A 115,343-nucleotide genomic window follows, 5' to 3' on the forward strand; every position below is an offset into this window, starting at 1 on the left:
AACCAGAGCGGAGAGGTGAATGGCAGCATGGGCTCCCACACGTGCTTTAAGCACTCCGGGCATTCAGCTTGCCACTCACCGCTCTCACCCTCAGTCTAATTCCTGCCCAAGACACAAGCGGGCTTGCCCGCGATAGCGATCTAAACCACACCGCAAAAATCAGTTCTTGTGAAGCTTACTCATCAACTCCGCCTCAGCCTGGGTCAACCCGCAAGACTGAGTCAGTTCATCGACGCTGGCCCCCATCCCCACCAGGCGTGCTGCCTGAGCGAATGAAAGACTCGACGGATCACGCTGTTCCAACTGAGCCAGTTTGTCTGGCAACGGCCCGACGACGGCGCGCAATTCGTGCAGGTCTTCACCCATGCGCACGTTGCCGTTCTGGTAGTCGTCGACGCGCTTGGCCAGGTCCTTGATGCGCTGATCGCGCAGCGCATCGCCCTCGGCCTGTTGCGCGGCGATCTGCCGCTGAGCGCGGATGTACGCCAGGAACATCGCCAGCGTGCCTGCCCAGAAGAGGAACAGGACAATGACAGCTACCTCAAGAATCAATCAGATACTCTCCAGTTCCGACCATTCTTCTTCGCTCATCATCTTGTCCAGCTCGACCAGGATCAGCAGTTCGTTGTTCTTGTTGCACACGCCTTGAATGAACTTGGCGGACTCTTCGTTACCGACGTTTGGCGCGGTCTCGATTTCCGACTGACGCAGGTAAACCACTTCAGCCACGCTGTCGACCATGATTCCGACCACTTGCTTGTCGGCTTCGATGATGACGATGCGGGTGTTGTCGCTGATCTCGGCATTCATCAGGCCGAAGCGCTGACGGGTGTCGATCACAGTAACCACGTTACCGCGCAGGTTGATGATGCCCAGCACGTAGCTCGGAGCACCCGGGACCGGGGCGATTTCGGTGTAGCGCAGGACTTCCTGAACGCGCATCACGTTGATGCCGTAGGTTTCGTTGTCCAGCTTGAAGGTTACCCATTGCAGGATCGGATCTTCGGAACCCTTTGCAGCTGTCGCCTTATCATTCATACCCTGACCCCTCAAAAAACCGCCCTGGCGGTGTGTGTTCTGTGCGACGTCACTAAATGCCGTCGCTTGTCTGTTATGCAGCTTTATGTCGGTTTGTGGGTCGGCTTGCCGCCGCCCATGTGCTTTGCCCCACCGCTGGCGATCAGCTCGGCCAGTGCGGAAACGTCGAGCAAGGCACACATGTGTTCAATCACCGTGCCCGCCAGCCATGGCCGTTGACCCCGGTGGCTGCGCCATCTGATTTCGTTCGGGTCCAGGCGCAATGAGCGGCTGACCTGATGCACCGCCAGCCCCCACTCGTAGCCCTGAACCGAAATAACGTATTGCAGGCCTTGGCGGAAATCATCGCGATAACGATCCGGCATGACCCAGCGCGCGGTATCCAGTACTTTCAGGTTTCCGGCCTGACTTGGCAGGATCCCGAGGAACCATTCCGGCTGACCGAACAACGGTGTCAACTCGTGACCGGCCAGCGAATAAATCGAGCCCAGGCACACCAGCGGCACCGCCAGGGTCAACCCGGCGACGTCGAACAACAAGCACTCGAACGGCTCGGCAGCCCATGCTGGACGACCGTCGGTTTCCACCGGTGGCGGCGTGTTGCTTGGCGGCAGATGAACTTCAACCAACGGCGGCACCAATGCTTGCAGCAGTGGTGCAATCGTCGACACGGGCACCAGAATCGGTGCCGGCGCGTCGATCACGGCCACCGGTGCTTTCACCACTGGCGCAACGATGGGTGCAGCGGCCACTGCCGGTTTCTGCGCATCGCGGGCCTGTTCTTCAAGCACGGCAGCCTGGAACTCATCCAGCGCTGCTTCAACCTCGACAATCTCGACAACCTCGGGCAGCGCTTCGACTTCTGGCGACAGCTCTTCGGTCGCGTCCTGCAGCAAGGCGTCCAGATAGGACTGAAGGGCCAGTTGCGGGCGCGAGGTGATCTTCACCGGGCGAGTCATGCGCGCACCATCGTAGGAGCTGCCGAAGGCTGCGATCTTTTGGCGGATTCGAAGATGTCACAAAGAAAGATCAAAAGATCGCAGCCTGCGGCAGCTCCTACAGGGATTGAGTTCATCTCACGCCACCTGCGGAACAAGTTGCGCCGCCAGCAGATGCTTGAGCAGTGCACGGTAAGCGAGAACACCACGGCTCTTGCCGTCGAATTGCGAAGGCGTCAGCCCTGCCCGGCTCGCGTCACGCAAGCGGGTGTCGATCGGGATGTAGCCTTGCCAGATTTCTTCCGGGTACTTGTCGCGTAGCACGCGAAGGGTGCCGAGGGACGCCTGGGTACGACGGTCGAAAAGGGTCGGCACGATGCTGAACGGCAGCGCCTGTTTGCGCGAGCGGTTGATCATCGCCAGAGTGTTGACCATGCGTTCCAGGCCTTTGACCGCCAAGTGTTCGGTCTGCACCGGAATCACCAACTGCTGGCTGGCCGCCAAGGCATTGACCATCAGCACGCCGAGCAATGGCGGGCTGTCGATCACCGCGTAATCGAAGTCCTGCCACAACTGCGCCAGGCTCTTGGCGATCACCAGGCCCAAACCACTCTGGCCCGGCGACTGGCGCTCAAGGGTTGCCAGCGCGGTGCTCGATGGCAACAGGGAAATGCGTTCGTCACTGGTGGGCATCAGCAACTGACCGGGCAAACCTTGCGGCACGCTGCCCTTATGTAAAAACAGGTCGTAGCTGCTGTGTTCCAGGCTGTCGGGGTCGTAACCGAAGTAGCTGGTCATGGAGCCGTGGGGGTCGAGATCGACCACAACCACGCGCTTGCCCGCCTCAGCCAGCAAACCGGCTAGAGCGATGGAGGAAGTGGTTTTACCGACACCACCCTTTTGATTGGCAACTGCCCAGACTCTCATTCGGATTGTTCCTCCCGGTCGAAAAGGTCGACCGAGAAATAGCTCAACGTATTAATGCGGGTGACGGAGAATTGACGGAGCTCTCTCGTCCCGGCGACTTGACCGGGGTAGGTGCAGTTTGTGTGCCAGCCCGCTTCAACGCGGCATCCGGTTGTGCATGAGCCGTTCCGGTACCGGTGAGGCTGCGGCGTACATCGAGATTTCGTGAAACCACCAACACTACCCGACGGTTACGCGCCCGGCCTTCGGCGGTGGCGTTGTTGGCCACTGGCTGGAACTCGCCGTAACCCACTGACGCCAGACGCCCCGGGTTCACACCCTGCATCGCCAGCATGCGCACGATGCTTGCCGAACGGGCCGAGGACAGCTCCCAGTTGGTCGGGTATTGCGCGGTGCGAATCGGCTGATCGTCGGTAAAGCCTTCGACGTGGATCGGGTTGTCGAACGGCCTGAGGATCGCCGCAACCTTGTCGATGATGTTGAACGCGATGTCGCTGGGCATGGCATCGCCGCTGCCGAACAACAGGCTGGAATTGAGTTCGATCTCGACCCACAACTCATTGCCGCGCACGGTCATCTGATTGGAGCTGATCAAATCGCCGAACGCCGCGCTGATGTCATCGGCAATGCTTTTGAGCGGATCGTTGGCAGCCTGGGCGATGCCGGCGTCGATCTGTTCGCTGTCCTTGACCAGCGGCTTGGCCGGGGTCACGGTCTTCGGTCGCTCTTCACCGATAGGAATCGGTTTGAGGGCGCGATCGGAGTCGGTAAACACCCCGATCAACGCCTCGGAAATGATCTTGTACTTGCCTTCGTTGATCGAAGAAATCGAGTACATCACCACGAAGAAAGCGAACAGCAATGTAATGAAGTCGGCGTAGGAAACGAGCCAGCGTTCGTGGTTTACGTGTTCTTCAGGTTGCCGACGACGAGCCATGAGGTTATTCCCTTAATCCATGAAGCCCTGAAGCTTCAACTCAATAGAGCGAGGGTTTTCACCTTCGGCGATCGACAGAATCCCTTCCAGCAACATCTCGCGATAACGCGACTGCCGCAACGCGATGGACTTGAGCTTGGCAGCAATCGGCAGCAACATCAGGTTGGCACTGGCCACGCCATAGATGGTGGCGACAAAGGCGACGGCAATGCCGCTGCCCAGTTGCGACGGATCGGCCAGGTTGCCCATGACGTGGATCAGGCCCATCACCGCACCGATGATGCCGATGGTCGGCGCGTAGCCACCCATGCTTTCAAAGACTTTGGCGGCTTCGATGTCGCGGCTTTCCTGGGTGTAGAAATCCACTTCCAGAATGCTGCGAATCGCTTCCGGCTCAGCACCGTCCACCAGCAGTTGCAGACCTTTGCGTGAGTAGCTGTCGGGTTCGGCGTCGGCCACCCCTTCCAGACCGAGCAAACCTTCCTTGCGGGCGGTCAGGCTCCAGTTCACTACGCGATCGATGCCGCCGGCCAGGTCCACGCGCGGTGGAAACAGGATCCAGGCGAGAATCTGCATGGCGCGCTTGAAGGCGCTCATCGGCGATTGCAGCAGCGCTGCGCCGATGGTCCCACCGAGTACGATCAACGCTGCCGGGCCGTTGGCCAGCGCGCCGAGGTGACCGCCCTCAAGGTAGTTGCCGCCAATGATGGCGACGAACGCCATGATGATCCCGATAAGGCTTAAAACATCCATCAGATACACGCCTCGACCAGGTGACGGCCGATATCGTCCAGGCTGTACACCGCGTCCGCGAGTTCGGCTTTGACGATGGCCATTGGCATGCCGTAGATCACGCAGCTGGCTTCATCCTGAGCCCAGATCGCACTGCCACCCTGCTTGAGCAGACGCGCGCCTTCGCGACCGTCGGCGCCCATGCCGGTCAGTACCACCGCCAGAACTTTGTCGCCGTAGGATTTGGCCGCGGAACCGAAGGTGATGTCCACGCACGGTTTGTAGTTCAGACGCTCGTCGCCCGGCAGGATTTTCACCGCGCCACGGCCGTCGATCATCATTTGCTTGCCACCAGGAGCCAACAGCGCCAGGCCCGGACGCAGGATGTCACCATCCTCGGCCTCCTTGACGCTGATGCGGCACAGCTTGTCCAGACGCTCGGCGAAAGCCTTGGTGAAGGCTGCCGGCATGTGCTGGATCAACACGATCGGTGCCGGGAAGTTGGCCGGCAACTGCGTCAGCACCCGTTGCAGGGCAACCGGGCCGCCGGTGGAGGTGCCGATGGCGACCAGTTTGTAGGCTTTGCGTTTCGGCGCTGGCGACGATGGAGTCGCTGCATGGGTGCGAGCCGGAATCGGCGCCGGAGCCGGTGCCGGACGCGCAGGCGCGCTGCTGCCGTAGCTGTTGACGCTCGAAGGCACAGGCGTCGGGGCTGGCGCAGCCACCGGGGCCGGGGCGCTGTAAGTGCTGGCGCGACGATTACTGCGCGAGATGCTGAGAATCTTCTCGCACAGCAGTTGCTTGACCTTCTCCGGGTTACGGGAGATGTCTTCGAAATTCTTCGGCAGGAAGTCCACCGCGCCGGCGTCCAGCGCATCGAGGGTGACCCGCGCGCCTTCGTGAGTCAGCGAGGAGAACATCAAAACCGGGGTCGGGCAGCGCTGCATGATGTGCCGCACTGCCGTGATGCCATCCATCATCGGCATCTCGTAGTCCATGGTGATCACGTCTGGCTTGAGGGCCAGTGCCTGATCGATCGCCTCTTTGCCGTTTGTCGCCGTACCGACGACCTGGATATTCGAATCCGCTGAAAGAATTTCCGAGACGCGGCGGCGGAAAAACCCCGAATCGTCCACCACCAGGACTTTGACTGCCATAAACACTCCGTTAGACGGGGCGAGGCTCAGTCGCCCCGCTCCCCCAGAATCAAATACGCCGTGCGGCGTAACGCTTGAGCATGCTCGGAACATCGAGAATCAGCGCAATGCGGCCGTCACCGGTGATGGTGGCGCCGGACATGCCGGGGGTTCCCTGGAGCATTTTGCCCAATGGCTTGATGACCACTTCTTCCTGGCCCACCAGTTGGTCGACGACGAAGCCGATCCGCTGAGTGCCCACCGAAAGGATCACCACATGGCCTTCGCGCTGCTCTTCGTGAGCGGCGGAGCTGACCAGCCAGCGCTTGAGGTAGAACAGAGGCAGCGCCTTGTCCCGCACGATCACCACTTCCTGGCCGTCCACCACGTTGGTGCGCGACAAGTCGAGGTGGAAGATCTCGTTGACGTTCACCAGCGGGAACGCGAACGCCTGGTTGCCGAGCATGACCATCAGCGTCGGCATGATCGCCAGGGTCAACGGGACCTTGATGACGATCTTCGAGCCCTTGCCCTTGGTCGAGTAGATATTGATGGTGCCGTTGAGCTGGGCGATTTTGGTTTTCACCACGTCCATGCCCACGCCGCGCCCGGAGACGTCGGAAATCTCGGTCTTGGTCGAGAAACCCGGAGCGAAGATCAGGTTGAAGCAATCCGACTCGCTGAGACGGTCCGCCGCATCCTTGTCCATCAAGCCTTTCTTCACGGCGATACCGCGCAGAACGTCGGCATCCATACCTTTGCCATCATCGGAGATGGACAGCAGGATGTGGTCGCCTTCCTGTTCCGCGGACAGGATCACCTTGCCGCTGCGAGGTTTACCCATCGCTTCGCGCTCAGCCGGCTCTTCAATACCGTGGTCGACCGAGTTGCGCACCAAGTGGACCAGCGGGTCGGCCAAGGCCTCGACGAGGTTCTTGTCGAGGTCGGTTTCTTCGCCGACCAGCTCCAGGTTGATCTCTTTCTTGAGCTGGCGAGCCAGGTCGCGAACCAGACGCGGGAAGCGCCCGAAGACTTTCTTGATCGGCTGCATCCGGGTCTTCATGACCGCGGTTTGCAGGTCGGCCGTGACCACGTCGAGGTTCGACACGGCCTTGGACATGGCTTCGTCGCCACTGTTGAGACCCAGACGGACCAGGCGGTTACGCACCAGTACCAACTCGCCGACCATGTTCATGATTTCGTCGAGACGCGCGGTATCGACCCGCACGGTGGTCTCGGCTTCGCTGGCCGGTTTTTCTGGTGGTGGCGCAGACGGGGCACGAGCAGGCGCCGGTGCAGCAGCGGCAGCAGGCTTGGGCGCTTGGGCTTTTGGTTCAGGCGCTTTGGCAACAGGTGCCGGCGCCGCAGCCTTGACGACTGGGGTTGCTACCGCGGAAGCAGCAGAACCGGTGCCCACTTCAGTGAACTTGCCCTTGCCATGCAATTCGTCGAGCAGCGATTCGAACTCATGATCCGAGATCAGATCGCTGCCGGCCGCTTTAGCAGTTGGCGCAGCCGGGGCCGGGGCCGAAGCAATCGCCGACTCCAGCGCATCGACGGCAAAGTTGCCTTTGCCATGCAGCTGATCAAGCAGTGCTTCGAACTCGTCGTCGGTGATGTCGGAGCTGTCGCCTGCCGCTTTCGGGGCTGCCGGTGCGGTAGGCGCTGCGACCACGGCATCGGCGGCGAACTGGCCTTTGCCGTGCAATTGATCGAGCAACGACTCGAACTCGGCATCGGTGATTTCGTCGCTGGTCGCCGCATCGGCGGCAGGCGGAGCAACCACAGGCGCCTCGGCCTGAGCCTTGACGGCATTCAGCGAGTCCAGCAGTTGTTCGAATTCGTTATCGGTGATGTCACCTGATTCGCTTTCGGCGGCGGGTGCTTGCATCACTTCAGCGACAGGTGCCGCTTCATCGGCAGTTTGCGGCTCGGCCAGGCGGGCCAGAGCAGCCAGCAATTCAGGTGTGGCAGCCGTGATCGGGCTGCGTTCGCGGACTTCGCTGAACATGCTGTTCACCGCGTCCAGTGCTTCGAGAACCACGTCCATCAGTTCCGAGTCGACGCGTCGTTCACCCTTGCGCAGGATGTCGAACACGTTCTCGGCGATGTGACAGCACTCCACCAGCTCGTTGAGCTGGAGGAAGCCGGCGCCCCCTTTTACAGTGTGAAAACCGCGAAAAATTGCATTGAGCAAATCCGCATCATCCGGTCGGCTTTCAAGCTCGACCAGCTGTTCGGACAGTTGCTCTAGAATCTCGCCGGCCTCAACCAGGAAATCCTGAAGGATCTCTTCATCGGCGCCGAAGCTCATTAAGGGGGTGCTCCTGAGGTCTAAAAACCTAAAAAACCTAAAATGCTAAAACTCTAAAATCCTAGGCTGGATAACAAATCGTCCACATCGTCCTGACCGGACACAACGTCTTCTCTTTTATCGGCATGAATCTGCGGACCTTCACCCTGAGAGAGATGTTTTTGTGGATCTTTTTCAGCCAGCATCGCATCACGGTCATGTTCGATACCCGCAAAGCGGTCTACCTGGCTGGCCATGAGCACGAGCTTGAGCAGATTGCTTTCAACTTCGGTGACCAACTGGGTCACGCGTTTGATCACCTGACCGGTGAGGTCCTGGTAATCCTGGGCCAGCAGAATGTCGTTGAGGTTGCTCGACACGACGCGGTTGTCTTCAGTGCTGCGTGTCAGGAAACTGTCGACGCGCCGGGCCAGTTCGCGGAACTCTTCAGCCCCGACTTCGCGACGCATGAACCGCCCCCAATCCGTGCTCAGCGCCTGAGCTTCGTCGCTCAGGCTGTTGATCAGCGGCGTGGCGTTTTCCACCAGGTCCATGGTGCGGTTGGCTGCGGCCTCGGTCAGCTTGACCACATAACCCAGGCGCTCGGTGGCATCCGTAATCTGAGACACTTCCTCGGCTTGCGGCATGTGCGGGTCAATCTGAAAGTTGACGATCGCGCTATGCAGCTCGCGGGTGAGCTTGCCCACTTCCTGGTACAGGCCGCGGTCACGGGTCTGGTTGAGCTCATGGATCAGTTGCACAGCGTCGCCGAACCTGCCTTTTTCAAGGCTCTCGACCAGTTCGACCGCGTGTTTTTTCAGGGTCGATTCAAAATCGCCCTGTGAAGATTCGTTATGCTCCATAGCTCCCCCGTGACGGACTGGCTTTGCACATCAACCGATGCGTTCGAAGATCTTTTCAATCTTGTCTTTCAACGCCTGAGCTGTGAATGGCTTGACCACATAGCCGTTCACACCCGCCTGAGCGGCTTCGATGATTTGCTCGCGCTTGGCTTCGGCCGTGACCATCAACACCGGCAGGTGTTTGAGTTTTTCATCGGCACGCACGTGGCGCAGCAGATCAATACCGGTCATGCCGGGCATGTTCCAGTCCGTTACCAGAAAGTCGATGCTCCCGCTGTTGAGGACCGGAATCGCGGTAATACCGTCATCCGCCTCGACCGTGTTGGTGAACCCAAGGTCACGCAACAGGTTTTTTATGATCCGCCGCATCGTTGAGAAGTCATCAACGATGAGGATTTTCATATTCTTGTCCAATTCGACCTCCAAGCAGTCTTAAAACGCGCGCAGCACCTGAACGCGCCGTTAAATCAATTCGGCGTAACACTCAACAGTTGTATGGATTACAACGGGCCGTGGCTGACGCAGCAAAATGCCGTACCAACCTCGTTCGCAGTGTCCCCACACTGCCTGTCAGCGCGCTCGCCACTCCCCCAAACGCCCCCGCAAACGGGCCGCGCACTGGCTGTGTAACTGGCTGACCCGCGATTCGCTGACCCCCAGGACCTCACCGATTTCCTTGAGATTCAACTCTTCGTCGTAGTACAGCGCCAACACCAGTCGCTCACGCTCCGGCAAATTGGCAATCGCGTCCGCCAGCGCCGCCTGGAAGCGTTCATCTTCCAGATCGCGTGACGGCTCGAGATGAGCACTGGCGCCATCCTCATGCAGCCCTTCGTGTTCGCCGTCCTGCAACAGATCGTCGAAACTGAATAACCGGCTACCGAGGGTGTCGTTCAAAATCCCGTAATAATCGTCGAGACTCAATTGGAGTTCGGCCGCAACCTCATGATCTTTAGCGTCACGGCCGGTTTTAGCTTCAATCGAGCGAATCGCGTCGCTGACCATGCGGGTATTGCGGTGAACCGAACGTGGCGCCCAGTCCCCCTTGCGCACTTCATCGAGCATCGCGCCGCGGATTCGAATGCCCGCGTACGTCTCGAAACTCGCGCCTTTGCTGGCGTCGTATTTGGTTGATACTTCAAGCAGGCCGATCATCCCGGCCTGGATCAGGTCTTCGACCTGGACACTGGCCGGCAAACGCGCCAGCAAGTGGTAGGCAATGCGTTTGACCAGTGGCGCGTAACGCTCGATCAGCTCGTACTGCGCGTCACGTGCCGACTTCTTGTAGAGGTTGTAGCCACTGGCTGTCATAGGACGGGTCCTGCCGTTTGTTGCACGAGGCGCTCGACGAAAAACTCCAGGTGCCCGCGCGGGTTGGCCGGCAGTGGCCAGGTATCGACCTTCTGCGCAATGGCCTTGAACGCCAGGGCGCACTTGGAACGCGGGAAGGCTTCGTAGACGGCACGCTGCTTCTGCACGGCCTTGCGCACGCTTTCGTCGTAAGGCACCGCACCGACGTATTGCAAGGCGACGTCGAGGAAACGATCCGTGACCTTGGTCAATTTGGCGAACAGGTTGCGGCCTTCCTGCGGGCTCTGCGCCATGTTGGCCAGGACGCGGAAACGATTCATGCCGTAGTCGCGGTTAAGCAGTTTGATCAGCGCGTAGGCGTCAGTGATCGAAGTCGGCTCGTCGCACACCACCAGCAAGACCTCTTGTGCTGCGCGGACGAAACTGACCACCGAGTCACCAATGCCCGCGGCGGTGTCGATCACCAATACGTCGAGATTGTCGCCGATGTCGCTGAAGGCCTGGATCAGGCCGGCATGCTGGGCCGGGCTCAGATGAACCATGCTCTGGGTGCCGGATGCGGCCGGAACGATGCGAATGCCGCCGGGCCCTTGCAACAGTACGTCGCGCAGCTCACAGCGGCCTTCAATCACGTCGGCCAGGGTACGTTTGGGTGTCAGTCCCAGCAGGACGTCGACGTTCGCCAGCCCCAGATCGGCATCCAGCAGCATGACGCGCCGGCCGAGCTCAGCTAGAGCCAGGGACAAGTTCACTGACACGTTAGTCTTCCCGACGCCACCTTTGCCGCCGGTCACCGCGATCACCTGTACGGGATGCATGCTGCCCATGTTATTTTCTTTACCTTGTCTTACTTAGACGGAGGCCACATTACTGGCTGCGCGTTCACCAACTGAACAATGCATGGCAGACCATCGATGTAGGTACAAAAACTGTTCATTAATACCTCAGCCAACCCGCTTGGTCGGACTGTGGTAAAGGTCAGCGAACATATCAGCCATGGCTTCTTCGCTGGGTTCTTCCTGCATTTGCACGCTAACGGCGCGGCTGACCAACTGATGACGGCGCGGCAGATGCAAATCATCCGGAATCCGCGGGCCATCTGTCAGGTAAGCCACCGGCAATTCATGACTAATGGCCAGGCTCAACACCTCACCCAAGCTTGCCGTTTCATCCAGTTTAGTCAGGATGCAGCCAGCTAGCCCGCAACGCTTGTAACTGTGGTACGCGGCGGTTAGAACCTGTTTCTGGCTGGTGGTTGCCAAAACCAGATAATTTTTTGATTTGATGCCCCGTCCGGCCAGACTTTCGAGCTGCATGCGCAGTGCCGGATCGCTGGCCTGCAGACCTGCGGTATCGATCAGCACCACGCGTTTGCGCAGCAAAGGCTCCAGCGCCTGCACCAGGGATTGGCCCGGGTCGACATGAGTCACTGACACATTGAGGATGCGGCCCAGGGTCTTGAGCTGTTCCTGAGCACCGATGCGATAGCTGTCCATGCTCACCAGCGCGATATTCTGCGCGCCGTACTTGAGCACGTAACGGGCCGCGAGCTTGGCCAGCGTGGTGGTCTTGCCCATGCCAGCCGGGCCGACCATGGCAATCACACCGCCCTCTTCCAGTGGCTCGACTTCCGGGGTGGCAATCATCCGCGCCAGGTGCGCGAGCAACATGCGCCAGGCCTGACGTGGTTCTTCAATGTCGGTAATCAGTGCCAGCAGATCGCGCGACAATGGCCCGGACAGGCCGATGCGTTGCAAGCGACGCCAGAGGTTGGCCTGGGCCGGACGACTGCCTTGCAACTGATTCCAGGCCAGCGAGCCAAGTTGCACTTCCATCAGTTCACGCAGGCTGTTGAGCTCGAAACGCATCGAGTCGAACGCACGCGGGTCGACGCCGGCCGCTGCGACAGGAGCGGGTGCCGAGCGCCGAGGCTCTGCCAGTGTTGGCTCGATCAACGGCTCGGCGGCAGTCAACGGCAGGCCGGCGAACAATTGGCGATTGGTGGTCTTGTCGCTCTCGCCATCGCCACGCAGGCTCAGTTCGGCCTGGGCGGTGACGATCCGCGACTGGGTCTTGCGCAGCTCGTCCTCGAGTTCCATATTCGGAACACGCGGGGCCAGCGCCGACAATTTGTAATCCAGGGCAGCCGTCAGCTCGACACCGCCGGCGATCCGGCGATTGCCAATGATGGCGGCATCGGCGCCCAGCTCATCACGAACCAGTTTCATGGCCTGACGCATATCGGCGGCGAAAAAACGCTTAACTTGCATAAACCACTACCTCAGCCGTTGGGCCCTACTGTCGCAACGATGGTCACTTGCTTGTTGTCAGGGATTTCCTGGTAAGCCAACACATGCAAACCCGGGACTGCCAGTCGGCCGAATCGCGAGAGCATCGCGCGAACCGGACCGGCCACCAGCAGAATCACCGGTTGACCTTGCATTTCCTGACGCTGCGCCGCTTCGATCAACGAGCGTTGCAGTTTCTCTGCCATGCTTGGCTCCAGCAGAACACCCTCTTCCGAGCCTTGTCCTGCCTTCTGAAGACTATTGAGCAATATTTGTTCCAACCTTGGCTCCAAGGTGATCACAGGCAGCTCCGACTCAGTACCTACAATGCTTTGCACGATTGCGCGGGATACGCCGACGCGCACCGCGGCCACCAAAGCGGCAGTATCTTGACTCTTGGCGGCATTGTTCGCGATGGCTTCGGCGATGCTGCGAATGTCCCGTACCGGCACCTGTTCGGACAGCAATGCCTGCAAGACTTTGAGCAGCTGCGACAGCGAAACCACCCCCGGCACCAGCTCCTCGGCCAGTTTCGGTGAGCTTTTGGCCAGCAATTGCATGAGTTGCTGGACTTCTTCGTGGCCAATCAGCTCGCTGGAGTGCTTGTACAAAATCTGGTTCAAGTGGGTTGCCACTACCGTACTGGCATCGACCACGGTGTAGCCGAGGGATTGCGCCTGGGCACGCTGGCTGATTTCGATCCAGACCGCCTCCAGACCAAAAGCCGGATCTTTGGCGGTAATGCCGTTGAGCGTGCCGTAGACCTGCCCCGGGTTGATCGCCAGCTCGCGGTCCGGGTAAATCTCGGCCTCGGCCAGGATCACGCCCATCAGGGTCAGACGGTAGGCGCTAGGCGCCAGGTCGAGGTTGTCACGGATGTGCACAGTCGGCATCAGGAAGCCCAGGTCCTGGGAGAGCTTTTTACGCACACCCTTGATCCGCGCCAGCAACTGACCACCCTGGTTGCGATCCACCAGCGGAATCAGGCGGTAACCGACTTCCAGGCCGATCATGTCGATCGGCGTCACGTCATCCCAGCCAAGCTCCTTGGTTTCCTGGGCGCGGGCCGGCGATGGCAGCAGTTCCTGCTGGCGCTTGACCTCTTGCAGGGCCTGAACCTTGACCGTGTTCTGCTTCTTCCAGAACAGGTAAGCGCCGCCAGCCGCCAGGGCTGCCATGCTCAGAAAGGAAAAATGCGGCATGCCCGGCACCAGGCCCATCACCGCCATCAAGCCAGCGGCCACCGCCAAGGCTTTCGGCGAGGCGAACATCTGACGATTGATCTGCTTGCCCATGTCTTCCGAGCCGGAAGCACGGGTCACCATGATCGCAGCGGCGGTCGACAACAGCAGCGATGGCAATTGCGCCACCAAACCGTCACCGATGGTCAACAAGGCGTACACCCGACCGGCATCGCCAAAGGTCATGCCGTGCTGGAAGATACCGACCGCCATGCCGCCGATCAGGTTGATGAACAGAATCAGCAGGCCGGCGATGGCGTCACCGCGCACGAACTTGCTGGCACCGTCCATCGAGCCGTAGAACTCGGCTTCCTGGGCCACTTCCATCCGGCGCAGTTTCGCCTGGTTCTGATCGATCAGGCCGGCGTTCAAGTCGGCGTCGATCGCCATCTGTTTGCCGGGCATCGCATCGAGGGTGAAACGCGCGCTCACCTCGGAAATCCGCCCTGCGCCCTTGGTTACCACGACGAAGTTGATGATCATCAAAATCGCGAAGACCACTATACCCACCACGTAGTTACCGCCGATCACCACTTCACCGAAGGCCTGGATCACCTTACCGGCGGCGGCATGGCCATCCTGACCGTGAAGCATCACCACCCGCGTCGAGGCCACGTTCAGCGCCAGTCGCAGCAACGTCGCCACCAGCAGAATGGTCGGGAACACCGCAAAATCCAGCGGTCGCAAGGCGTACACGCAGACCAGCAACACGACGATGGACAAGGCAATGTTGAACGTGAAAAACACGTCCAGCAGGAACGGCGGCACCGGCAACATCATCATGGCCAGCATGACCAGCAACAACAGCGGCACACCCAGATTGCCCCGACTGAGGTCGGCAACGTTTGTGCGTGCAGTGTTGATTAACTGAGAGCGATCCACCGGTTTTCCCCGTTCCTTTAAAGCAAACTTTTGACGCCTGAAGCAGGCGCAGGGCGGCTATTGCAAGAAGCCTTCCAACTTTTGCCGGGGCTTGAAATAGAGGTCTGTTTCGGGGATTTGTATTGCCTGAACCGACGTCTTCGCGGGCAAGCATTGCTCCTACAGGTTTGAGTCGCGACATATACGAACAACACCTGCAGGAGCGAGGCTTGCCCGCGAAGAGGCCAGCATTGCCAACACAACTATCAGGAATCACGGCGCAAATCCGGTGGAATCGGCAGATCGCCATGGACCCAATCGTGAAGCAGACGCAGGACGGCTATCACCACTATCGCCGAGGAATAAAAAATCAGAAAACCCGGCGCATCAGCGGAGTCAGCCCGCGGTCAAAATTTGCTCTGGATTAATGGCACCAAACTGCAACTCGCGGCCGACCATGTAGCGCGTCCCCCTACGCATCCGAGTGCCCTCCGCCGCCACAAATTCTTCCTCAGCATAACCAAGCACCACCGCCGTAGCAGGCGCTATAAGGGGTAACGAAAACTCGTGACCTTGCATAAGGTTAAGCGCCCACCCAAATTGAATGATAGGCAAATCGCCTATCAGCATCGGGCGCTTATCCTTACGACGAAAGTCCATCCGCGAAGTAACCTGCAACTTCCCATCGACCACTGCAAACTCTGGTTTGCCGTATCGACGTTGTAACGTGCCCGCTGACCACTCCGCCATGTAGTACAAGGGATCGGTGAAAACCTCGAACAAGGCCAAACTGTTTCCAATGCTGCCCGCTGCACCAAAGAGATAGTTGTAGGAATAGTGATAGGCCAACCCTTCCAGCTCGGGCCGAATAGCGTTGAGCGGATTATTCAGGTAATCCTCAATGTACTGATTGGCCATGTGGACAAAATGCGTAAAGTCCAATGACATTCTGAACGTAACCGAGTAACCAATTGCCCGCTCAAAGGAATTTTCCTCTAAAACACCCGTAACAAACGCCAACTCCATCCCTTGAAGTTTTCTGTACTGACGCTCTGCCATGACCGCGCTCCCATGAACATCACCTGGAAAGATTTCCGAGCCCATGACAACGCGTCAGACGGTGAGCGTCTACTGTCAGAATTAACAGGTAGAGGTTTTTTCGGATAGGCGGAAGGTTGCCCGCAGATCAAAAGATCGCAGTCTTCGGCAGCACCTACGCAGGCATTGTGTACACCCTGTAGGAGCTGCCGAAGGCTGCGATCTTTTGATCTATCAAGAATCGCGGCGCAGATCCGGTGGAATCGGCAGATCGTCCTGGAGCGGATCCGGGCGCTTGCCCTTACCGGCGCGGTACTGGCGGATCTGGTAGACGTAGGCCAGTACCTGGGCGACTGCCAGATAGAGCCCGCCGGGAATTTCCTGCTCCAGCTCGGTGGAGTAGTAGATCGAACGCGCCAGCGCCGGCGATTCGAGCAGCATCACATTGTTGGCCACGGCGATTTCGCGGATCTTCAAGGCGAGGAAGTCGCTACCCTTGGCCAACAGCACCGGCGCATTGCCTTTGTCTGGATCGTACTTGAGGGCCACGGCGTAGTGGGTCGGGTTGGTGATGACCACGTCGGCCTCGGGGATCGCGGCCATCATCCGCCGCTGCGACATCTCGCGTTGCAACTGGCGAATGCGCTGCTTGACCTCCGGCCGCCCTTCCTGATCCTTGTGTTCGTCGCGCACCTCCTGCTTGGTCATCTGCAGCTTCTTGTGGCTTTCCCAGAGCTGCACCGGCACGTCGACCACGGCGATGATGATCAGCCCGCAAGCCATCCACAAGGTACTCCAGCCGACCACTTGCAGGCTGTGAATGATCGCCATGTCCAACGGCTCGTGAGCGATGCGCATCAGATCATCGATGTCCGAGGACAGAACCGCCAACGCCACGAACAAGACAATGAAAAACTTCGCCAGAGCCTTGAGCAACTCCACCAGCGCCTTGGCCGAGAACATCCGTTTCAGGCCCGCGCCGGGATTCATGCGACTGAACTTCGGCGCCATCGAGCCGGCCGCGAACAGCCAGCCACCGAGGGAGATCGGGCCGATCAACGCAGCCAACAGCAAAGTGATCATCACCGGTTGAATCGCCAACAGGGCAATCTCTCCCGAGTGCAGCAAGAAGGTGCCCATGTTGCGCTGATCCAGAATCACTTCCCGCGACAGCGTGAAGTTCATCCGCATCAGCTCCATCATGTCCTGCGCCAATGCACCACCGAAAATCAGCAACGCACCGGCGCCGGCGAGCATGACCGCCAAGGTATTGAGCTCCTTGGAGCGCGCAATCTCGCCCTTCTCACGGGAGTCCTTTTTACGTTTCTCCGTGGGGTCTTCTGTTTTGTCCTGACCGCTTTCGCTCTCAGCCATGACTCAGCGCGCCCGTGCCAGTTCGCGTAACAACTGCAAAGCCTCGGAGGCCAGCGGTTGATACTGATTGAGAATATCCGCCAGGCCGACCCAGACTATGAACAGCCCAAGCACCAGGGTCAGCGGAAAACCGATCGAGAAGATGTTCAGCTGCGGCGCCGCCCGGGTCATCACGCCAAACGCAATGTTGACCACCAGCAACGCCGTGATCGCCGGCAATACCAGCAACAGCGCCGCACCAAGTACCCAGCCGAGCTTGCCGGCCAGCTCCCAGAAATGATTGACCATCAACCCGCCACCGACCGGCAGCGTGGTGAAGCTTTCGGTGAGGACTTCGAACACCACCAGGTGGCCATTCATCGACAGGAACAGCAGGGTCACCAGCATGGTGAAAAACTGCCCGATCACCGCCACCGACACACCGTTCGTAGGGTCGACCATCGAAGCGAAACCCATACCCATCTGGATCGCGACAATTTGCCCGGCGACCACGAACGCCTGGAAGAACAACTGCAAGGAAAATCCCAACACCGCGCCAATGATGATTTGCTCGGCGATCAGCAGCAGTGCGCTCAGGTCGAGTGCGTTGACCGGCGGCATCGGCGGCAGGCCAGGAGCGATCACGAAGGTGATCGCCAGGGCGAAGTACAGGCGCACGCGCTGGGGCACCAGGCTCGTGCCGAAAATCGGCATGACCATCAGCAACGAACCTATGCGAAACAGCGGCAACATGAACGTCGCCACCCAGGTACTGATCTGGGTATCGGTCAGCTGAAGCAGCGACATGGTTTAGCCGATGACCTGAGGAATACTGCCGTACAACTGCAGGATGTATTCCATAAAGGTCTGCACCATCCACGGGCCGCCAACGATCAGCGTCACCAGCATCACCAGCAGGCGCGGCAGGAAACTCAGGGTCTGTTCGTTGATCTGCGTGGCCGCCTGGAACATCGCCACCAACAGCCCCACCAGCAAGCTCGGAATCACCAGCACGGCGACCATCATGGTGGTCAACCACAACGCTTCGCGAAAGATGTCTACGGCAACTTCCGGCGTCATGGTGAAACACCGCCGAAGCTGCTGGCCAACGTGCCGATGATCAACGCCCAGCCATCCACCAGCACGAACAGCATGATCTTGAACGGCAGGGAAATAATCAGTGGCGAGAGCATCATCATACCCATGGCCATCAGCACGCTGGCCACGACCAGGTCGATGATCAGGAACGGGATGAAGATCATGAAGCCGATCTGGAACGCGGTTTTAAGCTCCGAGGTGACAAACGCCGGAACCAGAATCGTCAGCGGCGCCTGATCAGGCGAAGCAATGTCAGTGCGCTTGGACAGGCGCATGAACAGCTCCAGATCGCTGCTGCGAGTCTGGGCCAGCATGAAGTCCTTGATCGGCACCTGCGCCTTGGTCACGGCATCCTGAGCGGTGAGTTTCTCCGCCAGATAAGGTTGCAAGGCATCCTGATTCACGCGATCGAACACCGGCGCCATGATGAACATGGTGAGGAACAGCGCCATGCCGGTGAGGATCTGGTTCGACGGTGTCTGCTGCAAGCCCAGGGCCTGACGCAGGATCGAGAACACGATGATGATCCGGGTGAAACTGGTCATCAGCATGACGAACGCCGGGATGAAACTCAGCGCGGTCATGATCAGCAGGATTTGCAGGCTGACCGAGTATTCCTGAGCGCCTTCGGCGTTAGTGCCCAAGGTGATCGCCGGGATCGACAACGGATCGGCGGCGAACGCCAGCGGCGCGACCAGCATCAGGGCCAGCGTCAAGACGATGCGTAGCGCAGCCATTACTTCTTATCCTTCTGATCCTTGCCCAACAGCTCAAACAGGCGCTGGGCGAACTCCGGGGTCGCTTTTTCAGTCCCGCTCGGCACTTGCACAGGCTCCTTGAGCACATGCAACGCAGTGATGGTGCCGGGGCTCAGGCCGAGCAGGATTTGTTCGTTGCCGACCTGCACCAGCATCAAACGATCACGAGGGCCAAGCGCGCGGGAACCGATCAGCTCGATCACCTGCCCCTTGCCGGCCGGCCCGGCCTGCTGGACCCGGCGCAGCAGCCAGGCGAGGAAGAAGATCAGCCCCAGCACCAGCAGCAAGCCGAACACCAATTGCGTCAATTGCCCGGCCACACCGCTGCTGACGGCCGGCGCAGCGGCCGCTGTCGCGGCCGTCGTTACCGGCTCGGCCGCCAACACGCTTAACGGCAAGGCCAGCGCCAACCCCAGCACAAAACCCAGAACCTTTTTCACTCAGCGCAGCTTCTTGATGCGTTCGCTTGGGCTGATCACGTCAGTCAGGCGGATGCCGAACTTTTCGTTGACCACCACCACTTCACCGTGGGCGATGAGCGTGCCGTTGACCAGCACGTCCAGCGGCTCACCGGCCAGACGATCGAGCTCGATCACCGAACCCTGGTTGAGTTGCAGCAGGTTGCGGATGTTGATATCGGTGCTGCCGACTTCCATGGAAATCGACACCGGAATATCGAGGATCACGTCCAGGTTCGGACCGTCCAGCGTCACCGGATCGTTGCTCTTCGGCACGCTGCCGAACTCTTCCATTGGCAGACGGTTGGACGACGAACCGCTGGCATCGGCGGCCAGCAAGGCATCGATATCGTCCTGCCCGGCGTCACCGGTTTCTTCCAGGGCCGCAGCCCATTCATCAGCCAGTGCCTGGTCGTCCTGGGCGTTCATATCGTCGTTCATCATTTGTCCTCGGCGGGCACCTGCTCAATCAAGAGCAGTCAATTAAAAGGGGGGGGTGGAGCGCCGGTCAGCGGCGCTCGATCGGCTCGATCACCTGCAACGCGAGGTTGCCTTTGTGCGAGCCCATCTTGACCTTGAAGGCCGGTACGCCGTTGGCGCGCATGATCATTTCTTCCGGCATCTCGACCGGAATAATGTCCCCGGGCTGCATGTGCAGGATGTCGCGAAGGCGCAGCTGACGGCGGGCCACGGTGGCACCGATCGGTACATCAACGTCCAGCACGTCCTGGCGCAAGGCGTTGATCCAGCGCTCGTCCTGATCGTCGAGGTCCGACTGGAAGCCGGCGTCGAGCATTTCGCGCACCGGCTCGATCATCGAGTACGGCATGGTCACGTGCAGATCGCCGCCACCGCCATCGAGCTCGATGTGGAACGTCGACACCACAACGGCTTCGCTCGGGCCGACGATGTTGGCCATGGCCGGGTTCACTTCCGAGTTGATGTACTCGAAGTTCACTTCCATGATCGCCTGCCAGGCTTCCTTCAAATCGACGAAGGCCTGTTCCAGCACCATGCGTACCACACGCAGCTCGGTGGGGGTGAATTCACGCCCTTCGATCTTCGCGTGACGGCCATCGCCGCCGAAGAAGTTGTCCACCAGTTTGAACACCAGTTTGGCGTCGAGGATGAACAGCGCAGTACCGCGTAGCGGTTTGATCTTGACCAGATTGAGACTGGTCGGCACGTACAGCGAGTGCACGTACTCGCCGAACTTCATCACCTGCACGCCACCGACGGCAACGTCCGCCGAGCGGCGCAGCATGTTGAACATGCTGATGCGGGTGTAGCGGGCGAAACGCTCGTTGATCATTTCCAGGGTCGGCATGCGTCCGCGGACGATGCGATCCTGGCTGGTAAGGTCGTAGCTTTTGACGCTGCCGGGTTCGGCAGCGTTATCGGTCTGTACCAGACCATCGTCGACGCCATGCAACAGCGCATCGATCTCATCCTGGGACAGCAGGTCCTGCACGGCCATGTCGTGTTCCTACTGCAGTACGAAATTAGTGAAAAGCAACTGTTCGATCACCACTTTACCAAGCTCTTTCTGCGCCACTTCCTGGACGCTGGCCGTGGCTTTCTGGCGCAGCATTTCCTGGCCGACAGGCGTCGCCAGTGTGGCGAAATCCTGACCGGAGAACAGCATGACCAGGTTATTGCGGATCACCGGCATATGGACTTTGAGCGCATCCAGATCGGCTTGATTGCGGCCCTGCAGGGTGATGCTCACCTGCATGTAGCGCTGGCGGCCGTTCACGTTGTAGTTGGCCACGAAGGCCGGTGCCATGGGCTCGAAGATCGCCGGCTGCTTGCCGACCACAGCGGTTTCATCCGCAGCGGCAGGCTTGCTCTGGGCGCTGTGCATGAAGTACCAGGTCGCCCCCACGGACAAGCCGATCGCCAGCAGCATGGCCACGACGATCACAATGATCAGCTTTATTTTGCCTTTGGTTGCGGGGTCTTTCACTGGTGCTGCGTCGCTCTTAGCCATGCCAATAATCCGTCACTATTCGGGTTTTCACAGTCGCACGGCAAGGCAAGAGCAAGTGTTATGCCAGAAGTGTCGGGGGCGAGTTGAGGCAGGGGATCAGCAGCCACCACAAAACAAACGTGGGAGCGAGCCTGCTCGCGATGAGGCAGTAACATTCAACATCTCCGTTGATTGTTCCACCGCTATCGCGAGCAGGCTCGCTCCCACACAGAGGGTATTGCGTTTGATCAGGCGTAGTAGTCGACGGCGCTGGAGCCAATCACGCTGGTGGTGTTCGCGGCTACTTCAGCGACAGTCGCAGGGAGTTCTTCATCGACAGAGTCGAGGCGACCGCCACTGGCGTTGCTACGCCCCCCCTGCCCCTGTTGAGCCTGTTCCTGACCCTGCCAGCCACGAGACTGATCGGAAACGTTCACGTCGACCTGGCCCATGCCCTGCTGCGCGAACATGTCACGCAGGCGATGCATTTGCCCGTCGAGCGCTTCGCGAACGCTTGGATGGGCGCTCATAAAGGTCACCTGTGTCTGCTGATCCGGGACCATGTTCACCCGAATATCGAGGCGTCCCAGCTCGGCCGGTTGCAACTGAATGTCGGCCGCTTTGAGGTTGGCGCTGGACAGGTACATGACCCGGTTGACCACCTCTTCAGTCCAACCGCTCTGATGCATGGCGATCGGCTGGTTCACCGGCAATGCATTGGCAGTCTTCGGCGTTGCGGCCTGGGTCAGTGCCGCCAGACGGTTGGCGAAATCATCGACACGAGTGTCACTGCTGGCGGACTTGAGGTCCTTGAGGCCGTCATCGATCAGACCACTGAAGGCCTTCTCGCCGCCCTGGCTGGTGCTGTCCTGATCGGCCTGCACATCGAGCATGCTCGCCATGCCCGCGGCAAAGTTTTGCGCCGAGGTCGGTTCGCCGTCAGTCTGAGCCTGGGCCGAGGACGCTTTTGGTTGGGCTTGGCTAGAAGCGGAAACATGACCACCTTGCTCCATGGCCAGACGCACCGCTGGCAGCGCATCGAGTGGATCGGCTTCAGGATCGAAATCGCTGTCGACGGTGGCGGTGCCGGCTTGTGCGGGTGCGGCAACGATGGCAGCGGCAACCGGTGCTTCAACCTGCGGCGCAACGCTCGTCACAACCGGCGCAGGTGCTTGCGCTACCGGCACGGCCACCAACGGTTGAACGGCCTGCATCAAGGCAGGATCGAGGGCCGGATCAAGGCTCGGCTCCACCGGTGGAGCATCGGCTACCGGCGTATCGGTCGTCTCCGGCTTGTTATCGTTGGCCGTCGCGTCGTCTGTCGGCGCCGGTTTATCGGCGGGCAAGGAATTGCCGCTATCGGCAACCGCAGGTTCCGGGGCGGCAGCGTTATCGCTGCTGACGTCCGGTTTGCCGGTGCCTTGCGGCGCATTATCACTCTCCGGCTTGGCCGATTTATCAGTGACCACAACAGGCTTGTTCTGGGCTTGATTGGCGTAGACCTCAGCGAAGCTGGACGCCTTGTCCCCGGGCTCAGCCGTCAGCGCCGGCGTATTGGCGGATGCGGCTTGAGTCTTGGCCGTAGCGGCGGCCTGAAGAAAAATACTGGGGGTAACGGGCATAAAACGGTCTCCGCTGCACTGGGATCGTAGGTACAGTTGAGCAAGTTGATTGCAAGGGTCGAGCCAGCTTTGCTCGCTGGCCGCTAAAAACGCTGAACGGCTGCCCTACTCAGCAAGGGAACGCTGACGTTCCGCTTCGTAGAGTGGCCGGACAATGGCGAATTCACCGTCAATTTCTCCGACCAGCGCCTCAATGCCTTCGAGACTTTTCTGCTTGGCTCGCTGCTCCAGCTCATGGCACAGCTCTGCCAGCCGGGTGGCGCCCATATTGCTGCTGCTGCCTTTGAAGCTGTGCGCAGTGGCACCTAACTGATCGGCATCGTCAGCTTTTCGCAACAGGCTCAAGCGCTCTTCGGAATCGGCGAGAAAGGTATCAAGCAATTCTGGATACCCGTCTTCCATTACTTCCTGCAACGCGCTCAGCACATCGCGGTCCAGATGTGTGTCAGCCACTTGTTCGCTCCTTGATCAAGATTGCCTGGGATTAAGCCAGAGCCTCCCAGAAGAACTCCACGTGAGCACTGCGACCATTATCGGTCCAGCGAGCATGATGGCTCAACTGGCGGATCAAACTGACGCCACGCCCCGACAGGCGGACATCATCGACGGGACGCTCCATCACCCGCGCCACATCGAAGCCCTTGCCACTGTCTTCGACCCGGACCATCAGGCAACCGCCCGCGCCTTTTGGCGCCACCTGCAAATGCACCCGCACATAACCGTCCCGCAATTCGTCCAGGCGTGCATTGCGCTGCTGATAATAACGCGCAAAACCCGAAGCATCGCGTTTCAGACTCGAATCCAGGCCTAGCACGCCATGCTCCAGGGCATTGGAATAAAGCTCTGCCAGTACACTGTAGAGTGCGCCACTCTGAGTCCGCAGGCCATGCACCTCAAGCAGCAATTGCAACAAGTACGGCAGCGGATTGAAGCGTTTGAGCGTGGCGGCGCGGAACTCGAAACTCACCGACCAGTCCAGCGGGCTGGATTGGCCGCTGTCGGAGTACACCGGCGCAGGCGGACTCAGTTGCGCAGCCTCCAGCAGACTGACCTCGACCATGCTCACGTCATCGCGGGCCTCGCCGCGAAAGTCCCGCAGGGCCTGTTCGATCTCTTCGAACAGCGCATCAGGCTGACGATTGGCTGCAAACACCTGCTCCAATCGCTCTACGCCAAACAATTGTTCATTGGCATCGCAGGTATCGATCACCCCGTCGGACAACAGAAAGACCCGATCCCCGACGGCCATCGGGAACACCTCGGTGCGGTCATCGAAGGTTTGCGGGCTCAGCACGCCCAGCGGCAAATGCCGCGCCGTCAGAGCGATGCGTTCACCGCTGGCGGTGCTGTGCAAGTAACCGTCCGGCATCCCGCCGTTCCAGACCTCCACCGATCCTCGCTGAAAGCTCAGACACAACAGGGTCGCACAGCAGAACATGTCCACCGGCAGAATACGTTTGAGTTTGGCGTTCATCTCGCGCAGGGTTTCGGACAGGCCGTAACCCTTGGACGTCATGCCGTAGAAGACTTCGGCCAGGGGCATGGCACCCACAGCGGCCGGCAAACCATGACCGGTGAAATCGCCGAGTAACACATGCATGTCGCCGGCCGGGGTGAACGCGGCCAGCAACAGATCGCCGTTGAACAGCGCATAGGGCGATTGCAGGTAACGGATGTTCGGTGCATTCAGGCAACCGGAGTGGGCGACCTTGTCGAACACGGCTTTGGCCACCCGTTGTTCGTTGAGCAGGTAATCGTGGTGCCTGGCGATCAGGTCGCGTTGCTCCAGCACCGTGGCTTGCAAACGTCGCAAGCGGTCCATCGCCTTGACCTTGGCGGCGAGGATCACCTGGTTGTATGGCTTTGCCAGAAAATCGTCGCCCCCGGCCTCCAGACAACGGGCCAGGGCTTCACTTTCGGTCAGCGATGTCAAAAAGATGATCGGCACCAACGTTTCGCCGGCCAGCGCCTTGATCTGCTGCGCAGCCTCGAAACCGTCCATCACCGGCATCATGGCGTCCATCAGCACCAGGTGCGGTCGTTGCGAGCGGAACACTTCGACCGCCTCGGCGCCGTTGGCGGCCGTCAGCACTTCATGGCCCTGGCGCCGGACGATAGTCGACAGCAGCAAGCGATCTGCCGCGCTGTCTTCAGCGATCAGTATCGTCAGCGGTTCGAGCTGCTGCATGATCAACTGATGTCGAACAACTTGTCGAAGTTGGAAATGGCGAGGATTTTCTTCACATCGGAGCTGCTGTTGACGACGCGAATATCGGAATTGTCGCCACCGGCGTGATCACGCAGCAAGAGCAGCATACCCAGCGCAGAGCTATCGAGATAAGTGGCTTTCTTCAAGTCCACCACAATGGACTCGGGCTTACTGTTGAGTCGCTCATAGGACTCGCGAAATTCCTGATGCCGACCGAAATCGAATCGTCCCTCGATCGAAATCGTCAGCTTTTTCCCATCCTGAGATACTTCTGTAACGACTGACATTTCACGGCTTCCTTGTCATTGGCGAACGTACGTGTACAAGGTTTAGCACTTGATAGGGGCTGGAGCAAGGTCAAAAGATCGCAGCCTTCGGCAGCTCCTACATTGACCGAATGCAAACCCGATTCTGTCGGAGCTGCCGAAGGCTGCGATCTTTTAAAACCGGCACTCAATACGGATCGTGACGCGGCAGCCGCTGGGACAGTTCATCCAGCAACTTCTGCTCGCGCTTGTCTTCCAGTTGCCGCGCTTCATCCATGTAGCGCTGAACCAGTTTGCGCAAGCCTTCGACCCGGGCAAACGCCTGCTGCCAGGCTTCCCGGGACTTGTTCAGATTGTTTTGGTGCCAGTTCAGGCTCTGGCGCTGCTGATCGATGGCCGTGCCCAGTTGCGCGAGAAAGCCCTGATAACCTAGCAACCATTGGCCCGACACGCCGCTGCTGCCGCGCACGATCCATTGCTCCTGGTATTCCAGACGGAAGTTTTCCAGGTCAGCAAGTTTGCTTTCCGCCAGACGGACCTGGCCCTGGAAGTGCCCCAGGCGCATGACCGCGGTTTTTTCGGCCTTTTCGGCCATTTCCACCACGGGTGCAAGGCGTGCTGCGCGGCTCGGGGCCATGATCGATTAACCGCCCGGCGCTGGGGCGAAGATCGAGGCGAGATGGTTTTCGCTGGCGCCCATGCCGATGTTGTCGTTCAAGCCCTGGCGCAGGTACATGGTCATGGCCGGTTGCAGATTGATCGCGACGTCAGTTTCCCGGTCACCGCCGGGCACATAGGCGCCGACGCTGATCAGGTCGCGACTCTGCTGATAGCGCGACCAGTATTGCTTGAACATCTGCGCGTGGTTCAGGTGCTTGATGCCGACCACCGACGGCATGACCCGACTGATGGACGCTTCGATATCGATGGCCGGGTAATGCCCTTCCTCGGCCAGACGCCGGGACAGCACGATATGCCCGTCGAGCACGCCTCGCGCCGCGTCGGCGATCGGGTCTTGCTGATCGTCGCCTTCGGACAATACGGTATAAAACGCAGTGATCGAACCGCCACCCTTTTCGGCGTTACCGGCCCGTTCCACCAGTTTCGGCAGCTTGGCGAACACCGACGGCGGATAGCCCTTGGTCGCTGGCGGCTCGCCGATAGCCAGGGCGATTTCCCGCTGGGCCTGGGCGAAACGGGTCAGGGAATCCATGAGCAACAGGACGTTCTTGCCCTTGTCGCGAAAATACTCGGCGATTCGCGTGCAGTACATGGCCGCGCGCAGACGCATCAGTGGCGCATCGTCCGCTGGCGACGCCACCACCACCGAACGCTTGAGCCCTTCTTCACCGAGGATGTGCTCGATGAATTCTTTAACTTCTCGACCCCGCTCACCGATCAGCCCGACGACGATAATGTCGGCCTCGGTGAAGCGGGTCATCATGCCCAGCAGCACACTCTTGCCGACGCCGGTACCGGCGAACAGCCCGAGCCGCTGACCGCGACCAACCGTCAACAAACCGTTGATGCAGCGAATGCCCACGTCCAGCGGTTGGCTGATCGGGTCACGCTTGAGTGGGTTGATGGTCGGGCCGTCCATCGGCACCCAATCTTCAGCCTTCATCCCGCCCTTGCCGTCCAGCGCGCGACCGGCGCCATCGAGCACCCGCCCGAGCATGCTCATGCCCATCGGCAGACGACCGGTATCGGCCAAGGGAACCACTCGGGCACCGGGGGCGATGCCGGCGACGCTGCCGACCGGCATCAGAAAAACTTTGCTGCCAGAGAAGCCCATGACCTCGGCTTCGACCTGCACCGGGTGATAGCTGTCGTCATTGATGACCATGCAGCGACTGCCCATGGCGGCGCGCAAGCCTTCGGCTTCAAGGGTCAGGCCGACCATGCGCAGCAGGCGACCTTCGAGGATTGGCGCGCCGGCAAGCGCAGTGGCCTCGGCGTAGCTACCGAGGCGCTTGGCGAAGCTGGTGCGATCAAGGCGCATCGGGGTCGTCCAGTTCCGGCTCGACCGGGGCAACCGCAGGCTTTTCGTCGTTCGGCAGCTCCAGGCTCAGGTCCGGCGCGGCCGGGTGCAGCGCCTGATCGTGCAATTGATCGAGCAGCTTGGCCATGACTTGGGTAACACGGGTTTCGATGGTGGCGTCGATGCGGCTGTGCTCCGTTTCGACCCGGCAACCGCCCGGCAACAAGGACTCGTCCTCGACGATGCGCCAGGTTTCTTCATGGCGCTCGCGCAGGGCTTTGACCTGTTCGAAATCTTGCGGGTTGATGTACAGCCGCACGTTGCCCACGCCCAGCGGCAAGAGCTTGAGCGCTTCGCGCATGACGTGTTCGATCTGCGTCGAGTCGATGGCGAGTTCGCGCTGAATCACTTGCTTGGTGATGTGTTGCACAAGGTCGACCAGCGACTTTTCGATCTGGGTGTCCTGCTCGGCAATGGGCTCGAACAGGTTGGCCATCAGCTGTTCCAGACCAGCGATCTTGGCCGTCAGGGCCACTTCAGCTTCCTGACGGACCTTGAGCGTGGTGCTGTGAAAACCTTCTTTCTCGCCAACAGCGAAGCCTTCGTTGTAGGCCTCCTGACGAATGCTTTCGAGCTCTTCGAGGGTCAGTGGCTGGACTTCTTCCAGCGGCACTTCTTCCATTTCCGGCGGTTCGGGCTCCGGCTCCGGCTCGGGTTCCGGCACAAACGGGTCGAAGCTGGGCAGCGACCAGATGTCGAAACCACTGACATCCTTGGCCCGGATCAGGTCGGTGTTGGACTCATCATGTTTGGACGACATAGTGACCTTAGATCATCTCTTCGCCGCCCTTCCCGCCGAGAACGATTTCTCCGGCTTCGGCCATACGGCGGGCAATGGTGAGGATTTCTTTCTGCGCCGTTTCCACGTCGCTGACGCGCACCGGGCCTTTGGCCTCGAGGTCGTCGCGCAACAGTTCGGCCGCTCGTTTGGACATGTTCTTGAAGATCTTTTCCTTGACGCCTTCGTCCGAGCCTTTGAGAGCCAGCACCAGAACGTCCGAGGACACTTCGCGCAACAGCGCCTGAATGCCGCGGTCGTCGACATCGGACAGGTTGTTGAACACGAACATGAGGTCTTCGATCTGACCGGACAGGTCTTCGTCGACTTCGCGGATCGAATCCATCAGCTGACCTTCGATCGAGCTGTCGAGGAAGTTCATGATGTCGGCCGCACGCTTGATGCCACCCAAGGTGGTGCGCGAGGCATTCGAGTTGCCGGAGAACTGCTTCTCGAGAATCTGGTTGAGTTCTTTCAGGGCCGCTGGCTGCACGGTGTTCAGCGAAGACACACGCAGGATGATGTCCAACCGGACCTTGTGGTCGAAGTTGCCCAGTACTTCACCGGCCTGATCCGGGTCGAGGTACGCCACCACGATTGCCTGGATCTGCGGGTGCTCGTAACGGATCACGTCGGCGACGGCGCGCGGCTCCATCCACTTCAGGCTGTCGAGGCCACTGGTGTTGCCGCCCAGCAGGATCCGGTCGATCAGGCCGTTGGCCTTGTCTTCGCCCAGGGCCTGGGTAAGCATTTTGCGCACGTAGTCATCGGAACCGACGCCCAGGCTGGTCTGGTCGCCGACGATGTCGACGAACTCGCTCATGACCTGTTCGACCTGCTCGCGGTGCACGTTACCCATCTGGGCCATGGCCACACCCACACGCTGGACCTCTTTGGGCCCCATGTGGCGCAGCACTTGCGCGGCGTCGGTAGAACCCAGGGACAGCAGCAGAATCGCGGCTTTGTCGACCTTGGTCAGTTTGGCGGCAACGGCTCGGTTATCACTCATCTGCGTTAATCCACTCTTTCACGACCTGGGCCACGCGACCCGGATCTTCTGCCACCAGACTCTTGATTGCGTTCAACTGTGCGTCATAGCCTTCGCTCGGGCTCGGCAGCAGGATACTGGTCGGGCCACCCAGGCTGACGCGGTCGTTGGCCAGTTCGCCGTCCAGGCCGCCCATGCCACCGAGTTCGACATCGCTGCCCAGGCCAGCGAGTTGCTTGTCTTTGCCGCCACCGGTGATGTTGTTGAGCACCGGACGCAGCACGCCGAACACCAGCACCAGGATGAACAACACACCCAGCACTTGCTTGACGATGTCCCAGAACCACGGTTGGGAGTAGAACGGAATATCGGCGATCACTTCACCGCGCTCGGCGGAGAACGGCATGTTGATCACACTGACGCTGTCGCCACGGCTGGCGTCGAAACCGACCGCGTCCTGTACCAGACGGGTGAAGCGCGCCAATTCATCGGCGCTCCACGGTGCACGGGTGGTTTCGCCGTTGGCCGCGTTGACCTTGACCTGATCATCCACCACCACCGACACCGACAGGCGATTCAAACGACCCTGCTGTTGTTTGGTGTGGCTGATGGAACGGTCGAGCTCGAAGTTCTTGGTGGATTGTTGACGCTTGTCTGCCGGGTACGGCGCCAGCATCGGCTGGCCGGTGGCCGGGTCCATGATTTGCTGACCATTGGCATCGAGCAATGGCTGGCCTGGCTGCACCATGCCGGCCGACGCGGTGGTGCCACCGGTGGTTTGCGGCGCCGAGGCTGGCGATGGCGGCTGGTTGCTCAGGGCGCCCGGCACACCTTGCGGGCCATTGCTGGCGGTGCGCTGTTCGTTGACCGACTGCTCGCTGCGCAATGCCGGCTGGTCCGGGTTGAACTGCTCGGAAGTCGACTCGACGGCGCTGAAATCCACATCGGCCGAAACTTCGGCTTTATAGCGATCGTTGCCCAGCACCGGTTGCAGGATATTGTGCACACGCTGAGTCAGCATGCTTTCCATGCGACGGCTGTAATCGAATTGCTTGCCGGCCATGGTCAGTTCGGAATTTTCCGCCTGATCCGACAGCAGGTTGCCCTTCTGGTCGACCACGGTGATCTGCGACTTGCTAAGTTCGGGAACGCTGGTCGCCACCAGATTGATGATAGCGAGGACCTGGCCTGGCTCCAGCGAGCGGCCGGAATAGAGTTCAACCAGAACCGAAGCGCTTGGCTTGCGCTCGTCACGCACGAACACCGAGCTTTTCGGAATCGCCAGATGCACGCGGGCACCCTTGACGTTGTTCAGGCTGGAAATGGTCCGGGCCAGTTCGCCTTCGAGGCCGCGACGATAACGGGTCGCTTCCATGAACTGACTGGTACCCAGCCCCTGCTCCTTGTCGAGGATCTCGAAACCGATGTTGCCGTCGCTGGGAGTGACACCAGCGCCCGCGAGCTTGAGCCGCGCACGAGACAGGTCATCGGCCTTGACTAGCAAGGCACCGGAGTTCGGTTCAACGGTATAGGGAATGTCGGCTGCGGCCAGGGTTTCCATGACCTGCTTGGCGTCCATACCGGCAAGGCTGCCGTACAGAGGCCGGTAGTCTGGCTGCTGGGACCACAACACCACGGCAAAACCAATCGCCACACTCGCAGCCAGGCCGACCAACAGGCCCACCTGACGCAACATGGTCATCTCGGAGAGGTTTTCCAGGAAGGACAACCCGAACAGCGGCGGTTTGCCGTCTATTGGAGTGGCCTTGGCCGGAACATTATCGGCGATTGCTTCTGCCATGACTCAATTCGTCCTTAAACCGGCATCTGCATGATGTCTTGGTATGCCTGAACCAGCTTGTTGCGCACTTGGGTCAACGCCTGAAAAGACACGCTGGCCTTCTGTGAGGAAATCATTACGTCCGTCAGATCGACACCGCTTTTACCGATCTCGAAGGCACTGGCCAACTGACTGGATGCCTGCTGGGTGTCGTTCACTTTATTGACGGCCTGACCGAGCATGTCGGAAAAGCTGCTGCCACCCAATTCAGGGACTGCGGCAGTCGATTTCGGCGCAGACATCGCATCCATTTGCATGGAGCGCATGTCCAGCATCAACCGATTGAATTCAATACCTTGGCTCATGGTCTCTCTCTTTGACGAAGCTACGTCTTTGGCTACCCGCAATTTTTTGACACTCACTCGGCGGGTAGTGAGGTGTTAGCAACAAGGGTGCCAGCTCGGTGGTCGCTCTAAACAAAAGCCTTCCGGGCTTTGCATTAGCCCGTAAATCAGCGCAAACCATTGCGGGAGCGAGCCTTTGTGGCGAGGGGGCTTGCCCCCGTTCGGCTGCGCAGCAGTCGCAAAATCTGAGCACACAGCAAAACCTGCACCCCTCAAAAAGAAGGACCGCTTCGCACTCCAACGGGGTGATGCGGCATTCCGACAAGCCCCCTCACCACAGGGCTCCCACATTTGGATCGGTGTTGCTTGTATCAACTTTCAGGTGGCGAACAAGTAGCCTTCCACGTCCATTCCGGCGTCGCGCATCTGCGCCAGCTTGTAGCGCAAGGTGCGCGGGCTGATGCCCAGTCGCTCGGCGGCTTCTTTGCGACGGCCGCGCTCAGAGCGCAAGGTGTCAATAATCATCTGGAATTCACGGCGCCGCAGGTCATCGCCGAGGGCGCCTGCCGATTCGGCTTCGACTTCTACCGCGCGCACGGGCGTCGGCGCCAATGCCGGCAACGGCGCGCACGCCACAGGCCCGGCCAGGCAGAAATCCTGCGGCTGGATCAAGCCGCCCTGCTGCAGAATCAAGGCGCGCTGGATCGCGTTATCCAGTTCACGCACGTTACCCGGCCACGGATAACCGATCAGGCACGCCTGCGCCTCGGGCGAGAGCTTCGCCGCGGCATGCTTCATTTTATTGACGTGCTTGGTCAGCAGTCGCTCGGCCAGCGGCAGGATGTCGGCGGTGCGCTCGCGCAGCGGACGCCAGGCCAGCGGGAACACTGACAGACGATAATAAAGGTCTTCACGAAAACGCCCCGCCGCCACTTCAGCGGCCAGGTCACGGTTGGTGGTGGCGACCACTCGGATGTCCAGCGTGATCGGCTTGCGTGCGCCGACTCGCTCGACTTCGCGCTCCTGCAATACCCGCAGTAATTTGGCTTGAAGGCCAAGGGGCATTTCGGAGATTTCATCGAGCAGGATCGTCCCGCCATCGGCCTGCTCGAACTTGCCGGCCTGCGCCGCGATGGCGCCGGTGAACGAACCCTTTTCGTGACCGAACAAGGTGGCTTCGAGCATGTTGTCCGGGATCGCTGCACAGTTGATCGCAATGAACGGCTGACTGGCGCGATGAGAGTGTTGATGGATGTAACGCGCCAGCACTTCCTTGCCGGTCCCGGACTCACCGGAGATCAACACCGTGGAATCACTGCGCGCCACCCGTGCAGCCAATTCCAGCAGTTGTGCACTGGCCGGTTCGAACGCCACAGGCCCCTCGCTCTCGGCCACACCGAGATTGCCCAGTGCGTGCCGCGCCACCAGATCGAGCAAGGCTTTGGGCTCGAACGGCTTGACCAGGTAATCGGCTGCACCCTGACGCATCGCGTCGACCGCTCGCTCGACCGCACCGTGAGCGGTCATCAGCAGCACCGGCAACTGGGGCTGACGAGCCCGCAGCAATCCCAGCAGCTGATGACCATCCATGCCCGGCATGTTGACGTCACTGAGCACCAGGTTAAACGCCTCGGTACCGACCGCGGCCAGCGCCTCTTCCGCCGAACCGACCGCCGTGTAATCGTGCCCGGCAAGCAGCAGCGTATCGGTCAACGCCTCCCGTAGCGCGCGGTCATCCTCGACCAGTAAAACCTTGATGGCCATGTCCTTCACTTCGCTCCCTGAGCGCCGGGTTGCTCACCCGAAAAAAGCGGCAAGATCACCTGCGCGCAAGTGCCGCGACCCGGCCGCGAACGCAACTGCAATTCTCCCTGATGGGCACGGGCCACCGCCTTGACCACGGTCAGGCCCAGGCCGGTGCCGGTAGTTTTGGTGGTAAAAAACGGCTCACCCAAACGCGCCAGCACTTTCGTGGCGATGCCACTGCCGCTGTCGCTGACGCACAAGCGCAGGTTGTTGTCGCGGGTATACAGGTGAACCTTCAAACGGACATCGCCGGCACTTGCCTGAATGGCGTTCTCGATCAGATTGAGGATCGCCCCGACGAGGGTGTCGCGATTGCACAGCAACTCACCGGCATGACTGTCGCACTGCCAGCGAATCGGCAGGTCCTGAACGTGGGTCAGCGCTGCCGCTTGCAGCGACTGCATCAGCATCTTGGGGGTGACGCGGTCAGTCAGCGGCAGCTCGCCACGAGCGAACACCAGCATGTCGCGAACCTGGTGTTCCAGCTCATGCAAACGCTCTTTCAGGCGACCGGCAAAACGTTGCTGGGTCTCGACCGGCAACTCCTGCTCAGTCAAATGACTGGCATAGAGCAACGCAGCGGACAAAGGCGTGCGAATCTGATGAGCCAACGATGCGACCATGCGACCGAGAGACGACAGGCGCTCATGACGAGCCAGTTGATCTTGCAGATGACGGGTTTCAGTCAGGTCGTTGAGCAGCACCAACTGACCGGGCTCGGCATCCAGCGAGCGCGTGGCGATCGACAGACGCCGACCGTCCTTGAGAGAGATTTCGTGACCGTCATCCTCGCGCGGCGCAAAGCATCGAGCAATCACATGACGCCACAACTCGCCTTCAAGAGGCAGACCGAGCAGTTCACTCGCGGCGGGATTAGCTTCGCGCACGATGCCTTGGGCGTCGATGACGATGACGCCGCCGGGCAACAGATCAAGGAGGTTTTGCAGACGGTTGGCCAGGCGCTCTTTTTCCGCCAGCTCCTGCATGCGCTGAGCACTGACCACCGCCAGCTCGCCCTTGAGCTCGGTGACCCGGGCTTCGAGCATGCTGTAGGAATCGGTCAATTGGCTCGACATCTGGCTGAACAGCGCAAACGCCTGCTCAAGGCCAAGCCGGCTTGCCTGCTCTACGGACGACGGTTGCCCCGAAGCATCTGGGACAGGAGACATCTGGGCGGCTGGGGGCATCGTGCTCTCTCGCGTGGTTGACCGTCAGTTAAACGGAACGTTGCGAGGGATGTAGCAATACCCGTGCCTAAAAAAAACTGCTTATAAATGAAGGAGTTGAAAAACAGGCGTCAATCATCCGCCTGTTCATCTCCGTCACGACGGCTCATGCCGTACTTGCGCATCTTCTCCACCAGCGTGGTACGACGAATCCGCAGCCGTTCTGCCGCCCGTGCCACGATGCCATTGGCATCATCCAGCGCCTGCTGAATCAGCCCTTGTTCCAGACCGCCGAGGTAGTCTTTCAGGTCCAGGCCTTCCGGCGGTAGCAGGGCATTGGCGGTGAAGTCCGGGGTATGACCGTTGATGGCCACCCGCTCTTCAAGATCGCTGCGCAGGCTGTCGACCAGTTGCTCGTCTTCGTCATCGACGTAGCGGAATTTCTTCGGCAACTCGACCACGCCGATCACCCCGTACGGATGCATGATCGCCATACGCTCCACCAGGTTGGCGAGCTCGCGAACGTTGCCCGGCCAGCCGTGACGGCACAGCGACATGATCGCCGCCGAGTTGAAACGGATCGAACCGCGCTTCTCGTGCTCCATGCGCGAGATCAACTCGTTCATCAGCAGCGGGATGTCTTCGACGCGTTCGCGCAATGGCGCCATCTCGATCGGGAACACGTTCAAGCGATAGTAGAGGTCTTCGCGGAAGGTGCCGATCTCGATCATGCTTTCGAGATTCTTGTGGGTCGCCGCAATGATCCGCACATCGACGCTTTGGGTCTTGTTGCTACCCACGCGCTCAAAGGTGCGTTCCTGCAAGACACGCAGCAGCTTGACCTGCATCGGCAGCGGCATGTCGCCGATTTCGTCGAGGAACAAGGTACCGCCGTTGGCCAGTTCGAAACGCCCGGCGCGACTGGTGATCGCTCCGGTGAAGGCGCCCTTCTCATGGCCGAACAATTCGCTTTCCAGCAACTCGGCCGGGATCGCCCCGCAGTTGACCGGAACGAACGGCGCGTCACGACGCTTGGAGTGGTAGTGCAAATTGCGCGCGACCACTTCCTTGCCGGTCCCGGACTCGCCGAGGATCAGCACGCTGGCGTCGGTGTCGGCGACTTGCTGCATCATCTGACGGACGTGCTGAATCGCCCGACTGGTGCCGACGAGGCTGCGGAAAAGATTGGGCTCACGGTGACGACCGCGCTCACGGGCCTGGTCATACATCTCGCGATAGACCTGGGCACGGTGCAACGAATCGAGCAATTTGCTGTAGCTGGGCGGCATTTCGAGAGTCGAAAGCACTCGGCGACGCTGGTCTTCCGGCAAGTCAATGGAAGAATTATCACCCATTAACAAAACTGGAAGGAACTCATCCCAGGTTGAGAGTGTCTTTAACAGGCCCAAAAGTGCACCAGGAGCATTTACCGTCCCGATGAGGACACAGATTACTTCACGACTTGATGACAGAGAGCCGACCGCCTGCTGCCAGTCATGGCTGCCACAGGGTAAATTTTCTTCGCCGAGAAAATTTAAAATCACCGCCAAATCGCGGCGACGGACGCTATCGTCATCAATCAGCAGAATTTTGGTTTCACGCCACATGCAATAGCAACTTCCCTAGTCAACTCAATGCCCAAAATGAGGGGCAAGCTAGACGCTTGCAGACACGTTATGCCTGTAGACGCCTGAAATCTGGAACCAGCCACTAGTTAAGTCAAAAAACCGTGCACAGTCAAATTTATGGCGCACTATGTTTGGATTAACTGAGGGGGTTAACTAACCAAACAGATGGTAAACCTTTGCCGCGTTCTGTGCTTGGTGGATCTGCGACATCTCGTCGACTATCGCTTGCCTCTCCCCCGTCGCCGCCTCCAGAAGCTGCTTATACACTCTCAGCAACTCCTCAAGGTTATCGCGCAACGCGACTTCGTCCACCGAAGCTTCACTCAAGACGTCTTCCATGCAGGAACGGCAAGCCAGGTCCAATTCACCGATGGCTTCCCAGTTGCGCTCGGCCAATGCATCGACCAGAGCCTCACGGGTTTGTTCGATTCGCTGCAATACAAGACTCATGGTGATCTCCTTAAAACTGCGGACCCGGCGCGGCGATGGCATCCCAACCGTCTTTGACTGTTCTAAGCAAATCAGAGACTTCGTCGAGAATCGCTGGATCGGTCTTGATGTTGGCCTCGGCCAGACGCTTCATCATGTAGGTGTACAGGTTGTCCAGTTCACCGACGGTTTCGACAGCGTTCTCAAGGTCCAGACCTTCACGCAAACCACCAATAATGCCGATGGCCTTGCCGATCAGAACACCTTTGTTCGGAATGTCTTTGCGTTCCATTGCGCCTTTGGCCTGGGCGATACGATCCAGGCCACCTTCCATCAGCATCTGCACCAGACGATGCGGGGTGGCTTCGGAAGTTTGCGCCTGAGCGCCAATCTTCTGGTATTGGCGAAGGGCTAACATTGGATTCATGTTGTACCTCATCAAAATTCTGTGGTCCGTCTAACCAGTATATCGACGACGCGTCAAAAAACTTTAGATTCAAAAGCAAAAAGCCCGGAGCGCTTGAAAACGCTGCCGGGCTTTTGGCGGTACGAGTATTACGAGTTCTTTTGCTGCGCAGCCATGGCTTCAAACATCGAAGTGATGTTACTGGCCGTCGCTTTCAATTTGCCGACGAGGGTGTCCATGTCGTTGTACTTTTTGGTCAGTACAGCGGTCAGGGTCTCGACCCGACGATCCAGGGCTTCCTGATCGGCGGCCAGCCTGGTCTTGGTTACATTCAGGTTGGTGCTGCGAGTATCAAGAATACCGCCCGTATCGGTGTACGGCTTGATCACATTGTTCATGCGTTCGATCAGACCGTTGGTACCGGTAAACAGGGTCTGAACCTCGCCGCCGAGCTTCTTGTCATTCATCGCCGCGGTGAACTTGGTGGAGTCAAAGTTCAGTGCACCGGTTTTCTGATCAGTCGTGATCCCCAACTGCGAGAGCACGGTCAGCTTGTCGCCGGCACCGGTCTGGGACAATGGACCACGAATGGCAGCCAGAAGCGAACGTGGCAACGGATCACCGGTCAGCGCTGCAGCGACAGTCGGTTTGCCATCGTCGTCCAGGGACGGCTTGGTCAGGGAAGTCACAGCGTTTGCGACAGCATTGTAAGCGTCGACAAACTTCTGGATCGATGCTTTCAGACCATCGTTGTTGGACGCCACGGTGACGGTAGACGTGCCGGTGGTAACCAGCTTCAAGGTCAGCCCGGAGATCGTTTGGTCGAGGGTGTTTGACTTGCTGGTCATCGCCAGCCCATCGACTGTGAACTCGGCATCCTGGGCCAGGCCACCGATAGCACCTGAAGAGGTGGCGGTCGGCACGGCGGCCATCGGGGTCGACCCGTCGATTACCAGACCGGCAATACCACTGGCGGAGATGTCGGAACCGGCACCGGTGGTGGTGGAACCCAGCACCAGACGCGAACCGAAACTGTCGGTCACGATGTTGGCGCTCAGGCCACTGGCCTGGTACTGAGTGTTGATCGAGTCACGCACCGATTGCAACGTGGCGCCCGCACCTACAGTGACAGGGTAGCTGGTGCCGTTCTGGGTGATGGTCAGCGTGCCCGAAGGGATAGCACTGGTCGCACCGCCGGCAAACGCTTCAGAAGCCACTTTCGACGAGGTAGCCAGCTTGGTCACGTTGACGGAATAGGTGCCGGACACAGCCGTGTTGCTGGAGGTAGCCGTCAGCACTTTTACATCGGAGGAGGTAGAAGCAAAACCCGTGAACTGAGGGGTTGTCGTGCTGCCCAGGTCGGTGAGTGCTTTCTGGAACGTGGCCAACAGCGACTTCAAGGTACCGATCCCGGAAATACTCGCCGTGTTAGTGGTGGTTCCACGGTCGATCTGACCTTGTTTGGCCGCTTTGTCAGCGTTCACCAAGGCTTTGACGATAGCACCGGTATCAAGGCCGGAGCCTAAACCCGTGCCCGGTAGAATTGGACTTGCCATGTGAAACTCCCTTCAGTGTGTCGCCGGCCTTTTGACCACTACAACGCCCAAAAGAACATAGCAACAAAATTCGTGCCAGCTGTCAGGCTTTAGCGCTGAACAACAGGCTGCTTGCATCATTCAAACTATTGGCCAGCTTCAGGACTTCTTCGTTGGGGATCTGACGGATCACCTCACCGGATTCGCTGGCAATGACCTTGACGACCACTTTGCCCGAAGGCTCGTCGATCGAGAATTCCAGATTACGCTTGACCGACTGAACGAACTTTTCAATTTCTTGAACGGCCATTTTCAGTTTGTCCTGCTCGGTCTGTTCGCTCTTACCTTCTTCCTTGACGGCAGCTACTGGAGCAACTACCGCTCGAGGCTTCTCCGCAGGCTTGTCGACAACAGTCGTCGCCTGCCTGGCCGCAGGATAAGACAAGTTCAGCTTGGCGCTCATATCCATGTCCATCACCTCTTGAAAAAGTAAAAAGCGAGAGAGCACGGCGTGCGCACTCCCCCGCTAGAACTCACCCAGCTATTACTGAAGCAGTTTCAGTACAGCGGATGGCAGTTGGTTGGCCTGGGCCAGAATTGCGGTGGAAGCTTGTTGCAGAGTTTGTTGCTTGGTCAGCTGAGCAGTTTCAGCAGCGAAGTCGGTGTCTTGTACGCGACCACGAGCAGCTTCAGCGTTTTCGTTGATGTTCTGCAGGTTGGAGATGGTGCTGGTCAGACGGTTTTGTGCAGCACCCAGGTCAGCACGGGCGGTGTTGATGGTCTGCAGAGCGGCGTCGATACGGGTCAGGGCAGCGGAGAACGAAGCTTGAGCGGTCGCCGAGCTGTTACCAGTGATCTGGGTGGTAGCCGAGTCAACGGACAGGGTCGCTGCGCCGAAGCCGGAAGCCAGGGTCAGAGTGATCTGGTTAGCCGAACCGGTGTTGGAACCGACCTGGAAGGTCATGGTGCCAGCGGTGCCGTCCAGCAGATTCTTGCCGTTCAGGTTGGTGGAGTTGGCGATACGAGTAATCTCGTCCGACATTGCCGCGAATTCTTTGTTCAGAGCGACACGGTCTTGAGTACCGTTCGAGTCGTTTCGAGCTTGTACGGCCAGTTCACGCATACGCTGCAGAATGTTGGTCGTTTCCTGCATCGCGCCTTCAGCGGTCTGAGCGATCGAGATACCGTCGTTGGCGTTTTTGATCGCCATGGTCTGACCGCGGATTTGCGAGGTCATACGGGTAGTGATCTGCAGGCCGGCGGCGTCGTCTTTAGCGCTGTTGATTTTCAGGCCGGAAGACAGGCGAGTCATCGAAGTCGACAGTGCATCGGAAGAGCGGTTCAGGTTCTTCTGAACGCTCAACGACGTGACGTTGGTGTTTACTGTTAAAGCCATGACGAATTCCTCGTTGGTTGGGTACTGCGGCTTCCGGCCCTGGCAACCGCCGGGTATGGCCTAGAGAACCTTCGTAATAGTTATCGTCGGTAATGCAACTTGCTTTAGGGGATTTTCAAAAATATTTGCCATCACGTTGCCACCCCCCGTAAACAACGGCTTGCGACAGTCCAACAGCAAAAAAAATGACGTCAGAGAAGTGCCGGTGACAGGTTGGCGAGGACTCGCCCGCACCGGCAGAAGGGAAACTGCTTAAAGGGACAGGTTGTCGGTCAGCAGCTGGACCAGTTCATATTCCAGATAATCCGCCAGCGCGAGCCAGTTCTGCGCCTCCTGACACGCGAACATTTCGCCGAGCAGAAATGCCCATTGCTGTTGAGATTCCTGCGGCGTCGAATCCAGCCTCGGGTGTATCTCACCGATCAGCTCGATCATCGCCAGTCCGGCTTCTACATCCCGCCCCAGACGGAATAGTGCCGCGCATTGCTGCGCGTCGACGACGAAGGACTCAAACCCGCTCATGACGCAAACTCCGGATGAAAAACGGTGCCGGCAATCATCGCCCCTGCCCGACTGCTGTTATAGAAGCGCACCTGAGGATGGCCGGCGATATAACGCTCCAGCTCACACAGGTAGCTGCGGAAGTTGAGCTGGGTTTTGATCCGTTGGCCATGACCATCGAGCACCCAGTGTTTGGCTGCCCCCAGTTGCGGCCCCAGATCGCCATCGTTCCAGCCTGCGTGAGTCTTGTTGCTGGGGAAAGCAAAGTCGGCGCCGAACAGCGTGATCTGCGCCGCGCCCATTTTTACCGCCAGGTCCGCCGCCGGATGAATCACGCTGCCGCCGACATACAGCTCGCCCTTGGGTAATTGCGCACGCAACTGCTGGTAGATCGGGCTGGCGGAGTAACCAGCATATCGCGGCCCCTGCCAAGCTTCGAGTACCAGAGGATCGAGCATCGGCATGTACACCAGCGTGATGTCGGTCGTGTCTTCAGGCGGCAGGTGCCGGGCCGAGATCCGCTGGTCAATGCTGACCACCACGTCGGGGCGGATGCCGTGCGTGAGCAACGGGCGATAGGCCGTATCGACGCAGATGAACAACGGCCGCTCAGCTTGATTGCGAATCGCGCGCAAGGTGTCGAAATGCTGTTCCAGGCTTGGGCCGGTGGCGATGACAAACACCTCCTGACCGGGGCGGGAACCGAACAACTCGGCCACGTCATGATCGGACTGCACCAGAGAAAGACTGGCTTGCAAGCACTCGATAATCTCGGGCGACTGCGGGTCGAACTCGCGATTATTGAAGGTCAGGTGAGTTTCGCTGATCAAGCGATCGCGGATCTTCGCATTGAAGTCATCGGCCAGTACCAGCTCGGACGGCAACGCGAAGAACGGCAGCTGGATTTCCGCCAGATCGCCGGCATACAACAGCTCGACTCGCGGATCGCTGAGCCACTGCTGTTGATCGAGCAGTTGCAGCACCAGCGCAAACACCGCACCGTTGAGGATGTGTACGTATAAACGCTCAAGCCCGGCGCGCTGCAGTAGCTCTATCTGCAGATCGCCAAGCCCGGTGCCGTAAACATGCACCACTGGACTGTCGATGGGCAGGCTGTCGGCCTGAAGCCTGGCCTCGCGGGTGCGGTCGTGCCGACTGGTCAGCTGGATGCCGTTGATGCTCAACGTCGAGCCCAGGCCTTCGACCAGATCGGCCTGCAACAGACTCGCATCCTCAACCAGCAAGCGCGCAGACAGCAGCGGCCAGCGGCGCTGTATGACCTCGGCGTTGCGCTCAAGGAACTCGCTCATGGAGCCTCGCTTTCATTCGGGCAAAAAAATAGCGTTCAAGGTTACACCTTGAACGCTATTTTTTGCCTGGCTTTCTTTGACTAAAGAGCCGAGATTCAGGGGCGATAGATGATCGCCGAACCCCACGACAATCCAACACCGAAACCACTCAGCGCAACGCGCTTCCACTTCGAATCCAGCACGTGTTTTTCCAGCAGCAACGGAATGCTCGACGACACGGTATTACCGGTCTCGACCATGTCCTTGATGAACTTCTCAGGCTCGCCCTCGAAACGCCGCGCAACCGCATCGACAATCGCCGCACTGCCCTGGTGAATGCAGAATGCATCGATATCGTCAGCCGTCAGCCCCGAGTCAGCGAGCAACTCATGCAAATGCGCTGGCACTTTGAGCAGCGCGAAGTTGAAGACCTGACGGCCGTTCATGAAGAACACCCCGTCGGAAACCTTCAGGTGCGGTGCGCCGGAACCGTCGGTGCCGAACTTGGCCTTGCCCAACTGCCATGGCGCATCTTCGCCCATCCAGGTGGCAGTGGCGGCATCGCCGAAGAGCATGGTGGTGTTGCGGTCTTCCGGGTCGACGATCTTGGAATACGGGTCGGCGGTCACCAGCAGGCCATTCTTCAGGCCCGCGGCTTCCATGAAACCCTTGATGGCGTAGATGCCGTAGACGTAACCGGAGCAGCCCAGGGAAATATCGAACGCAGCCACGGTCGTCGGCAGGCCCAGTTTGTCCTGAACGATGGCGGCGGTGTGCGGCAGACCTTCTTCGTCACCATTCTGGGTAACGACGATCAACACGTCGATGGCTTCACGCTTCAACTCGGGATTGTTGGCGAACAGCGCGTTGACTGCTTCGACACACAGGTCCGAGGTTTCCTGACCGGCATCTTTGCGCGGCAGGAAGGCCGAACCGATCTTGCCCAGGATGAACTCTTCATCCTTTTCGAATTTTGCACCTTGTGCGTAATTGTCCACGCCGGCTACAGGAACGTAGCTCGCAATGCTCTTTATGCCAATCATTACGGCTTCCCAATAATAAACAGCCCAATACCACCGCTCGCAAGGAATCGAGGGGCGCCGACAAACAACAAATAACGTCGCCCTCAAGGGGGCGACAGCGGGAGGAATTAAAGGCCATCACTGGGCTAAAAACAGTCCAGGCGCCATCTCCCCTTTTTATACAATACAGTGAAGATGCCCGTTATGACTCGCAGGTCACTCTATTTTGCCGAATCAGACCCACAACAGGTTATTCGACCAGCGACCAGTCCAACGGCGTTCCGCGCTTGATGGCCTGTCGGGCGCGGCGGCCCAGAAGGGTTTCAGCGTGTTTGGGGGCGAGCCCCAAGCCAGGCCGGATGGCCCGCAGATTGGCGGCGGTGAAAGGCTCACCGGCGGCCATGTCCTGAGTTACATACAGCGAACGGCGGTATACCAGAGACTTGCGCTCGGCTTCGGTCACGCCGTATTGCACCTGGCCCATCGCCTGCCAAGCGCGTTCGGTTTCGATCACCAGGCTCGCGAGTTCGGCTGGTTCCAGGGAAAAACTGGCGTCCACCCCACCAGCGGCACGATCGAGGGTGAAGTGTTTTTCCACCACCGTTGCCCCCAGCGCTACTGCAGCGACGGACACTCCGACCCCCATCGAATGATCGGACAAACCGACTTCACAGCCAAATAACTCGCGCAGATGAGGAATCGTGCGCACATTACTGTTGGCTGGCGTCGCCGGGTAGGTGCTGGTGCACTTGAGCAACACCAGATCCTTGCAACCGGCCTCACGGGCGGCGCGCACAGTTTCATCGAGCTCGGCGATGCTGGCCATGCCGGTGGAGATGATCAGCGGCTTGCCGGTGGCAGCGACCCGCCGGATCAACGGCAGATCGGTGTTCTCGAAACTGGCGATCTTGTAGGCCGGCACGTCCTGGCTTTCGAGGAAGTCCACCGCGGTGTCATCGAACGGCGTGGAGAACGCCAGCATGCCCAGTTCTTTGGCCCGGGCGAAGATCGGCGCGTGCCATTCCCACGGCGTATGGGCCTTCTCGTACAGCGCGTACAGCGAAGAACCGGCCCACAGGCTGTTGGGGTCCTTGATGAAGAACTCGCCTTCGGACAGGTCCAGCGTCATGGTCTCGGCGGTATAGGTTTGCAGCTTCAAGGCATGCGCGCCGGCCTTGGCCGCGGCTTCGACGATTTGCAGCGCCACGTCCAGCGACTGGTTATGGTTGCCGCTCATCTCGGCAATGATGAACGGCGGCGCATCGGCACCGATCGAGCGGTTGCCGATCTTGAAACTGGTCATGGGTGATCCTTTAAAACGCGTGTGAACGCACAAGCACTCTGAGTGAAACCTGCCTCGCGGAAAACTTTCAGCGACGCTTGGTTGGCCGGCAGCACCTGAGCGGTGATGGCTTGCAGTGACGGCCAGTAAGCGGTGACAAAGACTTCGCCCCGCGCCAGCAACGCCCTGCCCCAACCCAGGCCAAATCGGCCGTCGAACAGATAAATCGAGACTTCGGCACGAGCATCGTCGAGGTCATAACGCAGCACACCGACCGGGCCGTCATCCGCCTCGGCGATCAACAGCAACCGCCGCGGGTTGCTCAGGCTCGCGGCCAGCCAGGCCTGATGCCGTTGCCAGTCGATGACGTGCGTGTCCAGCGACCAGCGCCGTACCGCCTCGGCATTGCGCCCGTCGAACAACAATTGCGCATCATCCTGAGTGGCCTGACGAACCTGCAACACCGCCCCCGCCAGCGCTGCCGCCACCCGCTGCGCTCCACGTCCATCGACCAACTGCCGCGAGCGTTCGGCCAGACTCTGACGAATCCCCTGATTGCCCACGACAAAACCGATGGTCTGATGCAACTGCTCGACGCTGACCCGCTCGCGGTTGCCCAGGAACACATGAGCCCCCGAGGTCGCCATCACCTCGCCGTTGGCCTGCTGATTATTCGAGACCGCAATGCAGATCGTCGGCAGCCCTATGGCCGCTCGCTCCCAGCTGGTACCGCCACCGGCACCGATAAACAGGTCGGCCTCGGTCATCAGCTGGTAGAAATCGCTGACAAAACTGTGCAGGCGCCAGTTCGGGCGATAGTCCACCAGACTCTGCATCTGCTCCCAGGCCGGGTTATCGGCACCGGCCACGAAATCGACTTCCAGCTCATGGAGGTCCGCCAGCGCCAACATCGCGTGATGGGTCTGCATGGCCGCATCGAAACCGCCGAAGTTCACCAGCACTCGCCTGGCTCGAGGTTTGATCTCGATTGCCGGGCAACAGAACTCATCGCGCAGCAGGGCAAACCGTGGGCCCAGCAGGGTCTGGCAATCGGGCGTCAGCAGTGAGGCATAAGCCTCTGGCGTGCCCGACAGATTTTGATTGAGCAGCAGATCGACGCTGTATTGCCGAGTGGCCAAATCGTCCACCGCCGCGATTCGTGGAGCCCAACGGCGCGCGGCGGTCTGCCAGTGATGATCGAGGCCATAGTGGTCGACGATGATCCAGTCGAAAGCCGGATGACTTTCCAATGCTTGTCCCAGCGCAGCAATGTCCGCCTGCCACGGCAGCATCGACTCGATGGCCTGCTGCGGGTCTTCATCGGGATAGCGCTCCGGCAGCGCGAAAGTCTCGAAATCCTCAGACTGCAGACTGTCCAACCGATGCCCCGGCAACTGACGACAAGCGAAGGCAACATGCGCGCCCTGCTTGCGCAACACCCTGGCCAGGGTCAGACAGCGGGCGATATGGCCACTGCCGATGGTCGGCGATGCATCAGCGCGGATCAGTACCCTCATTGCAGCTCACCCCCAGCCTTCAAGGCGGAATAGAGATATTCGGCACGCGTCCAGTCTTCAAGCGTGTCGATATCCTGCACCAGATGCCGCGGCAGAATCACCGGCAGGCTTGCCGGCGAGAACAACACATCGCCACGCAACCAGGCCTCGCTACGCCCCCAATAGAACTGGCCGGCATCTTGAAAAGCTTCGGGCAAGTCCTGGGAACGGGTCTCGCGAAATTCCGGGTAGAGCGAGGTCAAGGCACCCTGCTCGTCCAGGGTCAAGGCCCGTTGTACCGGGAAGCCAAAACCGGCGACTGAAAACGCGAAAGACTTGTCCGGGTGCTGCACGAGCAACTCATGTCCCTGACGCAGATAACGCGCCTGCAACAGGGGCGCCGTCGCGTAAACGCAGCACGCATAGTCGAACGGTGGCAATTGCTTCAAGGCATGCACGATCACCGCTGCGGTCCCGGTGAAATCGTCGGCAAGCGCTACGGGCCGCATGAACGGCACTTGAGCCCCATGGGCCCGTGCGACCTCGGCGATCTCTTCATCGTCGGTGCTGACAATCACCTGGTCGAACAGATTCGACTCCAGCGCCGTGCGAATCGAACGAACAATCATCGGCACGCCGTCGAACGGCTTGAGGTTCTTGCGCGGGATTCGCTTGCTGCCACCACGGGCCGGGATGATCGCAACACTGCTCAAGAGTCACTACTCCTCAAGTCACTACGCCTCAAGGATCAGTCGTCGCAATTGCTCGACCACATAATCCTGTTGTTGATCACTCAGCAGAGGAAACAGCGGCAAGCTGATGGCCTCGGCGTAATAACGTTCAGCCTGGGGAAAATCCCCCTCGGCAAAACCCAGGTCGCGATAGTACGGCTGCAAGTGCAGCGGAATATAGTGCAGGTTCACACCCACCCCGGCCGCTCGCAAGCCTTCAAACACCTGTCGATGGCTGAGGCTGATCCGCTCCGTCTGCAAGCGCACCACGTACAGATGCCACGCCGACTCGGCCTCCGGCTGCGCGCCGGGCAAGGTCAGCGGCAAGTACGCCAGCAACCGCTCATAACGCGCCGCCAGCTCGCGACGACGCTCGATGAAACCATCGAGCTTGTTCAGCTGCGACAGACCGAGGGCCGCTTGCAGGTCGGTGATGCGGTAATTAAAGCCCAGTTCCACTTGCTGGTAGTACCAGGGACCATGGCTGGGTTCGGTCATCTGCGCAGGGTCACGGGTCATGCCGTGGCTGCGCAGGCGCTGCAAGCGCTCGGCCAGTTCCGGGCGATTGGTCAGCACCATGCCGCCTTCGGCGCTGGTGATGATCTTCACCGGGTGAAAACTGAACACCGTCATCGCCGCGAATTCGCCGCAACCCACCGGACGCCCGGCGTAAGACGCACCGACCGCGTGAGAGGCATCCTCGATCACGGTGAAACCATAGCGCTCGGCCAGTTCGGCGATCATGCGCATATCGCAGCTCTGCCCGGAGAACGCCACCGCCACCAGCACTTTCGGTAGCTTGCCGTCGCGCTCGGCGATCTCAAGCTTAGACGCCAAAGTGTAGGCGTCGAGGTTCCAGGTCAGCGGATCGATATCGACAAAATCGACCTCGGCGCCGCAGTAGCGACCGCAGTTGGCAGAGGCCAGGAAAGTGTTCGGCGTAGTCCACAAGCGATCGCCCGGCTTGAGGCCCGCGGCGAGGCAGGCAATGTGTAACGCCGCCGTGGCATTGCACACCGCCACCGCGAAACCGGCCTGGCAACGCTCGGCCATGGCCTGTTCGAAACGCTCGATGGTCGGCCCTTGCGTCAGCCAGTCGGACTGCAACACGGCAACCACCGCATCGATGTCATCCTGATCGAGGCTTTGCCGACCGTAGGGAATCATGCCGACAGCTCTGCGTGCAGGTCAGCGATCTGGCCGACCGACAGGAAGTGCGGGTTGGTGTCGGAGCGGTATTCGAAATCTTCGCTCACCGGCCGGCCCTGCTCGCCCAGTTTGTCCACGGCAAAATCCACGTCGACGCTGGTGAAACGAATCGATGGCTGAATGGTGTAGTGATCATCGAACTCCAGGGTCATGCGCGCGTCGTCCAGCGGCACCATCAGCTCATGGAGTTTTTCCCCTGGACGAATACCGACGTTTTTGTGCGGCAAATGCTCAGCCATGCCCCGCGCCAGATCGACGACGCGAATCGACGGGATCTTCGGCACAAACACTTCACCTCCGTGCATGCGGGCAAAACTATCGAGCACAAATTTCACACCGTGATCGAGGGTGATCCAGAAACGCGTCATACGCTCATCGGTGATCGGCAGCTCTTTGGCGCCCTCGGCAATCAGTTTGCTGAAGAACGGCACCACCGACCCCCGCGAACCGGCGACGTTGCCGTAGCGCACCACGGCAAAGCGGGTCTGCTGTTCACCGGCAATGTTGTTGGCAGCCACGAACAGTTTGTCCGACAGCAGCTTGGTCGCGCCGTACAGGTTGATCGGGCTGGCGGCCTTGTCGGTTGACAGCGCGACGACTTTTTTCACGCCGTTGTCGATGGCCGCGGCGATGATGTTTTCCGCGCCGTTGACGTTGGTACGAATGCATTCAGTGGGGTTGTATTCCGCCGCCGGCACTTGTTTCAGGGCCGCGGCATGCACCACGTAATCGATACCGCGCATGGCCTGACGCAAACGGTCGGCATCGCGCACATCACCGATGAAGTAACGCATGCACGGCGCGTTGAACGTCTGCTGCATCTCGTACTGCTTGAGCTCATCACGGGAAAACACCACCACCCGCTTGGGCTGGTATTGCTCCAGCAGCCGGCGGATGAAGTTGCGCCCGAACGAGCCGGTGCCGCCGGAGATGAAAATCGATTGACCGTTGAACATGCCTTGAGTCCTTTTACCTGTCAGCCAGGCTTATGCGAGCAACTGCGCCCAGTTCACACTGGAGGCGTCGCCGAGGGTAAAGCCCTTGCCGGTCAAGGCCAGGTTCTGGTTGTAGGCCGAATCGTGCGCGAAGCGCGCTTGCCACTTGTCTTGCAAGGCCGCGGCGGTCTGAGGCGCGTCAGGCAACAGGCCCGGGTGCAGCAGCTGCGCCTGAGGGCACCAGACAGTCAGGTAGCCGGCATCGGCGGCTTTCAGGCACAGATCGATATCGCCGAAAGCTTCGTCGAAGTGATCTTCGTCCAGACCGCCGACCGCTTCATAAAGGTCCTTGCGAACCATCATGCAAGCCCCGGACACCGCCGAGTAGTTCTGCTCGACCTGGTGACCGTTCATATAGCCTTTGGCATCCTTGCGCTCATCGATAAACACCGAGCCCACCACACCATTAAAGCCCAGTACCAGGCCGGCTTGCGTGGTGACGCCACGAATGTCCATCAGCTTGGCGCCAACAATCCCGACTTCCGGACGCTGGGCCTGATTGAGCAAACTATCGAGCCAGTTGGAGTTGACCACCACGGCGTCAGCCGACATCAGCACCACATAGGCACCCTTGGCTTCGCGCACGGCAAAGTTATGCAGCGCCGAGGCGCTCAGACGCTTGCCGGAGCGCAAGACGCGCAGGCGATCGCCCTTACCTTCCAGGCTGGTCAGCCAGGTCGCCAGTTCTTCGGATTGGCTGTGGTTATCGGCAATCAGAATTTCATGCTGCTGATAACGGGTGCGTTGCAACACGCTGACCACGGCGCTTTGCAGCGTCTCTAGATTGTCCTCGCTGCGCAGGATGATCGACACCTTCGGCCGTTCGGCGTGCTGGTAGTCGATCTGCCAGGTTTGCGGCAGCTCGGAGCTGACCTGACCGCGATAACCGCGCTCCCTGAGGTGACGGGTCAAGGTCTGACGTTCGTGAGGATTTTCCTCGGCGGATGGCGCGTTGCAGATCAGCAGTGGCTCGGCCAGATGCGCCAGGCCACCCAGCCCGCCGTTTTCGATCAGGCGCAGCAGCAAGTCGAATTCCAGTGCAGATGCGTATTCAGTCGAGTAGCCACCGGCGTCAGCCAGAACGTCACGCTGAATCAGCCAGTGCCGGGCCATCAGCGACGGTACGGTTTGCAGCAGATCAAGGTTGACGCCCGGACGGAACACATCGCTCAGGGAACCGTTTTCCTGACGCTGGATTTCGTCCATGGCCACGGCGCGCACGCCTTCAGCGCCCATCAACTCGAGGCTGGCGCGCAGCAGGCCGCTGGCGGTGAACTGATCACCGGCCTCGGCCAGTACCAGCCAGTCGGCGGTAGACTGTGCGACACTCTGGTTGATGCGTTCGACGTAATTGGTCGCGGTCACTTTGACAAAATGCACGGTGTCACGCGGCGAAGTGGTTGCCGGCAAATCACCCGTGGTGAACACCACCAGTTTGAAGGCCTTGCAGTGGCCACTGACCAGGCTGTCAAAGGTGCTCTGCAACTTGACCATGTCGGCGTCCAGGTCCAGCAACATGATCCCGAATTGCGGACCGCCGTTGTGTTTGGCCAAGTGCGCCGCAATCGACTTGAGTTGTTTTGCATCAGGGCTGCGCGCATCCAGCCAGTCCAGCAGGCGCCCGGACGGCATGTTCTGGAACAGTGACTGTTCGTCCTGTGCCGGCACCGACGCCAGGCGTTCGGCCCAGGCTTGCAGCTTGAGGCCTTCTTCCTCGTCTTCGGTGCCTTTCAACGACGCGGTCAGACGTGCAATGACGGTGCGGTTGAACGCATAGAGGCTCAGGGCTTCCCACAATCGGCTACGCAGGGTGCGCTCGTTGTCGTTGGGATGAACGCGCATCAGCTCATGCTGCTTGAGCAAAATGCCTTCCAGTTCCTGCAATTGCAATTTACCGGCGGGCATGGTGTGCAGAAGGAATTCGAATTCGGTCAGCAGATCGAACACCGGCTGGTTGTAGAACGGCATTTCGACAAACTGCTCGGTATTAAACGTACGCACCGGCTCTTTGCCGGCCTCCAGCCAGGCCGAGGTGAAAATCAGCGTCCCCTTCAGCGAACGCATGTTATTCAGGCAGTCGGCCATGGTGGCGAAACTGTCCAGTGCAACCTGCTTGCCCTCGGCCAGCGTCTTGTGGCTCATACCGGTGGGCAACGAGGCCAGAAACTCGGCAAAGTGCTCGCGGTCGGCAACGGTTTTCGCGTCCTTGAGCGTCAACACCGTCAGGACGTTGGTGTTGTGCTCCGAGGCACCGTAGGGGATTTCCCGCACGGCGAACGGGATCGGCAAAACCCGCGCCTTGGCGCGTGCGAGCATGTAATAGGCATGCCCGATTTCCTGCCACTCGAAGCTGGTGCCCGGCAGCAGCGCGTTGTGCCAGTCTTGCAGCAACGCCGTGCGGCTGACCGCATAGAACGGCGGCAGGAAGTGCCCCATGAATTGCATCAGGCGATCCTCGGCCTGATCCGAGCAATAATCTTCCGGTCCCTTGCGATCGCGACGGAAGTAATTCACTTCCGTGGCGCGGGCCAGGTACATGATTCCGTAGCCGTGGCACATGCCGTAGTCGGCGTTGTCTTCCAGAAACTCCAGCGACTCGGTGACCGCACCGTGAATCAGGAAATCGTCATCGGCCGCCAGCACCATGTATGGCGTGGTCACCTGATTCACGCCATAGGCGAGTTTTTCCTGCAACCCGGTGTAGGTGAACTGCGGCAGGTGCCGGTAATCGACCATCGGGTAATCACGGGTAATGTTCTCGTCGCTCTTCAGCGAAGAGTCCAGAACCAGAATCGTGCAGGGATAGCTGCTGTAATACTGCAAGGTACGCCGCAGATAGGCGTTGCGGTTGTGGGAAATCACCACCACCGTCAACCGTTCATTCAGCGGTGCCACATCGTTTCGAGCAGTGTTTTGAACGCGCATATTTCTATCCCCACAACCGGCCAGACGCCGAGAACCTACATTCAATAGTGATTAACGAACGCGACGCAGATAACCGTCCGGCGCCACGGTGATCAGCAGCTTGTTCTGCAACTGACGGTCGATTTCAAAGTCAGCGTTTTCTTCCAGGTATTTCCACACAGCGGTCTTCGGGTTGTCGCCCGGGCCCCATGGACGGTCGGGGAAGAAGTCGGCCGGCATGTCTTCAACCACGGTGTCCATGACCACGCAGTAGCTGTCCACCGAGACCAGTGGCGCGTACAGGCGCAGCTCTTCCAGCACGTGGTCGTGGGTGTGATTGGAATCCAGTACCAGAATGACTTTCTTGCCTTCGGCCGCAGCGCGCACTTGCTCGGCGATGGCCGCGTCGATGCTCGAACCTTCAATCATTTTGATGCGCTTGCTCATCGGGTGGCTTTCGATGGCTTCGCGGTTGTGCGGGCGAATGTCGAGGTCGATGCCCAGCACTTCACCGTGGCCTTGCAGCTCCAGCAACGAGGCGTAGTAAATGATCGAACCACCGTGGGCGATGCCGCATTCGATCACCAGGTCGGGTTTGACCTGCCAGATAATTTCCTGCATCGCCATCATGTCTTGTGGCAACTGAATGATCGGACGGCCCATCCACGAGAAGTGGTAGCTGTACTTGTGCTTGGCCGACTCGTTGAAGAAATCCTGGGCCAGAGCGGTGAGTTTCTGGTCGTCGCCCTGACGCGCGATTTCTGCCTGGCATTCGGCTTCGAAGGCTTTATTGATGGTGTTGTCGGTCATTTTTCTAATCTCAATAGTCACTGGAACGAAGCGCTGTCGACGGCGTGATAGACGTAGCGTCCACCGGTCATCCGCTTGATTTCTTCGAGGTAATTGGAGTTCATCACAAACAGGTTGGCGCCTTCGGGCAGCGCATCCATGGCCTCTTGCGGCGAGGACACCCGCGCGCCGCTCAGGGGCAGATATCGGCCCTGTTTGGCCGGGTTGATATCCACTACGCGATCCACCGCCACGCCCGCTCGTTGCAGGAACAGCGAATAAATCACGCCTTTGGAGGACGCGCCCCAGATCGCCGAACCTTGCTCGGGTGCGGCCTGAATAATCTGCACCGCGTGCTCAAGGCTGCTGGTGAAACCTTCAGGCAGCTCGAGGCGCGGCACCGGTTGCTCCGGCGTCAGACGCAATGTCGCAAGGTCAGCGACGATGTACAGGTATTGGCCACCGAACAGGTGACCGGCCTCATGCACCGTGCCGAACATCCGGCGCAGGTCATCGAGGCGGAAATAATTGACGTGCTCGTAGAACAGGTCGAACCAGGCACGATGCTCCAGGATCCAGTCGAAGCACGGCACTTCGATGTAAATCTGCCCGCCCTGATTGGCATCGGCCATTTCGGCGAGGAAATTCACCGGGTCCTGGATATGCTCCAGCACGTGACGCAGCACAATCGCGTCCGCCGACAGACCCAGACCGCGAGTGAACGGCGCCTTGATCACATCGACGCTGTCACCTTCATAGGCCGGGTCGATACCGGTGATGGCGTAGTCCAGGCCTTTCAGGAGTTCAAGAAAGTAGCCTTTGCCGCAACCGACTTCGATCAGTTCCTGACCCTTGAAGTGGCGGGCAATGATCCCTTCGACATCGCTCAGGTGCTTCTGGAACTGACCGGAATGAGCCTGCTCGTTCTGATAGTCGGCGTCGTAGCTGAGCTTATTGGCATCGAAGGCCTGGTTGAAGATCAGCCCGCTCTGCCCGTCCTGCACCAGCACCATGTCGGCGCTGGCAGAAGCTTTCGCCGATTGCGCGTCGGCAAAGGTACGGTTCTGCAACACCGGCAGGTCGGCGACCCGATACAACTCATGCTTCATGCTCTGCTCCCAGTAGCTGTTGCAAGCGGTCCGCCACGCCCCAGAACGCCATCGGCTCGTGGGTCGCGTATGGGTAATGACCCAGGTTCAAATCGATCGACGCGCCGCGTTCACGCAGCCGTTGTTCGACCAGCGCTCTGACCGATATCGGCTGGCCGCTGCAGCAATTGATCACACCGTCGAATTCGCGCTGCTGCATGATCGCGGCGAGGTAACCGGCCGCCGTTTCAATCGCCAGGTAATCGCGCAGCTGTTCGCCGGCTGACATGTTGAAGCTGTGGTCTCCAGCCTCGATTGCCCGGTCCAGCGCTGCGAGCAAACTGTTCGGGTTCTGCCCTTCCCCGTGCAGGTAAAACAACCGCGCCCATTGCAGGGTGAACGGTTGAACCCGCTGCAGATTTTCGAGGAACAGCCGCAGCGTGTTCTTCGCCAACCCGTAAGGGTTACTCGGCCGCGTATCGGTCTGCTCGCTGAGCGGCCCACTCTGCAGGCCGTATTCGAAACAGGTGCCGGTGACCAACACTTGCGACACACCCGCCTCGACCGCGCCCTTGATGAACCGGTAGTCGGCCATCAAGTTATGCTCGAAATGGAACAGCGCCTGATAGTTCGGCAACCCCGGCCACGCCAGATGCGCCAGCGCGTCGATGCCATCGGTCAGCGCTGCGATGTTCAGATCGTCGGCGTGAATATCCGCCGCGATGAACTCCACGGCATTGATCCACGGCAAACTCGCAGCGGCCTCGGCGTTACGCGCCACGGCCCGGACTTCACAGCCACGGGCGAGCAAGGCTTCGACCAAATGACGGCCGACGAACCCGGTGGCACCGGTCACGAGCACTTTCACAGCACGGTCAACTCAGGCACGGCGATCACGAAGCGGCCATCCCACTGCCGTACTTGCGCCAGTTGCTGACTGACTTCGTGCAACAGATTCCATGGCAGAACCAGGATGTAATCGGGTTTCTCCAGATCGATCTGCGCCGGCGAAACGATTGGAATGCGACTGCCCGGCAGGTACTTGCCCTGTTTGTGCGGATTGGCATCGGCGACCCAGGCCAGCAGGTCCGGTTTGACCCCGGCGTAGTTGAGCAACGTGTTGCCCTTGGCCGCAGCGCCATAACCGACCACGCGCTTGCCGTCGGCCTTGGCCTGCAACAGGAACCGCAGCAGTTGGTGCTTGATGCGTTCGGCAGCGGGTGCCAGGGTCGTGTAGTACTCAGGCGTTTTCACCCCCGCTGCAAGTTCGGCCTGCAACTGCTGCTGAACGGCTGACTGCACTTCACGTCGTTCGCCATCGACACGCTGGACGAACACCCGCAGCGAACCGCCATGGGTCGACAGCTGACTGACATCGAACACTTCCAGGCCATTGCGTTCGCACAAGGCCTGCACGGCGGTCAGGGACAGGTAGGAATAATGCTCGTGATACAGCGTGTCGAACTGCTGCCCTGCCATCAGCGTCAGCAGTTGCGGAAACTCGAACGTCGCCACACCGGTCGGCTTGAGCAAAGTGGCGAAACCACCGAGGAAATCATTGATGTCCGGCACGTGGGCCAACACGTTGTTGGCGGCCATCAGGTCAGCGGCCCAGCCTTCGCTGTTCAGCTGCGCAGCGGTATCACGGCCGAAGAACAGTTCGCGAATCTCCAGGCCTTTTTCCCGCGCCGCTTGTGCGGTGCTGCGGGTCGGTTCGACGCCCAGACAAGGGATGCCGCGCCCGGCCACGTACTGCAACAGGTAACCGTCGTTGGCGGCGATTTCCACCACACGGCTGTCGGCGGTCAGGCCGAAGCGCTCGACCATCTCGGCCACATAGCGCTCGGCATGGGCCAGCCAAGTGCTGGAGAACGAACTGAAATACGCGTATTCGGCGTCAAACAGGCTGTCGGCACTGGTGTAATCCTCGGTCTGCACCAGCCAGCACTGCTGACACACCGCAACTTTCAGCGGCACCCATTGTTCGGCTTGCTCAAGTTGATCGGCGCGCACATAAGCGTTGGACGGCGGCGAGGTGCCCAGGTCAATCAGCGGCAAAGCCAGAGGAGTACCGCAACCACGGCAATTCATACACGCACTCCAGCGAAGTGTTCATCGAGCAAAGGATGGCTGGAATCCCGCGCCGACAGATTATTGACAGGCAACGGCCAGGCGATGGCCAGCCGTGGATCGTTCACGCTCAAACCGCCCTCGTGCGCAGGCGTGTAATCGGCGCTGTGCAGGTAGAGCAATTCGGCGTCATCGGTGAGGGTCTGGAAACCGTGGGCGAACCCGGCCGGGATCAGCAAACTGCGACCGTCGCCAGCCTTCAGGTGTTCGGCGTGCCAGTGCAGAAAGGTTTCGGAGTCCGGGCGCAAGTCCACCGCCACGTCCCAGACCTCACCACGCAGGCAGGTGATCAACTTGGCTTCCGGCGCACTGGCGTTCTGGTAATGCAGGCCGCGCACACTGCCCCGTAAACGTGTGCAGGAATGGTTGATCTGGCGAATGTGAAACGGCTGGCCGAAGGCGCTCAGGCTGCCTTCGCAGAACAGTCGCGCGAAGTGCCCGCGATCATCTTCGAAGCGTTTGTGTTGCACGCTGAACAGACCGGCCAGCGGCAAGGCTTTCAACAGAAATTCGCTCACAGCGCGCCTCGGTACAGGTTCAACTGGCCCAGGGTGACTTCACGCATGTCATCGCCGTTCTGCCACGCCAGGTGCCAATCGAGGGTCTGGGTCAGGCATTGCTGCAATGACCAGCGCGGTTGCCAGGCCAACAGTTGACGGGCGCGGCTGCTGTCCAGACGCAGCAGACCAGCCTCATGCAAATCACTCGGTTCGATGCGCAAGCCGCGCGCTTGCGGCCAGCGGCTGGCGAGCAGCTCGACCACTTCGCCGACGCTGCACATGTCCGCTTCGCTCGGGCCGAAGTTCCACGCGCCGGCGAATTTCGGGCCTTGCTCGTAGAGGCCGGCGGCCAGTTGCAGATAACCCGCCAAAGGCTCAAGCGCGTGCTGCCATGGGCGCACGGCTTGCGGGTAGCGCAAGGTCACGGGCTCGTCCGCCGACCAGGCCTTGAGCACATCAGGAATCAAACGTTCCGGGGCAAAATCTCCACCGCCCAACACGTTGCCGGCACGCGCCGTGGCCAGGGCCAGACCGTGCTCGGCGTACTTGTCAGCCGGGAAAAACGACGCGGCATAAGACTGCGCCAACAATTCGCAGCAAGCCTTGCTGCTGCTGTAAGGATCATGGCCGCCGAGGGCTTCGTCCTCGCGATACGGCCACAGCCATTCCTTGTTCGCATAAACCTTGTCGGTGGTCACCAGCACGCAGGCGCGCACGCCGCCAACCTGGCGGATCGCTTCGAGCAGATTGAGGGTGCCCATGACGTTGCTGGAGTAGGTGCCGAGCGGATCGCGATAACCTTCGCGCACCAGCGGCTGAGCCGCCAGGTGCAGGACGATTTCCGGCTGCACATCGGCGATCAGTTCCAGCAAGGCGCCCAGATCACGCAGGTCACCGCGCTGATCGTTGATGCCTTCGGCCACCCGCGCCAGTTCGAACAGGCTCGGCTCGGTGGATGGGTCAAGCGAAAACCCGCTGACCTCAGCCCCCAGACTTTGCAGCCACAACGTCAGCCAACTGCCTTTGAAACCGGTATGGCCGGTCAGCAGAACGCGCTTGCCACGCCAGAACTCCGGGCTCAGTCCCATTGTTTCCATGGGGCCTCCCCGCTCAGCCACAACGCCTCGAGATGGTTCTTGTCACGCAGGGTGTCCATCGGGTGCCAGAAACCGTCGTGCTGGAAGGCTTGCAACTGCTGTTCGCTGGCCAGCGCGGCCAGCGGCTCGGCTTCCCAGGAAGTTTGATCGTCGCCAATGTACGGCAGCACTTTTGGCGACAGCACAAAGAAACCACCATTGATCCAGCCGCCGTCACCGCGTGGCTTCTCAATGAATCCTTTAACGCTGTCACCGTCGCGCTCCAGGGCGCCATAACGTCCCGGCGGCTGCACGGCGGTCACGGTAGCCAGCTTGCCGTGGGCCAGGTGGAAGTCCACCAGAGCGCCAATATTGAGGTCCGAGACGCCGTCGCCGTAGGTAAAGCAGAACGCCTGTTCGCCTTCCAGATAACGCGCGGCACGACGCAGACGGCCACCGGTCATGGTGTCTTCGCCGGTGTCGATCAGGGTCACGCGCCATGGCTCGCTGTAGTTCTGGTGAACGTCCATGCGGTTGTTGCACATGTCGAAAGTGACGTCGGAGGTGTGCAGGAAGTAGTTGGCGAAGAAATCCTTGATTGCGTAGCCCTTGTAGCCAAGGCAGATCACGAAGTCATGAATCCCGTGGGCCGAATACTGTTTCATGATGTGCCAAAGAATTGGCTTGCCGCCGATTTCGATCATTGGCTTGGGCTTGAGGTGCGACTCTTCGCTGATCCGCGTACCGAGACCACCCGCCAGAATTACTGCCTTCATCGCTGTCCTCTTGCTCTTCACGCGGCTTGGCCACCCCCGCAAGGGTCGGCGAACCGTCAGATGCACATCATTTACCCGCAGCCACTGGGGCCTTCACGCCTTTGGAGTGAAGGTTTTATGGCGATATATGGGGGACTTGCAGGAAGTGAGCCAATTGCTTGGGGTGGGCGACTGATGGGGGGTTGGTGGTTTTTTGAGGTGGGAGGTGATTGCTGTGACCGGGGATTTAGGGATTTAGGGATTGGGGATTGGGGATTAAGGTACATATCCGTTTTTTTGGTAATGGCTTCTATTGGTTTCGCTTTTACAGCGAGTCACTTTCGAAAAGCGCGAAAGTAACCAAAGCGCTTTTGCCCCGCCATTCGGTGCCTCGCCTAGGCTCGGCATGCCATAACGAAGGCATTGCTCCGGGGGCCCGCCGCCATCGGCCATCCATGGCCGGGGGCGGCTACCGCGGCATCCTTGCCGCGGTGCCCTCTGCGCAACGCCTGCGTTCGGCCTCTGGGAAAGGGGCGGCAGATCAAGATCAAAAGCCGAAGCAACGGCAACGGCAAGATCAACAGCTTCGCGAGCAAGCCCGCTCCCACAGGTGGACTGGGTACATCCGGGGAAGATTGGTCGGCTGACAGGCCGCTATCGCAGGCAAGCCAGCTCCCACAGTTGGACGGGGTACATCTGGGGAAGATTGGTCGGCTGACAGGCTGTCATCGCAGCGATGCGCGACCGACAAGCCCCCCACAAAAAATCAGAGTACATCCGCCTTGCCTTTCACCACTCAACAGGCCGAGCGTTAGCTCGCCTGCAGCTGTTGATGTTGACGCACCGCCCCCTCGAGAGGCCGAGTGGAGGTTCTGCGCAGTGGGCAACCCGGCATGGATGCCGGGTTAGCCGCCCCCGGCCATGGATGGCCGATGGCGGCGGGCCCACGGAGCAGGACCGGAGCGAGGGCATGCCGAGCCTGGGCGAGGCACCGAACGAAAGGGGCAGAAGCGCTTTGGTTACTTTCGCGCTTTTCGAAAGTGACTCGCTGTAAAAGCGAAACCGCCAGCCGCCGTGACGAAAAAACGGATATGTACACAAACCAAAAATCAGTCCGGCAACCAACCCCACAACCAGTGCTGAAGATTATCCCCACGCAACATGAAATCCCGATGCACCGCCTCACGCAATTCATCCCCCATGCGATAGCTGGCATCCGGGTCAGCCAAGTGCATGCGGATCGCCTGCAACCACTCCTCAGTGCTGTTGCTCAAAACTTTGGTACATGGCAAGAAACCCTCGTAAGCGCGGGTATCAGTGCAAATCACCGGATACCCGCACGCGCCATATTCCAGCAACCGCAAGTTACTTTTGCAGTCGTTGAAGATGTGGAATTCCAACGGAGCCAGTGCCAGATCAAGGTTCAGGCTCGCCAGCTTGTACGGGTAACTCTGCAAATCAATGGTGCCGTGAAATTCGTGAATGTACGGGCGCAAGGCGTCCGGACACATACCGAAGAATACCCACTCCACCTCATTGGCCAGCTCACGGACCACCTCGGCAATGATCTCCAGATCGCCGGTGTGGCTGGTGCCACCGCCCCAGCCAACCCGTGGTTTTTTCGAGGTGCGGCGCTGACTGGTCAAGGTCGCCCATGGGGCGGGCGGCAGCATGTTGGGCACCACGCGAATTTCGCTGTGCATGCTCGACAACACATCAGCCAGTGCCTGCGTCGTCACCACCACGCGGTCGCACAGGGCTATGCCATCACGCAACATCTGCTCAGTATTGACCGGCTTGTTGCGGGCGTGGCTGTTCTTTTTTGGCGTGCTGACAATGTAGTCGTCCAGCTCGAAAATCCGCAGGGCACTGGAGTATTTCTTCATGCGCAGAATGTCTGCCGCCGAGCCGTCGCTATAGCGCCCTTGCAAGATAATGGTGTCGGGCGACAGACGCTCGATTTCCACGGTCGATGGCGATTCATAGGCCACGCGCGCAATGACTCGTCCGGCTGCCTCAAGCTCTGCCAGAGGTGCAGTCACACGGTAATGCCCGATCGCCGACTCGTTGACCGGCAACCCGAGAATCAGCGGCAGGTCGCGATGGCAGAACGGATTCCAGTTATTACGCAGCGAAGGCTCCAGACTGAAGCTCGCCACGCCGAGCGTCAGCGCCGGGTTGTAGGCAGGATCACGGGAGATTGTCGGCAGCCACTTTTTGTAGAAGGTTTCGTGTTCAAGCACCTGCGCCTGCACATCGGCCTGCGACGTTGCAGGCGACGCGTCTTCACCCATCATCACAGTCGCAAAAGGCGTCCAGACAATCAGGTAGCCGTTTTTACCCGCCTTGAGGCACAGATCAACACCACCAAGGCCCAGGTTGAACTGAGCCTCATCCAATTGACCCAGGCTGTCGAATACCTCTTTGCGTACCATCAGGCAATCACTGCTGACAGCACTCCAGTTCTGCGCTACTTGCAGACGCTGCATGTAACCCCGGGCACTGGCATGCTCGCCGAGAAACGGCGAAGTGGCAGGCCCGGCCAACCCCAGAATCAGGCCGGCGGAGACGATCGCACCATTGGAACCCAGCAGCCGCGCGCCCACCACGCCGACTTCCGGGCGCTGAGCGTGATTGAGCAGTTCGGCGAGCCAGTCGCCCGCGCAAATCACACTGCGCGGGCTGAGCGTCAACAGGTACTCGCCACGGGCATGACTGGCCGCGAAGTTGACAATGGCCGCTTCACCGGAACGCACGTCATAACGCAGCACCCGCAGCATCGCCGCGCCCAACTGGGCCATCGCACTCAGCCAGTCGGCCATCGCCGCATCGCCGCGACCTTCATCGACGATCAGGATTTCGTATTCGGTGTAGGTGGTATTTTCGATCAGGCTTTCAGTGCAGCGCTGCAACGCGGCCAGCGACGTGCCCGCCGCAATGATGATCGAGACCAAAGGCCGGTGGCTGTGCAGGTAATCAATGCGATTGAGCAGCGACAACTCTTCATGGCGAATCCGGTGTTCCAGACCGATGCGTGCCAGGTGCGCACTGACCAACGCCTCACTGCCCTCGATCACCTCAGGCAACGACATCCAGTCGGGAAAGGTCTGAGTCGACTCCACCTGAATCTCGGCAATGTGCTCGATGGTGTGCAACCCGGCCTCTTCCACCAGACGCCAAAGCAAATCATGCGGCGCCAGTTCGCCGTGAGCCGGATCGAAACCGCCCACTGCCAAAAAGCGCTCCCGCTCGAATGCCAGTGTTCGCCCGACGTAGGGGTAGGAACGCATGAGGTCGAGGTTGAAGTCAGGCTTGAACACCGGGTCGACGGACTCACCCTCGACCAGCGCGCCTTCATCGCTATAGGCGCACAGCATGCCCGGCGTGCCGGCGATGCGCTCGGCCAGCACCAGCAGCGCCGATTCGCGTAACGTGTCCCCCGCCCGCAGCAGATAGAACCAATGCGCGCCTTCCAGTTGCGGCACCACGGCATTGAGTTGTTGCGACCAGTTCGCCTCAAGCGGCAACTGCAGCACTTTGTCGTCGGCATCGCAATCGGCGTTGGACAGCACCACCACTGCTTGCGGTGCGTACAGTTGACTAGCAATGCTGGCCAGTGTGGCTTTCAGCCCGGCGCTGTCAGATTCGGTGTCGATGACGATCGGCACCAGATTCGGACGCACAGCCCAACGGCTGATACGTTCCGGCATGTGCCGCGCTTCCGCCGGGTTGAATGTGCGAACCGACAGCCACTCGCGGTAGAACTCGGCATAGCTGTCGCTATTGCCGCCCACTCGGCCATTGACCACGGTGTTGCGGTTGCCCAGCACGCGCACCACGCACAACTCTTCCCACTGGCGCGGTTCTTCAGAGGCTTTGCTCAATTCAACGCTGCGCACCCAACCCGAGGCCGGTGCCGATTCGCCACCGCGCGCTGTCAGCATTTGCGCCAGCCATTCCCATTCCTGCACGGCGGCCCGAGTCATTTCGAGCGTCTTGCTCAGACGCTCCGGGTACTGACGCTCAGTGCTCTGCACGGTGTTCAGCGCCGCCAGGTTACCGCGACGCAACAGGCACACGAACAAAGCGAAATCAAGCATCGCGACAAAGCCACAATCTTCCTGAATCAGCGCAGGCAACAGCTCGAGCACATCGGCACGGCGCATCAGCGTCGAGCTGAAGTTGCCGATGAAATTCTTCGGCGTGCTCTCGAAAATCGCCAACATGTCATCGCCCTTGAGCAACGAATCGATGGGCGAAAAACGGCAGTTATCGATCCGCGGAGGCAAGATGAAGTTGTTGGCATCGCTCATCATGCGCAGGGCGCAAACGAGGGTGGCCTCGGGATGATCGATCAGCACCTGGGCTTGCAGGGCAATACTCGGCGCGAACAGACGGTCGTCATCGCACAGCACTTTGATGAACTCGCCTTGAGCTGCTTCGACGCAGCGCAGCAGGTTCTTTTGCAGGCCGAGACGCTTCGGGTTACGCAGGTAACGAACGGTGTGCACCGGGTCGGCAAACGACTCGACGATGTCGCGAATCTCGTCGGACAACGAGTCGTCACAAATGACGATTTCGACGTTCTCATAGGTTTGAGCGAGCGAACTTTCCAGCGCCTGGCTGAAGAAGCGCGGGTTGAAGGCGGGGATGACGATACTGACTAGAGGGTGTTGATTCACGACGAAACTCTCGAGCGGCGAGCCTCTGCCCTTTCAGGCAGAGACTTCGGAACCGCTTAGAAAAAGACGGTTGGCAGCTCGACAGACACAGGCTTAGATCTTGTTGAACAAGCCCAGCTGAGCAATCTTGCTGAAGGCCAGTTGCGACGCTTGCAACATGGTTTGTTGCAAGGTCAGGCGAGTCATCACTTCGGCCGGATCGGAATCGCGGATCGCCGACTGGGTCTGGGTGTTGGCCAGGACCAGGCTCTGGTTGGTATCGCTCTGGGTATCCAGGGCTGAACCACGACCGCCCACCGAACTCAGCGCACTGGACAACTGATCGTTGCCGCTCGCCAGGTTGCCGATGCCCGAAGCAAGGGAGGCTTGCAGCTTCTGGGTCAGGATCGGATCGCCATTGGTTGGCGTGTTCAGCGCCGTTTTCAGTTGGCTCACGGTGTCCAGAATGTTCTGGGTTTCGTGAGTGTTGACGGCCACGCTGAACTGATCGCCTGCCGCCGGTACACCGGACAGGTTGAAGCTCACGCCCGAGGCGGTCGCAACGCCGGCCGCTACAGTGCCGGAAGAGACTATCTTGCTGTTGGCCGTCAACGGTGCCGCATACAAGTCGAAAGCGGTGGCGCTGGTGAACTTCATCACCGCCGAACCGGTCGGGAAACTGGCGTGGTAAGCCACCGGGTTGGTGATGCTGCTGCCAGTCACCTGAGTCGGTGTCGGGTTGCCCGGGCTGCGAGTCGCCGTAAAGGTGTCAGGCTTGGCCGCCAGGGTAAAGCTGTGGCCCGGCAGCACGGCAGCGGCGGTGTCACCGGCCGCCAGATTGATGTTCAGGGTCAGATCAACACCGCGGAACGACACGGTCTGGCCAGCTGCGGTGGCCGGATTGAACGCACCGCCCTGACTGGCTTCGGCGGTCACGTCGTTACCACCCGAATCGGTGATTTGCAACTGGGTACCGCTGACGAAGTCGACGGTGTACGGCTCACCCGAACGGAATTTGCTGTTGTAGGTCAGGCTCGACGACACCTGACCATTGGACAGGACGACGCGGCCATCATCCACGACCGGCGCAGTCCGGGTGACCTCGCTGCGGCTGGTGTTGATCGCTTGCTGGAACACCTCCCAACCGGTGCTGTTGGTGGCCATCGACATGTTGTCGCCGATCGCCAGGTCAAGCGTCACCTGGTCACCGTTGTAGCTGTAGGTGCCATCGTCGTTGCGGGTGAACGGCACGGTGTCGCCCTTGGAGCCGGCGAAGATGTACTTGCCGTTCTCGTCCTTGGTGTTCATCAGGCTCTGCAACTGTTCTTCGATCTGCCCCAGCTCCGATGCGTTGGCCTGGCGGTCGGCATCGGTGTAACTGGCGTTGCCGGCGCCGATGGCCAGTTCCCTGGCGCGCTGCAGCACGTTATTGATGCTGGTCATCACCGCTTCGGTGGCGCCCAGCGTCGCCTTGATGGTGGTGGTGTTGGCTTCGTATTGATCGAGCATCGAAGCCTGTTGACCCAATTGCAGCAAGCGCGAAGCACCGACCGGATCATCGGCAGCGGTGTTGACGCGAACGAGGCTGCTGGCCTCTTCGCTGCTTTTGACCACGTTGGAGAAGTTCTTCTGATAGTTGGCGGCAGAGGACTCGTAAAACTGGGCGGTAGAAATGCGCATGGGCTACGACTCCTTAAAGACTGCTGATCAGTGTGTTGAAGATTTCCTGCGCAGCCTTGATGATCTGCGAAGAAGCGGTGTAGTACTGCTGATACTTGACCAGGTTGCCGGTTTCCTCATCGAGGTCGACACCCGACAGCGAATCGCGGGCGCTCTTGGCGTTGGCCAGAATCGCTTCGGTGGCAGCGCTGTCGAGCTTGCCCTGGGCGGCCTTGGCGCCTACGCCCTCAACCAGTTTGCCGTAGGCGTCGGTCAGGGAAATGCCTTTACTGGCCGAACCGGTATCCACGGTCTGCTGGGTTTGCAAGCCAGCCAGTTTGGTGCCGTTGCGGTTGTCCAGAGTACCCGGCTGACTGAGCGTCACGTTGATCGCCGTCGAGGTACCCGGGGAGCCCGCGATGGTCATGTCGAACGATGCAGTACGCTGCACGACTGGTGGTCCCGGATCATTGATCGCGGCGCCGTTGGCGTCGACCAGAGGAATGGTCAGGCTCAGCGTATTGTTCTGGCCCGGCACGATAGTGCCGCTGCTGAGCGCGTTACCTTGGGCATCGAGCATTTGGTAAGTCTGGGTCGTACCACCGGCCGTGCCGAACACGATTTTGACCGGAGTCGATGTCTTCAGGCCGTTCTGAATGGCCAGGGTGGTGGCCGAGTCATAGATATCGAACTGCGTGGTCAGGGTCGGTTGACCGCTGGCCGGAATGGTCAACGTACCGCTGACACCGGGCGCAATGGCCGCGCCCAACGGTGCCGCGATGGCCAGACGCTTGGAGTCGGTCATCTCGGTCTTGATGTTGGTCGCCGCGTTGCGGGTCGGGGTGATCTTGAAGGTGTCGCCAGCGGCTGCGGTGCCGCCAGTGAGCGTCATGGAGAAACCGTCGATTACTGGCGGCGGCGTGGTCAGCGTGCTGAACGCGCCCATGGCGGTGCCTTCAGGCAGACGCTGCACGGTGTAGTTAGTGGCGCTGGTGAAGGTGACCTTGTAATCGTTGATGGTCAGCTTGCCGCTGTCCTCGATAGTCACATCGAAGTTGCCCGAGCCTGCGCTGTTGCCAACTGTGGCGACACTGCGCTGGGCCATTTGCGCGGCGCTGTTGACGTTGTTGAACAGGTTCGAACCGAAGTCACCGTTCTTGTCGATGCCTTGGGCCTGGATGGAGTTCATCTGATCGGCGACGACCAGCGCCACACGACCCAGCTCGTTCATGGCCGGGTCCAGCACGGTGCTGCGATAACGCAACAAGCCGCCCATCTCGCCACCGGTCATCACCGAGGTGATGTCGATGGTGCTCGAACCGCGATTGAGCTGAATGGCCGAACGCGACGGGTCGGTTTTGCTCGGCACCACTTCCAGCTTGCTGGCGGTGCTGCCCATGACCAGCGGCTGACCGCTGCCCAGGTAAATGTCGAGGCTATTGTCACGCTCCATCACTTGCGCACCGGTGAGGGTGGACAACTGGCGTACGGTCTCATTGCGCGCATCGAGCAGATCGTTGGGCTGGCCGCCGGCGTTGGAAACTTCGGAGATCTTCTGGTTCAACTGGGCTACGGTGGTCGCCAGCTTGTTGATCTGATCGGCCATGTCAGCCAGGTTGCCGTTGATGTTCGCGTTCTGCTGCGTCAACTGGCTGGAGATCGAGTTGAATCGGTTGCTCAGGGCTTGCGCATCGCTTAGCAGCAATTGACGGGAAGCATCGTCGCCCGGCTTGGCGTTGACGTTCTGTACCGAGGCGAAGAATTTGGTCAGGGCGCCATTGAGGCCGGTGCCGCTGTCCGAGAGCAACTTATCGAGCGGGCTGATCTGCCCGGCGTAGGCAGCCGAGTCGCTATTGAGCGAAGTGGTGGTCTGCAGCTGCGCATCAATGTAGCTGTTGTACACCCGACGTACATCGGCGAGGGTCGTGCCGGTGCCGATGTAGACATTGCCGAACTGATTCGAGGCCTTGGTGCCCTGCACGGTTTGCTGGCGTGAGTAACCGGCGGTGTCGGCGTTGGCAATGTTATTGCCGGTAGTCATCAACGAGGATTGGCCAGCGGCCAGACCCGACATCCCGATATTGAGCAAACTCATGGTTCAGACCTTATGCCTTGTGCCTATAGAGGCGTGGTGGAAGCGCCCGCCGCAGCGTAGTTTTGGTAACTCGTCATCTGCTTGGCTATCTGCGAGATCTTGCTTGCGTAATCCGGGTCGGTTGCATACCCGGCTTTTTGCAACTCGCGTACAAACTGTTCTGGGTTATCGGCCGACTTCAGCACATCTTGATAGCGATTATTGCTTTGCAGCAGCGTCACAAGGTCATGGAAGCTGTCTTTGTAAGAGGCATAGGAACGGAACTCGGCCGTCTCCTTGACCATCTCGCCATTTCTGAATTCGCTGGTGATCGCCCGCGCCGAATCGCCCTTCCAGTTACTGCTGGCCTTGATGCCGAACAGGTTGTGGCTGCTGCTGCCATCCTGGGCACGCATGACCGATTTGCCCCAACCGGTTTCCAGGGCGGCCTGAGCCACCAGGTAACGCGGATCGACACCGATACGGTCGGCAGCTTCTTTGGCCATCGGCAGCATGGTGTTGACGAATTCGTCGGCGGAACTGAAGGCTTTCTTCGCCGGCGCCAGGGGTATTTGAGCCATGGCACGACCATAAATCTGCAGGCGCCCACTGGAGGTCGTATCCGTTTGCGAAGCCAGCCAATCGCCGTTGTACAGAGGGCCGGAACCTGCCTTGGTGCTTTGCGGCACCTGGATGTTGTTCTGCGGTGTTGTGGCGGTTGTTGCAGCCGTCGATGCCGACGGCACCAGCCCGGCGAGCAAACGATCAGCTAGTTTCGGCGGCAACGCCAGACGCCGCTGATTGATCAGCGCCATGTCATTGCGATGAGCACCCTCGCCCGCGCTTGCCGGCGTCTTCACCGAACGCGAAGCCCACAACGGGCGCTCACCATTGAGACGCGACAGCGGCCCGTTGGTGGCGACCGTACCGGCGGCAATCGGTGTTTCCACGGCGGCTTTCGCGGCAGCCTGTTTGGCGGCGGACGCCGCTGCGGCCTCCCCCGGCGCCATCGGTTTGTTCTTCGACATCTGGCGCATCAGTACGTCTGCCAGGCCAATACCGCCGCCTTCGCGGGACATGGAAACAGCCAACTGCTGGTCGTACATTTCCTGGTATTGCTTGGCTGCCGGTGTATTGAGCGGATTGTCCTCGCCCAGCGCTTCGGTGGCCGAGCGCATGGACTTGAGCATTTCACCAAGGAACAGCGACTCGAATTCCTGCGCCACTTTGCGCATGTTCGCATCGCTGTTCTTGTCGCCGACCTTGAGCTGGTTAAGACGGTTCAGGTCCGAGTAGGAACCCGAGTCGCTGCTGCTGACCAGACCGCTTTTGCGCATATCCATGGTCGCCGTCCTCAGATCACGATCAGGTCGGCTTGCAACGCGCCGGCCTGCTTCAGCGCTTCGAGGATCGCCATCAAGTCACCCGGTGCCGCGCCGACCTGGTTCACCGCCCGGACGATTTCGTCGAGGGTGGTGCCCGGGCCGAACTTGAACATCGGCTTGGCTTCTTGCTGGGCGTTGACCCGCGAGCGCGGCACCACCGCCGTCTGCCCGTTGGACAGAGGGCCAGGCTGGCTGACGATCGGGTCTTCGGTGATGGTCACGGTCAGGCTGCCGTGAGTCACGGCGGCCGGGGAAACCTTGACGTTCTGGCCGATCACGATGGTGCCGGTCCGCGAGTTGATGATGACTTTCGCCACCGCCTGACCCGGGTCGACTTCGAGATTTTCGAGGATCGACAAATAGTCGACCCGCTGGCTCGGATCGAGTGGCGCAGTCACGCGGATCGAACCACCGTCGATGGCCTGAGCGACGCCAGGGCCAAGCATGTTGTTGATCTTGTCGACGATGCGTTTGGCGGTGGTGAAGTCCGAACGGTTGAGGTTCAAGGTCAGGCTGTTGCCCTGATTGAAACCGCTTGGCACCGCACGCTCGACCGATGCACCGCCAGGGATGCGACCGGCCGACGGAACGTTGACAGTGATTTTCGAACCGTCACGACCTTCGGCATCGAAACCGCCAACCACCAGGTTGCCCTGAGCGACGGCGTAGACGTTGCCATCGATACCTTTGAGCGGCGTCAGCAGCAAGGTGCCGCCGCGCAGGCTCTTGGAGTTACCGATGGACGCAACGGTGATATCCACCTGCTGACCCGGCTTGGCGAACGCTGGCAAGTCGGCACTGATCGATACCGCTGCAACGTTCTTCAACTGCACGTTGCCCGAACCTGCCGGCACCTTGATGCCGAACTGCGAAAGCATGTTGTTGAACGTCTGCAGGGTGAACGGGGTCTGGGTCGTCTGGTCGCCGGTGCCGTTAAGCCCGACCACCAGGCCGTAGCCGATCAATTGGTTGGAACGCACGCCGGAAATACTGGCGATGTCCTTCAGCCGCTCGGCTTGAGCATCGAAGGCTGCGGTCAGCAACAGAGCGCCCACCATCAGGTGTTTAAGATTCAACATAGCCACCTAGAAAGGGAACAGCGGGCTGAGGAAGAAACGGTCGAACCAGCCTGGCTGACTCGCATCGGCAAACGCACCGGTGCCCGAATAGGTGATGCGTGCATCGGCGACGCGGGTCGACGACACGGTGTTGTCGGTGGCGATGTCATCGGCGCGAACGAGGCCGGCAATGCGCACCAGCTCATCGCCAGTGTTGAGGGTCAGCCACTTCTCGCCGCGCACGGCGATGATGCCGTTGGGCAACACGTCGGCGACGGTCACGGTAATCGAACCGGTCAGGCTGTTGCTCTGGCCGGACTTACTGTCGCCCTTGGTCGCGCGGTCGGCGCTATAGCCGGCGTTCAGACTCAGGTCATTGCCACCGATAGGGTTGTTGGTGGTCAGGCTGGAGCCGAACAACGAGGTCAGGCCGACACTGGTGTCGCTGTTCTTGTCGATCTGCGAGTTGGCGTTCTTGCTCGCCTGGGTGCGCTCGTTCAGGGTGATGGTGATGATGTCACCGACCCGGAACGCCTTGCGGTCGCTGTACAGGTTCTGCTCGAAACCGGCCTGGTAGATCGAGCCGTTATTGGCGGCAGCCGGCAGCGGCGTGCGCGGCAACACCGGGGCGTAGTAAGGGTCATTGGGCTTGGGCGGCGGAGCGACGCAGCCCGCGAGCACGACGACCCCACTCAGTGCCAGAACAGATACAAAGCGATTCATGACCCTACCTCACGGTGTTGCAGGCGACCTCATGGCCGCCTCATAGACTTGATTACAGATTCTGCGTTACGAACGAGAGCATCTGATCGGCAGTGGAGATCACTTTGGAGTTCATCTCGTAGGCGCGCTGAGTGGTGATCATGTTGACCATCTCTTCAACGGTGCTGACGTTGGACGTTTCCAGGGTGTTCTGCAGCGTGGTACCGAAACCGGCGAGGCCCGGGGTGCCGACTTGCGGCGCGCCACTGGCAGCGGTTTCCAGGAACAGGTTGTTACCCACCGCTTGCAGACCGGCCGGGTTGATGAAGTCGGCGGTTTGCAGGTTGCCGATCACTTGGGAGGCCGGGTTGCCGGCAACGGTGATGGACACGGTGCCGTCACGGCCGACAGTGAAGGTCTGAGCATCGTTCGGAATAACAATGGCCGGCTCCAGGGCGAAGCCGCTGGCGTTGACGATCTGGCCGTTGGAATCCAGGTGGAACGTACCGTCACGGGTGTAGGACGTGGTGCCGTCCGGCTGCAGAATCTGGAAGAAACCGCGACCGTCGACGGCCAGGTCAAGCGGCTGCTCGGTGGTTTGCAGGCTGCCGGCGGTGAAGTTTTTCTGGGTGCCGACGATGCGCACACCGGTACCCACTTGCAGACCCGACGGCAATTCGCTGTCCTGGGTCGACTGGGCGCCTGGCTGGCGTTTGATCTGATACAGCAAGTCCTGGAACTCGGCGCGGTCACGTTTGAAACCCGTGGTCGATACGTTCGCCAGGTTGTTGGAAATGGTGGTGAGGTTGGTGTCCTGGGCGGACAGACCTGTTTTGGCAACCCATAGAGCCGGAAGCATTCGATTCTCCTCGTGCGCCTGTTTTACGGCGCGACGTTCTGATAATTAGCTGATCTGCAAGACCCGAGCCATGGCCTGGTCATCGTCTTTGGCGGTGTTCATCATCTTGATGTGCAGCTCGAACTGCTTGGCCAGCGCCAGCACCGAGGTCATTTCTTCCACGGCATTGACGTTGCTCGACTCAAGGAACCCGGACACCAGCTTGACGTTGGCATCGGCCTGCGCCGGCTTGCCATCCTTGGTGTGGATCGAACCGTCCAGGCCTTTGGTCATGTTCTTGAAGTCTGGGTTGACCAGTTTGATACGGTCGACTTCGGCCATCACGCGAGGGCCTTCGCCCATCGCACGGATGCTGATGGTGCCGTCTTCGCCGACTTCGATTTGTTGCTCGGGCGGCACGGCAATCGGCCCGCCATTGCCTACCACTGGCATACCGTTGCCGGCGCGCAGCACGCCCAGCGCGTCAACGTTCAGGCTGCCGGTGCGCACGTAGCTTTCACCGCCATCGGGGTTCTGCACGGCGATCCAGCCATTGCCCTGCACCGCGACATCGAGGTCGCGACCGGTTTGCACCAGCGCACCCGGGGAGAAGTCGGTGGCCGGACGCTCGGTCATGGCAAACGCACGCGCCGGAAAGCTGTCACCAAACACCGGCATCGAACGGGCCTGTTCCAGGTCCTTCTGAAAACCGTTGGTAGAGATGTTCGCCAGGTTGTTGGCATGAGCCTTCTGCGCCAGTGCATTCTGGCTGGCGCCGGTCATTGCCACATAAAGGTACTTGTCCACACTCTTTCCTCTGCATGCCGGACGTTTGCCGCCCACTGCTGTACTGCTGAGCCATAAGCAATTTGCAGACCAACTATTTTCTGGCGGCGCAGGGCCCGGCAAACAAAGGACTTGAGGGATTCATAGGGGATTGGGGGAATGTGTCGAAGACGAAAAACCGGCGGTGTTATGCCGGTAGGTGGCAAGAGCCGGCCTTCATGACCGACTCAGTTCCCTGTGGCGAGGGAGCTTGCTCCCGTTCGGCTGCGCAGCAGTCGTAAAATTCGCGCAACGGGGTGGTTCCGAAAGATTGCAGGGGGCTGCTACGCAGCCCAGCGGGAGCAAGCTCCCTCGCCACAAAAGCTGTTTAGCCCGGCTCTTTACCGACTTCGTACTCACGCAACTTATTGGCAATGGTCGTATGCGAAACCCCCAACCGCTTGCCCAGTTGCCGACTGCTCGGATGCTCGGAATACAAACGTTCCAGCACCGCCTTTTCAAAGCGCCCGACAATCTCGTCCAAGCCGCCCTCAAGGGAAAAATCGCCAAGCGGCTGACGCACGCCGTAGTCTGGCAGACGAATGTGCTCGGCTTTGACGGTGCCGCCGTCGCACAGGGAAACCGCCTGGAACAGTACGTTTTCCAACTGCCGCACATTACCCGGCCAGTGATAGTGACTGAGCCGCTCCATCGCCGCCGGCGCCAGTTTCGGCAACGGGCAACCGATCTGCCGACTGGCCTGATCGAGGAAGTGCTCCACCAGCGGCGCCAACCCGTCGAGGCATTCGCGCAACGGCGGGATGTGCAACGAAAGCACGTTCAAGCGGTGGTACAAATCCTGGCGAAACTCACCGCGAGCGCACAGCTCGGACAAGTCCACTTGAGTCGCGCAGATCACCCGCACATCCAGATAGACCTCTTCATCACTGCCTACACGACGGAAGCAACCGTCCTGCAGAAAGCGCAGCAATTTCACCTGCAAGCGCGGGCTCATTTCACCGACGCCATCGAGGAACAACGTACCGCCCGCCGTCAGCTCCAACAACCCGAGCTTGCCTTCGGCCCGCGCTCCTTCGAAGGCACCGGGGCCGTAGCCGAACAGTTCGGTTTCGGCCATGGACTCCGGCAGACCGGCGCAGTTGAGCGCCATCAGCGGTGATTGCCCACGCGGGCTCGCCAGGTGACAGGCCCGCGCCAACAGCTCTTTGCCGGTGCCGGTTTCGCCTTCTATCAATAGCGGCGCATCCAGCGGTGCCATGCGCCGCGCTTCGCGTACCACTGCCGCCATTACTTTCGAGCTCTGGAAAATGCTGTCGAAGCCGCGCAGCTCCTGCTTGCGCACGTTATAGATGCGCTCGCCTACCCGGTCCGCCCGGTGCAGCGTCAACACCGCACCGGCCATGGCCTCGCTTTCGTCATGCTCCGATTGCAGCGGCGCGATGTCGGCGAGAAACACGTCACCCTTAACCTTCACCCGCAAGCCGTTGATCCGCGACTTGTTGGCGCGCACCAGCTCCGGCAAATCGAAATCTTCGGCGTACCGCGACAGTGGAATCCCCGGCACCTCGTCCACCCGCACTCCGAGCAACTGCGCCGCCGCACGGTTGGCCGCGACGATGGAGCCACCCATGTCGATCGACAGCACCGGAAACTCCAAGGCACCGAGCAAGGCATTGAGTTCCATATGCCGACGCTCGCTGGGCATCAGCCCTACGCGCTTGACGCCGAATACCCCGCCAATCGCCTCGAACTTCGGACGCAACGCCTGGAACTGAATGTTGATCAGGTTCGGGCAGTGCAGATAGATCGCGTTGCCGTGCTCACCGCCCACTTCGCCGCGGGCGACGTTGATCCCGTACTCGACCAGCAGGTTGAGAATGTCGCGCAGGATACCGATGCGGTTCTGGCAGTGAACTTTGATACGCATATAAGGCCCGTAACAGCGGTGATCGAGGCCCGGCGCGAGAAATTTTCTGCGGGGGCACCAAGTTAGTCGTCAAGATTATGTGACACCTGTGAGCCATTTCAAACCCGCAAATATCAATACTTGCGCCATAGCGACCAATCCGTAACGAATACTTTACGAAAAGCCGAGATTTTTCCTACTCTCACCGCGGATCACCTGCTGCAACACCGCACTCCTTGGGGTATTTCTAGGTCTATAGCTGTACACACAACAAGAACGAATCCCCTAGCAGGAGAGCAGCATGAAGCAGACGCAATACGTGGCTCGCGAGCCCGATGCGCAAGGTTTTATCGACTACCCCGCCGAAGAACACGCGGTGTGGAACACGCTGATCACTCGCCAATTGAAAGTGGTCGAGGGCCGTGCGTGCCAGGAATACCTGGACGGTATCGAAAAACTCGGTCTGCCCCACGACCGCATTCCGCAACTCGGTGAAATCAACAAGGTCCTCGGTGAAACCACCGGTTGGCAGGTTGCCCGAGTCCCCGCGCTGATTCCCTTCCAGACCTTTTTCGAGTTGCTGGCGAACAAGCAGTTTCCGGTGGCGACCTTTATTCGTACCCGCGAAGAGCTGGATTACCTGCAAGAGCCGGACATTTTCCACGAGATCTTTGGCCACTGTCCGCTGCTGACCAACCCCTGGTTCGCCGAATTCACCCACACCTACGGCAAACTTGGCCTACAGGCTTCCAAGGAAGAACGCGTGTATCTGGCGCGCCTGTACTGGATGACTATCGAGTTCGGTCTGGTCGACACCCCACAAGGCCTGCGCATCTACGGTGGCGGCATTCTGTCTTCGCCAAAAGAAACCGTTTACTGCCTGTCGGACGAGCCGGAGCATCAGGCGTTCGACCCGCTGGAATGCATGCGCACGCCATACCGCATCGACATTCTGCAACCGCTGTACTTTGTCCTGCCGAACCTCAAGCGCCTGTTCGATCTGGCCCACGAAGACATCATGGGCATGGTCAAGCAAGGTATGCAGTTGGGGTTGCACACGCCGAAATTTCCGCCAAAGGCTGCGTGATCCGCAGCTTTTAGAATCAAGTGAGTCTGTCAGGAACCACCGCTTTGGTTTAGCGTGGTGACACTGACGGCCGATTTCCAATAATTCGATTTCAGGAACCCATCATGTCCACATTAAACCAAGCCCATTGCGAAGCCTGCCGCGCCGACGCCCCTCAAGTCAGCGACGAAGAATTGCCGATCCTGATCAAGCAGATCCCCGACTGGAATATCGAAGTCCGCGACAGCGTGATGCAGCTGGAAAAAGTTTTCCTGTTCAAGAATTTCAAACACGCGCTGGCGTTCACCAACGCCGTCGGTGAAATCTCCGAGGCCGAAGGTCACCACCCAGGCCTGCTGACCGAATGGGGCAAAGTCACCGTGACCTGGTGGAGCCACTCCATCAAAGGCCTGCACCGCAACGATTTCATCATGGCCGCGCGCACCGACGAAGTGGCCAAAAACGCCGAGGGCCGCAAATAATGCATTTCGACGCCATCGGTCGAGTACCTGGCGACCCGATTCTCGGCCTGATGGAGGCCTATGCGCTGGACCCTAACCCGCGCAAATTCGACCTCGGCGTGGGTGTCTATAAAGACGCCCAGGGCCTGACGCCAATCCCCGAGGCGGTGAAGCTCGCCGAGCAGCACCTGGTGGAGCGTCAATCCACCAAGACCTACATCGGCGGCCACGGCAATGTGGCGTTCGGCAAGGTCATCAACGAATTGGTGCTTGGCGCTGATTCGGCACTGATCACCGAACAACGGGCCGGCGCCACTCAAACGCCGGGCGGCACTGGTGCGCTGCGTTTGAGCGCCGACTTCATCGCCCAGTGCCTGCCGGGCCGTGGCGTGTGGTTGAGCAACCCGACCTGGCCGATCCACGAAACCATCTTCGCGGCGGCCGGGGTCAAGGTCAGTCATTACCCGTACGTGGGCAGCGATAACCGTCTCGATGTGGAAGCGATGCTGGCGGTGCTCAATGAAGCCCCCAAGGGCGATGTGGTGCTGCTGCATGCCTGCTGCCACAACCCGACCGGTTTCGATCTGTCCCATGACGATTGGCGTCGAGTGCTGGACGTGGTGCGCAGTCGCGATTTGCTGCCACTGATCGACTTCGCCTATCAGGGCTTTGGCGACGGCCTGGAGCAAGATGCCTGGTCGACCCGGCTGTTCGCCGCCGAGTTGCCGGAAGTGCTGATCACCAGTTCCTGCTCGAAGAACTTCGGCCTGTACCGCGACCGCACCGGCGCATTGATTGTCTGCGCGAAAACCGCCGACAAGCTGGTGGACATCCGCAGTCAACTGGCCAACATCGCCCGTAACCTGTGGTCGACGCCACCGGATCATGGCGCCGCCGTGGTCGCGACCATCCTCGGCGATCCAGAGCTGAAAAGCCGCTGGGCCGACGAAGTGGAAGCCATGCGTTTACGTATCGCCCAGTTACGCAGCGGTCTGGTCGAAGCGCTTGAACCCCATGGCTTGCGCGAGCGCTTTGCGCACATTGGTGTGCAACGCGGGATGTTTTCCTACACCGGCTTGTCGCCGGAACAGGTCAAGCAACTGCGCGAGCATCACAGCGTGTACATGGTGAGCTCGGGCCGGGCTAACGTGGCGGGGATTGATGCAACGCGCCTGGACTTGCTGGCCGAAGCAATCGCTGACGTCTGTAAGTAACCCTCTCCCACCGATCGTTCCTACGCTCCGCGTGGGAACGATCAATCGCAGGCTCCGCCAGCTCCTACACAGACCTGTCTAGACAATCCCATCCGTCGCAACAATTGGATATAAAAGTCTATTTGTCATTTCTCCTGCTGTATCCTGCGCAGGCTTTTTTAAAAGCGCGGATCTACCAGATCTATCAACAGACTTAGCGAGGAGCGCGACATGCACGAGATCCCTAATCTCCCCTTCCCAAGCCTGCACGAAACTGAGCAGACAACCACGCAACAAGCCGGTGCCCAACAGCCCGAGACGAAAGAAGCACCTGAACGCCGCCAGGCCGACAGCGAAGACTGATACACCTGCACGACCAGACCGTGTGGAAAGCGCTAATATGCGCTTTCCACACCGCCTGAACCTTGAGCTTTCCCATGACCGATGAATCCAGCGTCACCTTCAACGAAGCTCAGGCCAGCGTCCTGATCGGCACCGCCGAGAAGATGATCGAGATCTGGAACCGCCTTTCCCCCGAGAAACAAGCCGCCCTGCTGGCCCGCTTCGGCAGCGAAGAAAACGCCCTGGCCGCCCTGGTCACGACGCAATTGGTTGCCCCCGCAAAATCCTGATTATCCCCGTCCGGCAAATAGTTTTACTTTTCCACGCCCCGCGACCGTCCGCGCCGCTATCATAAGCAGCCTATCTATCCTGCTGCCCCGTGGATCTTTACCCATGCCAGAAACCCAGCGCCCCATGGCGGTCACGCTGCAAGTCGTTTCCATCGTCCTGTTCACGTTCATCGGTTACCTGAATATCGGCATTCCCCTGGCCGTATTGCCGGGCTATGTCCACAGCGATCTCGGTTTCGGCGCCGTGATCGCCGGGCTGGTGATCAGCGTGCAATACCTGGCCACCCTGCTCAGCCGCCCTTACGCCGGGCGCATCATCGATAACAAGGGCAGCAAGCTGGCGGTGATGTACGGCCTCGCCGGCTGTGGTTTGAGCGGTGTGTTCATGTTGATTTCGGCCTGGACGCAAAGCCTGCCGATGTTGAGCCTGATCAGCCTGTTGATCGGCCGACTGGTACTCGGCAGCGCAGAAAGCCTGGTCGGTTCCGGGTCGATCGGCTGGGGCATCGGCCGGGTCGGCGCGGCGAATACCGCCAAAGTCATCTCCTGGAACGGCATCGCCAGTTACGGCGCGCTGGCGGTCGGCGCGCCGCTGGGGGTGCTGCTGGTGAGTCAGTTGGGTTTATGGAGCATGGGCGTGAGCATCGTGCTGCTGGCCGTTCTTGGCCTGGCGCTGGCCTGGCCAAAAACCGCTGCACCGATCGTTGTCGGCGAACGCCTGCCGTTCATGCACGTGCTGGGGCGGGTGTTTCCTCACGGTTGTGGTCTGGCCTTGGGCTCCATCGGCTTTGGCACCATCGCCACATTCATCACCCTGTATTACGCCACTCAGCACTGGTCCAACGCGGTGCTGTGCCTGAGCCTGTTCGGCGCCAGTTTTATCGGTGCGCGATTGCTGTTCGGTAACCTGATCAACCGCCTCGGCGGCTTTCGCGTAGCGATTGCCTGCCTGTCAGTGGAAACCCTTGGGTTGTTGCTGCTGTGGCTGGCACCCGATGCACACTGGGCACTGGCCGGCGCGGCGCTGAGCGGTTTCGGCTTTTCGTTGGTGTTCCCGGCGCTGGGCGTGGAAGCGGTCAACCTGGTACCCGCCTCCAGCCGTGGCGCGGCGGTTGGGGCGTATTCACTGTTTATCGACTTGTCGCTGGGGATTACCGGTCCGCTGGCGGGTGCTATTGCGGCTGGATTCGGGTTTGCCTCGATCTTCCTGTTTGCCGCATTGGCTGCTCTGAGTGGCCTGGCACTGAGCGTTTACTTGTACCGGCAGGCGCCAAAGTACAGGGAGGAACGCAACACCCGCTAGAAATCCACCTTGCCGCGTCCAGCCTTGATGCTGCCGCGCTTGGTCTTGGATTCGAGCCGACGCTTCTTCGAACCGAGGGTCGGCTTGGTCGGACGGCGTTTCTTTTCAACCTTGGTGGCGCTGAGGATCAACTCGGTCAACCGCTCCAGCGCATCGGCGCGATTGGCTTCCTGCGTGCGGTATTGCTGGGCCTTGATGATCAACACGCCTTCGCTGGTGATGCGGCTGTCGCGCAGCGCCAGCAGCCGTTCCTTGTAGAACTCGGGCAAGGACGAGGCCGGAATGTCGAAGCGCAGGTGCACGGCGCTGGAGACCTTGTTGACGTTCTGCCCACCGGCGCCCTGGGCGCGAATGGCCGTCAATTCGATCTCGGCATCCGGCAGATGCACGTTGTTGGAAATCACCAGCATGGAAAAAAGTCCGTATTCAGAACAAGCAGGATACCGCGAATAGACAGAAGGAATGCGGCCCCCACAGGATGTTGTATGGAACCCATAAATGACAAACCCGGCACATGGCCGGGTTTGTTGTTTCTGCGTTTTGCACTTACTTGGCAGCGGAACCTGCAGCCTGCAATGCATGCCGGTCACGACGCTTGTTCTTGATGCCGTAGCAGACCCACATGAACGCGACCCACACCGGAATCGCGTACACCGAGATCTGGATGCCCGGGATCAGCAACATCACGCCGAGGATGAACACCACGAACGCCAGGCAAACATAGTTGCCGTACGGGTACCACAGAGCCTTGAACAACGGCGTCTGTTTGGTCTTGTTCATGTGCTGACGGAACTTGAAGTGCGAGAAGCTGATCATCGCCCAGTTGATCACCAGGGTGGCAACCACCAGCGACATCAACAGTTCCAGCGCGTTTTGCGGGATCAGGTAGTTCAGCAACACCGCGATCAACGTCACAGCGGCCGACGCCAGGATCGAACGCACTGGCACACCACGCTTGTCGATCTTCGACAGGGCCTTCGGCGCATCGCCCTGCTCGGCCATGCCCAGCAGCATGCGGCTGTTGCAGTAGGTGCCGCTGTTGTACACCGACAGCGCCGCGGTCAGGACCACGAAGTTGAGGATGTGCGCGGCGGTGTTGCTGCCGAGCATCGAGAACACTTGCACGAACGGGCTACCGCTATAAGCGTCGCCGGAAGCATTCAGGGTTGCCAACAGACTGTCCCACGGCGTCAGCGACAGCAGGACCACCAGCGCACCGATGTAGAAAATCAGGATCCGGTAGATCACCTGATTGATGGCTTTCGGGATCACGGTTTTCGGCTTGTCGGCTTCGGCTGCGGTGAAACCGAGCATTTCCAGGCCGCCGAAGGAGAACATGATGATCGCCATGGCCATCACCAGACCGCTAACACCATTCGGGAAGAAGCCGCCGTGTTCCCACAGGTTGGTCACAGAAGCTTGCGGGCCGCCGTTGCCGCTGACCAGCAAGTAGCTGCCCAGGGCGATCATGCCGACAATCGCCACAACCTTGATGATCGCGAACCAGAACTCGGCCTCACCGAAAACTTTGACGTTGGCCAGGTTGATCAGGTTGATCAGTACGAAGAATCCGGCTGCCGATACCCAGGTCGGGATGTCCGGCGCCCAGTAATGGATGTATTTGCCGACCGCAGTCAGCTCGGACATGCCCACCAGGATGTACAGAATCCAGCAGTTCCAGCCCGACAGGAAGCCGGCGAAACCGCCCCAGTATTTGTGGGCGAAGTGACTGAAGGAACCGGCGACCGGCTCTTCAACGATCATTTCGCCCAGCTGGCGCATGATCATGAAAGCGATGAAGCCGCAAATGGCGTAGCCGAGAATCATCGACGGGCCGGCGGATTTGAGCACGCCGGCCGAGCCGAGGAACAACCCGGTACCGATCGCGCCACCGAGGGCGATCAGTTGAATATGGCGATTTTTCAGGCCGCGTTTCAGCTCGCCTGAATGCGAGTTTTGTCCACTCATGAAAAGGGTCTCACGCAAGGTTTGATGATGTTCAGTAGACGTTGCTGCTCGGTTGCGATTTCAAGCAGCGCCGATCAAACCCCAGCGCAGGCACCAGGAGTTCAGCGTTTTTACGACAGTCATGCGTCACCTGTTTGTTTTTATCTGTGACGAAATCGAACCCGACACGCTCGTGACGCGGCGGAGTGAACAAGGCGGATAGCCTTGAGGTTTGCGCTGTTGCGCAGAGGGTCACAGTTAAAACGCGGCGCATTGTACACCTGTAACCCCCTGCTGCCAGACACCGCTGGATCAGCGCGTCGGTTGCCGGGATTGCCTGTGTCCGCCTCGAGGGTCTCGGGCGACTGCAAAAATTGAGTCAGACCTTTGCAGGTCATCGATAGGGGCAACGGAAAAATCGCCCCACAGGGAGAGATGGAGATGAGTCACGGCGTTCATTGCGCCTCCTTCTTGTTATGCACCTGCACGACAGGCATGGGGCGCATCTCACCCTTCATACGCTGCTGAAACAAGCGTGCCAGAGCCCTTGAAGACTACAAACCCGGCGGCTGGCGGAAGGTTTTCCTTACAGACCTTTCCCTCGCGGCATTCCACGGGGTTTGAGAGCACTTTCCGTAAGGTTTTATTGACAAGGCGTAACGTAAATTTTCCAAATCAGATCAAAAGGCCCGCTGACTGTAAATTGACTATAGGAAGCTTCCTAAGGAAATTTCCTGCTTAGTTTTCTGTTTTTTATTAAGAAAATGGGCTTTCGAAAAATGGAATAAATAGTTCAAATGAAAATTGTTTAACTATTTTTTTGCATTTTAAAAACCTGTGAACTAGGTTTTCAGCGACTTGCCGAGCTGCATCGACCGGCACGTTGACGCGCTCTTCAACGAGTGAAAAGCACGCCACTGCTCTTATCAAAAGTGTTCTTACCGAAGCTGTTCTTACCGAAGAAATCATCTAGGAGATTGAGACCATGCAAGCACTGGACAAAGACTTGGACACTGAACTGCAACTGGACGATTGGTTTGAAGCACCGACCCATGATGCCGCCGTCGAAATGATGCAAGCCGACGCGGTTGTTCCGTTCGGCACGGCGATGTGGCCTCTGTAAGACATCCCGGCAGGCACGATCCGGCCGGTCGTGCCTGCCACTTTCTCGGTTTGTCAGGGAGGACTACATGGATAAGCAACGCGCCATCTCGCATTTCCTTTACTACCTCGAACATCACCCTGCCGTTGCCGGTATCAATCCGGCGAAGGTCTTGCTCGGCCATACCGCTGATTACGAGGCACTGACCGGCGCCATCGCCGAACAGGCCGGTAACAGCCCACGGTTCAGCTTCAGCGCGATGCGCCTGGACCTCGAACCCACCGAATTGCTGACCCAGGCGATTGCCGACAGCGATCTGTACATTTTCTTCTACGACTCTTCCACCCTGCCCAACCCGCGTCCCGATGGCCCGGAGTTTGTCCGCGCGCTGCAAGGCGTGATGGCGGAGAACTGGAAGAAGTCCTTGCTGTTCAAAGATTACGGCGATTACTTCTACGACACCTTCAGTGTCACCCCACAGCGAATTGCCGGGTTGAACAGCCATTTGATCCAGCGCATGTCCCACGCCACCACCCTGAGCTTCAAAGATGATCATGGGTCGTGGTTCGAAACACCGCTGAGCAGTATCAAGAAGTGGACCGACATCAACGGTATCGGCAACTTCGACCTGGCGCCCGGCGAGATCGCTACTCATAGCGAGGCCATTAATGGGCGGGTAAAGTTTATGGGGACTTTCCTCAGCACGATTCCGTTTGCCCGCAAGTACGGCGTATTGGCGTCACCACTGGAGTTGTGGATCGAAAACTCCACCATCAGCAAAATCGCCACCGACGTGCCGGGGCTGGAACATGACTTCAACAAGTACCTGGACGCCAATCCGTCCAATCGGCGAATCGAGGAGCTGGGGATCGGCACCAACGAAGGCGTGAAAGATTTGTATGCGCGCAATGCCGGGTTCGAGGAGCGCCATTGCGGCTTGCACCTTGGGCTGGGCGGTGGCGCCAAGGGTAGCCATCATTTGGACCTGATTTTCTCCAGTGGCGTGTTGGCGCTGGATGATGACCCGCTGTTTGATGGACGGTTTGTGTTTTAAACAACACCTACCCCTGTGGCGAGGGAGCTTGCTCCCGCTCGGCTGCGCAGCAGCCGCAAAACCTGCCGACGCGGTTTACCAGACATAACGAGGTGAATATTTCTGGGGCCGCTTCGCGACCCAGCGGGAGCAAGCTCCCTCGCCACAGATTTATCTGCTTTCTGAAAACCGGTTTGCCAGCCAAAAAAAAACGCCATCCAGAGGGATGGCGTTTTTCATGCAGCGCTTACCGATTACTCAGGCTTGCGACGACCAAAGCCCGGACGCTGGCCGGAACCGGCTGGCGCGCCGCGGCGTTTGCCCGATGGCGCGTCACGGTCGACCAGCACGATGCCTGGGCGTTTCTTCGGCGCTGGCTTGGCCGGGCGCTTGGTATCAGCCGGGCGGTCTGCCACGGGCGTACCACGACCGGCAGGCGCGCCGCGATCGCTACGACCACCGGACGGAGCACCACGGCCTTCACCGCGCTCAGTGCGACCGTTAGCCGGACGCGGCGTACGTGGACCGCGCTCGCCGTCCTGACGTGGTGCTGGCTTGCGGGCCGGACGTTCGCCTTCGATCTGTGGCTCGCGGGATTCGCGCGGGCTGGCAGCGGTCGCACCGGCGGCTGGACGCAAGGTACGCACGCGTTCGGTCTTGCCCACCGGACGGGACGATTTGCGCTGCATACGCTCAAGCTTGTCTTTGCTCTTGGCGTTCATTTGCGGCATCGCCACCGGGGTCAGGCCGACTTCAGCACTGAGAATGTCGACTTCGTACTGGCTCATTTCGCGCCAGCGGCCCATCGGCAGGTCGGAGTTGAGGAACACCGGACCGAAACGCACGCGCTTCAGGCGGCTGACCACCAGCCCTTGGGATTCCCACAGACGACGGACTTCGCGGTTACGACCTTCCATCACCACGCAGTGGTACCAGTGGTTGAAACCTTCGCCACCCGGAGCCTGTTTGATGTCGGTGAACTTGGCCGGGCCGTCTTCGAGCACCACGCCTGCCTTCAGGCGTTCAATCATCTCGTCGTCGACTTCGCCACGTACACGTACCGCGTATTCACGGTCCATTTCGTAGGATGGGTGCATCAGGCGGTTGGCCAATTCACCGTCGGTGGTGAACATCAGCAAACCGGTGGTGTTGATGTCCAGACGACCGATGTTGATCCAGCGACCTTCTTTCGGGCGCGGCATCTTGTCGAACACGGTCGGACGACCTTCCGGGTCGTTACGGGTGCAGATTTCACCGTCGGGTTTGTTGTACATGATCACGCGGCGTACCGACTCGGCGGCTTCTTCGCGCTTGATCACCCGGCCATCGATGGTGATGGCGTCATGCAGGTCGACGCGCTGGCCGAGGGTGGCGTCTTTGCCATTGACCTTGATGCGGCCATGGCTGATCCAGGCTTCTACGTCACGGCGCGAGCCGACGCCGATACGGGCGAGGACTTTTTGCAGTTTTTCGCCTGCAGGGCCGATTTCCTGGTCGTCTTTCTGGTCGTTGATACTCATCTGGGCACCTCCCGGTGTGGTCTGTTCAGGCTTTTGCCTGAAGCGATGTAAATCTGGGTACTTTTTGAAGAACTTGGGCGAAGCGATCGCCGAAGGGTCGCGAATCATACGCTCATGGAGACGTTCGCGCATCAGAGACTAGCTGATCAATGAAGACTTACTTGATTTTCCGCCGACCGGTGGCACCAATTTCGACTGCAGTCGTCGATGAATTTGCAGACTCATCAAATACTCCAGTCAACACAGCCCGCTCCCACAGGGATTCCTGTTGCCCGCAGGATTTGGGTCAATCTTCGAACTGACGGCGCTCAGCTTCGATCGCTTCGGCGATGGCCTTGGCTTCGGCTTCTTCGTCGGTCAGCTCGGGCTCGGGTTTCGACTGTTCGAGAGCGGCGACAGCGGCCAGGAGCTTTTCGCGAGCTTCGGCAACGCCAAGAATGTCATCTTCCTGTTCTGGTTCGACTTCGGCTTCAGCCTCAGCCTCAGCCTCAGCCTCAACCTGAGGTTCAACTTCGATTTCAGGCTCGGGTTCTGCCAATTCCCCTTCGCCCTCGGTCACCGCCCCATCCCGCAGCAAATCATCGAAATCGGTCTTGAGCCCCTCTTCCATGGTGTCCAGTTCCAGCAACAGTGTGTGGAAACTGGTTTCTTCCTTGGGTTCCTCCGGTTCAGCGCTGGCGTCGGCCAGTTCCTGCAAGCCTTGCGGAACCGGCGCGTCGTCGAAATCGAGGACAGGATCAGGTTCCAGCTCACGCAGTTCGGCGAGCGGCGGCAGGTCGTCGAGGTTTTTCAGGTTGAAGTGATCGAGAAACGCCTTGGTGGTGGCGAACATCGCGGGTTTGCCGGGTACGTCGCGGTAACCGACGATGCGGATCCACTCCCGTTCCAACAGGGTTTTCACGATGTGGCTGTTGACTGCCACGCCGCGCACGTCTTCGATCTCGCCCCGGGTGATCGGCTGGCGATAGGCGATCAGAGCCATGGTTTCGAGCATGGCGCGGGAATAGCGTTGCGGCCGCTCTTCCCACAAACGTCCTACCCATGGCGCGAACTTTTCGCGGATCTGCAGGCGATACCCGGAGGCGACTTCCTTCAACTCGAAAGCACGGCCATCGCAGGATTTGGCCAGAATCGTCAGCGCTTTCTTGAAAACAGGTGGCTCGGGCCGCTCGCCTTCTTCGAAGAGTTCGAACAGGCGTTCAAGCGATTGCGGTTTTCCCGAGGCCAACAGAAAGGCTTCAAGCAGTGGCGCCAGCTCGCGGGGTTCAGTCAGGTTCATGATTCAACTCGTTATTCGGCTCGGGCCCGGACATGGATCGCCGCGAACGGCTCATTCTGCACCAGCTCGACCAAGGATTCCTTGACCAGTTCGAGGATCGCCATAAAGGTCACCACCACCCCCAGGCGCCCTTCTTCAGCGGTGAACAGCTCGACAAACGGCACAAAACCGCCGCCCTTGAGCCGTTCCAGCACATCGCTCATGCGCTCGCGGGTGGACAGCGCTTCACGGCTGACCTGGTGACTTTCGAACATGTCGCCACGGCGCAGGACCTCGGCCATGGACATCAGCAACTCTCCCAGGCTCACACCCGGCAACAGTTTGCGCGCCCGGGCTTCCGGGGCATCGAGCTTGGGCACCACCACGTCGCGGCCGACGCGGCTCAGGCCATCGATGCCTTCGGCAGCAGCCTTGAAGCGTTCGTACTCCTGCAAGCGGCGAATCAGCTCGGCGCGAGGATCGTCCTCTTCGTCTTCAATCGTTTCGGCACGGGGCAACAGCATCCGCGACTTGATCTCGGCCAGCATCGCGGCCATCACCAGGTACTCGGCGGCCAGCTCCAGGCGCACCGACTGCATCAACTCGACATAGCCCATGTACTGACGGGTGATTTCCGCCACCGGGATGTCGAGGATGTTGATGTTCTGTTTGCGGATCAGGTACAGCAGCAAGTCGAGCGGGCCTTCGAAGGCCTCAAGGAATACCTCGAGCGCATCCGGCGGGATGTACAGGTCCAGCGGCATTTCCATGACCGCCTGGCCATAGACCATGGCGAAAGGCAGTTCTTGCTGGGCGCCGGCCTGGCTGTCGACGGGTTCTACTGCAGACATCTAGGCCTCGGCCATGAAAGGCGTAGGGTCGCCGCAACCGACGCGGATGACTTCCGGTTCGCCGTCGGCGAGGCTGATCACGGTGGATGCCTTGATCCCACCGAAACCGCCGTCGATGATCAGGTCGACCTGATGCTCGAGCAACTGACGCATTTCGTATGGATCGCTCAACGGATCGGTGTCGCCAGGCATGATCAGGGTCACGCTCATCAGCGGCTCGCCGAGTTCCTCCAGCAATGCCAAGGCAATCGGATGGCTTGGCACACGCAGGCCGATGGTGCGTTTTTTCGGGTGCAGCAACAGCCGCGGGACTTCGCGGGTGGCGTTGAGAATGAAGGTGTAAGGGCCAGGCAAGTGAGCCTTGAGCACACGGAAGGTGCCGGTATCGATCTTGGCAAACAGCCCCAACTGCGACAGGTCGCTGCAAATCAGCGCGAAGTTGTGCTTCTCATCCAGCTGACGCAGCCGGCGCACGCGCTCCACGGCGTTTTTATCGCCGATCTGGCAACCAATGGCGTAGGAAGAGTCTGTGGGATAAATCACCACCCCGCCGTTGCGGATGATCTCGACAGCCTGTTTGATCAGGCGCGGTTGCGGGTTTTCCGGATGAATCTGGAAAAATTGACTCACATTCTCTACCTGTTCAGACGGCGGCAATAATTGGGTCATGTTTGAATCGACACCACAGTGGTGGCAGATCCTCCGGGAGCGGGCGGTACTCACCGATCTCGGACCAGCCTCCAGGGCCATGAAAATCACTGCCGGCGCTGACCAGCAGACCAAACTCGCGGGCTAGAATCGCCAGGCTGCCCACCTGTTCGGCGGGTTGATGGCCATTGACCACTTCTATCGCGTGGCCCCCTGCTTGAATATAGTCGGCAATCAGGCGACGACGCTTGCTACGAGTGAAATCGTAGTGCCAGGGATGCGCCAGGCTGACCCAGGCACCCGCGGCGCGCAGGGTTTCGACGGTGTCCTCCAGGGTCGGCCAGTGTTGTTTGACGTCGCCCAGTTTGCCGGCGCCCAGCCATTTGCGGAACGCTTCGGCGCGATCCTTGACGAAACCTTCGCGCACCATCCAGTCGGCAAAATGCGGGCGGGCCGGCGCATTACCGCTGTCGCCCAGCTCCTGTTGAATGGCCCGGGCGCCGTCAAGCGCCCCCGGCATGCCTTTCAACGCCAACTTGCGGCTTATTTCTTCGGACCGTAGCCAGCGGCCATCGTGCAATTTTGCGATGGCCTCGACCAACGGCGCCGCATTGACGTCGAAACCGTAGCCCAAAACGTGAATGGTCGCCCCGCCCCAGGTGCAGGACAATTCGACGCCATTAACCAGTTGCATCCCCAGCGCCGTCGCGGCGCTACGGGCCTCTTCAAGGCCTTCAAGGGTGTCGTGATCGGTCAAGGCCAGGACTCGCACGCCTTTCTCGAACGCACGCGCAACCAGTACCGCAGGCGCCAGGGCGCCATCGGAAGCCGTGCTATGGCAGTGCAAATCAACATTCACAGGACTGTGTAACCTCAAATCAGCTGACGCTATCGCGCGTCAATATGTTTGTTATTATGCCGCCACATCCTGCTTCTGGCTGCCACTGTGAAACAATTCATCGACTTCATCCCGCTTCTGCTGTTTTTCATCGTCTTCAAGATCGATCCACGGATCGTCGACATCGGCGGTTATCAACTGTCTGTCGGTGGTATTTACAGCGCCACCGCAGTGCTGATCATCAGCTCCCTGGTGGTTTACGGCACGCTGTTCATCAAGCAGCGCAAGCTGGAGAAGAGCCAGTGGCTGACCCTCATCGCCTGCCTGGTCTTCGGTAGCCTGACCCTGGCGTTCCACAGCGAGACCTTCCTGAAATGGAAAGCCCCGGTGGTCAACTGGCTGTTCGCCCTCGGATTCATCGGCAGCCACTTCATCGGTGATCAACTGTTGATCAAACGCATCATGGGCCACGCACTGACTCTGCCGGAGCCGGTCTGGACCCGTCTGAACATCGCCTGGATCGGCTTTTTCCTGTTTTGCGGCGCCGCCAACCTGTTCGTTGCGTTCACGTTCCAGAGCTACTGGGTCGACTTCAAAGTCTTCGGCAGCCTGGGCATGACGTTGCTGTTCCTGGTCGCCCAGGGCATTTACCTGTCCCGCCACCTGCACGATGCCGACACCACAACGCCAAAAACCGAGGACTGACATGCTTTACGCAATCATTGCCACAGACGTCGCCAACTCCCTGGAAGCCCGCCTGGCCGCACGGCCTGCGCACCTTGAGCGCCTGCAAGTGCTTAAAGGCGAAGGTCGTATCGTACTGGCCGGCCCGCACCCGGCGGTCGACAGCAATGATCCGGGCGCTGCGGGTTTCACCGGCAGCCTGATCGTCGCCGAATTCGATTCGCTGAGCGCCGCACAGGCCTGGGCCGACGCCGATCCGTACATTGCCGCAGGCGTCTACGCCAACGTTTCGGTCAAGCCGTTCAAGCAAGTCCTGCCGTAAAGCCCTCCCGCGCGATGAGCCTTGTCGGCTCATCGCGCGTTCAATCGCTCATTATTCTTGTTTACCGGCCGACAACCTGCCCAATACTCGTATTGGAATCAGGAGTTGCGATGCGCAAAGGTCCGTTGTGTCTGATGTTGGTGACGTTGTCGATCATGGCGCCCGCCCATGGTGAAGAAAGCGCCAATGGCGGTAGTTCGACGCCGCTGTCCTTGAGCGCCGGCAGCCAGATCACCGAGTTGCAGCAGCGCTTGAAGGCAAGCGAACAGCAACGAGAAGAATTGAGCAAACAACTGCAAAATGCCGATAGCGAACGCGAAAGCGCCCAGCTGAGCCGGTTGCGCCAAGAGAATCAGCGCCTGAAGCTGCAACTCAAGGAAGCCCAAGCCAGCAGCCCGCTGCCACGCCTGCTGACAGATCAGCAGCAATGGTTCGTTATCGGTGCCGCAGTAGCGCTATCGGCCCTGCTCTGCGGTATCTTCGCCAGTGGTGCAACCAGAAAACGTCGGCAATGGCTAAATTGAGTGAGTCATGAGCGAGCTGTTATTAATTGATGATGACCAGGAGCTGTGTGAGCTCCTGAGTAGTTGGCTGAGCCAGGAAGGCTTTCAGGTCCGTGCCTGCCACGACGGCCAGAGTGCTCGTCGCGCACTGGCTGAAACGTCCCCCGCGGCCGTGGTGCTGGACGTGATGCTGCCGGATGGCAGCGGCCTGGAACTGCTCAAACAACTGCGCAGTGACCATCCGGATTTGCCGGTGCTGATGCTTTCGGCTCGTGGCGAACCGCTGGACCGCATTCTCGGCCTGGAACTCGGTGCCGATGATTACCTGGCCAAACCGTGCGACCCACGGGAACTGACAGCCCGCCTGCGCGCGGTGTTGCGCCGCAGTCATCCGACGGCAGTCTCCAGCCAGCTCGAACTGGGCGACTTGTGCTTCAGCCCGGTGCGTGGCGTGGTCAGCATCGATGAACAGGAATTCACCCTCACCGTCTCCGAAAGCCGTCTGCTCGAAGCCCTGCTCAAGCAGCCCGGTGAACCGCTGGATAAACAGGAACTGGCGCAAATCGCCCTCGGTCGCAAACTGACCCTGTACGACCGCAGCCTGGATATGCACGTGAGCAACCTGCGCAAAAAAATCGGCCCGCACCCCGACGGCCGCCCACGCATCGTTGCCCTGCGCAGTCGCGGTTACTACTACAGCCTATGAAACTGACGCGATCCTTTGTAGCAGCTGTCGAGCCCCAGCGAGGCTGCGTTCGGCTGCGGAGCAGTCGTAAATCCTGTCGGCGCAGTTCAACTGGAACACCGAGTGAATGATTTTCACGACGGCTTCGCCGCCGAACGCAGCCTCGCAGGCTCGACAGCTGCTACGAGGCTTGTGTTTGTCAGCAAGGTAGAGAATCGTCTTTACCCAAGCTTTACGCTCCGCTGACCGCCGCTGACCTTGATCTCCGTAATCTGTACTCATCCGGAACGTACCGGGAATGAGACAAGGAGATACACCATGCGCAAGACTCTTATCGCTCTGATGTTTGCTGCCGCCCTGCCGACCGTTGCCATGGCCATGCCTGAAGGCGCAGGTCCGATGGGTGACCACATGGACGGCTCACGCCACGGCGGTCAGATGCACGGCATGCACGGTAAAGGCCCTTACAGCCAGCTGGACCTGAGCCGCGAACAGCGCGAGCAAATCCGCAAGATCATGGGCGAGCAGATGCATGAGCGTCAGCAATTGGTCGACAAGTACCTGGAAAAACTCTCGCCAGCCGATCAGAAAGCCCTGAAAGACGAGATGGCGGCCAAGCACAAGAAAGCCGAAACCGACGTTCGCGCACTGCTGAAACCGGATCAACAGAAGCAATTCGACGAGATCCAGAAGAAAAAGGCTGAGCGTCGCGCCGAATGGGCCGAGTTCAAGGCCTGGAAAGCGCAGCAAGCGCAAAAAGCGCAATAATGCGCTAACCCTGGACCCAACGGCTAAACCCCGTTGGGTCTGTTGCCACTCGATTTAATGTGGGAGCGGGCTTGCTCGCGAAGACGGCGTGTCAGACGGTATCAGTGCTGTCTGGCACACAGCCTTCGCGAGCAAGCCCGTTCCCACATGGATTGCGTTTGTTTGAGGATTTTCTGTGCGCTCATTGTTCTGGCGTATCCTGGCCAGCTTCTGGCTGGCCATCGCTCTGGTTGCAGGGCTCTCCATTCTGCTCGGGCACATGCTCAACCAGGACGCGTGGATTCTCAGTCGCCACCCGGGCCTTAACAACCTGCCCGAACAGTGGACGCAAACCTACGAAAGCCAGGGAGAAGAAGCCGCCCAGGACATTCTGGAGCAGCGCAAGCGCCAGTATCACATCGACGTTCAGGTGCTCAACGAAACCGGTGACCCGGTGGTACGCGGCACCTTCCCGCGGCGGGCGGCGGCCTTCGAAGCCCGACAGAACAATGACGATCGGCGCCTGCCGTGGCGGCGTCTGACCGATGAATACACCAGCGCCAAGACTGGCGACACCTACCTGCTGATCTACCGCATTCCGCACCCGGAACTGGACGCCTGGCACCGTGAAAGCCTGCTCTGGCCGTTGAGTGCACTGGGTATCGCGTTGGTGGTGCTGACCCTGTTCAGCCTGTTGGTGACCTTTTCCATCACCCGACCGCTGAGCCGTTTACGAAGCGCCGTGCATGACTTGGGGCAGACGACGTATCAACAGAACAGCCTGGCTCAACTGGCCAACCGCCGCGATGAGTTCGGCGTGCTGGCCAACGACTTCAACCGCATGGGCGCACGCCTGCAAAGCCTGATCGGCAGCCAGCGACAATTACTGCGGGACGTGTCTCACGAATTACGCTCACCCTTGGCCCGACTGCGCATTGCGTTAGCACTGGCCGAGCGGGCCAATCCTGAGGAGCGGGAAAAACTCTGGCCACGCCTGACCCGTGAATGCGATCGACTGGAAGCGCTGATCAGCGAAATTCTGGTACTGGCACGCGTCGACGCCGATAACGCCAGTGCTGAAGAAGTGGATCTCAACGCGCTGCTCAATACCCTGCAAAAAGATGCTCAGCTGGGCTCGCCCGAGCAGAACGTGCGCCTTGAGGCCGAGCCGCAACTGAACCTCAAAGGCTGGCCGACCATGATCGAGCGCGCCGTGGACAACCTGCTGCGTAATGCCCAGCGCTTTAACCCGGTCGGTCAACCGATCGAAATGCAGGCGTTGCGTCAGGGCGACAGGATTGTGGTCAGCGTGCGCGACCATGGCCCCGGCGTAGAGGCCGAGCATTTGAATCAGTTGGCTGAACCGTTCTATCGAGCACCGGGGCAAACAGCGGCCGGGCATGGCCTGGGGCTGGCCATTGCGCGCCGTGCGGCGGAACGGCATGGCGGCAGTCTGGTGCTGGCCAATCATCCGCAGGGCGGGTTTATTGCCAGCCTGGAATTGCCGTTGGTGCCGGGGGCGGTGGTGCAGCCGTAAATTCGGTGGTGATGCAAAAGATCGCAGCCTCGTTTCACTCGACAGCTCCTACAGGGATATGCGTACATCTGTAGGAGCTGTCGAGTGAAACGAGGCTGCGATCTTTTGATATTCAGGCCTTACCGGGCCAGGCGCTAACGAACTCGGTCAAATCAACCTTCTCCGCCACACGCGGTTCTTTCTGCGGCGTGCCAAGGTAAAGAAACGCAATCACCTCTTCCCCTTCCGCCAGCCCCAAACCTTTAGCCACATGCGCCGAATAAGCCAGCTCACCGGTGCGCCACACCGCGCCAATGCCTTGCGCATAGGCCGCCAGCAAAATCCCGTGAGCTGCACAACCGGCCGCCAATAGTTGCTCGGACTTGGGATACTTGTCGTGCTCCTGCAAACGCGCAATCACCACAACCACCAGCGGCGCACGCAACGGACCGTTGCGCGCCTTGTCCAGCAAGGCCTCGGACACATCACTGTCTTGCAGCTTCGCGGCTTCGGCCAGCAACTCGCCCATTTGCTCGCGCGCCGCGCCTTCGACTGTCAGGAAGCGCCAAGGCTGCAAGTGGCCATGGTCTGGCGCGCGCATCGCGGCGGCAAACAACACTTCCCGTTGCTCGGCAGTGGGCGCCGGATCGAGCAGTCGTGGGACGGAAACACGGTTGAGCAAAGCGTCGAGAGCCTGCATCGGCCACCTCCTGTAGAAAATGTTTGGCTATTCTAGCGAGAACCCGCCCGGGCTGCCGGTTTACATGCCCTGCCTCGCAGGTAGAATGGCGCCCTTCTTACTATCAACCCGAGCGGACTTCATGGCGTTGCCGACCTTACGGATCATTGGTTTCATCATCGGCATCTTCCTGATCACGCTGGCCATCGCCATGGTCGTGCCCATGGCCACCCTGGTGATCTTCGAACGCACCAGCGACCTGCCGTCGTTCCTCTGGGCGAGCATGATCACCTTCGTCGCCGGCCTGGCCCTGGTGATACCGGGGCGCCCCGAGCACATCCATCTGCGCCCGCGAGACATGTACCTGCTGACCGTCAGCAGCTGGCTGGTGGTGTGCATCTTCGCCGCCCTGCCGTTCCTGCTGACACAGCACATCAGCTACACCGACTCGTTCTTCGAAAGCATGTCCGGCATCACCGCCACCGGTGCAACGGTGCTCAATGGCCTGGACAACATGTCTCCCGGCATCCTGATGTGGCGTTCATTGCTGCACTGGATCGGTGGCATCGGCTTTATCGGCATGGCGGTAGCGATTCTGCCACTGCTGCGCATCGGTGGCATGCGGCTGTTTCAGACCGAGTCGTCGGACCGTTCCGAAAAGGTCATGCCCCGTTCGCACATGGTGGCGCGTTTGATCGTTGCGGCCTACGTCGGCATCACCATTCTCGGCAGCCTGGCGTTCTGGTGGGCTGGAATGAGCCCGTTTGATGCCATCAATCACGCGATGTCGGCGATTTCCACCGGCGGTTTCTCCACCTCCGACCAGTCCCTCGCCAAGTGGCCGGAACCTGCGGTGCATTGGGTCGCCGTCGTCATCATGATTCTCGGTGCCCTACCGTTCACCCTGTACGTAGCGACCCTGCGCGGTAACCGTCGGGCCTTGATCAAGGATGAACAGGTTCAAGGCCTGCTTGGCATGTTGCTGGTGACCTGGCTGGTGCTCGGCACCTGGTACTGGTGGACTACTCAGCTGCATTGGCTGGAAGCCTTGCGGCATGTGGCGCTGAACGTGACGTCGGTAGTGACCACCACCGGTTTTGCACTGGGGGACTACAGCCTCTGGGGCAACTTCTCACTGATGCTGTTCTTTTATCTGGGGTTTGTTGGCGGCTGCTCGGGTTCGACCGCCGGCGGGATCAAGATTTTCCGTTTTCAGGTTGCCTACATTCTGCTCAAGGCCAACCTTAACCAGTTGATTCACCCGCGTGCGGTGATCAAGCAGAAGTACAACGGCCACCGTCTCGACGAAGAGATCGTGCGCTCGATCCTGACCTTTTCGTTTTTCTTCGCCATCACCATTTGCGTCATCGCGCTGCTGCTGTCGCTACTGGGCGTGGACTGGATGACCGCGCTTACCGGCGCGGCCGCCACGGTGTCTGGCGTAGGCCCGGGGCTTGGCGAAACGATTGGCCCGGCGGGTAACTTCGCCAGCCTGCCGGATGCCGCGAAATGGATTCTCTCGTTCGGCATGCTGCTGGGCCGGCTGGAGATCATTACGGTGTTTGTTCTGTGTATCCCGGCGTTCTGGCGTCACTGATCGGCAGGGACGTTTCCATCAGCCGCGTCCGGTATTCGCCGGGAGTGGAATCGAACCAGCGGCGGAAGGCGCGGAAGAAGTTGCTCGGATCGGCAAACCCCAGCAGGTAGGCAATTTCCAGCAGGGTCATGTTCGGTTGCGCCAGGTATTGCTCGGCCAGTTCACGTCGGGTGTCATCCAGCAACGTCTGAAAACTCGTGCCCTCTTCCTGCAAGCGACGCTGCAAGGTGCGTTGCGACAAGTGCAGCGTCTGGGCCACCGCATCGCGCTTGGGTTCGCCCTGGGGCAGCAGACGGCATAACACCTGCCGTGCCTTGTGGGTCACGCGGCTCTCGGAAAACCGCGCCAGATACTCGCCGGCAAACCGGTCGTGCAACCGCGCCATGGCCTCGTTGGCGGTGGGCAGCGGTGCCTCCATGTCGACGCGCTCGAAGATCAAGGCGTCGTAGGGCGCGTTGAACATCAACGGGGCATGGAAGGCTTGTTTATAGGGTTCAAGATCAACGGGGTCATCGCCTTGCAGCAAGACCTTGCGCGGCTGGAGCGTGCGGCCGGTCAGCCAGCCGCAGAGTGCCAGGGCGCAGGCCAATGATGCTTCGGCACTCTGCCGGGTCGGCGGCAGGTGATCGCCATGGACCGTCAGAATCAGCGCATAACCCTCATCCAGCAATCGGAAACTCAAGTCGGCACTTTCGGCGATGATTCGCTGATAACGCACCAGACGTTGAAAGCCTTCAGCCAGGGACTGGCTGGACATCAAGGCATAACCGGCGACATGAAAGGACGCCGGTCGCACCACCTTGCCCATATTCAGGCCGATCGCCGGGTTACCGGACTGCTCGACCGCGCGCTGCCAGAGCCGCGTCATGGAATCTTGGGGGAAGCGCGCATCCGGATCATCCAGTGCCGCATAGTCGAGCCCTAGCTGCTTGAACAGAACCCGGCAATCCAGGCCGTCCATTTCCAGTGCTTTGACAATCCCCATCGCCCAGCTTGCAGAAGTCGTTCGTTCGCTCATGGCGTTTACTACGTGATGGCCGCATGCCACGACCCAAGACCCAAGGATAGTAAAGTGGCGCCTATTGTCACTGGCTGATACCAATGATCACTCTAGACTTAAATAAGCTACCCGCAGAACAACTTGTCGCGTGAACAGCCACCACAGAGATCGCAGTCGTGGAAAACATCAAACGCTTCAACAATTTCGCTGAGTTTTACCCGTATTACCTCAGCGAACATCGCAACAGCACCTGTCGACGATTGCACTTTGTCGGCACCTCTCTGGTTATTTTCATTCTGGCGCTGACCATCGGCAACGGCGCGTGGTGGATGTTGCTGGCCCTGCCGCTGGCCGGTTACAGCTTCGCCTGGGTCGGGCATTTCTTCTTCGAGAAGAATCGTCCTGCCACCTTTCAGCATCCTCTTTACAGCCTGCTCGGCGACTTCGTCATGTACCGCGACATGATTCTGGGTCGCGTGGCGTTCTAGGCTCCATTGGCCACAAAAGCGTTTTGAGCAGCCAATGCAGCCTTGGATCCAAGTCCTACACTCAATACATCCCTTTCGATCAGAACAAGAGGATAGCCGATGAATGTCCATGCCCGTTTTACCCATATGCAGGACGGGACGCAGGAAGACTGGGCGATCATCGCCGCAGATTTCAGCGCCTATGCCCGGCAATTGCCCAAACGGATCGTGGCGCACCTGAAGTTACTGGAGGGGGATTTTGGCGGTTTCCCGGTGGATCGCCTGACCCACTCCCTGCAAACCGCCAGCCGCGCCTGGCGCGATGGTCGCGACGAAGAATACGTGGTCTGCGCCCTGCTCCATGACATCGGCGACACACTGGGCTCCTACAATCACCCGGACATCGCGGCGGCGATCCTCAAGCCGTTCGTCAGCGCCGAGAACCTGTGGATGGTGGAGAAGCACGGGATTTTCCAAGGGTATTACTTCTTTCATCACCTGGGCATGGACCGGCATTTGCGCGAGCAATTCAGCAGTCATCCGCAGTATCAGGCGACCATCGAATTTTGCGCCCGGTACGATGCGGCGGCGTTTGATCCGGCGTACGACACGCTGCCGTTGAGCTTCTTCGAACCGATGGTGGAACAGCTGTTTGCGCAGCCGAAGAACTCGATTTACAAGGCGGCGATGGAAGAGCACGCGCCGGCCTGACAGGTCTCAGGGGACCGCTTCGCGATCCATCGAGGGCAAGCCCGCTCCCACAGGTTTTTGCAGTGTTCAAAAAGTTGTGCACCACCACAATCCTGCGGGAGCGGGCTTGCCCGCGATAGGGTCGGCCAATACACCTGTGTTTTAAGCCGACTCCGCGACCTTAACCGCCTTCAACTCGGCCTCCCGCGCTTGGGCATCGGCCAACCGATACAACTCGATCGACCCATCCCAATGCTCGATCAGCGCCGTGCACGACTCCACCCAATCCCCGCAATTGAGGTAATCCACCTCGCCGACCTTGCGAATCTCGGCATGGTGAATGTGCCCGCACACCACCCCGTGCAACTCGCGCTTGACGCATTCGTGGGCGATGGCTTCTTCAAAATCGCTGATGAAACTGACGGCGGTCTTGACCTTGTGTTTGAGGTACGCCGACAGCGACCAGTAGCCGTAGCCATAACGGGCACGCCAATGGTTGAGCCAGCGGTTGAGCGTCAGGGTGAATTCGTAGGCCGAATCGCCAAGAAACGCCAGCCAGCGGTGGTAGCGGGTAATCACGTCGAACTGGTCGCCATGAATCACCAGCAGATGACGGCCATCGGCGGTCACGTGCACCGCTTCGTCCACCAACTGGATATTGCCCAAAATCAGCTTCGAATAACGGCGCAGGAATTCGTCATGGTTGCCGGTGACGTAGATCACTTCCGTGCCGCGCTTGCTCATGGTCAGCAGGCGACGGATTACATTGGTATGCGCCTGGGGCCAATACATGCCACTGCGCAGTTTCCAGCCGTCGATGATGTCGCCGACCAGGTAAACCTTGTCCGCATGGTAGCCCTTGAGAAATTGCGACAGGTGTTCGGCCTGGCAGTCCCGGGTGCCCAAATGCACATCGGAAATCCACAAGGTCCGCACACGTTGCTTACGGCTGGGTTTGGCGAGCTCGGCGCTGGTCATGGGCAACCCTCAGGACAAGTTTTGGCAAGCTTGCGCCGGTCGGGTGAATTGCCCATGACAGTGGCAAGTCAGTCTTGTGACAACGCGAGTCGGCCCGTACCCGGTGTAGACTGGCGACCTGCACAGGAGACCTGCGATGAGACCGATCCTCACGCTACGCCAGTACACCCACGACCTGATCGTCCACAGCCACGACCACGCGCAACTGGTGTTCGGGCTGTCGGGCGCGCTGGATTTCGAGGTCGACGGTCGTGGCAGTCAGGTGGTGCAACAGAGTTTCGTAGTCGTGCCGTCCGGTTTTCATCATGCCTGCGGCAGCGCCAACGGCAGTCGTTGCCTGGTGCTGGATGTGCCGAGCGACCAATGGGTTTCGCAGTCCCTTGGCGATCACGCCGAGGCCAGCCGCCGCATGCTCGACAACGCTGGGCGCCTGCCCCTGGACGCCGGGCAAAGCCAATTGGTCAGTTGGCTGGCGGGGAGTCAGGTCAGTGATCCGCTGATTGCGCAGCAAGGTGCAGTGCTGTTGCTGGCCAGTTTGAACAACGCCAAACCCGACAGTGTGGGCGGTCGGCGTCTGCCTTATGCGGCGCTGAATGCACACATCGATCAATACGCGGCCTATCCACTGCAAGTCGCCGATCTGGCGCGCATTGCCGGGCTGTCCAGTGCGCGATTGCACGCACGGTTCGTGGTGGAATGCGGGCAGACGCCGATGGACTACATTCGCAGTCGTCGGCTGCACATTGCCGTAAGCCTGTTGCGCGATTCGGCGTTGCCCATTGGCGAAATCGCCTGTCGGGTCGGTTACAGCTCGCAGAGTGCGTTCGCCGCGGCCGTGTTGCGCGAGTTCGGTGCCTCACCCGGTAAATTGCGCCGAGAGGCTGGCGACAAATGACGCGAGTCTGGCGACAGACATAATCGGCTCAGCACGATTCAATGTAGGAGCTGGCAAAGGCTGCGATCTTTTGACCTTGATCTCCAAAAGCAAGATCAAAAGATCGCAGCCTTCGGCAGCTCCTACAGAGGCCGACGGTGTTGTCGGCCGGATTCGATACGTTTATCAAGGATTGCAATGACTCCCCGTACCGCCCTTGGCGCTCTGCATATCGGTGCACTGATGTTCGGCCTGACTGGCGTATTCGGCAAACTCGCCGCTGCCTCGCCGGCCATCATCGTGTTCGGCCGTGCTGCATTTGCCGTCCTCGCCCTGACGTTTTTCGCACGGTTCGCCAGCAATACCCGTTGGCAGAAACTCGACGCCGCAGACCTGCGTCGCCTGCTGCTCAGCGGCTTGCTGCTGACCGGGCACTGGGTGAGTTTCTTCATCGCGGTGAAGGTGGCCGGAGTGGCGATCGCGACCCTGGGTTTTGCCAGTTTCCCGGCGTTTACCGTGATCCTCGAAGGACTGATCTTCCGCGAGCGCATCCGCGCCAATGAAATCCTGCTGGTGGTGCTGGTCAGTATTGGACTGGTACTGGTCACGCCGGATTTCGATCTGGCCAGCGGCGCCACCACTGGCCTGTTGTGGGCGGTGGCTTCCGGCTTGCTGTTCACCCTGCTGTCTCTGACCAACCGCGCCAGCTCCGGACGAATTCCGCCGGTGCAGGCTGCTCTGTGTCAGAACGTGGTGGTTGCGATCTGCCTGCTGCCGGTGGCGGCGCCGCAGTTGAGCGAAGTGCGCGCCATCGACTGGTTGTGGATCGGACTGCTCGGGGTGTTCTGCACCGGCGTCGCCCACAGCCTGTTCGTCGCCAGCCTGGCGGTGATCAAAGCCCGGACTGCGTCAGTGGTGTTTGCGCTGGAGCCGGTTTACGGCATCACCCTGGCCTGGCTGCTGTTCGATGAAAACCCGACCCTGCGCATGCTGATCGGCGGCGCACTGATCATCGTGGCTATCGTGGTCTCGAGCCGGTTGTCCGGCAGTTCAAGCAAGAACGCCGTGGCGGCGCAAGCCCCGTCTCACTGAGTGCGGTCGTTGTGGCCCAGGTCGCGGTCCGGATCGATCTGATCGCGGACCCGCTGCTTGAGCACCTTGGCCTCGGGAAAACCACCGTCGGCCTTGCGCTCCCAAAGCTGCATATCGTCACAGAAAATGTGAAAAACCCCGCCGGTGCCGGGCACCAGAGACACTTTGCCCAGGTCATCGCCGAAGGTGCTAAGCAGTTCCTGGGCTAGCCAGGCGGCGCGCAACAGCCATTGGCATTGCGTGCAATAGGTGATGACGATTTCCGGTTTACGTGCGGTCATGGTTGGCAAAGTTCCTGAGCCTGAGGGGCAATAGCGGTAAAGTGCGCCTCAGCGTCGGTGTTAATGATGCGGACGAACAGGCGGTTTCACAGGAGCGAGGCCTGGTGTTATCGAATACCGGCCAACAGCGTCCGGGCCGTCTCTTTGAGCGGTTCGTCGCCTTCCTTGAGTAACTCGTTGAGCAACTCGATGGCGCTGTCCAGATCGCCATCGTCAATGCAGGTCTGGGCCTGTTCGAGTTTGCCCGCGCTGCTCGGCCCGGCCGGTTCAAGATCCATCAATTCGGCATTCAGCGGCTCAAGCTCCAGCGGTTGGGCAGGATCGCTGAACTCGTTGAGAAAGGCCTCGTCCAGAGACTGAGCGTCAGGTTCGGCGATCCACTCAAGCTCGGGCTCGTCCAGCGTCGGCTCCTCGGGCATTTCGAAGACATCGGGCAACACATGCAGATTCGAAGTGAATCCGGAGTCGTCTACCTGCTCCGGCTCATTCGACGGTTTAGCGCTGGATGATGAGTTTTCGAAGGGGCTGATCAGGTCCCAATTCGAATCCATCGACAGGTCATCGAGGTTCAACTGGAACTCATCGCTCGGTGCCGCTTCAGGGATTGCAGGCGTGGGCGGCGCCACTGCCACGGCAGCGACCACCGGTGCGGCGCTGATCAGTTTCGGATGGCGGGCGCGGATGTCCTGAAGTTGCTGTGCATCGAACCCGGCGTCTCGCAGGCTACTTTCTTGCGCATCATAAGCTTGGACGTCGCCCTGTTTACCGAGGACTTCCAACAACTGCACAGCCAGATCGGTGCGCTGAGGTTCCCTGACCAATGCATCTCGCAACAAACCGGCCGCCTCGGACAAACGGCCATACGCCAGATAGATACCCACCCCTTCCAGCACGTCGCCTGCGGGAATCTCTTCGGCCGCTCCGGCTAGCGGTTGCGGCCGGGGCGCCGGACTGGCCGGTTCTGTTGCGCGGCTGAGCACCGGTTCATGACGCGACGGCAGCACGGGTAACGGCTCGGACTGGACCTGATCCTGAACCTGCTGTCGTTGACGGCGAATGAATACTGCGAGCAACACCAACGCCACCAGTGCCAGCAACCCGAGGATCAGCAGCCACGGAGTCGGTTCAGACTCCTCTACTACAACGGGCACCGGTGCCGTCACCTGGGGAGCAACCGGCTCTACCGATGCCTGTTTGACTTCCGCCAATTGGGTTTGCAGCTCGATCACCTGCTTTTTCTGGCCGGCGATCTGCTCGTCCTGAGCCTGAAGTTTCGCATTGAGTTCATCGATGGTCTTTTGCAACTGTTGGTTCTGCAGCACGCTCGCGGCCAGTTGTTCGGCAACAGCATCATTCGCGGTCGCAGCAGCTGGTTTATCGACATCAGGCTTGGGCGTCGCCGCCTTCGCAGCAGGTGGCGGTGCAACAGCCGGTTCGACGGACGGGAACGCGGAAGACTGAGGGCGCGGCGCAGGGTCGTCGTTCACGGGAACAATTCCAGGCGAACCCGGCGGATCGATCAGCACTGTGTACTCGTGCAGCAAACGCCCGTTGGGCTGATTGAGCTGCACCAGAAAATTCAGGAAGGGTTCCTTGACCGGTTTGCTGGAAGTCACCCGGATCAGGCTGCGGTTGCCCCGCAGGATCGGTGTGAACTTCAGGTCGTTGAGGAAGAACACCCGTTCGACGCCGGCGCGGCTGAACTCATCCGCCGTCGCCAGGCTGACCGATAGCTCGCCCTCTTCCAGACCACCGGCGTCCACCAGGGCAATGTCGGCATTGAACGGCTGATTCAACGCCGAATGCTGGGTGATCTCGCCCAACCCCAGCGCAGGGGCCAATGCCGAGTAAGTGACGGCACCACCGACCAGCAGCAGCCTGGTGCAACACCGCAAAATAACGTGCCAACTCTCGAGCATGAGCATCCCTTAGATAACCAGAACCAACCTGTACGTATTCGCACATCCGGTACGAACACGATATTGCCTAGTAGTTCTTTATAGTCTGCCCAACGGGGTATCTCAAAAGTCCGGCGCGTGGTTGTGCCTCAAGATTTTTCCAGGTTGGCCAGGATGTGCCCGTGGACTCGCATGCAGACCTTCAAATCCGCCTCATCGACGCCTTCGAACAGTTCGTGGCGCAACTGAGTGGCAATGGTTTCAATTTGTTCGATCAAGGGCCGGGCCGGGGCACAGAGGACGATTTTTTTCGCCCGGCGGTCTTCCAGCACGGATTGGCGCTGCACCAGACCCTGACTTTCCAGGCTGTCGAGCAATCGAGCCAGGGTGGGCCCTTCGACGCCGACGCTTTGCGCCAGTTCGCGTTGGGTGGGGGCATTCTCGAAACGCGCCAGGTGAAGCAGCACCAGCCAGCGCGCCTGGGACAGACCCAGGCCAGCCAATCGGCGGTCCAGTTCGGCACGCCACCCACGAGACATCTGGGCCAGTTGCATGCCAAAGCGGTGTTGATCGGTTAACGGCATAAAACACTCATGGTTAGACTGAAAATAGAGAAAAACTAATTATTAGTCAGCTAAGCATGACCTTTGGCTATAGGCAAGGCTTGCTCTGTACTGAATCGTTACATCTGTGCCGCAGGTCATTCAGACTTCGAATTCCGACTGCAGGGCGGCACGAACGCAATACAAAACACCTTCCGGAACTCTCCCCGCGAACAGCGCGGCAATCTCCGACACGGGCGGCAGTTCACCTTCGCCGTCGAGGAAGGCGTCCTGAACTTCGCCCATCAACTCTTCGGGCAAGTCCAGCGCCTGTTCCAGCGACAACTGCTGCTTGCCGATCGCCTCGGCGAGCATCGCGTAGACGTTCTTTTCCGAGCATTGCAGCTGACCGGCGATCTGCAACGGTGTCATGCCGGCCCGAGCCAGTGTGATCAGCTCGTGGCGCACATCGGCCACCACTTTCGGCGCCTCGACCTGACCGCCGAGCACTTCGAGGAAGGCCTCGCCGTAACGCTCCAGTTTGCGCGCACCAACGCCGCTGACCGTGGCCATTTCTGCCAGCGAGGTCGGCTGGCTGCGGAGCATTTCCAGCAGCGTCGAGTCGGGGAAGATGACGTACGGCGGCACGCCATGCTCTTCGGCCAGTTTGCGACGCAAGGCACGCAAGGCTTCCCACTGTTCGCGTTCTTCGCCGCGAACCAGTTGGCTGGCCTGGCTCTTGCTGCTTTTGGCGGTGGTTTGCGGCTTGAGGTCGCGGCGCAGTTCCAGGGTCACTTCGCCCTTGAGCAGCGGCCGGCAGGTATCGCTCAGGCGCAGGCCGCCGTAGCCTTCGAGGTCGATGTCCGCCAGACCACGGGCAACCAGCTGTCGGAACAAGGAGCGCCATTCGCTCTCCCCCATCGCTTTGCCTACACCGAATACCGACAAATGCTGATGACCGAAGCTGCGGACCTTTTCGTTGTCCTTGCCCAGCAGCACGTCGACCAGATGACCGACGCCATAACGCTGTCCGGTGCGGTAGATCGCCGACAGCGCCTGACGGGCCGGCTCGGTGGCGTCCCAGGTCTGCACGCCGTCGACGCAGTTGTCGCATTGGCCGCAGGGCTCGGGCATGTCTTCGTCGAAGTACGCGAGCAGGGTCTGGCGGCGGCAGCGGGTTTCTTCGCAGAGCGAGAGCATGGCGTCGAGCTTGTGCTGCTCCAGACGCTTGTGGCGCTCGTCGCCTTCGGAGTTTTGCAGCATCTGCTTGAGCATCACCACGTCTTGCAGGCCGTACGCCATCCAGGCATCCGCCGGCAGGCCATCACGCCCGCCGCGACCGGTTTCCTGGTAGTAGGCCTCAAGGGACTTCGGCAAATCGAGGTGCGCGACAAAACGTACGTTAGGCTTGTCGATGCCCATGCCAAACGCCACGGTGGCGACCATGATCAGGCCTTCCTCGTTGAGGAAGCGCTTCTGGTGATGGGCCCGCGTGTCGTTGGGCAGACCGGCGTGGTACGGCAGCGCCGGGAAACCTTGCTCGCTGAGGAACACCGCTACTTCATCAACCTTTTTGCGCGACAGGCAGTAAACGATACCGGCATCGCTGCGCCGCTCGGCGAGGAACGCCAGCAACTGCTTGCGCGGCTGTTCCTTGGGTACGATTCGATAGAAAATATTGGGGCGGTCGAAACTCGAGAGGAAGCGCTCGGCATCCTGCAGATGCAGACGATCGACGATTTCTTCTCGGGTGCGCTTGTCGGCCGTCGCGGTCAGGGCAATACGCGGGACGTTGGGGAACAATTCCGCCAACTGGCCCAGTTGCAGGTATTCCCGACGGAAGTCGTGCCCCCATTGGGACACGCAATGCGCTTCGTCGATGGCGAACAGGGCGATTTCAAGGCTTTGCAAGAACGCCAGCATGCGCGGCTGAACCAGGCGCTCGGGCGCCAGGTAGAGCATTTTCACCTCGCCGCGCTTGATCCGCGCCGCCAGATCACGCTGTTGCTCAGCGCTCAGCGTGGAGTTCAACGCCGCCGCAGCGACGCCCAGCTCTTCGAGGGTGGCGACCTGATCGTCCATCAGCGCGATCAGCGGCGATACCACAACCGCCAGGCCTTCGCGCAGCAGTGCCGGCACCTGGAAGCACAAGGATTTGCCGCCACCGGTAGGCATCAGCACCAAGGCGTCGCCGCCACTGGCCACGCGCTCAATGATTGCACCCTGACGGCCACGGAAACTGTCGTAGCCGAAGATGTCCTTGAGAACGCGTTGAGCCTGTTCGAGCATAAAAACTCCAAAAATCACCGAAACATCCCTGCAAGGCTGGTTCAGAATCATGAAAGCTGCACCGACAAATCGTAAGTGCGCATTGCATGACGCTGCACATTTCAGCCGTGACGCCAGCAGGGCATCACAAAACGCGCGAGTATACCCGACGCCTGTCCGGCAAAGGGCGCCGCTGAGAAGAGGAACGCAACGCAATACCTGTGGGAGCGGGCTTGCCCGCGATGGCGGCGTGTCAGGCGAAAAATGTATTGGAAGTACCGGCCTCATCGCGGGCAAGCCCGCTCCCACAGGGATTGGGCCAGACTGGCGGTATCGACAACCACAGAATCCCCCCGCAAGGCTGCAAAAATGCCGCGCGGCTGGCCTGAGCGCTCAAGAAGGCCTAGAATTCCCGCATCGTATATTCCCCAAGGTAGCCCTTTAATGTCCTTCGCTGAGCAACTAACCCGCCTGCAAGTCTTCCTCGACGCCGACGAGCTGCATGACGAGGCGCTGGACTACGTGGCCGCCCACGGCTACCTCACCGCGCTGTCGATCTGTTCCGAGAGCGTTCCCGACCGTGAATGGATCGACGCACTCTTCGCCGAAGAGCCGCATTACGCCGACGACACCGAGCGTGAAGCGATCGAATCCACCCTGCTGCTGCTCAAGGCGCACATCGCCCGCCAACTGGCGTCCGACGAAGAGTTCGAGCTGCCGTGCGACCTGGACCTGGGCGAAGAGCCGGACGACTCCGACCTGCGCGGCTGGTGCATCGGTTTCATGGAAGGCGTATTCCTGCGCGAAGCCGCCTGGTTCGAAACCGCCGAAGACGAAGTCAGCGAAATGCTGCTGCCGATCATGGTCGGTTCGGGTCTGTTCGACGAACAGCCTGAGTTCGAAGACATCGCCAAAGACGCCAACCTGATGGACGACATGATCGTGCAGATCCCGGAAGCCCTGACCGCGCTGTACCTGCTGTGCCAGGCGCCAGACGAAAAACCGGCGATTCTCAAGCCACGTCACCACTAAGGTTTTGCCTATGGACAACCCCATAGGCAACCGCCCTCTGATGTTGCGCTACGTGCTGCTGGCCATCGGCTGGCTGAGCGTAGCGCTGGGGGTGATCGGGATTTTCCTGCCGGTGCTGCCCACCACACCGTTCCTATTGCTGGCGGCCGCCTGTTTCGCCCGCAGTTCGCCGCGTTTCTATCGGTGGCTGGTTGAACATCCACGGCTTGGGCCGTGGGTTCGCGACTACCTGAGCGGCAATGGCATTCCGCTCAAGGGCAAGGTCTACGCCATAGGTTTGATGTGGGCGAGCATCCTGCTTTCCTGCTATCTGGTGCCCCTGCCGTGGGCGCGCGGGTTCATGCTGACCAGTGCAGTGCTGGTGACGGTTTATATCCTCAAGCAGAAAACCCTGCATAAACCCTGATCCCATCTGTGGCCCGGGGGCTTTTGTGGCGAGGGAGCTTGCTCCCGCTGGGTTGCGAAGCGACCCCAAAACCAGCCACCCAACTTTTCCTGACTCACCGCACTGACTGGTTTTACGACTGCTGCGCAGCCGAGCGGGAGCAAGCTCCCTCGCCACAGAAAGCAACCCGCCGACGTCCATTCGTCCGACGACCTGCCCTTCCTCGCTGAAAACACCGCCTAGACTTCAGACATCTGCACCCGAGCAGCCCGACATGTCCCGCAGTCCGCGTAGCCCAGGATGGTCAACGCTCCGACTTCGGTTCGGCGGATGGCTGTTGCTCACGAGTTTTCTGCTGGCAGGGTTGGGCAGCGTATGGGCCGACTGGGACTTCGCGCAGATTCTGCAAACGGCCGAAAAACGCTACGGCCCCCTTGGCCTGGCCCGAGGGCGGATCGAGGCCTGGAGTCAAATGCTGCAAAGCGAACACAACCAGCCTGAGCGTGAACAACTGAACGCGGTCAATCGCTTCTTCAATCAACAACTGAGCTTTCAGGACGACACGCGTATCTGGCGTCAGACCGATTACTGGGCCACGCCCGTCGAATCCTTGATCAAGGGCGCCGCCGACTGCGAGGACTACGCCCTGGCGAAATATTTCAGCCTGCGTCACCTCGGCATTCCCAGCGAGAAACTGCGCATCACCTACGTCAAGGCCCTGACCCAGAACCAGGCGCACATGGTGTTGACCTTCTACAGCAGCCCCATGGCCGATCCGCTGGTGCTGGACAATCTGATCGGCGAGATCCGCCCCGCTTCCCAACGCAAAGACCTGTTGCCGGTGTACGCCTTTAACGCCGAAGGCCTGTACTTGCCGGGGGCCAATGGTGGCAAACGCAGCAGCGACTCGAAAAAACTGTCGCGCTGGCAAGACGTGTTGAAAAAGATGCAATTTGAAGGGTTCGCCGTGGGCGAAGGCTAGCCGCTACTGCAAGGAGCGTTTTATGTCATTGCGCAAACAGTTGTTTCTCGCCATTTGCCTGTTCTTGCTGGTGGCCTTCGGCGGCAGTTTTTTTGTCAGCCTGGAAAGTTCTCGCGAACAGATGCTCAGCCAGTTGCGCTCCCACGCCCAGGACGCCGCCACGGCGCTGGGCTTGTCATTGACTGCTCAGGTCGATGACCCGGCGATGATCGAGTTGATGGTCAGCTCGATTTTCGACAGTGGTTATTTCAGCAGCATCCGGGTCGTCAATATTGTGGATGAACGAGTGTTGGTGGAACGCAGCGCACCGGCGCAGATCGAGGGTGTTCCCGGCTGGTTCATCAGTCTGGTTAACCTGCGCCCACAGGGTGGCGATGCTCTGATCATGCGTGGCTGGGAGCAAGCGGCTCGGGTCGAAGTACTGAGCAATCCGCAATTCGCCTTGGCCAAACTCTGGGACAGTACCCTCGGCAGCCTGGTCTGGTTGTTGATTTGCGGACTGCTCAGCGCTGTGTTTGGTGGCTGGCTGTTGCGCCGGCAATTGCGCCCGCTCGACAACATGGTCAAACAGGCTGAAGCCATCAGCAAACGCGAGTTCCGCAGTTTGCCGAAACTACCGCGCACACCGGAACTCAAACGCGTGGTGCTGGCCATGAACCAAATGGTCGAGAAGCTCAAGGCGTTGTTCGCCGAAGAGGCCGCGCGCAGCGAAAAACTGCGCTCCGAATCTTATCAGGACAACCTCACGGGCCTGGCCAACCGGCGCTTGCTGGATGAACAACTGGCCGACCAATTACTGGTTTCCGAGCAAAGCCGTGACGGCCATTTGCTCATGCTGCGGATCAATGACCTGATCGGCCTCAACCAACGTCTGGGCGGCCAGCGCACCGATACCCTGATTGGCGCCGTCGGCGAATTGCTCAAACGCCTGACGCAGCTACCCGAACGTCGAACCTGGCTCGCGGCGCGCAATCGCGGTGGCGAATTCAGCTTGCTGACCCCGGGTCTGGACAGCAAGGATGCCGCACGCCTGGCTTCCGAAATCAGCGCCACCCTGGAAAATCTGCGCCTGACCGGCGCCAGCGACTGCATGCCCGTGGCACATCTGGGCGTGGTCGCCTATCACCCCGGCGAACCAGCGAACGACGTGCTGCTGCGCCTCGATCAAGCGCTGACCCAGGCCCGGCAACACCCCGAGCGGCCGTGGATACACATGACCCATTCCGATACCGCGCCGAACCAGTCCCAATACGATTGGCGCAGCTGGATCGACGACGCGCTGACCGAGGGCAAGATGCAGCTGTATTTTCAACCGGTGGTGCAGTGCGCCGATACCAGCCAGGTGTTGCATCATAAAGTCCTCGCGCGCCTGCTCGACCCGCAAGGCGAGGCGATTACCGCCGGGCATTTCCTGCCATGGATCGAGCGTCTTGGCTGGTCGGCACGATTCGATCTGGTGATGCTCGAAACCACTCTCGAATATCTGGCCGCCAACCGTTGGCCACTCGCGTTGAGCCTCTCCGGCAGCACCCTGCGCGATCAAGCACAGCTGCAACAAATTCTCGATCTGCTGGAATCACTGCCGGAACTCGCGCCACTGCTGACCCTGGAAATCGACGAGCGCCAACTGCCACCCCCCGAAGAACTGCAACGCCTGAGTCACAGCCTGCTCAACACCGGTTATCGCATCGGGCTGCAACACTTCGGCGGCAGCTTCAGCCAGATCGGTAACCTGACGCAGTTGGGGCTGGCTTACCTGAAAATCGACGGAGCCTACATTCGGGGCATCGATGAACAGACTGACAAACGCCTGTTCATCGAGGCGATTTTCCGGGCGACCAACAGCATTGATTTGCCGTTGATTGCCGAGATGGTGGAGACGCAGGGGGAACTGGAAGCGATTAGGGAGCTGGGGTTGTTTGGGGTGATGGGAAGACTGATTGGGCCGCCGGAGCCGATGTGAGTCGCAAGGCCGATACACCGCGTCATCGTTCAGCTCGCGCTAACGTGTTCAGTGCCAGCGCCTCAGGGCCGGCGATCATCGACCCGAGCCTGACTCTTGCTCCAATCGGTCAGCAAGCTGTAAGCCACGGCCAACAATGTCGGGCCGATGAACAGACCGATAAACCCAAACGCAATCAACCCGCCAAACACCCCGAGCAGCACAATCACCAACGGTAAATTACCGCCCCGACTGATCAGGTACGGCTTAAGTACGTTGTCGACTCCGCTGATGATGAACGTACCCCAGATCCCGAGGAATACCGCCATCCCGTACTCGCCCTTCCAGGCCAACCACGCCGTGGCCGGAATCCACACCAACGGCGGCCCCATCGGAATCAGACTCAGCAAAAACGTCACAATCCCCAGCACCAGCGCCCCAGGCACGCCGGCAATCAGGAAGCCGATCAACGCCAGCACTGCCTGTGCCGCCGCCGTACCGATCACCCCATTGACCACCCGCTGCACTGTGCCCGCCACCAAGTCGATGTAATACCCGGCGCGGTCGCCAATCAGCCGTTCCAGCAACCCATGGACAAACACAGCCAACCGCGGACCGTCCCGGTAGAAAAAGAACACAAAGACAATACTCAGCGTCAGTTCGAGAATCCCGCCACCAATTTGCGCACTGCGCGCCAGCAACCAGTTACCGACCTGCCCCAGATAAGGCTTGATCGCCAGCATCATCGCTGCGCCTTGCTGATCGATGCTGTTCCAGATACCCACCAACCGCTCGCCGACCAAGGGAATACTGCCCAGCCAGGTCGGTGCTTCAGGCAGACCGTCGACTTGTACATCCTTGATGAACACCGTGGCATCGCGTACATGATCCGCCAGGTTGAAACCCAGCCACACCAACGGTGCTGCCACCAGCAACATCCAGCCCAACGTCAGTAACAGCGCCGCCAGGGATTCACGGCCATTGAGCCAACGGGTCAACAAACGCATCAGCGGCCAACTGGCAAACGCCAGCACCGCGCCCCAGAACAGCGCCGACCAGAAAGGCGCCATTACCCAGAAGCTCGCGCCAAACAGCACCAGGAGCAGAATCTGCACCAACAGCCGATCGTTATTGGGCATGTAAAGTCTCGAAAAGTCAGTCAACGAAGAGTAGGCGAACGTGCGGAACACGTTCGCCCAATGAAGCTTATCGCAACAGTTCGAAGTGCAGGCCAGAGCCTTCGACGTTGCCGGTTTCCATCCGTGCCGACCGTACACCCTGGCCGATCAGCGCCTGGCGCCAGGCTTCGGCATTGGGCCCCGAAACATTGACGCGCAATGTGGTGTCCAGGTTCAGGCCTCGGGAAATCAATCGCAGCCAGGTGTCGTCTGGGTCGCCGTCGAGTTTGGGGAAATCAAGTTCACCGGTGCTCTTGAGCTGCCGCAGCAAGGTCGCGGAAGTTGGCAGCAAATCGCCCAATGGTGCAGCAGCATCGAACTGTTCGACGTGCAGATAAGCCCTGCGATTGCCACGCGTGATGCTGTAAAGCGCCACCAGCGTGTTGTCTTGAGGGGCCGCCAAACGTAGCAGCAAATAAGCCTGCTGATTATCGGCGCCATACAGCTTGGCGTTGCCGAAGACTTCATTGGCCCACAGGCTGCTTTCGCCACAATCCCGGGCCTGACACCAGAACAACAACTCGGCGCCCTGCTTTTGCAAGGCTTCGCGAGCGTTGGTGAAGGCATCGGTAGAGGAATGCTCCGGTGGCAATTCGTAGGTCACCGAGGTGGTTTGACCCCGGGCGGTGACTTGGCCATCAAAGCGCAACTGACCACTGATCTTGCGGATCGAACCCAGCGGGTAGATCCGCTCAAGCTCGACAGCCGGGCGATAGTCGACGATCTGCGCATCGGCCATACGCGGCACGATCGGCAGGTCCTGACTGCCAGGGATATCAGCTGCAAATAAAAGAGGACTGAAACAACACAGCGCCAGCAGAGTGAGTGAACGCATGGATAGACTCATCGAATCAGCATGGCCTGGGCGCCCTTGATGACACTGTCGTCATCGATGCGCTCGGGCACCAGTAAACCGCGTTGTACCGCAGGGCGCGCCTCCATGGTCGCCATCCAGCGCTGCAGGGCTGACAAGCCATCCACCGCGACACCGGACCATTCATGGCCACGGACCCACGGAAAAGTGGCAATGTCGGCAATGCTGTACTCGCCCCCCAGAAACTCTACGGCTTGCAGACGCGTGTCGAGCACTTCATACAAGCGCCGGGTTTCGTGTTGATAACGGTCGATGGCGCCTTGGAGTTTTTCCGGGAAATAGCGGAAAAACACGTTGGCCTGGCCCTGCATCGGTCCGATTCCGCCCATCTGGAACATCAGCCACTGCAACACCACCGAGCGCCCCTTGGGGTCCTGGGGCAGCAGTTTGCCGGTCATCTCGGCGAGGTAAATCAGGATCGCGCCGGACTCGAACACGGCGAAATCGCCATTGGCACGGTCGACAATCGCCGGAATCCGCCCATTGGGATTGATCTTGAGGAAGTCCGGGGACTTCTGTTCCTTTTTGTCGAAACTCAAGGCGTGCACCGTATAGGGCAAGCCGAGTTCCTCGAGCACGATAGAGACCTTGTGGCCATTCGGAGTCGCTGCGGTGTACAGATCTATCATGGTTGTCTCCCATTTCAACCCGCCCAGCCTCGACAGTTGCCGGGCGCAAGTCAAGGAACGGCGAAGAACCGATTGAAACAGTCTGCGACAAGGTCGGCACCGGGTTCGTCATTCAGGTGCAAATGATGGCCGCCTGGCAACTGTTCACGGCTAAAGGGGAGACGTTCCAGCAACTCGGGATGTTTGGCGAGCATGCCGTCAGCCGCGACCACCAGGTGTGCAGGACAAAAGACACGCTGGACGAAGGCCATCGCCTGTTCAGTGGTCAGACGTAGCGGTGATGGAAGGGTCAGGCGGTTGTCGGTGCGCCAGGTATAGCCGCCCGGCACCGGCATCAAGCCGCGCTGGGCCAGCAGTTCGGCGGCTTCGCGACTGACCGCCACCAAGCCTTTCATTCGTGCTTCGATGGCGCGATCGAGGGTGTTGTAGACCGGTTTGCGTTTTTCCCGCAGATCCAGCTGCGCTTGCAGGGCCATGCCCATGCGCTCGGCAGCATTTTCGCCTTTGTCTGTAGGAGGAATGATGCCGTCGATCAAGGCCAGATGAGTCACCCGCTCCGGCAACGACCCGGCCAGCACCAGCGAGACGATCGCTCCCAGGGAATGCCCCAGCAGTGCAAAACGTTTCCACCCCAACTGCTCGGCCACTTGCAGCACATCGTGGGCGTAGTCCCACAGCGCGTAACCGGCGCCATTCGGCCGATGCCCCGAGTGACCATGCCCGGCCATGTCCAGCGCGATGATGCGCAACCCCTTGAGCTTCGGCGCCAGCCGGGCAAAGCTGTTGGCGTTGTCCAGCCAGCCGTGCAAGGCGATCACCGGCAAGCCGTCCTCGGGCCCGAACAAGTGCGCCGCCAACTCGATATGCGGCAGGCTCAGGCGAACTTCTTCGACGACGCTGTTCATGCGCAATCCTGTTGGCAGCGACCGTCCCAGCGACTGAACAGATTCTTCAGCAGCGTGGCCGTGTCTTGTGGACGTTCGAGTGGAAACATATGGCCGCCAGGCATAGTCAAGGACTCACCCAAGGGCATGCGCCCGACGGAACGGGCGTGATGGCGCATAACCACGCGGCTCTTGTGCCCGCGAACCACCGCCAGCGGCACTTTCAACTGCCGTGCACGACCGGGGCTGGTGTGGGGCACACCACGGTAGATGCTGATTTCAGTGGCCGGATCGAAACGCAGGCGCAACTTGCCGCCGACATTGTGCAAACCATGTTGAAGATAGGCCTCGAAGCATTCCGGATCGAAGCCACGAAACAGGGTTTTACCGGCGAAATACAGGCGGGCCGAGTCCAGATCGGCAAACTCTTCCCGTCGTCCCAGCGTACGGCCGGCGGGGGTCAGCCGATCGATGAAACCGAAGCGCTTGGCGGCCCGGATCACCCATTGATCGGTGCGGGTCAGCACCGGCGAATCGAGCATTACCACGCCGCGATACAGCTCAGGGCAACGCAAGGCGGCGTGCAGGTGCAGCACGCCGCCAAAGGAATGACCGACGCCCCAGACCGGTTCCGGTTGCTGCTTGAGGTGATGAATCAACTCATCCACCAGATTGTTCCAGTTGTCGTCCGCCGGAAAACGCGGGTCGTGGGCGTGCTGCTCCAGATGCGTCACCTGATACTCGGGCGCCAGCGCCGCGAACAACTTGCCGTAGGTCCCCGAAGGAAAGCCATTAGCGTGGGCGAAAAATATCTGTTGCGACATACCGGCTTATCCATGAGCGAGAACAGAGGTTGATTGTCCGTAAGACGGCGTCCTACAGCAATGACCGTAACGGCCAGGAATGATGACAGACCTGCCGTTGCTATAACGCCCCGCTCAGGCGCTACCTGTTATTTCTGACAGTTGACAGTCAATCCTCATCACGCGGATAAGAGTTCTGGCACGCGCGAAGGTACCGGCACAATGGTCACAACCCACGCCAACACCCCCGCAATCAAAGCGTTCGATCCTCGCGGGTTGGACGTGCGTAGCGTGGCGTATCACCGTGGCGACAGCGTATCAACGCCCGAAAGCCACATCACCCAGCAGGTGCATGACGTCGCCGGGCGTACGGTGCTCAACCGCGATCCGCGCCTGTTCCTTTTACATCAAGATGGCCAGACGGCAGCCAATCAACTAAACGTGCTCAGTCTGTCGGGCGTCGTATTGCTGTCCGAAAACAGTGACTCCGGTTGGCGCCTCGGGTTGCTTGGCGAAGACGGGCAAAATGTTGAGCATTGGGATCAGAAACGCAGCCAGGGCCGCGTGGACTATAACCGGCAACGACGTCCGATCGCTGTATTCGAGCGCGCCCAGGGTGAACCGGAACACTGTGTCGCGCGGTTTTCCTACGCGGATGCCAGCGCCGATGACGCGCATAACCGGCGCGGCCAGTTGATCCGTCACGACGATACCGCTGGAACGCAACATTTCACTGAATTCGGCCTCGCCGGCACGCCGTTGGAACACAGCCGTACGTTTGTCGAAGACCCGTCATGGTCAGTGGACTGGCCCGAAGCCGAAATCGAGCGCGATGGTTTTCTGGAAGATGAACCCGCAATCACCCGAATCCACTGCAACGCCGCGGGCGAGCCCATCCGGCAGATCGACGCAAAAGGTAATGTTCAAGCGTTCATTCAGACCTGTGCCGGGGAGCTGCAGGAAGTTCGCCTGACACTGACCGGGCAAACCGAAGAAAAGACGCTGGTCAGTGAAATCCAGTACAACGCCTCCGGCCAAGTCGGACGACAACGTGCAGGGAACGGCGTTATTTCGTGTGCGACGTTTCGCCCTGAAGATGGGCGGCTTGAGCATCTGAAGACTTACGTGCCGGGACAGCCGGCGCTGCAATATCTGACTTACGAATACGATCCAGTGGGCAATATCACTTGCCTGACCGATGCTGTCGACCCGACTCATTACTACCGCAACCAGCGAATAGAGCCGACCAATTGCTACCGGTATGACAGCCTCTACCGACTGATAGAAGCCAGCGGCCGGCAGCTTCGCAAGGTACCGGGCGGGCCGCAATTGCCAGAGTTCCAGTCCGCCCCCGACCCCGGACAAATGGAAAATTACACCCGCCTCTATCGCTACGATGAGGCCGGCAATCTGAAAATCATGCAGCACCAGGCGGACAGTGCAAACCGCACCGAACGCACAGCCATTGCCGGTTTCAGCAATCGCAGCCTGCCCGAAAAGACCAATGGCGAGCTGCCCGACGAGAACGAGATTGCCGCCGGTTATGACCTGAACGGTAACCGCAACACCCTTCAACCAGGACAGGCTCTGCTTTGGGATCTTGGCAATCGGTTGCGCCAGGTGGATCAGGTGGTGCGTGAGGATGAGCCTGACGATATCGAGTTTTATGTGTACGACGGCAGCGGCCAGCGTCGACGAAAAATCCGCCAGGCTTACACCGGCACCTTGACCCGCGCCCACGAAACACGCTACTTGTCGGGTGTGGAAATTCGCACCTCCGCTGAAGAAGTTCTCCATGTCATCACCGTAGAGGCCGGGCGCAGTACGGTTCAAGTACTGCATTGGGAGCAGAAGCCAGCGTCAGACATTCCTCAGGATCAGCATCGCTACAGCTTCACCGATCACTTGCAGTCCAGCTCGGTCGAACTGGATGAATCCGCCAAACTGATCACATGGGAAAGCTACTATCCTTACGGTGGAACCTGCTGGTGGGCCGGGCGGAACAAGGTCGAAGCGAGTTATAAAACGATTCGCTATTCGGGGCAGGAACGGGACGCAACGGGGCTGTATTACTACGGCTTTCGCTATTACATGCCGTGGTGTCAGCGGTGGCTGAATGCGGACCCGGGTGGTATTGCCGATGGACTGAATCTGTTCGCCATGGTCCACGGCAACCCGATCAGGTTCGTCGATGTTCAAGGTCTGGCTGGCTTCGATGCGTTGAGGGCCGCAGGAGCGACACTCGCTCGCGAAGAGCCCAGCGCATTGCTTGCCTCTGCGGTGCAACATTCGATGGCAGCTGCGGTAGGACCTGCCGGTTTAGCGGTGACAATCGGCGGATCCTTGGCAGGAGCAGCAAGCGGTGCCCTCAGCGGGTATGGTTCTGCCAACTGGGCCCAGTCTCGATTTTCCGTTGAGGATCCATCGAGCTGGGGCCCAACGATCGCAAAAGCTGGAGGCATAGCGCTGGGTGCGGCACTCGGGGCTGCCCCCTCTCTGATTGGTCATTTCAATCCGGTAGGCAATACCGCAGCGGCCCAGCAGATCGGCGGCCTGTTTGGGGCGGGTTTTCGCGAACTCACGGCGCAACATTTTTCACATATTGGTCCGAGCAATCCTTCTGTTGGGCGTGCAGACGCAGCAACAACGATAGCCAGTGTGGGTGTCGCAGGTGTTGCTGGCACACTAGTGGGATATGGGAGCGCGTTAGTATTTGGCAGTTCTCCTGCCGGTATAGCGCTGCAATTTATCTTCGGCGGCTCGCTGGCAACGGCAGGTGGGGCTGCCGGAGCTTCCTTCGTGAGGGGCTTACGCGGTACGCCCACCCTACCGGCAAAAGGAGGCGAGCCATCGTTCGATTCGGCCAAGGGTGTCGTTGGTGTCAGCAGTCGGCACTTCTTCGCCTCACTCGCACAACTGGCCAATCAGGCGATAGCATTTATTCCTGGTTACGCCGACCTGCCCACCGAGTCAAAAGCCGCAGTCACGCGGGCAGTTTTCACCGCCATCGGCGATTTTCGATCTACTTTTATGACCATTGCCACACCGGGGCTCAGTGCAGAACTTGGTCAGACAAGCTACGACGTAGAAAAAGGAAACACGGGGGCAGGTATCGCCCGAGAGAATGTGTCGGGGCCCGCCCCATCGATCACCGTTCTTTCCTACGTCAGCGAAACAACTCGACGCGATTCACAATCACAGTTGAGGTGACGAGCGCCTTCCCCTTTATGAACACACGCGGGTCAACGCGCGGGAGGGTTCGCCCCCACCGGCACCACCGCCATGGTCAACCGCGACACACAACTGGCCTTGCCCTCGTCGCTGCTCAAACGGATATCCCAGACATGGGTCGTGCGCCCGATGTGAATCGCCTTGGCCACCGCCGTCACTCGCCCACTGCGCAGGCCGCGCAAATGATTGGCGTTGATTTCCAGGCCCACGCAATAAAACTTGCTGGCGTCGATGCACAGGTAACTGGCCATCGAGCCAA

General features: G+C 59.8%; 110 protein-coding genes (1 of these 110 running past the window's edge). 24 read left to right on the forward strand and 86 right to left on the reverse strand.

The window, feature by feature from the left end; translation table 11 throughout:
* Positions 1–159: 159 nt before the first annotated feature.
* The 66 genes from KGB18_RS25060 to KGB18_RS25385 form a co-directional block, all read right to left on the reverse strand.
* On the reverse strand, positions 160–552 hold the full coding sequence (locus tag KGB18_RS25060) for a DUF2802 domain-containing protein (protein ID WP_038979621.1): 393 nt from the start codon (positions 550–552) through the stop codon (positions 160–162).
* On the reverse strand, positions 553–1,038 hold the full coding sequence (locus KGB18_RS25065; RefSeq protein WP_007980742.1) for a chemotaxis protein CheW: 486 nt from the start codon (positions 1,036–1,038) through the stop codon (positions 553–555).
* 83 nt (positions 1,039–1,121) lie between these two features.
* A complete protein-coding gene (locus KGB18_RS25070; RefSeq protein ID WP_123720710.1) occupies positions 1,122–1,997 on the reverse strand; it encodes a CheW domain-containing protein in 876 nt (291 codons plus the stop codon).
* Between the two features lie 117 nt (positions 1,998–2,114).
* Positions 2,115–2,903: a ParA family protein gene (locus KGB18_RS25075; RefSeq protein ID WP_030130563.1), complete on the reverse strand. Its 789-nt coding sequence runs from the start codon at positions 2,901–2,903 to the stop codon at positions 2,115–2,117.
* A gap of 43 nt (positions 2,904–2,946) precedes the next feature.
* Positions 2,947–3,840 (reverse strand): flagellar motor protein MotD, encoded by an 894-nt coding sequence (gene motD, locus KGB18_RS25080; protein WP_201059543.1) that lies wholly within the window; start codon positions 3,838–3,840, stop codon positions 2,947–2,949.
* Between the two features lie 12 nt (positions 3,841–3,852).
* Positions 3,853–4,593 (reverse strand): flagellar motor protein, encoded by a 741-nt coding sequence (locus KGB18_RS25085; RefSeq protein WP_095051775.1) that lies wholly within the window; start codon positions 4,591–4,593, stop codon positions 3,853–3,855.
* A complete protein-coding gene (locus tag KGB18_RS25090) occupies positions 4,593–5,729 on the reverse strand; it encodes a chemotaxis response regulator protein-glutamate methylesterase (RefSeq protein ID WP_223570679.1) in 1,137 nt (378 codons plus the stop codon). The genes KGB18_RS25085 and KGB18_RS25090 overlap by 1 nt, the downstream gene beginning before the upstream one ends.
* Before the next feature lie 49 nt (positions 5,730–5,778).
* Positions 5,779–8,022, reverse strand: a complete 2,244-nt coding sequence (locus tag KGB18_RS25095) for a chemotaxis protein CheA (protein WP_123720707.1) — start codon at positions 8,020–8,022, stop codon at positions 5,779–5,781.
* A gap of 53 nt (positions 8,023–8,075) precedes the next feature.
* Positions 8,076–8,864, reverse strand: a complete 789-nt coding sequence (locus KGB18_RS25100) for a protein phosphatase CheZ (RefSeq protein WP_123720706.1) — start codon at positions 8,862–8,864, stop codon at positions 8,076–8,078.
* 30 nt (positions 8,865–8,894) lie between these two features.
* On the reverse strand, positions 8,895–9,266 hold the full coding sequence (locus KGB18_RS25105) for a chemotaxis response regulator CheY (RefSeq protein ID WP_008072643.1): 372 nt from the start codon (positions 9,264–9,266) through the stop codon (positions 8,895–8,897).
* A 168-nt stretch (positions 9,267–9,434) separates the two neighbouring features.
* Complete coding sequence (gene fliA / locus KGB18_RS25110; protein ID WP_007894214.1) at positions 9,435–10,175, reverse strand: RNA polymerase sigma factor FliA; 741 nt, start codon at positions 10,173–10,175, stop codon at positions 9,435–9,437.
* Positions 10,172–11,002, reverse strand: coding sequence for a flagellar synthesis regulator FleN (gene fleN, locus KGB18_RS25115; protein ID WP_003222917.1), 831 nt, complete (start codon positions 11,000–11,002; stop codon positions 10,172–10,174). The genes fliA and fleN overlap by 4 nt, the downstream gene beginning before the upstream one ends.
* Before the next feature lie 117 nt (positions 11,003–11,119).
* Complete coding sequence (gene flhF / locus KGB18_RS25120; RefSeq protein WP_123720705.1) at positions 11,120–12,445, reverse strand: flagellar biosynthesis protein FlhF; 1,326 nt, start codon at positions 12,443–12,445, stop codon at positions 11,120–11,122.
* A gap of 11 nt (positions 12,446–12,456) precedes the next feature.
* Entirely contained in the window at positions 12,457–14,586 is a 2,130-nt protein-coding gene (gene flhA, locus KGB18_RS25125) for a flagellar biosynthesis protein FlhA (protein WP_123720704.1), read from the reverse strand.
* A 375-nt stretch (positions 14,587–14,961) separates the two neighbouring features.
* Positions 14,962–15,624 (reverse strand): hypothetical protein, encoded by a 663-nt coding sequence (locus KGB18_RS25130; RefSeq protein WP_223570680.1) that lies wholly within the window; start codon positions 15,622–15,624, stop codon positions 14,962–14,964.
* A 213-nt stretch (positions 15,625–15,837) separates the two neighbouring features.
* Positions 15,838–16,977, reverse strand: coding sequence for a flagellar biosynthesis protein FlhB (flhB, locus tag KGB18_RS25135; RefSeq protein WP_123720702.1), 1,140 nt, complete (start codon positions 16,975–16,977; stop codon positions 15,838–15,840).
* Positions 16,978–16,980: 3 nt separating this feature from the next.
* Positions 16,981–17,763, reverse strand: coding sequence for a flagellar biosynthetic protein FliR (gene fliR, locus KGB18_RS25140; RefSeq protein WP_123720701.1), 783 nt, complete (start codon positions 17,761–17,763; stop codon positions 16,981–16,983).
* 3 nt (positions 17,764–17,766) lie between these two features.
* Positions 17,767–18,036 (reverse strand): flagellar biosynthesis protein FliQ, encoded by a 270-nt coding sequence (fliQ, locus tag KGB18_RS25145; protein WP_007894208.1) that lies wholly within the window; start codon positions 18,034–18,036, stop codon positions 17,767–17,769.
* On the reverse strand, positions 18,033–18,791 hold the full coding sequence (gene fliP, locus KGB18_RS25150) for a flagellar type III secretion system pore protein FliP (RefSeq protein WP_123720700.1): 759 nt from the start codon (positions 18,789–18,791) through the stop codon (positions 18,033–18,035). The genes fliQ and fliP overlap by 4 nt, the downstream gene beginning before the upstream one ends.
* Positions 18,791–19,252 carry a flagellar biosynthetic protein FliO gene (gene fliO / locus KGB18_RS25155; protein ID WP_201059552.1) on the reverse strand — a complete coding sequence of 154 codons (462 nt, stop codon included), beginning with the start codon at positions 19,250–19,252 and terminating at the stop codon, positions 18,791–18,793. Before fliO ends, fliP begins: the two co-directional genes overlap by 1 nt.
* Positions 19,253–19,711 carry a flagellar motor switch protein FliN gene (gene fliN, locus KGB18_RS25160; RefSeq protein ID WP_123721237.1) on the reverse strand — a complete coding sequence of 153 codons (459 nt, stop codon included), beginning with the start codon at positions 19,709–19,711 and terminating at the stop codon, positions 19,253–19,255. It abuts the gene before it with no gap.
* A gap of 67 nt (positions 19,712–19,778) precedes the next feature.
* Positions 19,779–20,747, reverse strand: a complete 969-nt coding sequence (fliM, locus tag KGB18_RS25165) for a flagellar motor switch protein FliM (RefSeq protein ID WP_008072629.1) — start codon at positions 20,745–20,747, stop codon at positions 19,779–19,781.
* Positions 20,748–20,756: 9 nt separating this feature from the next.
* Complete coding sequence (fliL, locus tag KGB18_RS25170) at positions 20,757–21,260, reverse strand: flagellar basal body-associated protein FliL (protein WP_123720699.1); 504 nt, start codon at positions 21,258–21,260, stop codon at positions 20,757–20,759.
* A gap of 227 nt (positions 21,261–21,487) precedes the next feature.
* A complete protein-coding gene (locus tag KGB18_RS25175) occupies positions 21,488–22,861 on the reverse strand; it encodes a flagellar hook-length control protein FliK (RefSeq protein WP_223570681.1) in 1,374 nt (457 codons plus the stop codon).
* 105 nt (positions 22,862–22,966) lie between these two features.
* On the reverse strand, positions 22,967–23,314 hold the full coding sequence (locus KGB18_RS25180; protein ID WP_123720697.1) for an Hpt domain-containing protein: 348 nt from the start codon (positions 23,312–23,314) through the stop codon (positions 22,967–22,969).
* A 31-nt stretch (positions 23,315–23,345) separates the two neighbouring features.
* The gene (locus KGB18_RS25185) at positions 23,346–25,049 is read right to left on the reverse strand and encodes a fused response regulator/phosphatase (protein ID WP_123720696.1); all 1,704 of its coding nucleotides are present in this window, start codon (positions 25,047–25,049) and stop codon (positions 23,346–23,348) included.
* A gap of 2 nt (positions 25,050–25,051) precedes the next feature.
* Positions 25,052–25,357, reverse strand: a complete 306-nt coding sequence (locus KGB18_RS25190) for an STAS domain-containing protein (RefSeq protein ID WP_052966709.1) — start codon at positions 25,355–25,357, stop codon at positions 25,052–25,054.
* Between the two features lie 166 nt (positions 25,358–25,523).
* Complete coding sequence (gene fliJ / locus KGB18_RS25195) at positions 25,524–25,973, reverse strand: flagellar export protein FliJ (RefSeq protein WP_201059559.1); 450 nt, start codon at positions 25,971–25,973, stop codon at positions 25,524–25,526.
* Positions 25,974–25,979: 6 nt separating this feature from the next.
* Positions 25,980–27,338, reverse strand: a complete 1,359-nt coding sequence (gene fliI / locus KGB18_RS25200) for a flagellar protein export ATPase FliI (RefSeq protein ID WP_123720694.1) — start codon at positions 27,336–27,338, stop codon at positions 25,980–25,982.
* Entirely contained in the window at positions 27,328–28,137 is an 810-nt protein-coding gene (gene fliH, locus KGB18_RS25205; RefSeq protein WP_223570682.1) for a flagellar assembly protein FliH, read from the reverse strand. The genes fliI and fliH overlap by 11 nt, the downstream gene beginning before the upstream one ends.
* Positions 28,138–28,144: 7 nt before the next feature.
* Positions 28,145–29,164, reverse strand: coding sequence for a flagellar motor switch protein FliG (gene fliG / locus KGB18_RS25210; RefSeq protein ID WP_007894195.1), 1,020 nt, complete (start codon positions 29,162–29,164; stop codon positions 28,145–28,147).
* Positions 29,157–30,944 (reverse strand): flagellar basal-body MS-ring/collar protein FliF, encoded by a 1,788-nt coding sequence (fliF, locus tag KGB18_RS25215; protein ID WP_123720692.1) that lies wholly within the window; start codon positions 30,942–30,944, stop codon positions 29,157–29,159. Before fliF ends, fliG begins: the two co-directional genes overlap by 8 nt.
* A gap of 14 nt (positions 30,945–30,958) precedes the next feature.
* Positions 30,959–31,288, reverse strand: a complete 330-nt coding sequence (gene fliE / locus KGB18_RS25220) for a flagellar hook-basal body complex protein FliE (protein ID WP_010456962.1) — start codon at positions 31,286–31,288, stop codon at positions 30,959–30,961.
* Positions 31,289–31,645: 357 nt separating this feature from the next.
* A complete protein-coding gene (locus tag KGB18_RS25225; RefSeq protein ID WP_123721236.1) occupies positions 31,646–33,031 on the reverse strand; it encodes a sigma-54-dependent transcriptional regulator in 1,386 nt (461 codons plus the stop codon).
* A 5-nt stretch (positions 33,032–33,036) separates the two neighbouring features.
* Entirely contained in the window at positions 33,037–34,242 is a 1,206-nt protein-coding gene (locus KGB18_RS25230) for a sensor histidine kinase (RefSeq protein WP_187326419.1), read from the reverse strand.
* A 128-nt stretch (positions 34,243–34,370) separates the two neighbouring features.
* A complete protein-coding gene (locus tag KGB18_RS25235; protein WP_007894189.1) occupies positions 34,371–35,846 on the reverse strand; it encodes a sigma-54 dependent transcriptional regulator in 1,476 nt (491 codons plus the stop codon).
* Positions 35,847–36,020: 174 nt separating this feature from the next.
* Positions 36,021–36,317, reverse strand: a complete 297-nt coding sequence (locus KGB18_RS25240; protein WP_123720690.1) for a flagellar protein FliT — start codon at positions 36,315–36,317, stop codon at positions 36,021–36,023.
* A gap of 10 nt (positions 36,318–36,327) precedes the next feature.
* Positions 36,328–36,723: a flagellar export chaperone FliS gene (gene fliS / locus KGB18_RS25245; protein WP_007894187.1), complete on the reverse strand. Its 396-nt coding sequence runs from the start codon at positions 36,721–36,723 to the stop codon at positions 36,328–36,330.
* 128 nt (positions 36,724–36,851) lie between these two features.
* The gene (gene fliD, locus KGB18_RS25250; protein ID WP_123720689.1) at positions 36,852–38,258 is read right to left on the reverse strand and encodes a flagellar filament capping protein FliD; all 1,407 of its coding nucleotides are present in this window, start codon (positions 38,256–38,258) and stop codon (positions 36,852–36,854) included.
* Positions 38,259–38,340: 82 nt separating this feature from the next.
* Positions 38,341–38,706: a flagellar protein FlaG gene (locus tag KGB18_RS25255; protein ID WP_123720688.1), complete on the reverse strand. Its 366-nt coding sequence runs from the start codon at positions 38,704–38,706 to the stop codon at positions 38,341–38,343.
* 75 nt (positions 38,707–38,781) lie between these two features.
* A complete protein-coding gene (locus KGB18_RS25260) occupies positions 38,782–39,633 on the reverse strand; it encodes a flagellin domain-containing protein (RefSeq protein WP_007894184.1) in 852 nt (283 codons plus the stop codon).
* A 252-nt stretch (positions 39,634–39,885) separates the two neighbouring features.
* On the reverse strand, positions 39,886–40,155 hold the full coding sequence (locus tag KGB18_RS25265; protein WP_201059574.1) for a hypothetical protein: 270 nt from the start codon (positions 40,153–40,155) through the stop codon (positions 39,886–39,888).
* Positions 40,152–41,444, reverse strand: coding sequence for a motility associated factor glycosyltransferase family protein (locus KGB18_RS25270; protein WP_223570683.1), 1,293 nt, complete (start codon positions 41,442–41,444; stop codon positions 40,152–40,154). The genes KGB18_RS25265 and KGB18_RS25270 overlap by 4 nt, the downstream gene beginning before the upstream one ends.
* 95 nt (positions 41,445–41,539) lie before the next feature.
* On the reverse strand, positions 41,540–42,466 hold the full coding sequence (locus KGB18_RS25275; RefSeq protein ID WP_007894181.1) for a ketoacyl-ACP synthase III: 927 nt from the start codon (positions 42,464–42,466) through the stop codon (positions 41,540–41,542).
* Positions 42,467–42,695: 229 nt separating this feature from the next.
* A complete protein-coding gene (gene pseI, locus KGB18_RS25280) occupies positions 42,696–43,748 on the reverse strand; it encodes a pseudaminic acid synthase (protein ID WP_223570684.1) in 1,053 nt (350 codons plus the stop codon).
* Complete coding sequence (gene pseG, locus KGB18_RS25285) at positions 43,745–45,244, reverse strand: UDP-2,4-diacetamido-2,4,6-trideoxy-beta-L-altropyranose hydrolase (protein WP_223570685.1); 1,500 nt, start codon at positions 45,242–45,244, stop codon at positions 43,745–43,747. Before pseG ends, pseI begins: the two co-directional genes overlap by 4 nt.
* Positions 45,241–45,936 carry a pseudaminic acid cytidylyltransferase gene (gene pseF, locus KGB18_RS25290; RefSeq protein WP_123720683.1) on the reverse strand — a complete coding sequence of 232 codons (696 nt, stop codon included), beginning with the start codon at positions 45,934–45,936 and terminating at the stop codon, positions 45,241–45,243. Before pseF ends, pseG begins: the two co-directional genes overlap by 4 nt.
* Positions 45,937–45,957: 21 nt before the next feature.
* Positions 45,958–47,121 carry a UDP-4-amino-4,6-dideoxy-N-acetyl-beta-L-altrosamine transaminase gene (pseC, locus tag KGB18_RS25295; RefSeq protein WP_201059581.1) on the reverse strand — a complete coding sequence of 388 codons (1,164 nt, stop codon included), beginning with the start codon at positions 47,119–47,121 and terminating at the stop codon, positions 45,958–45,960.
* Positions 47,118–48,119, reverse strand: a complete 1,002-nt coding sequence (gene pseB, locus KGB18_RS25300; protein ID WP_201059583.1) for a UDP-N-acetylglucosamine 4,6-dehydratase (inverting) — start codon at positions 48,117–48,119, stop codon at positions 47,118–47,120. The genes pseC and pseB overlap by 4 nt, the downstream gene beginning before the upstream one ends.
* 30 nt (positions 48,120–48,149) lie before the next feature.
* The gene (locus KGB18_RS25305; RefSeq protein WP_123720680.1) at positions 48,150–51,083 is read right to left on the reverse strand and encodes a TIGR00180 family glycosyltransferase; all 2,934 of its coding nucleotides are present in this window, start codon (positions 51,081–51,083) and stop codon (positions 48,150–48,152) included.
* A gap of 51 nt (positions 51,084–51,134) precedes the next feature.
* Complete coding sequence (locus KGB18_RS25310; RefSeq protein WP_123720679.1) at positions 51,135–51,872, reverse strand: cephalosporin hydroxylase family protein; 738 nt, start codon at positions 51,870–51,872, stop codon at positions 51,135–51,137.
* A gap of 17 nt (positions 51,873–51,889) precedes the next feature.
* Complete coding sequence (locus KGB18_RS25315) at positions 51,890–52,960, reverse strand: class I SAM-dependent methyltransferase (RefSeq protein WP_223570686.1); 1,071 nt, start codon at positions 52,958–52,960, stop codon at positions 51,890–51,892.
* The gene (locus KGB18_RS25320; RefSeq protein ID WP_123720677.1) at positions 52,950–53,807 is read right to left on the reverse strand and encodes an NAD-dependent epimerase/dehydratase family protein; all 858 of its coding nucleotides are present in this window, start codon (positions 53,805–53,807) and stop codon (positions 52,950–52,952) included. The genes KGB18_RS25315 and KGB18_RS25320 overlap by 11 nt, the downstream gene beginning before the upstream one ends.
* Positions 53,804–55,030, reverse strand: coding sequence for a class I SAM-dependent methyltransferase (locus KGB18_RS25325; protein WP_123720676.1), 1,227 nt, complete (start codon positions 55,028–55,030; stop codon positions 53,804–53,806). The genes KGB18_RS25320 and KGB18_RS25325 overlap by 4 nt, the downstream gene beginning before the upstream one ends.
* Positions 55,027–55,587, reverse strand: a complete 561-nt coding sequence (locus tag KGB18_RS25330; RefSeq protein ID WP_123720675.1) for a dTDP-4-dehydrorhamnose 3,5-epimerase family protein — start codon at positions 55,585–55,587, stop codon at positions 55,027–55,029. The genes KGB18_RS25325 and KGB18_RS25330 overlap by 4 nt, the downstream gene beginning before the upstream one ends.
* Positions 55,584–56,666 carry a CDP-glucose 4,6-dehydratase gene (rfbG, locus tag KGB18_RS25335; RefSeq protein ID WP_123720674.1) on the reverse strand — a complete coding sequence of 361 codons (1,083 nt, stop codon included), beginning with the start codon at positions 56,664–56,666 and terminating at the stop codon, positions 55,584–55,586. Before rfbG ends, KGB18_RS25330 begins: the two co-directional genes overlap by 4 nt.
* Positions 56,648–57,421: a glucose-1-phosphate cytidylyltransferase gene (rfbF, locus tag KGB18_RS25340; RefSeq protein ID WP_123720673.1), complete on the reverse strand. Its 774-nt coding sequence runs from the start codon at positions 57,419–57,421 to the stop codon at positions 56,648–56,650. Before rfbF ends, rfbG begins: the two co-directional genes overlap by 19 nt.
* Positions 57,422–58,509: 1,088 nt before the next feature.
* Positions 58,510–62,082 (reverse strand): glycosyltransferase, encoded by a 3,573-nt coding sequence (locus KGB18_RS25345; protein ID WP_223570687.1) that lies wholly within the window; start codon positions 62,080–62,082, stop codon positions 58,510–58,512.
* 93 nt (positions 62,083–62,175) lie between these two features.
* Entirely contained in the window at positions 62,176–63,741 is a 1,566-nt protein-coding gene (locus KGB18_RS25350) for a flagellar hook-associated protein 3 (protein ID WP_223570688.1), read from the reverse strand.
* A 13-nt stretch (positions 63,742–63,754) separates the two neighbouring features.
* Positions 63,755–65,815 carry a flagellar hook-associated protein FlgK gene (flgK, locus tag KGB18_RS25355; protein WP_123720670.1) on the reverse strand — a complete coding sequence of 687 codons (2,061 nt, stop codon included), beginning with the start codon at positions 65,813–65,815 and terminating at the stop codon, positions 63,755–63,757.
* A gap of 23 nt (positions 65,816–65,838) precedes the next feature.
* Positions 65,839–67,137 (reverse strand): flagellar assembly peptidoglycan hydrolase FlgJ, encoded by a 1,299-nt coding sequence (flgJ, locus tag KGB18_RS25360; RefSeq protein ID WP_223570689.1) that lies wholly within the window; start codon positions 67,135–67,137, stop codon positions 65,839–65,841.
* An 11-nt stretch (positions 67,138–67,148) separates the two neighbouring features.
* On the reverse strand, positions 67,149–68,258 hold the full coding sequence (locus KGB18_RS25365; protein ID WP_008014241.1) for a flagellar basal body P-ring protein FlgI: 1,110 nt from the start codon (positions 68,256–68,258) through the stop codon (positions 67,149–67,151).
* 6 nt (positions 68,259–68,264) lie between these two features.
* Positions 68,265–68,960: a flagellar basal body L-ring protein FlgH gene (gene flgH, locus KGB18_RS25370; RefSeq protein WP_123720668.1), complete on the reverse strand. Its 696-nt coding sequence runs from the start codon at positions 68,958–68,960 to the stop codon at positions 68,265–68,267.
* A gap of 52 nt (positions 68,961–69,012) precedes the next feature.
* A complete protein-coding gene (flgG, locus tag KGB18_RS25375) occupies positions 69,013–69,798 on the reverse strand; it encodes a flagellar basal-body rod protein FlgG (RefSeq protein ID WP_223570690.1) in 786 nt (261 codons plus the stop codon).
* A 45-nt stretch (positions 69,799–69,843) separates the two neighbouring features.
* Positions 69,844–70,584: a flagellar basal body rod protein FlgF gene (locus KGB18_RS25380; protein WP_007902508.1), complete on the reverse strand. Its 741-nt coding sequence runs from the start codon at positions 70,582–70,584 to the stop codon at positions 69,844–69,846.
* Between the two features lie 346 nt (positions 70,585–70,930).
* Positions 70,931–72,490, reverse strand: coding sequence for a sigma-54-dependent transcriptional regulator (locus tag KGB18_RS25385; protein WP_123720667.1), 1,560 nt, complete (start codon positions 72,488–72,490; stop codon positions 70,931–70,933).
* A 280-nt stretch (positions 72,491–72,770) separates the two neighbouring features.
* Between KGB18_RS25385 and phhA the strand changes: the two genes are divergently transcribed.
* From phhA to KGB18_RS25410, 6 genes are all read left to right on the forward strand, one after another.
* A complete protein-coding gene (gene phhA / locus KGB18_RS25390; RefSeq protein ID WP_123360248.1) occupies positions 72,771–73,556 on the forward strand; it encodes a phenylalanine 4-monooxygenase in 786 nt (261 codons plus the stop codon).
* A 104-nt stretch (positions 73,557–73,660) separates the two neighbouring features.
* On the forward strand, positions 73,661–74,017 hold the full coding sequence (locus KGB18_RS25395; protein ID WP_010457024.1) for a 4a-hydroxytetrahydrobiopterin dehydratase: 357 nt from the start codon (positions 73,661–73,663) through the stop codon (positions 74,015–74,017).
* Positions 74,017–75,210 carry an amino acid aminotransferase gene (locus KGB18_RS25400; protein WP_201059595.1) on the forward strand — a complete coding sequence of 398 codons (1,194 nt, stop codon included), beginning with the start codon at positions 74,017–74,019 and terminating at the stop codon, positions 75,208–75,210. Before KGB18_RS25395 ends, KGB18_RS25400 begins: the two co-directional genes overlap by 1 nt.
* Positions 75,211–75,420: 210 nt before the next feature.
* Positions 75,421–75,552 carry a hypothetical protein gene (locus KGB18_RS29875; protein ID WP_007902501.1) on the forward strand — a complete coding sequence of 44 codons (132 nt, stop codon included), beginning with the start codon at positions 75,421–75,423 and terminating at the stop codon, positions 75,550–75,552.
* A 74-nt stretch (positions 75,553–75,626) separates the two neighbouring features.
* The gene (locus KGB18_RS25405) at positions 75,627–75,821 is read left to right on the forward strand and encodes a hypothetical protein (protein WP_217858386.1); all 195 of its coding nucleotides are present in this window, start codon (positions 75,627–75,629) and stop codon (positions 75,819–75,821) included.
* A gap of 103 nt (positions 75,822–75,924) precedes the next feature.
* Positions 75,925–77,124 (forward strand): MFS transporter, encoded by a 1,200-nt coding sequence (locus tag KGB18_RS25410; protein WP_123720664.1) that lies wholly within the window; start codon positions 75,925–75,927, stop codon positions 77,122–77,124.
* Here KGB18_RS25410 and arfB read toward each other — a convergent pair.
* Together arfB and KGB18_RS25420 are read right to left on the reverse strand one after the other, a co-directional pair.
* Positions 77,121–77,534: an alternative ribosome rescue aminoacyl-tRNA hydrolase ArfB gene (arfB, locus tag KGB18_RS25415; RefSeq protein ID WP_008010994.1), complete on the reverse strand. Its 414-nt coding sequence runs from the start codon at positions 77,532–77,534 to the stop codon at positions 77,121–77,123. The genes KGB18_RS25410 and arfB overlap by 4 nt on opposite strands.
* Positions 77,535–77,670: 136 nt before the next feature.
* Positions 77,671–79,092 (reverse strand): amino acid permease, encoded by a 1,422-nt coding sequence (locus KGB18_RS25420; protein ID WP_223570691.1) that lies wholly within the window; start codon positions 79,090–79,092, stop codon positions 77,671–77,673.
* A 964-nt stretch (positions 79,093–80,056) separates the two neighbouring features.
* Between KGB18_RS25420 and KGB18_RS25425 the strand changes: the two genes are divergently transcribed.
* Together KGB18_RS25425 and KGB18_RS25430 are read left to right on the forward strand one after the other, a co-directional pair.
* On the forward strand, positions 80,057–80,194 hold the full coding sequence (locus KGB18_RS25425; protein WP_038979531.1) for a hypothetical protein: 138 nt from the start codon (positions 80,057–80,059) through the stop codon (positions 80,192–80,194).
* Between the two features lie 67 nt (positions 80,195–80,261).
* Positions 80,262–81,227 (forward strand): leucyl aminopeptidase, encoded by a 966-nt coding sequence (locus KGB18_RS25430; RefSeq protein WP_123720663.1) that lies wholly within the window; start codon positions 80,262–80,264, stop codon positions 81,225–81,227.
* 233 nt (positions 81,228–81,460) lie between these two features.
* Here the strand turns inward: KGB18_RS25430 and rluB are convergent, their stop codons facing one another.
* The 5 genes from rluB to KGB18_RS25455 all read right to left on the reverse strand — a co-directional run bounded on the left by rluB (position 81,461) and on the right by KGB18_RS25455 (position 86,342).
* Positions 81,461–82,726, reverse strand: coding sequence for a 23S rRNA pseudouridine(2605) synthase RluB (rluB, locus tag KGB18_RS25435; RefSeq protein WP_123360728.1), 1,266 nt, complete (start codon positions 82,724–82,726; stop codon positions 81,461–81,463).
* 286 nt (positions 82,727–83,012) lie between these two features.
* Positions 83,013–84,005, reverse strand: coding sequence for an SMC-Scp complex subunit ScpB (gene scpB / locus KGB18_RS25440; RefSeq protein WP_223570692.1), 993 nt, complete (start codon positions 84,003–84,005; stop codon positions 83,013–83,015).
* An 11-nt stretch (positions 84,006–84,016) separates the two neighbouring features.
* On the reverse strand, positions 84,017–84,775 hold the full coding sequence (locus tag KGB18_RS25445) for a segregation and condensation protein A (RefSeq protein ID WP_223570709.1): 759 nt from the start codon (positions 84,773–84,775) through the stop codon (positions 84,017–84,019).
* Positions 84,776–84,835: 60 nt separating this feature from the next.
* A complete protein-coding gene (locus KGB18_RS25450; protein WP_123721235.1) occupies positions 84,836–85,465 on the reverse strand; it encodes an L-threonylcarbamoyladenylate synthase in 630 nt (209 codons plus the stop codon).
* A gap of 13 nt (positions 85,466–85,478) precedes the next feature.
* Positions 85,479–86,342 carry a PHP domain-containing protein gene (locus tag KGB18_RS25455; protein ID WP_201059602.1) on the reverse strand — a complete coding sequence of 288 codons (864 nt, stop codon included), beginning with the start codon at positions 86,340–86,342 and terminating at the stop codon, positions 85,479–85,481.
* Positions 86,343–86,429: 87 nt separating this feature from the next.
* Between KGB18_RS25455 and KGB18_RS25460 the strand changes: the two genes are divergently transcribed.
* The 6 genes from KGB18_RS25460 (at position 86,430) to KGB18_RS25485 (ending at position 90,799) form a co-directional block, all read left to right on the forward strand.
* Positions 86,430–87,026, forward strand: coding sequence for a septation protein A (locus KGB18_RS25460; RefSeq protein WP_008010987.1), 597 nt, complete (start codon positions 86,430–86,432; stop codon positions 87,024–87,026).
* A gap of 1 nt (position 87,027) precedes the next feature.
* Positions 87,028–87,327, forward strand: a complete 300-nt coding sequence (locus KGB18_RS25465; RefSeq protein WP_008156126.1) for a YciI family protein — start codon at positions 87,028–87,030, stop codon at positions 87,325–87,327.
* Between the two features lie 110 nt (positions 87,328–87,437).
* Positions 87,438–87,851, forward strand: a complete 414-nt coding sequence (locus tag KGB18_RS25470) for a translation initiation factor 2 (RefSeq protein WP_123720659.1) — start codon at positions 87,438–87,440, stop codon at positions 87,849–87,851.
* Positions 87,852–87,858: 7 nt separating this feature from the next.
* Entirely contained in the window at positions 87,859–88,536 is a 678-nt protein-coding gene (locus KGB18_RS25475; protein ID WP_008010984.1) for a response regulator transcription factor, read from the forward strand.
* Positions 88,537–88,833: 297 nt separating this feature from the next.
* Positions 88,834–89,283: a Spy/CpxP family protein refolding chaperone gene (locus KGB18_RS25480; protein ID WP_123720658.1), complete on the forward strand. Its 450-nt coding sequence runs from the start codon at positions 88,834–88,836 to the stop codon at positions 89,281–89,283.
* Positions 89,284–89,458: 175 nt separating this feature from the next.
* Positions 89,459–90,799, forward strand: coding sequence for a sensor histidine kinase (locus KGB18_RS25485; protein WP_123720657.1), 1,341 nt, complete (start codon positions 89,459–89,461; stop codon positions 90,797–90,799).
* A gap of 112 nt (positions 90,800–90,911) precedes the next feature.
* On the opposite strand, the gene KGB18_RS25490 is transcribed toward KGB18_RS25485, so the two are convergent.
* Positions 90,912–91,478, reverse strand: a complete 567-nt coding sequence (locus KGB18_RS25490; protein WP_123720656.1) for an NAD(P)H nitroreductase — start codon at positions 91,476–91,478, stop codon at positions 90,912–90,914.
* A 121-nt stretch (positions 91,479–91,599) separates the two neighbouring features.
* Between KGB18_RS25490 and KGB18_RS25495 the strand changes: the two genes are divergently transcribed.
* Positions 91,600–93,054 (forward strand): TrkH family potassium uptake protein, encoded by a 1,455-nt coding sequence (locus KGB18_RS25495; protein ID WP_052966756.1) that lies wholly within the window; start codon positions 91,600–91,602, stop codon positions 93,052–93,054.
* On the opposite strand, the gene KGB18_RS25500 is transcribed toward KGB18_RS25495, so the two are convergent.
* The gene (locus KGB18_RS25500; RefSeq protein WP_223570693.1) at positions 93,011–94,072 is read right to left on the reverse strand and encodes an AraC family transcriptional regulator; all 1,062 of its coding nucleotides are present in this window, start codon (positions 94,070–94,072) and stop codon (positions 93,011–93,013) included. The two genes, KGB18_RS25495 and KGB18_RS25500, sit on opposite strands and share 44 nt — an antisense overlap.
* Positions 94,073–94,230: 158 nt before the next feature.
* Here KGB18_RS25500 and KGB18_RS25505 point away from each other — a divergent pair, with 158 nt between their 5' ends.
* On the forward strand, positions 94,231–94,542 hold the full coding sequence (locus KGB18_RS25505; protein WP_052966758.1) for a DUF962 domain-containing protein: 312 nt from the start codon (positions 94,231–94,233) through the stop codon (positions 94,540–94,542).
* Between the two features lie 99 nt (positions 94,543–94,641).
* Positions 94,642–95,232: an HD domain-containing protein gene (locus tag KGB18_RS25510; RefSeq protein WP_123720654.1), complete on the forward strand. Its 591-nt coding sequence runs from the start codon at positions 94,642–94,644 to the stop codon at positions 95,230–95,232.
* A gap of 141 nt (positions 95,233–95,373) precedes the next feature.
* Here KGB18_RS25510 and KGB18_RS25515 read toward each other — a convergent pair whose 3' ends face one another.
* Entirely contained in the window at positions 95,374–96,189 is an 816-nt protein-coding gene (locus tag KGB18_RS25515; RefSeq protein ID WP_123720653.1) for a UDP-2,3-diacylglucosamine diphosphatase, read from the reverse strand.
* Positions 96,190–96,325: 136 nt separating this feature from the next.
* On the opposite strand from KGB18_RS25515, the gene KGB18_RS25520 reads away from it, so the two are divergent.
* Both KGB18_RS25520 and KGB18_RS25525 read left to right on the forward strand, forming a co-directional pair.
* On the forward strand, positions 96,326–97,084 hold the full coding sequence (locus tag KGB18_RS25520) for a helix-turn-helix transcriptional regulator (protein ID WP_123720652.1): 759 nt from the start codon (positions 96,326–96,328) through the stop codon (positions 97,082–97,084).
* A 177-nt stretch (positions 97,085–97,261) separates the two neighbouring features.
* Entirely contained in the window at positions 97,262–98,155 is an 894-nt protein-coding gene (locus KGB18_RS25525; protein WP_223570694.1) for a DMT family transporter, read from the forward strand.
* Here KGB18_RS25525 and KGB18_RS25530 read toward each other — a convergent pair.
* The 4 genes from KGB18_RS25530 to recQ form a co-directional block, all read right to left on the reverse strand.
* Positions 98,149–98,436, reverse strand: a complete 288-nt coding sequence (locus KGB18_RS25530; protein ID WP_123720650.1) for a SelT/SelW/SelH family protein — start codon at positions 98,434–98,436, stop codon at positions 98,149–98,151. The genes KGB18_RS25525 and KGB18_RS25530 overlap by 7 nt on opposite strands.
* A 107-nt stretch (positions 98,437–98,543) precedes the next feature.
* On the reverse strand, positions 98,544–100,355 hold the full coding sequence (locus KGB18_RS25535) for a FimV/HubP family polar landmark protein (protein ID WP_223570695.1): 1,812 nt from the start codon (positions 100,353–100,355) through the stop codon (positions 98,544–98,546).
* Between the two features lie 128 nt (positions 100,356–100,483).
* Entirely contained in the window at positions 100,484–100,918 is a 435-nt protein-coding gene (locus KGB18_RS25540; RefSeq protein WP_038979496.1) for a MarR family transcriptional regulator, read from the reverse strand.
* 120 nt (positions 100,919–101,038) lie between these two features.
* Complete coding sequence (gene recQ, locus KGB18_RS25545) at positions 101,039–103,165, reverse strand: DNA helicase RecQ (RefSeq protein WP_223570696.1); 2,127 nt, start codon at positions 103,163–103,165, stop codon at positions 101,039–101,041.
* 423 nt (positions 103,166–103,588) lie between these two features.
* Here recQ and KGB18_RS25550 point away from each other — a divergent pair, with 423 nt between their 5' ends.
* The 4 genes from KGB18_RS25550 (at position 103,589) to lapD (ending at position 107,506) form a co-directional block, all read left to right on the forward strand.
* A complete protein-coding gene (locus KGB18_RS25550; protein ID WP_038979493.1) occupies positions 103,589–104,176 on the forward strand; it encodes a YecA family protein in 588 nt (195 codons plus the stop codon).
* Positions 104,177–104,186: 10 nt separating this feature from the next.
* Positions 104,187–104,582: a YbaN family protein gene (locus KGB18_RS25555; protein WP_123720647.1), complete on the forward strand. Its 396-nt coding sequence runs from the start codon at positions 104,187–104,189 to the stop codon at positions 104,580–104,582.
* A 253-nt stretch (positions 104,583–104,835) separates the two neighbouring features.
* On the forward strand, positions 104,836–105,543 hold the full coding sequence (gene lapG, locus KGB18_RS25560) for a cysteine protease LapG (protein ID WP_201087337.1): 708 nt from the start codon (positions 104,836–104,838) through the stop codon (positions 105,541–105,543).
* Between the two features lie 22 nt (positions 105,544–105,565).
* Positions 105,566–107,506: a cyclic di-GMP receptor LapD gene (lapD, locus tag KGB18_RS25565; RefSeq protein ID WP_223570697.1), complete on the forward strand. Its 1,941-nt coding sequence runs from the start codon at positions 105,566–105,568 to the stop codon at positions 107,504–107,506.
* Between the two features lie 62 nt (positions 107,507–107,568).
* Here the strand turns inward: lapD and KGB18_RS25570 are convergent, their stop codons facing one another.
* The 5 genes from KGB18_RS25570 to KGB18_RS25590 all read right to left on the reverse strand — a co-directional run bounded on the left by KGB18_RS25570 (position 107,569) and on the right by KGB18_RS25590 (position 111,874).
* The gene (locus KGB18_RS25570; RefSeq protein ID WP_223570698.1) at positions 107,569–108,624 is read right to left on the reverse strand and encodes an AI-2E family transporter; all 1,056 of its coding nucleotides are present in this window, start codon (positions 108,622–108,624) and stop codon (positions 107,569–107,571) included.
* A gap of 67 nt (positions 108,625–108,691) precedes the next feature.
* Positions 108,692–109,498 (reverse strand): DUF4892 domain-containing protein, encoded by an 807-nt coding sequence (locus tag KGB18_RS25575; protein ID WP_123720644.1) that lies wholly within the window; start codon positions 109,496–109,498, stop codon positions 108,692–108,694.
* An 8-nt stretch (positions 109,499–109,506) separates the two neighbouring features.
* Positions 109,507–110,166, reverse strand: a complete 660-nt coding sequence (locus tag KGB18_RS25580; protein WP_123720643.1) for a glutathione S-transferase family protein — start codon at positions 110,164–110,166, stop codon at positions 109,507–109,509.
* A 50-nt stretch (positions 110,167–110,216) separates the two neighbouring features.
* Positions 110,217–111,071: an alpha/beta hydrolase gene (locus tag KGB18_RS25585; protein WP_223570699.1), complete on the reverse strand. Its 855-nt coding sequence runs from the start codon at positions 111,069–111,071 to the stop codon at positions 110,217–110,219.
* A complete protein-coding gene (locus KGB18_RS25590) occupies positions 111,068–111,874 on the reverse strand; it encodes an alpha/beta fold hydrolase (RefSeq protein WP_201059620.1) in 807 nt (268 codons plus the stop codon). The genes KGB18_RS25585 and KGB18_RS25590 overlap by 4 nt, the downstream gene beginning before the upstream one ends.
* 201 nt (positions 111,875–112,075) lie before the next feature.
* Between KGB18_RS25590 and KGB18_RS25595 the strand changes: the two genes are divergently transcribed.
* Complete coding sequence (locus KGB18_RS25595) at positions 112,076–115,063, forward strand: RHS repeat-associated core domain-containing protein (RefSeq protein WP_223570700.1); 2,988 nt, start codon at positions 112,076–112,078, stop codon at positions 115,061–115,063.
* A 32-nt stretch (positions 115,064–115,095) separates the two neighbouring features.
* Here KGB18_RS25595 and KGB18_RS25600 read toward each other — a convergent pair whose 3' ends face one another.
* Positions 115,096–115,343, reverse strand: partial view of a hotdog fold thioesterase gene (locus tag KGB18_RS25600; protein WP_123720639.1) — the 3' portion only. 196 nt of this gene lie beyond the right edge of the window; only the last 248 of its 444 coding nucleotides appear in the window; the start codon falls outside the window, past its right edge; the stop codon is at positions 115,096–115,098.

It is taken from the genome of Pseudomonas sp. BF-R-26 (assembly GCF_019947395.1).
GTDB lineage: Bacteria > Pseudomonadota > Gammaproteobacteria > Pseudomonadales > Pseudomonadaceae > Aquipseudomonas > Aquipseudomonas farris.

Coding starts and splice junctions, on each gene's coding strand:
- KGB18_RS25065 (WP_007980742.1), bottom strand. CDS start 1,038: ATGAATGATAAGGCGACAGCTGCAAAGGGTTCCGAAGATCCGATCCTG.
- KGB18_RS25070 (WP_123720710.1), bottom strand. CDS start 1,997: ATGACTCGCCCGGTGAAGATCACCTCGCGCCCGCAACTGGCCCTTCAG.
- KGB18_RS25075 (WP_030130563.1), bottom strand. CDS start 2,903: ATGAGAGTCTGGGCAGTTGCCAATCAAAAGGGTGGTGTCGGTAAAACC.
- motD (WP_201059543.1), bottom strand. CDS start 3,840: ATGGCTCGTCGTCGGCAACCTGAAGAACACGTAAACCACGAACGCTGG.
- KGB18_RS25085 (WP_095051775.1), bottom strand. CDS start 4,593: ATGGATGTTTTAAGCCTTATCGGGATCATCATGGCGTTCGTCGCCATC.
- KGB18_RS25090 (WP_223570679.1), bottom strand. CDS start 5,729: ATGGCAGTCAAAGTCCTGGTGGTGGACGATTCGGGGTTTTTCCGCCGC.
- KGB18_RS25095 (WP_123720707.1), bottom strand. CDS start 8,022: ATGAGCTTCGGCGCCGATGAAGAGATCCTTCAGGATTTCCTGGTTGAG.
- KGB18_RS25100 (WP_123720706.1), bottom strand. CDS start 8,864: ATGGAGCATAACGAATCTTCACAGGGCGATTTTGAATCGACCCTGAAA.
- KGB18_RS25105 (WP_008072643.1), bottom strand. CDS start 9,266: ATGAAAATCCTCATCGTTGATGACTTCTCAACGATGCGGCGGATCATA.
- fliA (WP_007894214.1), bottom strand. CDS start 10,175: ATGACAGCCAGTGGCTACAACCTCTACAAGAAGTCGGCACGTGACGCG.
- fleN (WP_003222917.1), bottom strand. CDS start 11,002: ATGGGCAGCATGCATCCCGTACAGGTGATCGCGGTGACCGGCGGCAAA.
- flhF (WP_123720705.1), bottom strand. CDS start 12,445: ATGCAAGTTAAGCGTTTTTTCGCCGCCGATATGCGTCAGGCCATGAAA.
- KGB18_RS25130 (WP_223570680.1), bottom strand. CDS start 15,624: ATGGCAGAGCGTCAGTACAGAAAACTTCAAGGGATGGAGTTGGCGTTT.
- flhB (WP_123720702.1), bottom strand. CDS start 16,977: ATGGCTGAGAGCGAAAGCGGTCAGGACAAAACAGAAGACCCCACGGAG.
- fliR (WP_123720701.1), bottom strand. CDS start 17,763: ATGTCGCTGCTTCAGCTGACCGATACCCAGATCAGTACCTGGGTGGCG.
- fliQ (WP_007894208.1), bottom strand. CDS start 18,036: ATGACGCCGGAAGTTGCCGTAGACATCTTTCGCGAAGCGTTGTGGTTG.
- fliP (WP_123720700.1), bottom strand. CDS start 18,791: ATGGCTGCGCTACGCATCGTCTTGACGCTGGCCCTGATGCTGGTCGCG.
- fliN (WP_123721237.1), bottom strand. CDS start 19,711: ATGAACGACGATATGAACGCCCAGGACGACCAGGCACTGGCTGATGAA.
- fliM (WP_008072629.1), bottom strand. CDS start 20,747: ATGGCCGTGCAGGACCTGCTGTCCCAGGATGAGATCGATGCGCTGTTG.
- fliL (WP_123720699.1), bottom strand. CDS start 21,260: ATGGCTAAGAGCGACGCAGCACCAGTGAAAGACCCCGCAACCAAAGGC.
- KGB18_RS25175 (WP_223570681.1), bottom strand. CDS start 22,861: ATGCCCGTTACCCCCAGTATTTTTCTTCAGGCCGCCGCTACGGCCAAG.
- KGB18_RS25185 (WP_123720696.1), bottom strand. CDS start 25,049: ATGCAGCAGCTCGAACCGCTGACGATACTGATCGCTGAAGACAGCGCG.
- KGB18_RS25190 (WP_052966709.1), bottom strand. CDS start 25,357: ATGTCAGTCGTTACAGAAGTATCTCAGGATGGGAAAAAGCTGACGATT.
- fliJ (WP_201059559.1), bottom strand. CDS start 25,973: ATGGCCCCGAGCCGCGCAGCACGCCTTGCACCCGTGGTGGAAATGGCC.
- fliI (WP_123720694.1), bottom strand. CDS start 27,338: ATGCGCCTTGATCGCACCAGCTTCGCCAAGCGCCTCGGTAGCTACGCC.
- fliH (WP_223570682.1), bottom strand. CDS start 28,137: ATGTCGTCCAAACATGATGAGTCCAACACCGACCTGATCCGGGCCAAG.
- fliG (WP_007894195.1), bottom strand. CDS start 29,164: ATGAGTGATAACCGAGCCGTTGCCGCCAAACTGACCAAGGTCGACAAA.
- fliF (WP_123720692.1), bottom strand. CDS start 30,944: ATGGCAGAAGCAATCGCCGATAATGTTCCGGCCAAGGCCACTCCAATA.
- fliE (WP_010456962.1), bottom strand. CDS start 31,288: ATGAGCCAAGGTATTGAATTCAATCGGTTGATGCTGGACATGCGCTCC.
- KGB18_RS25225 (WP_123721236.1), bottom strand. CDS start 33,031: ATGGCCATCAAGGTTTTACTGGTCGAGGATGACCGCGCGCTACGGGAG.
- KGB18_RS25230 (WP_187326419.1), bottom strand. CDS start 34,242: ATGTCTCCTGTCCCAGATGCTTCGGGGCAACCGTCGTCCGTAGAGCAG.
- KGB18_RS25235 (WP_007894189.1), bottom strand. CDS start 35,846: ATGTGGCGTGAAACCAAAATTCTGCTGATTGATGACGATAGCGTCCGT.
- KGB18_RS25240 (WP_123720690.1), bottom strand. CDS start 36,317: ATGAGTCTTGTATTGCAGCGAATCGAACAAACCCGTGAGGCTCTGGTC.
- fliS (WP_007894187.1), bottom strand. CDS start 36,723: ATGAATCCAATGTTAGCCCTTCGCCAATACCAGAAGATTGGCGCTCAG.
- fliD (WP_123720689.1), bottom strand. CDS start 38,258: ATGGCAAGTCCAATTCTACCGGGCACGGGTTTAGGCTCCGGCCTTGAT.
- KGB18_RS25255 (WP_123720688.1), bottom strand. CDS start 38,706: ATGGATATGAGCGCCAAGCTGAACTTGTCTTATCCTGCGGCCAGGCAG.
- KGB18_RS25260 (WP_007894184.1), bottom strand. CDS start 39,633: ATGGCTTTAACAGTAAACACCAACGTCACGTCGTTGAGCGTTCAGAAG.
- KGB18_RS25265 (WP_201059574.1), bottom strand. CDS start 40,155: ATGAGCGGGTTTGAGTCCTTCGTCGTCGACGCGCAGCAATGCGCGGCA.
- KGB18_RS25270 (WP_223570683.1), bottom strand. CDS start 41,444: ATGAGCGAGTTCCTTGAGCGCAACGCCGAGGTCATACAGCGCCGCTGG.
- KGB18_RS25275 (WP_007894181.1), bottom strand. CDS start 42,466: ATGATTGGCATAAAGAGCATTGCGAGCTACGTTCCTGTAGCCGGCGTG.
- pseI (WP_223570684.1), bottom strand. CDS start 43,748: ATGACCAGTTTCAAGATCGGCAACCGCTCGATCGGTGCCGATGCGCCG.
- pseG (WP_223570685.1), bottom strand. CDS start 45,244: ATGAGGGTACTGATCCGCGCTGATGCATCGCCGACCATCGGCAGTGGC.
- pseC (WP_201059581.1), bottom strand. CDS start 47,121: ATGATTCCCTACGGTCGGCAAAGCCTCGATCAGGATGACATCGATGCG.
- pseB (WP_201059583.1), bottom strand. CDS start 48,119: ATGTTCAACGGTCAATCGATTTTCATCTCCGGCGGCACCGGCTCGTTC.
- KGB18_RS25305 (WP_123720680.1), bottom strand. CDS start 51,083: ATGCGCGTTCAAAACACTGCTCGAAACGATGTGGCACCGCTGAATGAA.
- KGB18_RS25310 (WP_123720679.1), bottom strand. CDS start 51,872: ATGACCGACAACACCATCAATAAAGCCTTCGAAGCCGAATGCCAGGCA.
- KGB18_RS25315 (WP_223570686.1), bottom strand. CDS start 52,960: ATGAAGCATGAGTTGTATCGGGTCGCCGACCTGCCGGTGTTGCAGAAC.
- KGB18_RS25325 (WP_123720676.1), bottom strand. CDS start 55,030: ATGAATTGCCGTGGTTGCGGTACTCCTCTGGCTTTGCCGCTGATTGAC.
- rfbG (WP_123720674.1), bottom strand. CDS start 56,666: ATGGAAACAATGGGACTGAGCCCGGAGTTCTGGCGTGGCAAGCGCGTT.
- rfbF (WP_123720673.1), bottom strand. CDS start 57,421: ATGAAGGCAGTAATTCTGGCGGGTGGTCTCGGTACGCGGATCAGCGAA.
- KGB18_RS25350 (WP_223570688.1), bottom strand. CDS start 63,741: ATGCGCATTTCTACCGCCCAGTTTTACGAGTCCTCTGCCGCCAACTAT.
- flgK (WP_123720670.1), bottom strand. CDS start 65,815: ATGAGTTTGCTCAATATCGGGATGTCGGGTCTGGCCGCTGGCCAATCC.
- flgJ (WP_223570689.1), bottom strand. CDS start 67,137: ATGGATATGCGCAAAAGCGGTCTGGTCAGCAGCAGCGACTCGGGTTCC.
- KGB18_RS25365 (WP_008014241.1), bottom strand. CDS start 68,258: ATGTTGAATCTTAAACACCTGATGGTGGGCGCTCTGTTGCTGACCGCA.
- flgH (WP_123720668.1), bottom strand. CDS start 68,960: ATGAATCGCTTTGTATCTGTTCTGGCACTGAGTGGGGTCGTCGTGCTC.
- flgG (WP_223570690.1), bottom strand. CDS start 69,798: ATGCTTCCGGCTCTATGGGTTGCCAAAACAGGTCTGTCCGCCCAGGAC.
- KGB18_RS25385 (WP_123720667.1), bottom strand. CDS start 72,490: ATGCGTATCAAAGTTCACTGCCAGAACCGCATCGGTATCCTGCGCGAC.
- phhA (WP_123360248.1), top strand. CDS start 72,771: ATGAAGCAGACGCAATACGTGGCTCGCGAGCCCGATGCGCAAGGTTTT.
- KGB18_RS25395 (WP_010457024.1), top strand. CDS start 73,661: ATGTCCACATTAAACCAAGCCCATTGCGAAGCCTGCCGCGCCGACGCC.
- KGB18_RS25400 (WP_201059595.1), top strand. CDS start 74,017: ATGCATTTCGACGCCATCGGTCGAGTACCTGGCGACCCGATTCTCGGC.
- KGB18_RS29875 (WP_007902501.1), top strand. CDS start 75,421: ATGCACGAGATCCCTAATCTCCCCTTCCCAAGCCTGCACGAAACTGAG.
- KGB18_RS25405 (WP_217858386.1), top strand. CDS start 75,627: ATGACCGATGAATCCAGCGTCACCTTCAACGAAGCTCAGGCCAGCGTC.
- KGB18_RS25410 (WP_123720664.1), top strand. CDS start 75,925: ATGCCAGAAACCCAGCGCCCCATGGCGGTCACGCTGCAAGTCGTTTCC.
- arfB (WP_008010994.1), bottom strand. CDS start 77,534: ATGCTGGTGATTTCCAACAACGTGCATCTGCCGGATGCCGAGATCGAA.
- KGB18_RS25420 (WP_223570691.1), bottom strand. CDS start 79,092: ATGAGTGGACAAAACTCGCATTCAGGCGAGCTGAAACGCGGCCTGAAA.
- KGB18_RS25425 (WP_038979531.1), top strand. CDS start 80,057: ATGCAAGCACTGGACAAAGACTTGGACACTGAACTGCAACTGGACGAT.
- KGB18_RS25430 (WP_123720663.1), top strand. CDS start 80,262: ATGGATAAGCAACGCGCCATCTCGCATTTCCTTTACTACCTCGAACAT.
- rluB (WP_123360728.1), bottom strand. CDS start 82,726: ATGAGTATCAACGACCAGAAAGACGACCAGGAAATCGGCCCTGCAGGC.
- scpB (WP_223570692.1), bottom strand. CDS start 84,005: ATGAACCTGACTGAACCCCGCGAGCTGGCGCCACTGCTTGAAGCCTTT.
- KGB18_RS25445 (WP_223570709.1), bottom strand. CDS start 84,775: ATGGTCTATGGCCAGGCGGTCATGGAAATGCCGCTGGACCTGTACATC.
- KGB18_RS25465 (WP_008156126.1), top strand. CDS start 87,028: ATGCTTTACGCAATCATTGCCACAGACGTCGCCAACTCCCTGGAAGCC.
- KGB18_RS25470 (WP_123720659.1), top strand. CDS start 87,438: ATGCGCAAAGGTCCGTTGTGTCTGATGTTGGTGACGTTGTCGATCATG.
- KGB18_RS25475 (WP_008010984.1), top strand. CDS start 87,859: ATGAGCGAGCTGTTATTAATTGATGATGACCAGGAGCTGTGTGAGCTC.
- KGB18_RS25480 (WP_123720658.1), top strand. CDS start 88,834: ATGCGCAAGACTCTTATCGCTCTGATGTTTGCTGCCGCCCTGCCGACC.
- KGB18_RS25490 (WP_123720656.1), bottom strand. CDS start 91,478: ATGCAGGCTCTCGACGCTTTGCTCAACCGTGTTTCCGTCCCACGACTG.
- KGB18_RS25495 (WP_052966756.1), top strand. CDS start 91,600: ATGGCGTTGCCGACCTTACGGATCATTGGTTTCATCATCGGCATCTTC.
- KGB18_RS25500 (WP_223570693.1), bottom strand. CDS start 94,072: ATGAGCGAACGAACGACTTCTGCAAGCTGGGCGATGGGGATTGTCAAA.
- KGB18_RS25510 (WP_123720654.1), top strand. CDS start 94,642: ATGAATGTCCATGCCCGTTTTACCCATATGCAGGACGGGACGCAGGAA.
- KGB18_RS25515 (WP_123720653.1), bottom strand. CDS start 96,189: ATGACCAGCGCCGAGCTCGCCAAACCCAGCCGTAAGCAACGTGTGCGG.
- KGB18_RS25520 (WP_123720652.1), top strand. CDS start 96,326: ATGAGACCGATCCTCACGCTACGCCAGTACACCCACGACCTGATCGTC.
- KGB18_RS25525 (WP_223570694.1), top strand. CDS start 97,262: ATGACTCCCCGTACCGCCCTTGGCGCTCTGCATATCGGTGCACTGATG.
- KGB18_RS25530 (WP_123720650.1), bottom strand. CDS start 98,436: ATGACCGCACGTAAACCGGAAATCGTCATCACCTATTGCACGCAATGC.
- KGB18_RS25535 (WP_223570695.1), bottom strand. CDS start 100,355: ATGCTCGAGAGTTGGCACGTTATTTTGCGGTGTTGCACCAGGCTGCTG.
- KGB18_RS25540 (WP_038979496.1), bottom strand. CDS start 100,918: ATGCCGTTAACCGATCAACACCGCTTTGGCATGCAACTGGCCCAGATG.
- recQ (WP_223570696.1), bottom strand. CDS start 103,165: ATGCTCGAACAGGCTCAACGCGTTCTCAAGGACATCTTCGGCTACGAC.
- KGB18_RS25550 (WP_038979493.1), top strand. CDS start 103,589: ATGTCCTTCGCTGAGCAACTAACCCGCCTGCAAGTCTTCCTCGACGCC.
- KGB18_RS25555 (WP_123720647.1), top strand. CDS start 104,187: ATGGACAACCCCATAGGCAACCGCCCTCTGATGTTGCGCTACGTGCTG.
- lapG (WP_201087337.1), top strand. CDS start 104,836: ATGTCCCGCAGTCCGCGTAGCCCAGGATGGTCAACGCTCCGACTTCGG.
- lapD (WP_223570697.1), top strand. CDS start 105,566: ATGTCATTGCGCAAACAGTTGTTTCTCGCCATTTGCCTGTTCTTGCTG.
- KGB18_RS25570 (WP_223570698.1), bottom strand. CDS start 108,624: ATGCCCAATAACGATCGGCTGTTGGTGCAGATTCTGCTCCTGGTGCTG.
- KGB18_RS25575 (WP_123720644.1), bottom strand. CDS start 109,498: ATGCGTTCACTCACTCTGCTGGCGCTGTGTTGTTTCAGTCCTCTTTTA.
- KGB18_RS25580 (WP_123720643.1), bottom strand. CDS start 110,166: ATGATAGATCTGTACACCGCAGCGACTCCGAATGGCCACAAGGTCTCT.
- KGB18_RS25585 (WP_223570699.1), bottom strand. CDS start 111,071: ATGAACAGCGTCGTCGAAGAAGTTCGCCTGAGCCTGCCGCATATCGAG.
- KGB18_RS25590 (WP_201059620.1), bottom strand. CDS start 111,874: ATGTCGCAACAGATATTTTTCGCCCACGCTAATGGCTTTCCTTCGGGG.
- KGB18_RS25595 (WP_223570700.1), top strand. CDS start 112,076: ATGGTCACAACCCACGCCAACACCCCCGCAATCAAAGCGTTCGATCCT.